The sequence below is a fragment of the Cellulosimicrobium sp. JZ28 genome (assembly GCF_015327065.1).
GTDB classification, from domain to species: Bacteria; Actinomycetota; Actinomycetes; order Actinomycetales; family Cellulomonadaceae; genus Cellulosimicrobium; species Cellulosimicrobium funkei.
Genome location: NZ_CP017660.1, coordinates 4,107,810 through 4,222,849 on the forward strand (window position 1 = coordinate 4,107,810; position 115,040 = coordinate 4,222,849).

Consider the following 115,040-nt stretch of genomic DNA (forward strand, 5'->3'; position numbering starts at 1 on the left):
CCTCGACGTCGCCGACCGCGAGCAGGACGTGCTGGGCGACCGCGACCAGGACGGCGTCGTCGGCCTCCGTGGTCCCGGCCGGCTCCAGCAGCGCGAGGGCAGCGTCGCGCTCGTGCCGCACGACCGCGCGGTAGACGGCCTCCCACGCGACGAGGAAGCTCTCGCGACCGGGCTCCTCGGGGACGAGGTCGTGCGCGCGCGAGAGCACGTGCTCCACCACGTCGGGCGCGGCGTCGTCGTTGACGAGCGCCTCGAGGTACCGGACGGTGTTCCGTGTGGTCGGGGTGCGCTCCCACGCGTCCCGGCTCGCGAGCAGCTGGGCGGCGGCATGCCGCCGCAGGGCGCGACCGAGGATGGCCGCCGACTCGCGCGACGCGGCCCAGCCGGTCGGGACGGCGGCGTCGGCGGTGCGCGCGAGGGGGTCCCACTCGTCCGCCCGGCCGCTGCCGAGCGCGTCGGCGACCTGCTCCGCCGCGCGCAGCGCTCGTGCGCCCCCCGACTGCCGGAGGAGCTCCCCGACGAGCGGCGGGTAGAGCGTCACCGTCGTGCGACCTTCGGCCTCGACGAAGCGGACCAGGCCGTGGTCGTCGAGCGCGACGAGCACGGGCCAGGGCAGGAACCGGTGCACCGTCCCGAGCTCCGCGGCGCCGGTCGCCGCGAGCGCCCAGACGCCGTCCACCTCCTCGGGCGACAGCCCGCTGACCAGGCGGCCGACGTCGCCGGCGAGCGCCGAGGTCACGAGGTCCCGGCGCGCGACCCAGGTCCCCGACTCCTCGACGAGGCGGCCGGCGCGCCGGGCCTCGGTGGCGACGGACCGGACCAGGCCGGGCAGGCCGCCGGACAGGCCGTACAGGCGACCGGCGACACCGGCGTCGAGGTCGCCGCCGAGCAGCGCGCTCGCGGTGGCGTGCATCTCCTCGAAGGCGAGGGGCGGCATCGGCAGCGCGGTCGCGGGTCGGCCGCCGAGCACGGTCTCGACCGGGGCCGCGGGGTAGGGCGGGCGCTGGCTCAGCACGACGGTGGCGTCCTGGCGGGCGGAGACCGCCCCGAGGACCGCGGCGGAGGTGTCGTCGAGCGCGTCGGCGTCGTCCGCGAGGAGGACCGCCGGCCCGGTGCCGAGCGCCCGCTCGACGGCGTCGACCGCGCGCCCGAGCGACACGGGCCGGCCGGGGGCGGCGTCGAGCACCCCGGCGAGGACGAGCGACTCGAGCGGACGCGGCGCGCCGGGGCCGATGCCCGCGAGGGACAGGACGTGCCGGTCGTCGTCGAGGACGGCGGCCCGGACGCGCGCGAGGAGCGTGGACCGGCCGGAGCCCGGGAGCCCGGAGACCACGACCGACGTGCCCTCGCGCACCGCGCCGAGCACGGTGTCGACGAGGGACGCGCGTGGCCCCGGGGCGCTCACGGGGCGGTCAGGCGCGTGTCCGCTGCCGTTGTGCGCGGGCCTGCGCGTCGCGGTAGACCCGCAGCCGCTCGACCTGGAGCTCGCCGAGCGTGGGGGCGTCCACCTCGTCGGCGAACGCCTCGGAGAGCTGGCGGAGGATGTCGGTCTCGAGGGCGTCGAGCTCCTCGAGCCGACGGCGGTCTCCCGGGCTCAGCAGGGGCCACGTCTCGGTGTAGGTCGGTGCGTGCTCGCTCACCTGCCCATGGTCGGCTCTCCGGCGCGGTCTCGCAGGTCGACGGCGGCCGTCAGACGGCGGGGCGGGTCACCGCGGCGAGCGCGTCGAGCGCACTGAACGGGTCGTCGGGCCGGGCCGGGTCGGCGCTGGTGGCGACGAGGACGACGCTCGACACCCCGCCCGCGCCGAGCTCGGCGAGCCGCGCGCGGAAGGCCTCGGGCGACCCGACGACGGCGAGCGCGTCGACCCACGCGTCGGGCATCGCGGCGGCGAAGTCGTCGGGGGTGGCGCTCGCGTCGCGCAGGGCGCGGAACGCGTCGGCGAAGGGCAGCGGGTCGATCTGGGCCGACCAGTCGGCCTCGCCGAGGACCGCGAGGTAGGGGCGGACGATCTCGCGGGCCGTCGCGACGTCGTCGTGCACGGCGCCGACGGAGAACGCGACGACGCGGTGCGCGGGCGGGGCCGCGTCCCCGGCGCTCGCGCGCCCGGCGTCGATCGCGGCGCGCGCGACGGCGAGGTACTCGGGGGTCACGGGCATGTCGAGGATGGTCCCGTCCGCGACGCGGCCCGAGACCTCGAGCGACCGCGGGCCGCGCACCCCGGCGAGCACGGGCGGCGGCGAGGCGGGCGCGGCGTGGAGGGCGACGTCGTCGACGGTGACGTAGCGGCCCGCGACGCTGACGCGCTCGCCGTGCAGCAGGGCGCGCACGGTCGCGGTGGTCTCCTCGAGCATCGCGAGCGGGCTCGCGGGCCACACGCCGATCTGCCGCATCCACGCCGGCATGCCGTGCCCGAGCCCGAGGTGCAGGCGGCCGGGGTGCAGGGCGGCCAGCGTGCCGGCCTCCATCGCGGTGGTCGACGGCGCACGCGTGGCGGCGGGCAGGATCCCGATGCCGACGGTGAGGCGCTGGGTCGCGGCGAGGACCGTCGCGGCCTGCGCGATCCCGCCGTGGAAGGTGAGGTCCTCGACGACCCACAGCTCGTCGAGGCCGACCTCCTCCGCGCGGCGCGCGAACGGCACGATGAGGTCGGCGGGGAGCTCGCGCGGGAGGATCACGCCGAGCGCTGGGGTCGTCGTCGAGGTCGCCATGCGGCGACCGTACCGTGATAGCGCTCCCACCCGTGACGACGTGCGGCTCTCCGGGACAAAAGTCCTGGCCGGGAGCGCCCCGGCCCGCCTACGGTCGGGCCATGACCGCGCTCGACGACGCCGCTCTCGCCGCCCTCGACACGCACCTGCGCTCCGCCGCGGACGCCGACGACTTCTCCGGCGTCGTGCGGGTCGAACGCCACGGCGAGGTGCTCCTCGAACGCGCCTACGGCGTCGCGTCGCGCCGCTGGGGCGTCCCGGTCCGCGCGAGCACGCGGTTCGACGTCGCGTCCGTCACCAAGCTGTTCACCGCCGTCGCGGTGCTCCAGCTCGTGGGCGACGGCCGGCTCGGGCTCGACGACCGTGTCCACGACCACGTGGACCTCGCGGGCACGACGATCCCGCGCGAGGTGACGATCCGGCACCTGCTGACCCACACGTCGGGCATCGCGGACGACGCCGACGAGGAGGCAGGGGAGTCGTACGAGGAGCTGTGGGTCGACCGACCGAGCTACTCCGTGACGCGCACGGCGGACTTCCTGCCCGGGTTCGTCCACAAGGAGCCGAACTTCGCGCCCGGCGAGGGGTGCCGGTACTGCAACGTCGGCTACGTCCTCGCGGGCCTCGCGCTGGAGTCCGTCACCGGGACGACGTACCGCGAGCACGTCCGCGAGCACGTGTTCGCGCGCGCGGGCATGGACCGCTCCGGGTTCTTCCGCATGGACGAGGCCGAGCCGGACGTCGCGGAGGGCTGGGAGCCCGTGCACGAGGGCCCGGACGACGACGGCCCCGTCACCGGGTGGCGGCAGAACGTCTACTCCTACCCGCCCGTCGGCTCGCCCGACGGCGGCGCGCACGTCACGGCGCGCGACCTCGCCCGGTTCTGGGCGGCGGTGCGCGGCGGCGAGCTCCTCCCGCCCGACCTCACGCGCGCGTTCCTCACCCCGCAGGTGCTGCACGACGACGGCGCGGACGACACGGACGGGGCCGAGCCCGCCCCGAGCGTGCACTACGGCTTCGGGCTCGAGTTCGAGCTGCTCGCCGACGGGTCGGTGCGCTCGGCGTACAAGGACGGCATCAACACCGGGGCGAGCGCGATCCTGCGCCACTACCCGGACCCGGTGGCCGCCGCGGACGGCCCGGACGCGTCACCGCAGGCCGGGGCGCCGGGCGTGACGGTCGTCGTGCTGTCGAACAGCGAGGCGGGCGCCTGGGACCCGATCCGCCGCCTCGACGAGCTCGTCCGCGGCTGAGCGGGCCGGTCCTCCGCGCGTCCCGCGCCTCCGCACGAGACCTCCACACCCTCCCGGCCGCATCGGCGCTCGCGCCACGGACCGCTCGCCTAGGCTCGTGACCCATGCCCTCCGGACTCTCCGCCGCCCTGACGGCCGCCGTGCCCGCCGCCACGACGGCGGAGCCCGCTCTCGACGGCGTCGCCGGCTGGGCGGTCAACCTCATGGAGACGCTGGGCCCGGTCGGGGCCGCGATCGCCATCGCGCTCGAGAACCTGTTCCCACCCCTGCCGAGCGAGATCATCCTGCCGCTCGCGGGCTTCACGGCGAGCCAGGGGAGCTTCGGGCTCGTCGAGGCGATCCTGTGGACGACGGCGGGGTCCGTCGTCGGCGCCCTCGCGCTCTACGCGGTCGGGGCGATCATCGGGCGCGAGCGCACGCGGTGGATCGCGGAGCGCCTGCCGCTCGTCAAGGTCGAGGACGTCGACCGCACCGAGCAGTTCTTCCTCCGACACGGCAGCGCGACGGTCTTCTTCGGCCGCTTCATCCCCATCTTCCGCAGCCTCATCTCGATCCCCGCTGGCGTCGAGCGCATGCCCCTGTGGAAGTTCACCGCGCTCACCACCGCCGGCAGCGCCGTGTGGAACACGATCTTCGTCTACGCCGGGTACGCGCTCGGCGAGCAGTGGCACGTCGTCGAGGAGTACGCGGGCGTCCTGCAGAAGGTCGTCATCGCCGTCGTCGCGGCGGCGGTCGTGTGGTTCGTCGTGACGCGCGTCTGGCGCTGGGTGCACGACGACGAGCGCCCCGCCCACGCGCGCGGCCGTCGGGACGCGGCGCCCGCGCGCGACGAGGCCTGACCACGGCGTCCGCCCGCGACGGCGCCTGACCACCTCGCCCGGACTTCCGGAGCCTTAGGCCCCGCCCGCGCGGTGCGCGCCGCGGTGGCGGATGATCGGAAGGTGCCCGCCCCGACCGACCGGCCCAGCGTGCCCGTGCGCGCGGCGCTCGTCGCGCCCGCCGCGGGCGACGGCCCCGGGGTCGCGTCGTGATCCTCTCGCTGCTCGCCGCCGTGGCCGCGAGCCTCCTGTACGCGGTGAGCACGATCATGCAGGCCGTCGCGACGCGCCGGGCCCACGGCCTCGCGGCCGTGGCCCAGCCGCTCGTCGTCGGCGGGCTCGTGGTCGACGGCGTCGGCTGGCTCCTCTCCCTCCTCGCCCTGGACCACCTGCCGCTCTTCGTGGTGCAGGCCGTCGTCGCGGCGTCGCTCGTCGCCGTCGTGCTGCTCGCCCGCCTCGTGCTCGGCGCGACGCTGCGCCGCACGGACGTCGTGTCGATCGGCGTCGTCGTCGCGGGCCTCGTGGTGCTGGCGCTCGCGGCGGGGGAGCAGCCCGCGACGCACCCGCCGGCCGGGTTCACGACCTGGGTCAACGTCGCCGGGGTGGTCGTGGCGGTCGGCACCGCCGCCGCGTACCGGCGCGGGCACCCCGTGCTGCTCGCCGTCCTGGGCGGCCTCGGCTACTCGGTCGCCGCCGTGGCGGCGCGCGGCGCGCACGCGTCCGGCGACCTGCTCGACACCGTGCTCCAGCCGCTCGCCCTCGCGATCGTGCTCGGCGGCGTCGCGGGCGCGCTCGCCTACCTGCGCGCCCTGGAGCGGGGTGCCGTGGGGACGGTCGCCGCGACGGTCTCCGTGATCGAGGTGCTCGCCCCGGGGATCGTCGGCCTCGCCGTGCTCGGCGACGTCGTGCGGTCGGGCTGGGCGGCGCCCGCCGTCGTGGCGACGCTGGCCGCCGTCGGGGGGTGCGTCGTGCTCGCGACGAGCCCGGCGAACGCCGCGGCCGAGGAGGGCGCGCCCGCGGCGACGGAGCCCGAGCCCGCCTAGGGTGGGCCGGGTCGGCCGACCGGGGCAGGCCCGCCGACCGGTGCCGGGCAGACGCTCGGCCCGCACCGAGGAGGGGCACGATGCGCACACCGTTGGACGTCCTCACGCTCGACGAGCTGCGCCGTCGGACGTCGGTCAAGTGGCGCACCTACCCGCCCGACGTGCTGCCCCTGTTCGTCGCCGAGATGGACGTCGCGCCGTGCGACGCGGTCGTCGACGCCGTGACGGCCGCCCTGCGCTCGGGCGACACCGGGTACGACGTCGGTACCGCGTACGGCGAGGCGTACGCGCGCTTCGCCCGGCGCCGCTGGGGCTGGACGCTCGACGCGGCGACGTCGCGCACGCTGCCCGACGTCATGGTCGCGATCGTCGAGGTGCTGCGCGTCCTCACGTCCCCGGGCGACGCGGTCGTCGTCAACCCGCCCGTGTACCCGCCGTTCTACGGCTTCACCGCGAACGAGGGGCGCCGCGTCGTCGACGCGCCGCTGGGCACCGACGGGCGACTCGACATCGACAGCCTGGAGCGGGCGTTCGCCGACGCGACCGGTGCCGCCGCGAACGGTGACGGCCCGGGGAGCGGGCGCCGCGCGGTCTGGCTGGTGTGCAACCCGCAGAACCCGACGGGGACCGCGCACACGCGCGCGGAGCTGGCGGACGGCTTGGCGCTCGCCGCGCGGTACGGGGTGCGCGTCGTGGCGGACGAGATCCACGCGCCCCTCACGCGGCCCGGGCTCGACGGGCGCCCCGCGACGACCCACACGCCGCTCCTCACCGTCCCCGGGGCGGACTCCGCCGTCGCGATCGTCTCCGCGTCGAAGGCGTGGAACCTGCCGGGCCTCAAGGCGGCGGCGGCCGTCGCCGGCCCGGACGCCGCCGACGACCTGCGGCGCACCCCCGAGGAGGCGAGCCACGGCGTCCAGCACGTGTCCGTGCTCGCGCACGTCGCGGCCCTCGACCACGGCGAGGCGTGGCTCGACGACGTCCTCGCGGGCGTCGAGCGCAACGCGTGGCTCCTCGCCGACCTGCTCGCGGAGCACCTGCCCGCGGTGCGCTACCGGCCCGGCGAGGCGACGTACCTCGCGTGGCTCGACGCGCGCGGGCTGCCCGGCCCGGCGGGTGCGGACCCCCGGTCGTGGTTCCTCGACCGCGCACGCGTCGCGCTGGAGGACGGGCGCCGGTTCGGCCCCGGCGGGCAGGGGCACGTCCGCCTCAACCTCGCGACGGGCGTCGACGTGCTCACCGAGGCGGTCGAGCGCATGGGCGTGTCGGTGCGGGACGCCTGAACGTCGCTCGACCACGACCGACGAGTTCTCGGCCCTCGGCCGGTCAGACCCCCCGACCACGACCGCACGACCCACCGGAGCACCCGATGCCGTTCGAGCCCGTCCTCCTCGACCACACGTTCACCGCGCCCGTCGGCGTCGACGTCAAGGGCGACACGTGGCCCTGCGTGGAGGTGCCCGGGGCGCGCGAGCTCTTCGGGTCGCTGCGCGCGGTCCGCGTGGACGCGACCGTCGACGACGTCGCGCTGCGCAACGTGGGGCTCATGCCGACGGGGTCGGGCGGGCTGATGCTGTCGCTCAACGCGGGCGTGCGCAAGCGCCTCGGCAAGGACGTCGGTGACACGGTGGTGGTACGGCTGGAGCGCCGCCTGAGCTGAGGCGCGCCGGCGCGCCCGCCGTGTCCGGGCATGGGCAGTTGTCCCCATCGCGGCGGCCGACCCGGCCGCGTACCGTCGGCGTGCGACCGTCGAGGACGAAGGCGTCGACGCGTGCGCGTGAGGGGACGCGCAGGGGCGGGAGGGGACGGCATGAGCGGGATGTGGGGCGCCGACGTCCGTGCGCTGCGCGCGCTCGCGTCCGGCCTGCGCTCCGGCGCCGACGCGCTGCGGACCCACCGCGCGCAGGTGGCGGCCGTCGTCGACGCCGCGACCCGGTGGGACGGGCCCGACGCCGCGCAGTTCCGCAGCGAGTGGGCCAGCACGCTCGGGCCCTCGCTCACTGGCACCGCGAGCCTCCTCGACGCCGCCGCCGACCGCCTCGCCACGGACGCCGACCAGCAGGAGTCCGCGAGCGCCGACGGCGGCGCCCTCGCGGGCCCGGGCGGCGCACCCACGTCCGGCCCGGGCGGGCCCCAGCAGACCGTCCCCACGCCGACGCCGGGCGAGTACGCCGCGATGGACGCGGGCGAGCGCGCCGCGTGGCTCGAGAACGCGACGGACGCGCAGGTCGCGGCGCTCTACGACCAGATGGTGCGCCTCGGCGTCGACCCCGACTCCCCGGGCTTTGCGGAGCTCGCCGTCACGCACTGGACGCGCGTCGCGGCGGGCGAGGCGGGGTTCGACTTCGCCGACTGGGACCCGTCCGCGGGGGCGTCGGCCAACCGGGAGATCATCGAGAGCGTCTACACGTACTACGGCGAGCTCTACCTGGACAACCCGTGGATGCAGTGGGCCGGCATGGCCGCGATGATCGGGCCGTCGTTCGCCGCCGGGTTCTTCGACCTCGACATGATGCGGCAGCTCGCGCAGGGCGTCGCGAGCGGCGCCCGGGCGCTGCCGCCCGGCGTCGACCGGGCGGCGCTCGAGGCGATCGCGACGATGTCGGACGCCGAGCTCGGCTTCTACGAGAACCAGTTCCTGTCGATGCAGCGCGAGATCTTCGTGGACCAGGCCGTCATGCACGAGGCGTACCTGAACGGCGGCATGCAGGAGATGGAGCGGCTGCTCGAGGCCGGCGTCATCGACGGCGCCGCGTACCAGGCGTGGGCGGACGTCGAGGCCGGCCGGGCGGGCGACGCGCAGGCGCTCGCGGACGGCAACACCGCGCTGCTGTGGCGCGAGCAGAACCAGATCATCGCCGACGACTGGCAGACCATGCGCGACCACCCGGTCACGGGCGAGGCGTTCACGTACCTCATGACGCTCGTCGGCGAGCCGTCGATCCCCGGCGCGGGCACGTACGCGCAGCACGACCCCTTCACGGTGAGCGTCGAGACGCCCGGCCCGGAGAACCTCGGGATCCCGTTCACGGGCGTCACGTTCGACAACCCCGTGCAGGGCACGGTGACGGTGGAGACGCCGCTGCCGGGCGGCAACATCGCCGACCAGGCGACCCGCTGGGAGTACATCGCGAACGACACGCTGCCCGCCTACCAGCAGCTCGTCACGCAGCACCCGGACCAGGCGGCGCAGATCATCGGCACCGACGTGTCCGACCGGATCGCCGACTACCGGCTCACGAACCCCGCCCGCATCGGACGCATCCTTGACAGACTGACCGAGTGGGACGTGGACGTGGACCAGTGAGCCGGGGGTTCCGTCGCGCGCACGGGACGGCGCCGAGGGCCGGCGTCGCCGCGGTCCTGCTCGCGGGGGCGCTCGCCGGGTCTCTCGTGCTGACGGGGTGCACGGTGACGTTCGGCGACCCGGACGACGCGGCCACCGGACCGGGCGGGACGACCGCCCCGGGAGGCCCGACGTCGTCGGGCGGCTCGGGCGGCGAGGGCGGCGGGGGCGAGGCGGGCGCGACGACGATCGACGACATCGAGAGGGGCGAGACCGTGCGCTGGGACGTGAGCAGGCCGATCACCGCGGAGTCCGTCGGGCTGGGCGAGTCGATGGCCGTCGTGCAGGTGCCCGACGGCGCGGCCGAGGTCGAGCTGACGCTCCCCGACGGCACGTGGACCACGACGGCCGAGGAGCTGACGATCCAGCCCCGGCGCGGGTACGTGAGCGCGATCAACGTGTTCCGCACGCTCTCCGGCGGGCAGGCCGTGCACGACCAGCTCGTGGCCGACGCGCAGGTCCTGGGCTTCCCCCGGTCGCAGGTCGACCGGTGGCTCGACGAGCTGCCCGCGTCGCTCGACGCGTCGCGCGCGGGCGGGACGCGGGCCCGCACAGGTATCAACGGGTCGAACGGCGACGTCGAGACGTCCGTGCAGATCAGCCACGAGCCCGGGCCGGGGGGCGACGCGTCGGTGCGCCTCTGGTACGTGATCAGCCCGGTCACGCCGGACTGACGTCCACGGCGGACGCGCGTCACGGGCAGGCCGACTCGGCCCCGCTGCCCTGCTCGGCGACCTGGAAGTAGATCGGGTTCTGCCAGTCGGCGCCCTCCCCGCGCACCCGCGGCAGCTCGGCGCAGGTCCAGCCCTGCTGCGGGGTGAACTGGCCCCCCGCGACGACGCGGGCGCCGCTCCACCGCCACGAGGTCTCCTGGCCGGTCGCGGCCCGGAGGTCGACGTCGAAGGACACCGACCGCGTGCCCGCGGGCACCGTGAAGGCCACGTAGTAGTTGCGGACCTGGCTCCCCGGCTCGCCCCACGTCTCGAACGAGATCGAGCGGACCGTGCAGCCGGAGAGGACGGTGCGTCCCTCGCCGCGCGCGACGCACGTGCCGGCCGTCGTCGTCTGCCACCGGCCGGCGGAGACGGGCGCGGCGGTCCGGGCCTGGTCCGTCCACGCGGCCGTCGTGGGCTCGACGGCCGCGTGGGCGACCCCCCACCACGACGCCGTCACGAGCGTCAGGACCGCGAGGAGCAGGCTCAGCGTGCGGCGCCCGGCCGTGGGACCGGCGGTCCCGCCGGCCCTCCGGCCGGTCCGGGTGCCGGTCACCGGCGGACCGGCACGCGGCGCGGTGCGGGCGGGACGAGAAGGGTGAGGCCGAGCAGGCCGAGCAGGCCGACGAGGAGGGGGACCGCCACGGCGGGCGTCGTCAGGCGCACGATCGCGGTGCCCCAGCCGGCGAGCTGGACCGCGGGCTTCCAGACGTCGCCCGAGGCGGTGTAGTCCAGGGCGTCCGAGTAGGCGTTGTTGTCGCCCTTCATGCTGACCGTGTAGCGGTCGTCGCCCGTCTGCTCGACGGCCTCGACGCGGTGGGTCACCAGGTCGCCGGTCAGCTCGCTGGGCAGGCTGACCACGTCGCCGACGGCCAGGTCGGCCGCCGGGACCGGCCGGGCGACCAGGAGGTCGCCCGTCATGATCCCCGGCTCCATCGAGCCGGAGATCACGACGAGGGGCTTGATGAGGCCGGCCGCGGTCGCGCCCCACACCGCCCCGCACACCAGCCCGAAGGCGGCGAGGACCCACAGGACGAGGACGGCCCCGCGCCGCAGTACCTGCATCGGTGGTTCTCCTCCTCCTGCGTCCGGCGTCGGGTCAGGCCGTCGCGGTGGCGGAGACCGTGACGACGAGCGTCCCGGTGGCCCCCTGGTTCGACGGCGCCCAGTCGCTCGGCGCCGTGACGGTGAGCCGGAACTGGTCGCTGGACGTGCCGCCGGTGGCGTCGAGCGTCGTGGCGAGGCCGGAGACGGAGGCGGAGGGGTTCGTGGTGAAGGTCGAGCCCGAGGCGAAGCGGACGCTGGACGTCAGCGCGGCCTTCACCGAGCTCTCGTTGCGCACCCACAGGTCGATCGTGCGCGTCTGGCCGGGCAGGAGGTTCGCGAGCGCGTCCGACGGCACGACGAGCTCGATCGCGTCCGGGTCGGCCGAGTCCTTCCAGGTCGTCCCGTCCAGCGAGCCCTGGAGGTCGAAGGTCGCGGCCGTCGCGGGCGCCGCGAAGAACGCGTTGTCGGTCCAGGCGGCGCTGGTGAGCGCCGCCCCGATGCCGCCGACGGCGAGTGCCGCCAGCCCGAAGGCGGCGAAGGCGCGGCGCTTGTCGCGGCGCGGGGCGGGGGTCGTCTCGGGGGTGTGGAGAGTCATGACTCGAAAAGTACGGAGTCCTCCTCAACGCTGGCGCACCTGTTCCTCAGGAAAAGCGCAGGATCGTCCAGGGATCGCGGCGCGCACCCGCGCGCACCCCAGCCCACCTGCGCGGACACCGGGCGACCGACCGGGGGAAGGGGGGCGCGCCGCGGCTCTGCGGGACGTGGGGGAGGAGCGGGAGGTGAAGAAGCGGCGGACGAACCGGTCTGGTCCGGCCGTCGGTGCCGGCGGCGTCGGTGCCGTCGGGTAGCGTCCGTCTCGTCCCGAACGGCACGGAGCAGGGGAGCACAACGAGTGAGCAGCGTCGCGCACGGCCACGGTCGGTCCGGCTCGCACGGCCGGTGGCGCGGGAGGGCCGCCCGCTGGACCACGACCGCGGCGCTCGTCCCCGTCCTCGCCCTGCCCCTCGCGGCGTGCACGCCCGACCGCCCGGAGGCGTCCGACGCCGCGAACGCGCTCGCCGACGCCCTCCAGGCCGGCGACGTGAGCGCGCTGGAGTTCCGCAACGGCGCCGCGAAGGACGTCCAGGGCCACCTGGAGGCGGTGCTCGAGCCGCTCGCGCCGTACGAGCGCACGGTCGAGGTGGAGTCGGTGGACGTCGACGAGGAGGGCGACGACGCGGGCGACCGCGCGACAGCGACGCTCGCCTACCGCTGGGAGGTCGCGGGCGACCAGGCCTGGGAGTACACCACCACGGCGGAGCTCACGTTCGCGGAGCCGGGCGAGGGCGAGGACGGCCCGGGCACCTGGGACGTCGTGTGGGAGCCCGACGTGCTCGTCCCCGAGCTCGGCCAGGGCGGCCGGCTCGCGGTGAGCCGCGTGCCGGCGGTCCGTGCAGGCATCCTCGGCGCCGACGGCGTCCCCATCGTCGAGGACCGTCCCGTCTACCGGATCGGCGTCGACAAGACGCGCGTGGGCTCCGCCCAGTGGGACGGCGCGGCGCGGGCGCTCGCGGGCGTCGTCGGGCTGGACCCGGAGGAGTACGCGCAGCGCGTCGCGGGCGCCGGGGAGAAGGCGTTCGTCGAGGCCATCACCGTCCGCACGGAGGACACCGCGGGCGTCGACGTCGACGCGGCGCGCGGCATCGAGGGCGTCGCGGTCATCGACGACGCGATCCCCCTCGCCCCGACGCGCGAGTTCGCGCGTCCCCTGCTCGGGCGCGTGGGCGAGGCGACGGCGGAGATCGTCGAGGAGTCGGAGGGCGCGGTCGCCGCGGGCGACCAGGTCGGCATCTCCGGTCTCCAGCGGCAGTACGACGAGCAGCTCCGCGGCGTGCCGGGCCTGTCGATCGAGGTCGTGCCGGGCGAGGCGGACGCGGACGCGGAGCCGACGGAGGTGTTCTCGGTCGAGCCGGTGGACGGTGTGCCGCTGAGCACGACGCTGCGCCCGGACATGCAGGTCGCCGCCGAGGCGCTGCTCGCCGGGCAGGGGCCGAGCGCGATCGTCGCGATCCAGCCCTCGACGGGCTCCGTGCTCGCGGCGGCGAGCTCGACCGCGGGCGAGGGGCTCTCGACCGCCACGACGGGCCAGTACGCGCCGGGATCGACGTTCAAGGTCGCGACGACGCTCGCGATGCTGCGCGCGGGCCTCACCCCGGACACGACCGTCTCCTGCCCGCCCACGCTGACCGTCGAGGGCCGCGAGTTCCAGAACGTGCCCGGCTACCCGACGGCGGCGCTCGGCGACGTGCCGCTGCGCACGGCGTTCGCGAACTCGTGCAACACGGCGATGATCGGGCAGCGGGAGGCCGTGTCGCAGCAGGCGCTGCACGACGCCGCCGCCTCGCTCGGGCTGGGCGTCGAGTCCGAGCTCGGCGCGCCCGCGTTCTTCGGCGACGTCCCGACGGACGCGCAGGGCACCGAGCACGCCGCGTCGATGATCGGGCAGGGCAAGGTCCAGGCGTCGCCCCTCGCGATGGCGACGGTCGCCGCGAGCGTCGCCGCCGGGCGCACGGTCGCGCCGGTCCTCGTCCACCCGGACGTCCAGACCGTCGCCGAGGAGCAGCCCGCCTCGACCCTCACCGAGCAGGAGGCGGCGACGCTGCGCGAGCTCATGCGCGGCGTCGTCACGGACGGCTCGGCGTCGATCCTCCAGGACCTCCCGGGCGAGCCCGGGGCGAAGACGGGCACGGCGCAGTACGGCGACGGCAGCCAGTCCCACGCGTGGATGATCGCGACGCAGGGCGACCTCGCGGTCGCCGTGTTCGTCGAGACGGGCGAGGGCGGCGCCGTGACGGCGGGGCCGCTCGTGCACGCGTTCCTCGACGCGCCGAACGCCTGACGCCCGCCGCTCCCCGGCGGCCGGAATAGGTCCGGCCGCCGGACGGTTGTCCACGAGCGGGTATGATCGGTTGCCGCGGGCGTCCGTATGCCCGCGTCCAGCGAGAACCCACCGTTCCGGGAGAACCTCCGTGTTCGTCAGCGTGCCTGCCTGGCAGCTCACCCAGCGCCGCGACGTCGACCTCCGTCGAGTCGCCAGCGCGCTGTGTCGCTGACCCCCCGTCGCCGCTGACGCCTCCCCGCCTCCGCACACCCGTCAGGACCCCGGGTCGCCTCGCGACCTGAGCCGCTGACGCGCGTGGCGCGCCCCCGTCAGGCCGCTGGCTACCTCCGTGCCTGCGTCCCTGCCCGGGCCGCGCTGCTGCCGGCGCCCCGCGACGACGTCCCGAGCCCCTCTCCCGAGAGCGGGCGCTCGTGCGCCCGCGTCACCCCGAAAGGTCCTCCGTGTCCTCGACCCCCTCGACGGCCTCCTCGCAGGCCGACCCGCAGGCGAAGCAGGCTCCGGCCGCTGCGCCCGCGAAGAAGAAGCGCCGGTTCCCCTCGTTCAGCGTGCAGATCCTGCTCGGCCTCGCGGTCGGCGTCGGGCTCGGTGCCCTCGCCCTCGCCATGGGCCCGCAGGACGCGGCCGGCGAGGTTCCCAACGGCCTGACCACGACGCTCGACACCGTCGGCTCCTCGTTCGTCACGCTGCTCAAGGCCGTCGTCCCGCCGCTGATCTTCACCGCGATCGTCGCGTCGATCGCGAACCTGCGCACCGTCACCAACGCCGCGCGCCTCGCCGGCCAGACGCTCCTGTGGTTCGCCATCACCGCGGCGATCTCCGTGGCCGTCGGCATCGGCCTGGGCCTGCTGTTCAACCCGGGCCAGAACGCCTCGGTGTCCGTCGACGACGCCTACGAGGCCGGCCGCACCGGCACGTGGCTCGACTTCCTCACCGGCCTCATCCCGGGCAACGTCCTGGGCCTCGGGGCGTCGACCCGCCTGACGACCGGGGACGACGGCGCGCTGACGGGTGCCGCCGAGACCTCGGTGAACTTCAACGTCCTGCAGATCCTCGTCGTCGCGCTGGTGATCGGCATCGCGGCGCTCAAGTCGGGCAAGAAGGCGGACCCGTTCCTCGCGTTCAACCGCTCCGCGCTCGCGATCGTGCAGAAGGTGCTGTGGTGGATCATCCGCCTCGCGCCGATCGGCACCGCCGGCCTCATCGGCTACGCCATCGCGGCGTACGGCTGGACGTCGCTCGCGTCGCTCGCGTGGTTCGCCGTCGCCATCTACGTCGGTCTCGCGGTCGTGCTGTTCGTCGTCTACCCGATCCTGCTGCGCACCAACGGCCTGAAGATCTCGAGCTACTTCAAGGGCGCGTGGCCCGCGATCCAGCTCGCGTTCGTCTCGCGCTCCTCGATCGGCACGCTGCCCGTGACGCAGCGCGTCACCGAGCGCAACCTCGGCGTCCCGAGCGAGTACGCGTCGTTCGCCGTGCCGCTGGCCGCGACCACCAAGATGGACGGTTGCGCCTCGATCTACCCGGCCATCTCGGCGATCTTCGTCGCGCAGATCTTCGGCATCGACCTGTCGATCACCGACTACCTGCTCATCGCGTTCGTGTCCGTCGTCGGCTCCGCCGCGACCGCGGGCCTCACCGGCGCGATCGTCATGCTGACCCTCACGCTCTCGACCGTGGGCCTGCCGCTCGCGGGCGTGGGCCTGCTGCTCGCGATCGACCCGATCCTCGACATGGGCCGCACCGCAGTGAACGTCGCGGGCCAGGCGCTCGTGCCCACGATCGTGGCGAAGCGCGAGGGCATCCTCGACCTCGAGCAGTACGAGGCCGCGACGGCCGAGGACCTCTTCGTGGACGAGGACGACGACGCGTCGTCCGAGACGACCACGGAGTCCCCGGCGCCGGCCGAGGCCGCGGAGGCCTCGCCGTCGGGCACCAAGGAGCGCGTGGGCGCCTCCGCCTGACGCCGACCAGGCGATTCCTCGCCGTCGAGCACGACGTTGCTGCCGTTGTCCGCGGGATGACGGCAGCAACGTCGTTCTCGGCGTCAGGGGTGGGGGTGGCCCTCGCGCAGGACGGCGAGGCGGGTGCGGTACTCCTGCTCGTCGATCTCGCCGCGCGCGTAGCGCTCGCCGAGGATCGCGACCGGGTCAGGGCCGGGGGCGCGCCAGCCGCCGGGACCGCCCGGGCCCCAGCCGCGCCGCGCGCGGCGGGCGACGAGGAAGACCACGGACGCGAAGAGCAGGAACCACAGCAGGGGGAAGACGAACCACCACGGTCCGGGCCCCCAGCCGGGGTGGGCCACGGACGCGACGGCCTCCGTGGGGACCACGGCCCCGGTGAGTGCGGTGAGCATGACGACCTCCGGTGTCGGTGCGCCTCGCCGGTCCCGGCGAGGGCGGCCGTCCGCCGGCCGCACCCCCAGGCTCGCGCCCGCCCGACGCCGCGTCGTCACCCGGGCGTGCCGACCTCGCTCGTCCCCCGGTGCCGCCCGCGACGGTCGGTCGGGGGCTCAGCCCGCCCAGCCCGGACGGACGACGCCCGACTCGTACGCCGCGACGACGAGCTGTGCCCGGTCCCGCGCGCCCAGCTTCGCCATGACCCGCGAGACGTGGGTCTTCACGGTCGACTCCGACAGGAAGAGCGACCCGGCGATCTCCTCGTTCGACAGCCCGCCCGCGACCTCGACGAGCACCTCGCGCTCGCGCGGCGTGAGCTCCTCGACACCGCGCACCGGCCCGACGGCGCGCGTCGCGTCCGCGACGCGCGACAGCAGCCGCCGCGTCACGGTGGGCGAGAGCAGCGCGTCGCCGCGCGCGGCGACGCGCACCGCCCGGACGAGGTCGACCGGCTCGGTGTCCTTGACGAGGAAGCCGCTCGCGCCGCCGCGGATCGCGTCGGTCACGTACTCGTCGAGCTCGAACGTCGTGACCACCACGACGTGCACGTGCGACGCCGCCCGGTCCGCGACGATCCGCCGCGTCGCCTCCAGGCCGTCGAGACCGGGCATGCGGATGTCCATGAGCACGACGTCGGGCAGGTGCTCGAGCGCGAGGCGGACGGCGTCGTCGCCGGTCGCGGCCTCCGCGACGACGCGCATGTCGTCCTCGGAGTCGATGAGCGCGCGGAAGCCACCCCGCACGAGCGCCTGGTCGTCGGCCAGCACGACGTCGATCACGGTGCCTCCTCGCGCTGCGGCGGTGCGTCGTCGGCCGCGTCGGACCGTCCGGGGGTGCCCGGTCCGGGCGGGGAGCCCGGCCAGGGAAAGACTGCCCGCACGCGGAAGCCACGTCCAGAGGGGGACGGCGCCGGGCCGGCGGCGAGCGACCCGCCGACGCTCTCGACGCGCTCGCGCATGCCCCGCAGGCCGTAGCCCGGCTCCGGCTCCGCGCCCGGGGCCGCGCCGTCGTCGGTCACGGTCACGGTCACCGCGCCGTGCGGTGCGGGACGCACCGCGACCCGCACGTCCGCCCGCGTGGCGCCGTGCGCGTGCCGCCGCACGTTGGTCAGCGACTCCTGCACCACGCGGTAGACGACGCCCGCGAGCCGGTCGGGCAGTCCCGCCGCGGCCGGGTCGACGTCGAGCGCGACCGCGAGGCCGCCGCCCTCCGCCTGCCGCACGAGCCGGGGGAGCGCCGCGAGGTCCCACGTCGGGGCGAGGGGCGCGCCGTCGTCGTGCGCGTCGCCGCGCACGACGCCCAGCACCGCGCGCACCTCGTCGAGCGCCTCCGTGCTCGCGGCGCGGATCGCGGTCAGCGCACCGCGGGCCTGCTCGGGGTCGCGGTCGAGCAGGTGCAGGCCGACGCCCGCCTGGACGGTGATGGCGGACAGCGAGTGCGCGAGCACGTCGTGGACCTCGCGCGCGATCCGCAGGCGCTCGTCGGCGACGGCGGTCCGCTCCCGCTCGGCGCGCGCCAGGCGCTCGGCCTCGCGAGCCGCGGCGAGCCGCGCGGACCGGTCGCGGACCGTCCCGGCGACGAGCAGCACGACGACGGTCCACGCCGTCCCGCCGAGCAGCGTCGCCGGGGGCGGCGCGTCCGGGCGGAGCGCCGCCGCCGCGACCACCGCGCCCGCCAGCAGCACCGCCCCGCCCCACGCGACCCGGCGCGCGCGCACCGCGGGTCCGCTGAGCAGCACCCCCACGAGCACGCCGACGGGACCGGCGAGCACCGGGCCCCACGCGTACCCGGCGACGAGGAACGCGCCCGCGGCACCCACGGACACGACGACGGCGACGACCGGCCACCGCACGAGGAGCACGAGGGCGAGCGGGGGCACGAGGAGGAGCGCGAGCGCCGCGGCGTCGAGCGGCCGGGCACCGGGCTGGCCGTGCGTCGCGCCCACGGAACCGACGACCGCGACCACCGCGAGCACCACGGCGAGGAACGCCCGGGGGCGGCGGCGGTCGAGCGGGCCCATGCGTCGCACGCTACGCCGCGCGCGGCCGGGCCGCGTCCGACCGGGGTGCCGGGCGACGTCGTCCCGGGGTGCCGGGTCGCGTGGCCCCGGGGTGCCGCGCGGCGGCGGACGGGGGCGCGGGCGTCAGGCGCCGTCGTGCACCGCGTCGAGCACGACCGGGTCGGCGCACCCGCGCGCGAAGCCGGCGATGCGCCGGTCGACGTCGCGCTGGAGCACCCACGACCCGACGCGCTCGGCGACCGGGGCGAGCCAGCGCGGCCGGCACCGGAAGCTGTACCGCCACGTCGCGCGCGTGCCGCCGGCCGGGTCGGGTGCGAAGCGCCAGCCGCCCGCGAGGTTCTCGAAGAACCAGGACCCGCGGACCATGCGCATGCCGACGTTGGTCGGCGGGTTGTACGAGACGTACTCGCTCACCATGGACAGCCCGCTGCGGTGCCGGGTGAAGGTCTGCACGCCCTTCGCGGGCGCGGTCGCGCCGTCGAGGAAGTGCTGGTGGCGGATGAAGGGGTCCCAGCGCAGGCGGACGGCGCCCGTCGTCTGCGAGACGGCGAACGCCGTCGCGGGGTCGACGGGGACCACGAGCGAGGACTCGACGACGGGCATGGTCGGATGCTCCCATGCCGGGCGGCGCCTCGCCGCCCGCCTCAGGACGCGGCGAGCCCGGCATCGGCGTGCCCCGGACGCGGGAGCAGGCCCCGGACGCGAGGACGGCCCGCCCCTCGACGAGGGACGGGCCGTCCGGACCGCGGCGCGTGGCGTCAGGACGCGAAGGCGTACCCGGCCTCGACGCACTGGGCGCGGAACGCGTCGAGCGACGCCTGGAGCTTCGACGTGCTGACCGTCTCGCCCTGGACGGCGGCCTCGAAGGGCGCCTTGATCCCGTTGAGGTTCTCCTGGAGCTCCGGGTCGGCGAAGTTCTGCACCGCGGCGATGCGCTCGCGCGTCGTGTAGATCGCGGCGGCGGCGTCCTCGTCGTCCGGCGTGGCGAGCAGCGGCGTCGTCTCGGTGACGAGGCGCTCGGCGGAGTACTCGCCGCCGTAGAAGGTGCTGCACGTCGTGGTGACGGCGACGACGGCCGGCGTGACCTCGGGGGCCGCCTCGGTCGTGGTCTCGGTCGCGGGGGTGGTCGCCGCGTCGTCGCTCGCCGGGTCGGTCGGCGAGGCGCAGGACGCCAGCAGGAGGGCACAGGAGAGCGCCGCGGTGGCGGCAAGAAGCTTACGCATGCTAACGATTCCACACTCTGGCGCACGCGGGGCGCAAGAAGATTGAGCGGGCGCCGGGGCGGGAGCCGCGGAATCTCGCGGCTCGTGCGGCGAGCTTGTGCTCAGCGTCACAAAGGAGCGCGTCGCGTCACACGACGTCGAGGACGACCTTCCCGCGCACGTGCCCCTCGGCGACGAGGCGCAGCGCCTCCGCGGCCTCGGCGAGCGGGAACCGGGCCGAGACCTCCGCCCGGAGCCGCCCGTCCTCCGCGAGCGCGAGCACCTCGTCGAGGGCGCCCTTCGCGTCGACCTTGTCGGCGATCCCGGCGGCGCGCGAGGCGTCCGTCCCGACGACGGTCACGGCGCTCGGCGGGTCGTCGGCGTCGGCGGGGGAGAGGTGCTCGCCCAGCAGCGCGACGGTCGCGGCCACGGTCTCGTCCGTGCCGACGAGGTCGACGACGACGCTCACCTCGTCGAGCCCGTCGGGCAGCGCGCGGACCGCGTCGACGAGCCCCGGGCCGTACGCGACGGGCGTCGCACCGAGGTCGCGCACGTAGTCGTGGTTCGCGGGCGAGGCCGTCCCGACGACGCGGGCACCGAGCGCGGTCGCGATCTGCACCGCCGCGGACCCGACGCCCCCGCTCGCGCCGTGCACGAGCACGACGTCGCCCTCGCCCGTGTCGGCCTGGACGAGTGCGGAGAACGCGGTCGCCGCCGCGACGGGCAGGACCGCGGCCTGGTCGAACGGGACGGACGACGGCTTGCGCCGCACGTGGTCGGCGCGGACGAGCGAGAGCTCGCGCTGCGCCCCCGTGCCGTGCCACACGACCTCGTCGCCCGGGGCGAGGTCCGGGACGTCGGGCCCGACGGCGTCGACCACCCCGGCCGCCTCGAACCCCAGCACGCCGGGGACGCGGCCACCGAACGCGCCGGCGAGCCGCTTGAGGTCCGCGGGGTTGACGCCGACGACGCGGTTCGCGACGCGCACCTGGCCGGGGCCGGGAGCGCCGACCTCCTCGTCGTCGACCCGCAGGCCCTCGGGCCCGCCGAACTCCTCGAAGACGACGACCGTGCTCATGCCGACCCCCGTGGTCTCGCCGTCGGTCGCCCACCGCGAGGGCGAGTCCGCGCGGTGGCCCCGGGGTGGCCGGGCGGTTCCACTCTTCCATCGCGGACCGCCGCTGTCATGCGGCGGACGTGGGCAGGAGTACCCGTCCGGGACGGTTTCACCCCGTCCCGAGCGTTGGGGAGGGTGATGACGACACCGTCCGAGGACCCCGGCCACCCGCTCGACCCGCGGCCCGCGCGCGAGCGGCTGCTCGCCGTGCGCGCGGAGGCGTCGGAGCGCCTGCGGGCGCTGCGCGCCGACGTCGCGGGCATCGTCGAGGCGTCGCGCGACTCCAACGCGGACGACGAGCACGACCCCGACGGCGCGACGATCGCGTTCGAGCGCGCCCAGGTGGACGCGCTCGCGCGCGACGCGGCCGCGCGGGTCGAGGAGGTCGACGCCGCCCTCGCGCGCCTGGACGCGGGGACCTACGGCGTCTGCGCGGGGTGCGGGCAGCAGATCGCCGCCGGGCGCCTGGAGGCGCGCCCGACGGCGCGGACCTGCGTCGCGTGCGCGGCCGCGGTGCACTGAGCGACCGGGCCCGCCGCGACCGGGTCAGAGCTGGCCGTGGCCCTTCTTCGACGGGACGCCGGCGATGAGGCCGCCGTCCACGACGAACTCCGAGCCCGTCGAGTACGACGCCTCGTCGCTCGCGAGGAAGACGATCATGCGCGAGACCTCCTCGGGCGCCGCGGGGCGGCCGAGCGGGATGAGGAGGTCGTCCGGGTTGAGCGACGCGGTCATGGGCGTCGAGATGAACCCGGGGTGCACCGAGTTGACGCGCACGCCGTACGGGCCGAGGTCGAGCGCGACGGACTTCGTCAGCCCGCGGACGCCGAACTTCGACGCGACGTAGCCGTGCAGGCCCGCGCTCCCGCGCATGCCCTCGACCGACGAGATGTTGATGATCGACCCCGCGCCCGCCTTCGCCATGATCGGCGACACCGCCCGGATCCCGAGGAACGTGCCGGTGAGGTTGATGTCGATGATCCGGCGCCAGGCGGCGACGTCGAACTCCGTGATGGGACCGCCGTTGGCGATGCCCGCGTTGTTGACGAGCACGTCGACGCGCCCGAACGCGTCGAGCGTGGCCGCGACGGCGGCCGCCCACTCGTCCTCGCTCGTCACGTCGAGGTGCACGTAGCGGGCGTCGGGGCCGAGCTCGCGCGCGAGCGCCTCGCCCTTCGCGTCGTCGAGGTCCGCGACCACGACCTTCGCGCCCTCGGCGACCAGTGCGCGCGCGTTCGTGACGCCCATGCCGCCGGTGCCACCGGTGACGATCGCGACCTTGTTCTGCACCCTTCCGGGAGTGCTGCCCATGGTGGGGCTCCTTTCCTTGCCGGGCACGGCGGCGTCGGCCCGCCTCGTGAGCGGGGGCGTCGTCGCGCGGGTGGTGCGCACCTGCCCGCCGGGGACCGCGGTCGACCGGCGGAGGGGACGGCTCGTCAGGGCGACGGCGTGGTCCACCAGGCGGGCAGGGCGTCTCGGGCGACCCGCGGGAACAGCCCGGGGTCACGGGGAGGGGGCGTGGCGAGCCACACCTCGAGCGCGCCGACCGTGCCGAAGCCGACGTACGTCGCGAACGCGCGCGCCGCGACGTCGGCCGTCGCGGTGGTCGTGGCTCCGGCCGACGGCTCGGCCGGGAGTCCCGCCGAGGTGCCGGCCGGGGCCGACGGCAGGAGGCCCGGGTGGGCGTGCAGGTGCTCGACGAGCGTGCCGGTGACGTGGCTGGCGAGCAGCCGGAACAGCGGCGCGCTGAGGCCGCCCTCCAGCGCGCGCTCGTAGACGGGGAGGTGGGCCTCGACGTGCACGACGAGCGCGCGGCTCCAGTGGTCGACGACCTCGCGGGAGCGGGCGGCGACGTCGTCGGCCGTCTCGGCGGCCCGGACGTCGGCGAAGAACCGGTCGCGGATCGCGTCGAGCTCGGCGCCGAGCACGCGCGCGAGGAGCTCGGACGGGCTCGACGCGTGGTCGTAGAACGTCACGCGGTTGATCCCCGCGCGGGCCGCGACGGCGGACACCGTGAGCCGGGTGACGTCCTGCTCCGCGGCGAGCGCGAGGATCGCGGTCCGCAGGGCCGCGGCGGTGCGGGCGGTGCGCTTGTCCACGGCCACCTCCTCCGCGTCGTGCTGTGCGCTGCGTCGTCGTCGACGTTACGCCGAGGCAATCACTTAAGCAACAGGTGTTGCCTATCTCACCCGCCCAGAGGCGGTCCCGGGATCACGGTCGTACCGTCGAGAGTGCGGCCGCAGGTCCGCGGCCACACCAACCCGAGGGGGCGGACATGGTCACGAACACGCGCCGGGCCGAGAGGCACACCGGAGAACCCGACGTCGTCGAGCTCAACCCGATCTTCGCCAGACCGGGGGAGGCGACGGCCCTGCCCAAGTTCCGGTTCCCGGAGGACGAGTCCCTCCAGGAGACGGCGTACCAGATCGTCCACGACGAGGCGATGCTCGACGGGAACGCGCGGCTCAACCTCGCGACGTTCGTCGGCACGTGGATGGACGAGCACGCTGCGCGGCTGTACCTCGAGGCCGCCGACAAGAACATGATCGACAAGGACGAGTACCCGCAGACGGCGGCCGTCGAGACGCGGTGCTGGACGATGCTCGCCGACCTGTGGCACGCGCCCGACCCGGAGCACACCATCGGGACGTCGACCATCGGCTCGTCCGAGGCGTGCATGCTCGGCGGTCTCGCCCTCAAGCGGCGCTGGCAGCACGCGCGCCGCGCCGCCGGCAAGCCGACCGACCGCCCGAACCTCGTGCTCTCGAGCGCGGTCCAGGTGTGCTGGGAGAAGTTCTGCAACTACTTCGAGGTCGAGGCGCGCTACGTCCCGATCTCCGAGGACCACAAGGTCCTCGACGGCCACGACCTCGAGACGTACGTGGACGAGAACACGATCGGCGTCGTCGCCATCATGGGCGTGACCTACACGGGCATGTACGAGCCGGTCACGGAGATCGCCGCGGCCCTCGACCGGATCCAGGAGTCCACCGGCCTCGACGTGCCCATCCACGTCGACGGCGCGTCGGGCGCGATGGTCGCCCCGTTCCTCCAGCCCGACCTCGAGTGGGACTTCCGCGTCCCGCGCGTCGCGTCGATCAACACCTCCGGCCACAAGTACGGCCTCGTCTACCCGGGCCTCGGGTGGGTCGTCTGGCGCGACACGGAGTCGCTGCCGGAGGACCTCGTGTTCCGCGTGAGCTACCTCGGCGGGGACATGCCGACGTTCGCCCTCAACTTCTCGCGCCCCGGCGCGCAGGTGCTCCTCCAGTACTACCTCTTCCTGCGGCTCGGGCGCACCGGTTACGAGGCCGTGCAGCGCACGTCGCGCGACGTCGCGCTCTACCTGTCGGGCGAGATCGCGAAGATGCCCGCGTTCGAGCTGTGGAACGACGGCTCGGACATCCCCGTGTTCGCGTGGCGCCTGCGCGAGGGCCACACGAAGAACTGGGACCTCTACCACCTGTCGGAGCGGCTGCGCACCAAGGGCTGGCTCGTGCCCGCGTACCCCATGCCCGACGACCTCACGGACCTGACCGTCCAGCGCGTCGTCGTGCGCAACGGCTTCAGCCACGACCTGGCGTCCGCGTTCCTCGCGGACCTGCGCGACGAGGTCGAGCTCCTCGACGCCCTCACCGGCCCGATGCCGACCGAGGGCCAGCGCTCCAACTTCCACCACTGACCCGGGCGACCGCGGGAAGGACGGACCATGGCACAGGGGGCAGCACAGGATCCGCCCGGAGGCTCGGGACCGCACGTCCGGGCCGACGGCACGCACGCGCCGACGGCGGCGCACGTCCGGGCGCACCCGTACGGGTCGCCCGGCTCCCGGCAGCCGCCGGGCCACGCGGGGCCCGCCATCGGGGCGCCCGCCGCGGGCGCGACGACGTTCATGTCGGTCGTGCAGCTCGCGATGCTCACCGTGGTGGTGGTCGCGTCGCTGCGCTCGCTGCCGGCGATGGCGTCGTACGGGCTCGGCTCGGTGACGCTCTTCATCGTCCCGGCGATCCTCTTCCTCGTCCCGACGGCGCTCGTCGCGGCCGAGCTCGCGACCGGCTGGAAGGGCGGCGTCTTCACGTGGGTGCGCGAGGCGTTCGGCGAGCGCGCCGGGTTCGTCGCGATCTGGCTCCAGTGGATCCAGAACGTCGTCTGGTACCCCACGCAGATCGCGTTCATCGCGGCGAGCCTGTCGTTCGTCGTGGGCGACCCGGGCCTCACGCAGAACGGCCTCTACACGGCCGTCGTGATCCTCGTCCTGTACTGGGGGTCGACGCTCATCACGCTCGCCGGCGGCAACCTGTTCGCCAAGGTCGGCTCGTGGAGCGGCGTCTTCGGCACGATCCTGCCCGCCGTCCTGCTCATCGTGCTCGGCGCGGTCTGGCTCGGCACCGGCGAGCGCTCGGAGACGACGCTCGAGGCGTCCGCCGTCATCCCGCCGTGGACCGGGATCGCGTCCATCGTGCTCATCGTCTCGAACGTCCTCGCGTACGCGGGCATGGAGGTCAACGCGGTGCACGCGAACGACCTGCGCAACCCCGGTCGGGGCTTCCCGCGCTCGATCGCCATCGCGACCGTGCTCATCCTCGTGGTCTTCATCCTCCCGACGCTCGCGATCTCCGTGGCCGTCCCGAAGTCGACGCTCGGCGTGACCGACGGCATCAACCTCGCGTTCAAGGCGTTCTTCGACCACTGGGGCATGAGCTGGGGCACCCCGGTCATCTCGCTCCTCATCGCCCTCGGGGCGTTCGCGTCGGTCGTCACGTGGATCGCCGGGCCGTCGCGCGGCCTCCTCGCCGCGGCCCGGACCGGCCTGCTCCCGCCCGCGCTCCAGCGTCGCAACAAGGCCGGGGTCCAGGTCGGGATCCTCGCGGTGCAGGGCGGGATCGTCACGCTGCTCGCGCTGCTGTTCGTGCTCGTACCGAACGGCAACACCGCGTTCATCGCGCTCGTGGACATGGCGGCGGCGCTGTACCTCGTCATGTACATGCTCATGTTCGCCGCGGCGATCCGGCTGCGGCGCACCAAGCCCGACGTGGTCCGCACCTACCGCACGCCCGCGATGCGGTTCGTCGCGGGGCTGGGGTTCGTCGCGTGCGCGGCCGCGTTCGTGCTCGCGTTCGTCCGGCCGTCCGGCTTCAGCGGCCTCTCCGAGACCGCCTACCCGATCGTGGTCGCCGGGGTCGTGGTCGTGCTCGGCGGCCCGCCGCTCCTCTTCTACGCGCTGCGGCGCCCCACGTGGGACCGTCGTACCGCGGCGGAGCGGCAGACCGCCGACGACGTCCTCGTCAACCCGCCGACGCAGCCCGCGCCGGCGCCCGCCCGCACACCGCGCGACCCGGAGGAGACCACGTGACGGGTACCAGCACCGTCGGGCGCGAGACGCCCACCCCGGACGGCGGACGGCGCGCTCCAGCGCCGCCCGCCGTCGCGTCGCCCTGGGCGGAGACGGTCGCGCGCTGGGGCGGCCGGATCCTCGAGGTCTACGCGGTGTGGCTCCTCGTCGCGCTGATCCTCCGTCCCGTCGCGCACCACGCCGAGCGCCCGGTCGCCGAGGTCCTGTCGGTCACGAACGTGCCGTCGTACCCGTCGCTCTTCTCCGCGGTCGTGGTCGGGCTCGTCGCGAGCGGCTTCCTGCGCCGTCGCCGTGCCGCGCTGTGGTTCGTGGTCCTCGTCTGGCAGCTCCCGTCCGCGCTCGTCATGCTGCTCGCGATCGTGCTCGACCGGATCGACCCGGCGGCCGGCGTGCTCGACGACGTGCACTGGACGGCGTACGCGGGCGGGCTCGTCGGGCTCGTGCTCGTCGTGGTGCTCGTCGCCGCGCGCCACGCGTTCCCGGCCCGCATCGCCCGGGGTGCGTGGTGGACGGCGGCGCTCGTCCTCGTGCTCGGCCTCGCCGTCGCGACCGGCGTCGTGTGGGCGCTGCTCCAGGTCGTGCCGTCGAGCCTCGACGACCAGTCGGCGCGGCTCGGGTGGGCCCTGAGCGTCTCGGTCGGGCTGTCGCCGCACGAGGAGCCGTTCGCCATCGACGGCGGCGCGCCGGGCTGGCTCGCGCTCGTCGGCGGCCTGCTCGCGGGCGCCGCGCTGCTGCTCGCGGTGCTCGTGTTCCTGCGGACCGGCCCGCGCGACGCCGCACGCACCCCGGACGAGGAGCTCGCGGTGCGCCGTCTGCTCCTGGAGCACCCGAGCGACGACTCGCTGGAGTACTTCGCGACGCGCGACGACCGCGACGCGATCTTCTCCGGCGACGGCCGCGCCGCCGTGTCGTACCGCGTGGTGAGCGGCGTGCTGCTCGCCGCGGGCGACCCGCTCGGGGACCCGGCGTCGTGGCCCGACGCGATCAAGCGCACGCTCGCGTACGCGCGGCGCCACGGGTGGGCGCCCGGCGTGCTCTCGGCGAGCGAGAAGGGCGCGCGGGCCTACCGCGACGCCGGGCTCGCCGTCCTCACGATGGGTGACGAGGCGATCGTCGAGACGCGGTCCTTCGACCTCGCGTCGCCGTCGATGCGGCCCGTGCGGCACGCCGTCGCGCGGCCCCAGCGCGAGGGGTACACCGTGCGCCTGCGGCGGCAGCGCGAGATCCCGGCGGACGAGCTCGCGGCGCTCGCGCAGGCCGCCGACGCGTGGCGGCACGGCGAGGACGAGCGCGGCTTCTCGATGGCCCTGGAGCGCCTCGGCAGCCCGCGCGACCCGCGCGTGCTCGTCGTCACCGCGCACGACCGCGACGGCGCGCCGCGCGGCCTGCTCACGTTCGTCCCGTGGGGCCGCAAGGGGGTCTCGCTCGACTACATGCGCCGGTCTCCCGACGCGGTGCCGGGCGTCACGGAGCTCATGATCTCGACGCTCGCGAGCGAGGGCGCGGGCATGGCGATCGACCGGGTCTCGCTCAACTTCGCCATGTTCCGCGGCCTGATCGAGCAGGGCGAGTCGGTCGCGGCGAGCCCCTTCCAGCGCTTCCTGCGCCGCCTCGTCCTCACGGCGTCGCGCTGGTGGCAGCTCGACCAGCTGTACCGCTCGAACCAGAAGTACGAGCCGCGCTGGCGCACGCGCTACCTCTGCTACGCCGCCCCCGCCCAGCTCACGTCCGTGTCGCTCGCGGCGGGGCAGGCCGAGGGCTTCGTGCCGCAGTGGCCCGGCGCGCGCGGCGGTACCGGGAGCCAGCAGGTCGCGACGGCCGACGCCGCGCTCGGCGCCGCCGTGCGCGAGCAGGAGGACGCGCTCCTCGCGCTCGACGTCCCGACCCGGCGGCTCACCGACCAGGAGCGCGCCCGCCGCGCCAAGCTCGACGTGCTCGCGGCGGCCGGCATGCCCGCCTACCCCGTGGCCGTGCCGCGCACGCACCGGCTCGCCGACGTCGACGACCTGCTGCTCGGGCACGAGGTGTCCGTCTCGGGGCGCGTCGTGCGGCTCCGGGACCTCGGGGGCGTCGTCTTCGCCGTCCTGCGCGAGGAGAACCACGAGCGCCAGGTGATGCTCACCGCCGACGGCGCCGCCGACCTCGCGCTCTGGCGCCGCGTCGTCGACCTCGCGGACCAGGTGAGCGTCACGGGGACCGTCGCGCGCAGCCGGACGGGGGAGCTGTCCGTGCACGCGGGGTCGTGGGTCATGGCGTCGAAGTCGCTCAAGGCGCCGCCGGACAAGTTCCGCGGGCTCGCCGACCCGGAGACGCGCATGCGCCTGCGCCACGTCGACCTCGCGCTCGACACGCGGTCGTCCGTGACGCTCCGCGGTCGCTCCGCCGCCGTGCACTCGCTGCGCTCGTCGCTCGTCGAGCGCGGCTTCATCGAGGTCGAGACGCCGATCCTGCAGCGCGTGCACGGGGGCGCGAACGCGCGTCCGTTCCGCACGCACATCAACGCGTACGACATGGACCTGTACCTGCGCATCGCCCCGGAGCTGTTCCTCAAGCAGCTCGCGATCGGCGGCATCGAGCGCGTCTTCGAGCTGGGCCGCAACTTCCGCAACGAGGGCGCCGACGCGACGCACAACCCCGAGTTCACGTCGCTCGAGGCGTACCAGGCGTTCGGCGACTACACGACGATGCGGCACCTCACGCGCGAGCTCGTCGTCGCGGCCGCGGTCGCGGTGCACGGCGACGCCGTGTCGCGCCGGCCCGACGGCAGCGAGGTCCGGCTCGACGGGGAGTGGCCCGTCGTCACCGTGCACGACGCCGTCTCGCGCGCCGTCGGCGCCGAGGTCACCCCGGACACCCCCGACGCGGAGCTGCACGCCCTGTGCGCCCGGCTCGGCATCGAGGTCGGCGAGGACGAGACGCACGGCGCGGTGGTCAACGAGATGTACGACCGCCTCGTCGAGGGCCAGACGGTCGAGCCGACGTTCTACACCGACTTCCCGGTCGAGACGTCGCCGCTCACCCGCGTGCACCGCCGCGACCCGCGCCTCGCGGAGCGCTGGGACCTCGTCGCGTTCGGCGCCGAGCTCGGCACCGCGTACTCGGAGCTCATCGACCCGATCGACCAGCGGGAGCGGTTCACGCAGCAGTCGCTCCTCGCGGCGGCGGGCGACCCGGAGGCCATGGAGATCGACGAGGACTTCCTCTCGGCGCTCGAGTTCGCGATGCCGCCCACCGGCGGGCTCGGCCTCGGCGTCGACCGCATCTACATGACGATCATCGGCGCGTCGATCCGCGAGACGCTCGCCTTCCCGTTCGTGAAGCCGCAGCGCCGGTCCTGACCGTGGCGACCGGCCTCCCCGTCCCCGACACCGACCCGGCCCTGCCCGCGGCCGTGCTGCGCGAGCTCCAGCCTGCCGAGACGTACCTGACGAGCTACCCGGTCGCCGTCGTGCTGGCGGTGCTCGGGGCGGGAGCGGTGGCGTGGGCCGTGGTCCGCGCGCGGCGCGGCGCCCGGGCGCGGCGCGAGCGGCGGGCCCGGGGCGAGGACGCGCGCCGGCCGTGGCGCACACGCGTCGCGACGGCGTCCCTCGCGGCGCTCGGCGCGCTGTCCCTCGTGCTGGGCCTGGCGGTCGGCGCCAACGCCTACTCCGGCTACGTCCCGACGTGGGGGGCCGCCCGGGTGCAGCTCGTCGCGCTGGGTCTGGCCGACCTGTCGGCCGACGCGCCGGGCGGCGCGGACCGGGGTCAGGTGCGGACGCTCGCGATCCCGGGGACGGCCGCCGAGCAGATCGTGGACGAGGACGCCTGGGTGTACCTCCCGCCGGGGTTCGACCCCCAGGGTTCGACCCGCTACCCGGTCGTGTACCTGATCCACGGGTCGCCCGACGACCCGAGCAGCTGGTTCGCCGCCGGGCGGGTGCCGCGGACGATGGACGTGCTGGTCCGGCGCGGGCTCGTCGACCCGATGATCGTCGTCGCCCCCACGGTGAACGGCACGGGGCCGGGCGGGCTCGACACCGAGTGCCTCGACTCGACGACGGGCGGCGAGCAGGTCGAGACGTACCTGACGACGACCGTCGTCGACACCGTCGACGCGACGTACCCGACGCTCGCGGACCGCGAGCACCGCGTCCTAGGCGGCATGTCGTCGGGCGGGTTCTGCACGCTCAACGTGGGTCTGCGGAACCTCGACCTGTTCGGGGCGATCCTCGCGATCGAGCCCTACGGGAACCCCGGCCCCGGGCCGGAACGGACGATGCTCTCGACGCAGGCGGAGATCGACGCGAACACCCCGACGACGTACCTGCCCACGATGACGTTCACGCACCCGATGCCCGTCTTCCTCGACTCCGGGCAGGACGCGCCGCGGGAGGCGCTCACGACGGTGCGGCGGATGGCGCAGGACCTCGAGGACCAGGGGCAGACCGTCGAGCTCCGCGAGGAGCCCGGTCAGGCGCACACGTGGGCCATGGCCGCGACCGCGCTCCCGTACGGGCTCGTGTTCGCGCAGCGGCAGATGGCGGGCGGCTGACGCCGCGTCACGCGTCGGTGAGGAACTGCCCGCCGATGCCCGCCTGGGTCTCGAGCAGGTCGCCGGTGTCGCCGAGCACGACCCAGTTCGGCCCGGCCAGCGCGGCCTCGCCCTCCTCGGTGGGCTGACGCGGCAGGAGCGCGAGGAACTCGTCCTCGGCGATCCCGTCGGCGAACACGGCGAGGAGCGTCGTGTCGTCGCACGCGCCCAGCTCGACGTCCTCGCTGTCCGTGCTCTCGGTCGTGAACGACAGGCACGTGAGGCCGGCGGACGTGGCGGCGCGGTGGAGCGCGTCGAGCGAGTCGTACTCGACGTCCTTGTCGCCCGGGCCGGGGCCGGAGCAGGCGGCGAGCGCCCCGACGAGGACGACGAGACCGACGACCGGGCCGGTCGCGGCGCTGCGAGGGCGGGGAGCGGGTCGGGTAGGCATGTTCCGATGGTCCGCCGCCGCGCGGGTTCGCGCCACGGGAACCTCGCCCGTCATCCCGGCGGGCCGGGATCGCCTCGGTGGGGTTCGGCGTCCGCGGACTGCCAGGTGAAGGGCGCGAACGTCGACGAGTCGTCCCGCCAGGCCGGTGTGCGGGCGCGGTACAGGAGCAGCGGGAGGGCCACGAAGACGAGGGCGAGCGCGACGAGCAGCACGACGTACGTCGTCGGGCTGCCGACCGCGACCTGGCCGGGCGGGGCGAAGCTCGTGACGAGCGCGAGCAGCGACGCGACGAACCCGAGCCCGCCGACCGCCCAGACCCCGACGCGGCCCCCCGGCACCCGGTAGGGGCGCGGCCGGTCGGGCTGCGTGCGGCGCAGCACGACGACCGCGGCGAACATCAGGAGGTAGGCGACGAGGTAGAGGATCACGGTGAGCTGGCTGAGGAGCTGGTACGCGGACTGCACGGAGGGCATGACGACGAACAGCACCGAAAGCACGGTCACGACCAGCGCCTGGACGAGGAGGATGTTCGTCGCCATGCCGCGGTCGTTCGTCCGGTGGAACCACCGCGGGAGGAACCCTGCTCGCGCGACGGCGTGCAGGCCCGTGGCGGGCCCGGCGACCCACGTCGTGACGCCGGCGAGGACGCCGACGGCGAGCATCGCCGCGACGACCGGCCCGGCCCAGCTGATCCCCGCCCAGGCGAGCAGGTGGTCGAACGCCTGGAGCAGGCTCGTCGTGAGGCTGATGTCCTGCTGCGGCACGACGACCGCGATCGTCAGCGTGCCGAGGGTCAGCACGACGACGGCCACGAGCGCGGCGACGAGGATCGCGAGCGGGTAGGTGCGCTCCGGCCGCCGGATCGCGCGCACGTGGACCGCGTTGACCTCGATGCCCGCGTAGAAGAGGAAGATCCCGGCGGCGAGCACGATGTTGTCGAGGCGCGTGAGGTCCGGGACGAACGCGCCCCAGGAGAGCGTGGTCCGGGACGGCTCGCCGCCGAGGAGGTAGGCGGCACCGAGCCCGACGAGCAGCGCGGCGGGGACGAGCGTCCCGACGATCCCGCCCCAGCGCGCGGTGCGGGCGAACGCGGACGCGCCGCGCAGGGCGATGAGCGTCGCGGCCCAGAACACGACGAGCACGATCGCGAGGACGAAGAGCCGGTCGTCGGCGACCCGTTCGTCGAACCGCGCGTCGGGCCCGGTGTAGGCGAGCGTGACGGCGGCGAACGTGAGGACGGTCGGGAACCAGATGCAGCCCTCGACGAACACCATCGCGATCGCGAGGAAGCCCCACCTGCTCCCGAACGCCTCGCCGACCCAGCGGAACATGCCGCCCTCCTCGGGCCACGTGGACGCGAGCTCGGCCGCGACGACGGCGACGGGTGCGAGGAAGCAGACGGCGGCGAGCAGGTAGTAGAACGCGGAGGAGAGCCCGTACTCCGCCTCGGCGGGCAGGCCGCGCAGGCTGACCACCGCGGCGACGTTGAGCATGACCAGCGACGTGGCCGTGATGGTCGCCGCGGCGGGCCGGGCGGGGTGCTGCGAGGTGGCGGTCCGGGCCATGGCGTCCCCCTCGGCGGGCGCGACGGCCCTCGGGGGAACGCTAGCGACGCCGCGCGCGACCGGCGAGCGGGGCCGGCGTCAGGCCCGGAAGCGCTCGCCGCGCTCGACGACTCGGCCCGCGCCGCGCCCGTCGGCCGCCGTCGCGTCCCACGTGTAGACCTCGGTGCCGGTGATGAGCACGTGCTCCGCGCGCGACGTCACGTCGAGCGGGTCGCCCGACCACACGACGACGTCCCCGTCGAGGCCCGGCGCGAGCGCGCCGACGCGGTCGTCGAGACCGAGGAAGGCCGCGGGGTTCACGGTGAGTGCGCGCAGCGCGGTGTCGCGGTCGAGGCCCTCCTTGACCGCGAGCGACGCCTGGTGAACGAGGAAGTTGATCGGCACGACGGGGTGGTCGGTCGTGATGGCGACGCGCACGCCCGCGCGGGCGAGCGCCCCGAGGTTCGCGATGTCGCGGTTGCGCAGCTCGATCTTCGAGCGCGACGTGAACAGCGGGCCGAAGATCACCGGCACGTCGCGCTCGGCGAGGACGTCCGCGACGGCCGCGCCGTCGGTGCCGTGGTTGACGACGAGCCGGTAGCCGAACTCGTCCGCGAGGCGCAGCGCGGTCGCGATGTCGTCGGCGCGGTGCGTGTGCTGGTCCCAGTACAGCTCGCCCGCGAGGACGCGCGCGAGGGTCTCCTTCGCGAGGTCGCGGTCGAACGGCTCGCCCTTCGCCTCGGCCGCGTCGCGCCGCGCGGCGTAGTTCTGCGCGTCGACGAACGCGGCACGGATGACCTTCGCGACGCCGAGGCGCGTCGAGGGCGTCTTCTTCTGGTCCCCGTACACGCGCTTGGGGTTCTCGCCGAGCGCCGACTTCACGGAGACCGCCTCGCGGATCACCTGCTCGTCGACGGTGCGGCCGCCCCACGTCTTGATCGCGACGGTCTGCCCGCCGATGGGGTTGCCCGAGCCCGGCTTCACGACGGCGCTCGTCACGCCGCCGACCAGCGCGTCGCGGAAGCCCTCGTCCTCGACGTTGATCGCGTCGATCGCGCGCAGCGCCGCGCCGTTCGGGTCGGTCATCTCGTTCGTGTCGTTGCCGGCCCAGCCCTCGGCCTCCTCCATGACGCCCATGTGGGCGTGCGCCTCGACGAAGCCGGGCAGCACCCAGCGGCCGCGCGCGTCGAGGGTCGGGACGCCGTCGGGCACGACGACGTCCGCGCCGACCGCGGTGATGACCCCGTCCTCGACGAGGACGGTCCCGTTCTCGATCGGGTCGGACGCGACGGGCACGAGGTAGCCGTTCACGACGGCGACGCTGCGGCGCGCGGTGCGAGGGGCGGTGCGGGCGGGGGTGGAGGAGGTCGTCATGCCCCCATCATCGCCCGGGGCGACCGTCCGCCACACGCCATGGTGTAGCGTGAGGGCTGCGCCCAGGTCGCGAGCAGGGTCTCGCGACGATCTTCGGTCCTCGGCATCGAAGCACGACCGCGGGCGCCGGGCAGCAGACGCTGCCGACGACGATCTCCGCCCCAGAAGCGCGCGGAGCGAGAGCAGAGAAACACATCACTTCTTCCACCATCCTCGACCGCCCGGCGACCGCTCCTGCGGCCGCGGGCACGCCCGGACCAGACCTCGTGCTGCGCCGCGCCGACGACGACCTGTGGGTCGCGACGGCCGACGGCGAGTACGCCGGGATGGTCACCCGACGCCCGGACGGCTTCCACGTCCACGACCGCTTCACGCGGCCCGTGACCGTCGTCGCCGCCCTGGAGCACGCGCGGCGCCATCTGAGCGCCCCGCCCGGTCGCCCGGCGGGCTCCCGCCGCGACCACACCCCGAACTGCCGGCGCCCTGCAGGGCGCGGTACCCGGACCCGCGCACGTGGGCCGGTCGTCTCGACGAAGGAAAACACCATGGCTACAGGCACCGTGAAGTGGTTCAACTCGGAGAAGGGCTTCGGCTTCATCGCCCCCTCCGACGGCACCGCGGACGTGTTCGCCCACTACAGCGAGATCCAGTCGAGCGGCTACCGCTCGCTCGAGGAGAACCAGAGCGTCTCCTTCGACGTCACGCAGGGCCCCAAGGGCCCGCAGGCGACGAACATCCAGGCACTCTGATCCCGCTCCCGCCCGGCGCCTCGCGCCGGCGGGGGTGACGATCTCCACCGAAGGGCCGCGCCTCGTGCGCGGCCCTTCGGCGTGCCCGGACCTCGACGCGCGCGGCGGTGCCCGACGGCGGTCGTGCCCCGGCCGCGGGGACTAGGCTCTCGACCGGAGCCACACCGCGCGCGAAGGAGCCCGCATGCACGTCGTCGTCGGACTGTTCCGGCTGTTCCTCGTCGTCCTCGCCCTCGTCGGGACGCGCGCGATCTGGCGCGACGGGGACATCGAGGGCCTCGTCTACTTCACGAACCAGACGGGCTTCCTCATCGCGGTCGTCTTCGCCTGGGCGGGCCTCGCGTCCCTCCTGCGCCGCCGGCAGCCGCCGGGGTGGCTGAAGGGCGGCGTGACGCTGTTCGCCGCGATCACGGGCCTCGTGTCGTGGCTCGTGCTCGCGCCCGAGGACCCGGGCGCGCCCGCCGTCTTCCTCGGGCTCACCGACGGCCAGATCGAGCACGAGGTGCTCCCGCTCGCCGTGGTCGCCGACTTCCTCCTGCTCGACGCGCACCGGCGCCTGCGCGGCCTCGACGCCGCGCGCTGGCTCCTGTACCCGCTCGCGTACTTCGCGTTCACGACGATCCGCGGGTTCGTCAGCCCGGGCAGCGAGTACCCGTACGGGTTCGTCGACCTCGACGCGCTCGGGTGGACCGGGCTGCTCGTCAACGTCGTGCTCTACGGGGCGGGCTTCCTCGTGCTCGGGCTCGTGATCGTCGGGCTCGACCGGCTCCTGCCGACCGGCCCCGCGATCGGCCGGTACGCGGAGCGTCGGCCCGCCCCGGCCCCCGCGTCGCAGCGGTCCCGGGCCGAGGGCGTGGACACCTCGCGCTAGGGTGGCCGTCGTGCCCTCCCCGGTCGTCGGTCCGCTGCGCGTCGCCCGCGCCGCGCTCGTGGCGACCCTCGTGCTCGCGCTGACGGCGCTCGCGCACCGCGTCGCCGGAGGCGCTCTCCCGGACCCGCTGGTCCTCGCGGCGCTCGCCGCGTTCACGCTCGCCGGCACGACGGCGGCCGCCCGCCTGCGCTTCACGCCCGCCCGGCTCGTCGTGCTCCTCGGGGGTGCGCAGCTCGCGCTCCACCAGGCGCTCACCGTCCTGACCCCCGGGGCGTGCCACGCCGTCGGCGGGGGAGCCGGGCACGCTGCGCACCTCGCGGCGTCGTCGGGCGCGGTCGTGTGCGCGGTGCCGTCGGCCGACGGCGCGGCGTCCCCGCTGCACCCGGAGCACCTCGCGGCGTCGGGCGCGTGGATGGTCGCCGCCCACGCCGCCGCGACGGTCGTGCTCGCCCTCGTGCTGGCGCACGGCGAGCGCGCGCTCGAGCGGTTCCTCACCTGGGTGACCCCGCGCGCCGCGCTCCCGCTCCCGGCCCGTGCGGCGGTCCTCGGCCGCCGCGGCGTCGTCCCCGCGCGCCCGGTGCGCGTCGTCGACGTGTGGCGGTCGCTCCGGGCGCCGACGCGCGGACCGCCGCGGGCGCACGGTCCGTCGGGAGCACTGCTGCGCCCCCTCGCCGCGTCCTGACGCGGCACCCGACGAGGCCGACCCGGCGACGGCCGGGCCCCCGGGCACCACCGTGCGGCCACCGGCCGCGCCTCGGACGGAAGAACCTCATGACCCTCTCCCTGCGCCGACCGCTGTCGGCCCTGCTCGCCCTCCTCGCCGCCGCGGCCCTGACGCTCGGCCTCACCGCGACCGTCACGACGCTCACGGCCGGCCCGGCGTCCGCGCACGACCGGCTCCTCACCTCCGACCCGGCCGACGGCGCACAGCTCGCGGCCCCGCCCGCGGCGATCACGCTGACGTTCAACACCGAGCCGCTCCCCGTCGAGCCGCAGGTCGTCGTCTCCGACTCGGCCGGCACGGTCGTCACGCAGGGTGCGCCGACGATCGACGGCAGCACCGCGACCTTCGCGCTCGACCCGGCCGTCGCGCTCGGCGGCGACACGTACACCGTCGCGTGGCGCGTCGTCTCGTCCGACGGGCACCCGATCGAGGGCACGTTCGCGTTCGCCGTCGCGGCCCAGCCGGAGGCGCCCGCGACGGACGACCCCGCGACGGACACGGCGACGCCGGAGGAGACCGCGACCGAGGATCCGACGACCGGCACCACGTCCGAGCCCTCCGCGACCACGACCACCGACGCCGCCGAGACCGCGGACGACGGCACCTCGTCGCTGCTGCCGGTGCTCGTGGGGCTCGGCGCGCTCGTCGTCGCCGCGGCGGTCGTCGTCGTGGTCGTGCTGCGCCGTCGGGGCCCCGGCCCGGACGCCGGCACCGACGACGGCGCCCCGCACGACCCGCAGGGCTGACCGTGCCGGCGCACACCGCCCTCTCCCGCGCGGAGAGGGCGGCGCCGGCCCCTGCCGCAGGAGCCCCTTCTCCCGCTAGGGTGCGTCCGTGACGTCGCCCGGAGCAGGGGTGCTCCGCGGCGTGCGGGTGCTGCTGCTCGCCGCCGCGGTCGTCGGGCTGTCCGTCGTCGCGCACGGCCTCGCCGGAGGTACCGACCCCGGGGCGGTCCCGCTCGGGGTCCTCGCGGTCCTCACCGCCGTCGCCGTGCGACCCCTCACCCGGCGCGAGGTCGGGCTGCCGCGGCTGCTCGGCCTGCTCGGCGCGGGCCAGCTCGTGCTGCACGTCGTCTTCGACCGCTGCGCCGCGCTGTCCCCGGCCGACGCCGCCGCGCACGCGCACTCCTCCTCGCCGCTCGCGATGCTCGGCGCGCACGCCGTCGCGACGCTCGCCGTCGCGCTCGTGCTGCGGTACGGCGACGCCGTGCTGTGGCGCCTGTGGACGTGGCTCGCAGGACGCCGGGTGCCCGGCCGCCCGCGGCCCGTCGTCGTCCTCGCGGCCCCTCCCGCCGTCGGCGCGCTGCCGACGGTGCGCGACCTGCTCGTGCGCGGCGCCGCGCCCGGGCGCGGGCCGCCCCTTCCTGCCTGACCTCTCCCGGACGCCTCCGCGGACGCCGTCGCCCGACGACGTCCGCGGCGTCCCGCTCCCGCGCGCCCGCGCGACCGCTCACCCGCCGCCGGCCGGCTCCGCCGACCCGTGGCGCGGCGCGCCGTCGTGCCCGCCGGAGCAGCGTCCCCTCTCCCCGCACCTCTCCCCGAAAGGCACCACCATGCGAAAGACCCTGCGCGCCGTCGGCGCCGCCGCACTGACCACCGGGCTCGTCGTGACCGGCGCGGCCGCCGCGTCCGCCCACGTCACCGTCACGCCCGACACGACCGAGGCGGGCTCCTACGCCCTCCTGACGTTCGGCGTCCCGCACGGCTGCGGCGACTCTCCGACGACGAAGGTTTCCGTCCAGGTCCCTGAGCAGGTCGTCACCGTGACCCCCACGGTCAACCCCGGCTGGGACGTCGAGAAGGTCATGGAGGACCTCGCCGAGCCCGTCGACGACGGGCACGGCGGCCAGTACACCGAGCGCGTCGCGGAGGTCGTGTACACCGCCAAGGCGCCGCTGCCCGACGGCTACCGCGACGCGTTCGTGCTGTCGCTCAAGCTGCCCGACGCGGCGGGCGAGACGCTCGTCTTCCCGACCGTCCAGGAGTGCGCCGAGGGCGAGAGCGCCTGGGTGCAGGTCCCGGCCGACGGCGAGGACGGCGAGGAGCTCGACCTGCCCGCCCCGCTGTTCGAGCTGACGGCCGCGTCCGGCGGCGACGCGCACGGCACCCAGGACGCCGCGGCGGACGCGACCGCCGAGCCGGCCGCCGCGGTCGGCGAGACGACGGAGGCCGCCGCGAGCACGTCGAGCGGACCGGCCCCCGCGGTCACGTGGACGGCGCTCGTCCTCGCGGCGGCCGGCCTCGTGCTCGGGCTGCTCGGGTTCGTGCGCTCGCGCCCGCGGGCCTGACCGGTGGGCCGCCCCCTGGCGCTGCGCCGGGCGGTGGCCGTCGTCGTCGGTGCCGCGGCCGCGGTCCTGCTCGCGATCCTCGCGAGCGGCCCGGCCGCGGCCCACGCCGTCCTCGTGGGCACCGACCCGCAGGACGGCACCGTCCTCGACGCGCCGCCCGACGCGCTGACCCTCACCTTCAACGAGCCCGTCCAGGTCGTGCCCGGCGGCACGACCGTCCTCGCGGCCGACGGCACGCCCGTCGACGTGGACGTCGCCGCGGTCGACGACGCGCTCGTCGTCACGCCCGGCACGACCCTCGGCGACGGCACCTACGTCGTCAGCTGGCGCGTCGTGTCGCTCGACACCCACCCCGTGGCGGGGGCGTTCACGTTCTCGGTCGGCGCGCCGAGCACGACCGCGGTCGAGGCGCGCGTGGCCGAGCCGACGGCGGCGCTCGTCGCGGTCCGGGCGCTCGACCAGGCCGCCGTCTACGCCGGGACGTTCCTCGTGGCGGGGCTCGTCGTGTTCGAGCTCCTCGTGCTGCACGTCTCGCCCGGCGCGGCCCCCGTGCTGCGGCGGCGGCTCCAGCGCGTCCGGCGCGGGGCGCTCGGCGTCGCGGCCGTCGGGGCCGTGCTCGCGGTCCCGCTCACGCCCGCCTGGCAGGCGGGCGGCGGGCTGGGCGCGCTCGCCGACCCGGCGACGTGGGCCGCGGGCCTCGCCTCCGACACCACCGTCGCGGGCGCGCTCGGGCTCGCGGGGCTCGTCGCCGCGACGCTGCTCGCGCCCCGGGCCGCGCGCGAGACCCGGGCCGCGTGGCCCGCGGGCACGGTGCTCGGTGCCGCCGCGCTCGCGCTGGGGTCGCTCGTGCTCGTGGGCCACACGCGGACCTTCGGGCCGCCGTGGCTCGTCGTCACGGCGGACGCGCTGCACGTCGCGGCCGGGGCGGTGTGGCTCGGCGGCGTCGTCGGGCTCGCGCTCGTGCTCGCGCCGTCCGCCCACGTGGACGCCCGCCGCGCGGGCGTGACCGTGGCGCGGTTCTCCGCGCTCGGCGCGTGGGTCGTCCTCGCGCTCGCGGTCACCGGGACCGTCCTCGGGTGGCGCATCCTCGGCACCCTCGACGCGCTCGTCTCGACGACGTACGGCCGGACGCTGCTCGTCAAGGTCGGCGTCGCGCTCGTGCTCGTCGGCATCGCGGCGTGGAACCGGTACCGGCTCGTCCCCGAGGTCGCCAGGCCGGGAGGCGCCAGCGCGGCGGGCGGCACGACCGCGACGACGGCGCGCCGTCGGCTCGGCCGGACCGTCGCGGTCGAGGCCGCGCTGCTCGTGCTCGTGCTCGCCGCGACGGGCGTGCTCGTCTCGCGCAGCCCGGTCGTCCCGGCGGCGCCGTCCGCGCAGGACGCCGCGACCTCCGGCGTCGAGGTGGTCGAGGAGCTCGGGGACGGCACGCTCCGCGCGCGCGTCACACCGGGGCGCGTGGGCGTCAACGCGCTCGAGATCGAGCTGCTCGACGCCGACGGGGCGCCGTTCGAGCCCGTCGCGGTGCCGGAGCTGGCGACGACGCTCGCCGACCCGGCGCTGGGCCCGTTCTCGCGCCCGCTCACGCGAACCGGGCCGGGCGCGTACGAGGCGACGCTCGACCTGCCGATGCCCGGCTCCTGGACGCTCGAGGTGAGCGTGCGGACGTCCAAGTACGAGAACCCGATCGTCCGCATCCCCGTGGAGGTGACCTCATGACCCCCGACCGACGGCCGCTCGGGCCGCACCGCGGCGCGCGCGCCCTCCTCGCCCTGGCCGCCGCCGGGGCGCTCGCCCTGCTCACGGCCGCCCCCGCGGCCGCGCACGTGCTCATCGAGACGGTCGAGCCGCGCGGCGACGGCACGTCGCGGCTCACGTTCACGTTCGACCACGGGTGCGACGGCGAGCCCACCGACGCCCTGCGCGTCACCCTGCCCGCGGGCGTCGAGGCGCTGGACGCGGGCCAGCCGGCCGGCTGGACCGTCGAGGTGACGGACGACGCCGTCGCGTGGGCCGGCGAGCCCGTGCCCGACGGCGAGCGCGCGGCCTTCACGCTCGACGTCCGCGTGACGGGCGAGCCCGGGCAGGCGTTCGTCTTCCCGACGGTGCAGGAGTGCCCGTCGGGGGCGTCGTACGCGTGGACGGACACCGACCCGGCGGGCGCCCGTCCGGCACCCACGTTCGTCGCGACGGCGGCGTCGCTCGCCCCCGCGCCCGTCGTGGCGGGCGCGTCCCCGACGCCGACCGGCCCGCTCGTCGGGGCGGTCGTGCTCGGGGCGGGCGTCGTCGGCGTCGCGGGCGGGGCGTGGTCCCGCCGGCGCGTGCGGGGGTGACGCCCGCAGCCGTCGCGGGTCCCGCGCTCAGGGGCCCGCGACGGTGAAGTCGACGCTCACGGTCGGCCCGAACCCGGCGGCGTCCGACCACGGCTCGACGAACCGGATCCCGAACGTGTGCGGTCCGGGGGCGAGGCCGCGCACCTGGCGCACCGCGGGCTCGTCGCCGAGCTCGTGGAGGTTGCCGGTCGAAGCCCCGTCGACGAAGGCCTCGACGACCAGGCCCGCGGTGCCGGCGAAGGTCACGAGGACGGAGAAGCGCGGGTCCTCCCACGGCGCGGTCTCGCGCGCGCCGAGGACCGTCTCGCCGGGGCCCGGCGACAGCACGCGCGGGAGGTCGAACACGTAGGGGCCGAGCGGCGCGGCGGACGCGGAGACGACGTCGTCGACGTCCTGGACGACGTCGAGCACGTGCTCCCCGGTGGCACCGAGCCCGGTCGCGACGAGCGCCCAGCGGCCGTCGGCGGCGGCGGTCGTCGTGCCGACGACCGCTCCCGTCGCGTCGAGCGCCCGCACGCGCGCCCCGGGCTCCCCGCTGCCGCGCAGGGCGGGGTAGACGGTGAGCGTCCCGGCCGGGGGTGCCTCGTCGACGACGGGTGCCGGAGGCGCCGGTTCCTCGGGCCCGGGCTCTTCGGGCGCGGGTTCCTCCGGACCGGGCTGCTCGGGCTCCGGCGGGGTCGGCGCGGCCGGCTCGACCGACGGCGGGCCCGGCTCGGGCACGGTCTCGCCGGCTCCGGGCGCGTCCTGCCCGTCCGGACGGGAGACGGGCGGGGCGTCGACGCCCGCGGCGGGCGGCTCGGGGCGGTCGCCCGCCCCGGCGGGGGCGTCCGGCTCGGTCGTGACCGGCACGTCGTCCGCGCCGTTCTCCGCCGGGTCGCCGTCCGGCAGGACGGGGAGCGGCGCGGCGAGACCGGGAGCGGACGACTGCTGCCCGGCCGCTGCGGAGGGCGGGTCGGCGGCGGACCACGGCCGCGCCACGGCCAGCACGCCGACGACGGCGGCCACGACCACCGCGGCGAGCGCGCCGACCAGGACACCGGGGACCGCGGCTCCCGCGGCGGCGGCTCCGGCCCCGGCGCCGGACGTCGCCCCGGCGCCCCCGGCCCCGGTCGTGCCGGTCGCCGGGCCCGTCGTGGTGCCGGTCGCCGGGACCGTCGCCGTGGCAGGCGCGGAGGTCGTCGTCGCGAGGGCGCCGGTCGCGGCGTCGACCGCGGCCGGGACGCCGAGGACGAGCGGCAGGAGGACGATGCGCAGGCGCGAGGCGACGTCGTCGACCTCCTCCGCGAGGATCGAGCACGACAGGCACCCGGTGAGGTGCTCCTCGGCGCGGTCCTGCGCAGCGCGCGACAGCGACCCGCGCGCGCGGTCGCCCAGGCGTTCGACCGTCCAGCGGCACTCGGGGGCCACCGCGTCGCTGCTCACGTGGGCCTGGAGCCACTCGCGGCGCAGGCCCTCGCGGGCGCGGTAGGAGAGCGCGGCGGTCGCGCTCGCCGAGAGTCCGAGCAGCGGCGCCGCCTCGCGCGGCTCCATCCCCTCGACCTCGGTGTACCAGAGCACGGCCTGCCACCGCTCCGGCAGGCGGCGGAACGCGCGGACCGTCACCGAGCGCTCGAGGACCTCGGTCGACAGGTCGCGCGGGTCGACGACCTCGGGCACGTCCTCGACGGGCGTCGGGTCCGGCGTGCGGGCCCAGCTCGCCGCGACGCTGCGCAGCGTCGTGTAGAGGTAGGGCCGGAACGGGCCGGTCGGCCCGTGGCCGGACTGCAGCGCGCCGAGCACGCGCAGGTACGCCTCCTGGACGAGGTCGTCCGGGTCGTACGTCGCCGTGAGGCGGCGGGCCGCCGAGCGCCCGGCAGCCGCGTGCCGTTCCCAGAGCACGGCGAACGCCTCCGCGCGGCCCGCGCGCACCGCGTCGGCGAGCTGCTCGTCGCCGAGCTCCGTCAGGTCCTGCGTGTGCACGCCGCTCCCGTCCCGGCCGCCTCCGTCCGGCGGCCCTCAGGGAGAAAGACGCTCCAGGGCCGCGATCATGACGCGGTTCCGGGCGTGAGGTACGCCTCGCCCACGGCGCTGCTCTCGAAGCCCGCTCGGTCAGGTCACGTCGTCACGGCATGCCGCGACCCCACAGCATGTCCACGGTCCGCAGGATCGCGGACACGTCGTGGACGTCGGGCTCGACATTGGTGATGCGCTGGTAGGCGAACGAGCGCACCTGCTCGCACATCGCGAACGAGCCGGGGGACCACTGCACGTGCATCGGCCACCCACGGTCGGTGGACGTCAGCGGCACGCCGGTCAGGATGTGGGTCGCGCGGTGAGTCGGGGGCAGGGACAGCACCAGGTGCGGGCGGTGCTTGGCCTGCTCGCGGCCCTGGGTCGGGTCCATGCTCAGCCAGACGATCTGGCCCTGGGTGATCTGGTGGGGACGGGGGAGAGAAGAGGTCATCACTGGTCCACGGACGGAGGTGTCGGCGCGGGCCGCGCCGACGGCTGCGACTGAGCCATGGTGTCCTCCAACCCGTAGTCGTCGTCCGATGGCCACTGGCCCTCGGCCTGCATCTGGGCCTGGTACTCGTCGGGGGAGAGCTTGGCCATCGCCGCCCAGAACTCGCGCTCGGCGTGCTCCGCCAGCAAGCGGTCGATCGCGACGTCGAGCGTGACCGCCTGGCTGGCGGCGTACTCCCGCAGCTTGTCTCGGGTGCTCACCCGGACCTTCAACGTGGTGGTCGTAGCAGTCATACTTTGCAGACTACCAGCGATAACCCGCGTCGATACCTACCGCACGGCAGTTCCTTGGTCGGCACCCGCAGGGTGCGGTCGGCCGACCACGCGGCGAACGGCGCCGGCCCAGGACATCTGTTCGGTACCCGTCCGCCCGTGGTAGCGCCCCACGTCGTCGCCGATGTTCCGGTCGAGCGCAGGGCGGCGACGGAGCGAGAGAAGGCTCGGCCCCGGACCGCGTGGCGGTCCGGGGCCGAGCGGCCGCGTCAGGCGACAGGGCCCCTGCGTCGTCGCACGAGCACGAGAGCCGCGCCGCCGAGGGCGAGGAGCAGCGCGAGCGCGGCCACCGCCCCGAGACGTGCGCCCGTCGTCGCGAGCCCGTTCCCGGCGCCGTCCGTCGTGCCGCCGGGCGTCCCGGCGGGTGCGTCGAACGTGTTCGTCACGACGACCGCCGCACCCGGCCGGACCGTGAGGTCCGCCGACGCGCCGTCGACCGTCGTCCCGGGCTCGCCCGGCGTGGTGACCGCGACCTGCGTGGCCGCGGCCCCGCCGGTCGCCGACTCCTCGACGGCGCAGGACGCGTCGAGCGGGAGGTCGGCGTACGTGACCGTCTCGTCCGCGCCGAGGTGGCGCACGCCGCCCCCGGGCACGTCGAGGGCGACCGTCTCGCCGTCGACCTCGCGCGTGCAGACCAGGCGGACCGTGAACGGCCCCTCGGCGCCCGGGGCGTCCGTCGCGCCCTCGACCCGCTTGGTGACGTCCAGCGACGCCACGTCGAACGTGTTCGTCAGCGTCACGACGGCGAGCTCGTCGCCGCCCACCACGACGGCGCCGTCCGCGCTGGTGGCGGTGGCGGTCGCCCCGCCCGTGCGCGTCTCGGTCACGACGCACCCCGCCCCGACGGGCAGGTCGCGCAACGCGGCGCGGTAGCCGCCGGCGGCCGTCAGGGCCAGGCGGCCCTCGGCCGGGAGCGCGAGGGTGCGCGTCTCGCCGTCGACGTCCCAGGTGCACACGGCCTGGGCCTCGAACGGGCCGGCGCCCCAGAGCTCGGCGCCCGCGCCCTCGACGGTCTTGGCGACCTCGAGGTCCGCGACGTCGAACGTGTTGGTCGCCGTGACGACCGCCTCGGGAACCGTCCCCGCCTCGGCGGGACCGTCCACGACGACCCGCCCGTCGGCCGGGGCGAGCGTCGAGCGCGTCGCCCCGCCCGCCGTCGTCTCCTCCACGACGCACTCGGTCCCGGCGACGAACGTCCCGAAGGTCCGGCTGCCGCCCGCGTCGAGGTCGAACGACTCCTCCAGCACCGTGCGTCCGTCCCGCGTGCAGACGATGTCGAACCCGAACGGCCCGACGCCGTACGCGGCGGCGCCTGCCCCGTCGACCTCCTTGGCCACGCGGACGACGCCCGCGTCGTACCCGTTGTGGACGACGACCTCGGCCGGGGTCGTGCCGACGAGCACGTCCGCGCTCCCGTCCCCGTGGTCGGTCACGCCGTCGCCCGTGACGACGACGCGCTGCGGCGCGTCCGTGGTCGTCTCGGTGACGACGCACGTGGCGCGTGCCGGGATCGTGCCCTCCGGCGCGGTGAACGTCTCCCCGGCCCCGATCGTGAACCGCAGCTCGGTCGAGCCGGCGGCGTCGAACGTGACGGGCGCGCCGGTGGCCGCCGTGCAGACGAGCGTGAAGTCGAACGGACCCAGCTGCTCCTGCGTGGCCTCGGTGTCGACCTGCTTGGTGACGGACAGGCCCGAGAACGCGTAGTCGTTGCCGACCGTGACGACCTGGGTGGCCGGCACGTCGGACTCCGGGGACGTCGCGACGTCGACCGCGACGGTCGCCGGCGAACCGGTGCGCGTCGTCTCGCCGTGCTCGCCGAGCGCGCCGCCCTCGGACACGGTGCACTCCGCCCCCACCGGGAGGCCGTCGACGCGGGCCGTGAGCCCGCCCTCGACGGTCAGGGAGAGCCGCGCCGCGTCACCGAGGTCGAGCGTCACGCCGTCGACGGTGCACACGACGTCGACCGGGTAGGCGCCGGGCGCGTAGCCCGCGGCGTCGCCGGTGACCTGCTTGTCGACGCGGAGGGCGCCCGTCGGGAGCGCGACGCCGACCTGGCTCGGCGCGAACCGCTCGAACGTCGTCTCGCCCGTGTAGCGCCACTTGACGCCGAACTGGTTCCACGCGACGTCCGGGCCCGACGGGGCGACGGGCGCGACCCCGCCCGGCGTCGCGTCGGAGGCCATGCGGTTGACCGTCGAGTAGGTGACGTCGACGATCTCACCGCTGTCGAGGCGCCCGCTCGCGGTCGTGCGGAAGTCGAGCGAGACGCGCAGACCCGTCACGGCGGACCAGTCGGTCGCGTCGTCGGCCGGGGCCCACGTCTCGCCGTTCTGCTCGCACACCGCCTGCGTCGTGAGGTCGCGCCACGTCCCCGCGCACACGTCCGGGCTCGTCGTCACCTCGACGACGGCGGTCGTGCCGTCGGGTGCCGTGAGGCCCGGCATGCCGGTGAGGACCGGGCGGTAGGTCGACCCGCGCGACGCGCCGGTCAGGAGCATGCGGTCGCCAGCGGTGGGGAGCTGCTCGAACAGGACCATCTCCTCGACCGGGGTCGTGCCCGCGTTGACGACGTGCAGGAGCCAGTCGTCCGTCCCGCCGACGACGCTGTTCGCGACGCACGGCGTGCGGTACCAGGCGCCGCCGGCCGCCTCGAGCGTCGGACGGCACGTGGTGCCCGGGGCGGACGGGTTCGTCGCACCGTCCACCGCGCCTCGCACGCCCTTGACGCTGTAGAGGTTCGGCCCGTCGACGGGGGCGACGAAGTCCGTCGTCCCGCACGTGCGCGGGTCGCTGCCCCAGGCCGGCGTCGTCGCGGCACCGTCGAGACCCGAGCAGGTGTCGAGCGCCTCGTCGGTCCGCACCGTCATCTGGTTCGTCGCGCGCTGGCCCGAGGCGAGCCCCGGCTGGAGCTCGAGGAACAGCCGGACGCGGAACGTCTCGCCCGGGGCCATGACGCGGCCGTCCTCGGGCCACGTGAGGACCAGGTCCCGGCCGTCGACGGCGAGCGTGACGTCCGTGGACAGCAGCCCGCCCTCGGACGTCGCGTACGACGGCGCCGGGTCGCCCGGGTGCACGAGCGTGGTCGGCAGGGTGTCGCGCAGCTCGGTGAGCGTGAGGTAGCCCGTGCCCGTGTTGGTGAACGACAGGTCCCACGGGACGGCTGCGCCGACCGAGACCGTCCGGCTCCCCTCGTTGGCGACCTTGCGGACCGCGAGCTCGCGCGTCCCGGGAGACAGGGAGACGGTCGCGCTCGTGCTGCGCTCGGCCGACGCCTCGCCGTCCAGGCGCTCGCTGCGCACCGTCACGGTGTTGTCGACGGACCCGTCCAGGACGACCGGGTCGCCCGAGGACCGGGAGGTGTCGCGCAGCACGACCGTGAACGCGGCCCGGGCGTCCCAGGCCGGCGCGGGGACGTCCGGGCTGAAGAAGCCGCCGTCGGCGCACGAGAAGGTGATGCGCACGCCCTGGACGTCGGGGTACGCCTCGGCTCCCACGGGGACCACCGGGGCGTCCAGGGCAGCCGGTGCACCCTGCGCCCAGGCGAGCGCGCCGTCCGTGCCGAACGGCCCGTAGACGTCGACCGCGACGCGGTCGGCGCCGTGCGGTGCGGTGAGCGCACCGAGCCCGGTGAAGCTGAACGTGTCCCAGAACTCCGGGGACGACGCGACGTCGTCGCGCAGCCAGACCGTGGCCGGCGCGAGCGTGCTCACGGGCCGGGTGCCGGAGGACGCGCCGAGCGTGACGGTCACCGGCGTGCGGCGCGACGGCTCGGTGAGCGCCGCGGGAGACACGGACTTGGTCGGCGCCACGTCGATGTCGCCGCCCGTGAGCACGACGCGCACGTCGTCGAGGTCGCCCGTCGCCGTGCCGGGCGCGAGCACCGGGTCGGACGACTGCGCGAACGCGCGGTTCGGGACCTCGGTGGTCTGGCCCGCCCGCAGCGCGATCGGCTCGCCCGTGCTGCGCACGTGCGTGCGCAGGACCGTGTCGAGGGTGAGCGTGAGGCGGTTCGCCGCGGAGATCGTCCCCCCGGTGGCCGCGGGGTCGCTGCCCTGGAACGTCACGCTCACGCCGACGACGTCGGCGAGGCGCTCGGGCCCCCACGTCACGAGGTCGGCGACCGTCGTGCGCTCGCTCGCGTGCTCGCCGTCCGCCGTGCGGTGCAGGACCCACGCGGTGCTCTCCGCGAGGTCGACTTCGTGCGGGAGGCTCGCGTCGACCCGCACGCCGGTGACGTCGTAGCGGTCGAACGCGCTGGCCGCGCCGTCGGGCGCCAGCCAGTCCACGTCGGCCGTGAACGGGTCGCCGACGGCGGCCTCGGCCGTGCCGGGCACCTCGCAGCCCGCCACGCCGCTCGCCGTCTCGGAGCACGCGGCGGGGTCGGTGATGCGGACGAAGGACGCGCGCGAGACGGACGTGCTCCGCGCCTGGATCGTGAACGTCGCCGTGGGCTGCGCCGCGTCCGAGCCCTCGCGGGGGACGTGGACGGCCTGCGTCGGGGTCACGGACTTCGTCACCGCGACGCCGGGGGCGTGGTCGACGAGCGAGACGGTCGCGGAGTCGGTGTCGCGGACGGGGTCGCCGCCCGCGGCAGGGACCGCCTCGACGCTCGCCGTGTTGACGACGCTGCCCGGGACGTCGGCGTTGAGGGCGCTCTCCTGCGTCACCCACGCACCGGTCGAGCGGGTCGTGGAGCGCACCTGCCAGTCGAGCACGAAGCGGCGGTCGCTGCTGCTCGCGACGACGCCCGTGCCGGGCCGCGGCGCGTACGGGTCGAGCGCGGCGCCCGGCTGCCGGGCGGCCTCGCGGGCGGCGACGTCCTCCGCGAGGACGAGCCGCACGCCGGTGGCCGTGGCGCGCTGCTCGCCGGTCAGGGTGTGCCCGACGAACCGGCCGTCCTGCACCCAGCCCCCGGCCGGGGGCGCGACGGCGGTCCACGTGCCGTCGACGAAGAGCTCGACCGCGGTCACGGTGTCGTAGCGCAGGTACCAGCCGGTGCTGAAGGGCACGTCGCTCGCGTCGACCGGCGCGACGCGCACCAGGTCGAACGCGTCGAAGACGGTGCCGGCGACGTCGGCGGGGTCTCCCGCCGGGTCGCTGATCGTCACCGACGAGAAGCCCTCGCGGACGCGCCAGTCCAGCGCGGTGCTGCGCTGCTCGCCCGACTGGGACGGGACCGTGCTCTGCAGCCAGGACTTGTCGATCCCGACCGGGCCGGTGCCCTCGCGGGTGACGACGCGCGCCGTCGCCGTGTCCTCGGCGTCGTCGGTGAGCGTGGTGCCGCCGCGGGTCACGCCCTCGGCCCGCACCGTCGCCGTGTTCTCGAACGCGGTCGGCTCGTCGGGCCGCGCGGTCACGTCACCGCCGGAGCGCAGCGTGCCGCGCGCCTGCGTGACGACGTACGGCGTGAAGCTCGTGTCGACGGGCAGGCCCGTGGCCGACTCGAGCACGAACCGGACGCCCGTGAGGTCCGACGGCGAGACGCCCGCGGGGAGCGCCGCAGCCAGGTCGTTCGCCGTGAGCTCCGCGAGGAACGGGCCCTCCTGAGCGGGGAACGCCGCCACGCGCAGGGCCGAGCCGTCGGGGCCGATCGCCTCCACGGTCAGCGACGCACCGGACGGCACCTGGGTCGGCGCGACGCCCGCCAGGTCGAACGCGTCCCAGAACTCGCCCGCGCCGCCCGCCCAGACGTCCTCGACGACGAACGTCCGAGGGCTGACGTACTCGGACGTCCCGACCACCCGCGCGGCGAGGCCGGCGACCACCCGCGCACCCGGCTCGACGGCGGTGCCCGGCCGGACCGTCTTGTCGAGCGTCGCGTCGAGCGCGGGCCGGACGAGCTCGAGCGTGTCGCTCGCCTCGTCGGTCGCGGTCTGCCCGTTCGGGGCGACGACCTCGGCGCTCGCGGTGTTGCGGGTGGCGCGCGAGGCGGCGTCGCCCGCGGCGCCCTCCGTCGTGACGACGTCGAGGACGAGCGTCGCGGCGGCGCGCGGCGCGATCGCCCCGGTGAACGTCACCTCGAAGCCCGTCACGCCGGTGTCGGGGACGTCGGGCGTCTCGCCGGGGGCCAGGATGACCGTCGTGGTGGAGCCGTCCGCGCGGTGGAGCACGAGGTCGGCGGACTCGGCGCCCTCGGGCCACGAGAACGTGCTGAAGCCGCCTAGCACGACGCCGTCGGTGAAGTAGTCGCGGTCGGTGACGGTGAGAGTGCGGACGGGGACGTCGGACGTGCTCGTCGCCGTGATGGTGGCCGTGGCCGTCTCGCCCGCGGAGATGCGGTCGGGGGTGATGTCCTTGACGACGTCGACGCCGACGGTCGCGGGCGTGACGCGGTGCTGGGCCGTCGCGGTGTCCGTCACGGGGTCACGACCCTCGGCGGTGGCGGTGGCCGTCGCGACGTTGTCGACGACGTGAGTCGCGGCCGACAGGTCGGCACCGTCCCGGTCCGTCGCGCGCTGCGTGAGGTCGAGGCGCGCCGTGGCGGTCGCCCCGGGGACGATCTCGCCGGCGTAGGTCAGCCGGAGGCCGCCGACGGCGGTCGGGTCCACACCGGCGGGGAGGGCTGCGCCGGGGGCGGGGGTGCCCGTGACCCAGGACCACGAGCCCGCGTCGGAGCGCACGTAGGCGTCGACCTGGACGCTCGTCGCGCCCTCGGGCAGCGGGTCGGCGGCGAGCGCCGTGAGGTCGGTGAGCGTGAACGGGTTGGTCGGGTCGAGCGCGCCCGCGCCGTCGGCCGACGCCTGCGGCTCGGTGACGACGAGCGTGCCCACCGGCACGTTCGACGTGTTGGTCGCCGTGAGCGTGACCGTCGACGGCGCGCCCGCCTCGAAGGTCCGTGCCGCCGGGTCCCAGGACTTCGCGAGGTCGACGCCCGTCTCGACGGGGACGCTGAGGTGCACGGTCGCGCTCGCGCTGTCCGGTGCGGAGTTCGCCGCGGTGGTCGTGGCGGTGTTGACGATGTCCGTCTCGCCGGGCCGGGCGTCGTCGGGCACCTGGAGCGTCAGGGTCAGGGTGAACGTCGCCCCCGGCGTCAGGCCGACGCCCGCGGGCGTCTCGTCGCGGAACGCGACGTGGACGGCGGTCGCGGCGCCGACGACGGCGGGCTGGCCCACGGGCTGGCCGGCCTCGGTCCACGACACCTCGTGCACGGGACCGGTCGTGGTGCGCACGGCCTGGAGCTCGTAGCCCGCGAGCTCGGCGGGAAGCGCGTCGGTGAGGAGGGCGTCGACGCACGTCGTCTCGGAGCACGTGACCCCGACGCTGTACGTGAAGACGTCGCCGGGGGAGAGGGTCTTGTGGTCGACCCGCTTGCTGACCTCGAGGTACTGCGGGTCGCCGTCCGCCGCCGTGGCGGACGCGGCCCCGGCGAGGGCGAGGGGCGCGGCGAGCGTGACCGCGAGGGCCGCCGCCCACAGCCGTCGCCAGGTGTGTCGTCGCCTGTCGTGCCGTCGTGTGCCGAGCCGTCGCGTGCCGTGGTGCACCAGTGCGTCCTTCGTTCGGTGGTCGAGCGCGCGCCCGGCGATCTGGGCGCGCGTCCAGGAGGTCCACACGAGAGGACTCGTCCGGGCACGGGCCATGACGCGAACCCGCAGGTGAGGCGGGTCACGTCGGCGCGCGCCGGTGCGCTTCCGGTCGTACTGTGATCCACATCACTGGCAACGCGCGTCACGAACGGGCGCCCCGGTGCTCTTGCACTGGTGGGGGACGTCGCCACGACGGGTCACGTGGCGACACACCTGGACCGGTGGCGGTCCGCGACGAGAGCTTCGCTGGGGGGAGCTCTCGCGGCGGATCGCCACCGGTTCTCCCGTCTCCGGGAGGTTCCGGCCCGCCCTCGCGTCCCGGCGGCAGCGGCCCCGACCTCAGACGGCGTCCGTGCGCGCGCCGAGCCAGGGCGCGAGGACGTCGGTGCGCCCCAGCCAGCGCAGCCCGCCGTCGGCCAGCTCGTCCGGCGTCGCGAGCACGTCGCGGAACGCGTCGAGGACCCGCTCGCGCACGTCGTCGCCCGGCTCGCCGTCCGGCGGCGTCGCGCCGACGACCACCACGCGCGTGTGCGGCTCGACGGGCCGCCCCTCCGCGGTGGTCGCGTCGTCCCACGTGCCGAGCGTGCCGATGCAGAGCTGGCCGCCCGCGCCGTCCCACGCGCACAGCGAGTCCGGGCGGTTCGCGACGTGGAACACCCCGCGCGACCGGACCCGCCCGGTGCCCAGGTCCTCGATGCGACGCAGCAGCCGCTCGGGGTCGAAGGGGCGGGCCGAGCGCAGCTCGACCGTCCAGCTCCGGTCGCCCGCGCGGCGCGCGTGCCGGGGGAGCGGACCCCGCACGCCGAGCGGGTGCGCCCGGCGCTCGCCGGCCACCGGGTCGTGCGTGCGTCCTGCGAGGTCGGCGGCGGCGAGCGCGTGGAGCCCGTCGACCCGGTGCGTCCCGACGCCGCGCAGCCGGTCGACGAGCCCCGCCCCGGTCACGGCGGCGACGGGGTCCCCGGTCGTCACGACGAGGTCGGCGTGCTCGAGCTGCGCAGCGAGCACCTCCCCGACGGCCCGCTGGTCGTCCTCCGTGAGCCCGACGCCGCGCTCGGCGACGAGGTCGTCGTCGAGCAGGTCGTGCTCGAGCGTGTCGACGTCGGCGACGGCGAGCACGGTCGCGAGGCGCAGCCGCTCGAGCTCGCCGCCGGGGGTGGTCTGCGCGGCGAGCGCGCGCACGACGGGCAGCGACTCGGCCGCCACGGGGAGCGCGAGCACGACGTGGTCCCAGCGCCCGTCCTCCGCGAGCCGCCGCAGCGTCGGGACCGCGTCCTCCCGGACCGCGCACGACAGGCACGCGTGCTCGAGCGGCACGACCTCGTCCTCGACGACGCCGCTCGCGTCGACGACGACCCGGCGCAGCGCGCCCTCGGCGGCGCGGATGTCGTGGCGGAGCGCGACGACGCGCGGTGCCCCGACGACGAGCCCGAACACCGCGCTGTCGCGCAGCACGGGGTCGATCGTCGCGAGGATGCTGAGGGCGACGCGGGTGTCGTCGGGCGCCGGGCGCGGCGAGGGGTGCGACGAGAAGGGCATGAAGCGCTCCGATCCGTGGTCTGGGGCGTCCCGGGAGGCTCGGCGGCCGGCTCGGGAACAACCTGCTCCTGAGAACTGTTCTCGACAGCGGGTCAGCATAGCGTCTTGACGGGAATGATTCTCACTATCTAGTGTCGTCCCCGTCGCCCCGACCGACCCCGAGAGGAACCGCCATGTCCGCCGTCTGCCAGGTGCTCGGCACCGCTCCCGGGTTCGGCCACGCGATCTCGCACTCCCACGTGCGGACCAAGCGTCGCTTCGACCCGAACATCCAGAAGAAGCGCTACTGGGTGCCGTCGCTGGGTCGCCACGTGACCCTGCGCGTCAGCGCCCGGGGCATCAAGACCATCGACCGCCAGGGGATCGACGCCGTCGTGGCGCGGATCCTCGCCCGAGGGGAGAAGCTCTGATGGCTACCCGCACCGACCTCCGTCCCGTGATCAAGCTCCGGTCCACCGCGGGCACCGGGTTCACCTACGTGACCCGCAAGAACCGCCGCAACGACCCCGACCGGATGGTCCTGCGCAAGTTCGACCCCGTCGTCCGCCGCCACGTCGACTTCCGCGAGGAGCGCTGATGGCGAAGCGGTCGAAGATCGCGCGCAACGAGCAGCGGGCGGCCGTCGTCGCCCGCTACGCCGAGCGTCGCGCCGAGCTGAAGCGCGTCGTCGCGTCGCCGTCCTCGTCCTTCGAGGAGAAGGCGGACGCGGTGCGCGAGCTCCAGCGCCAGCCCCGCGACGCGAGCGCCACGCGCACGCGCAACCGCGACGTCGTCGACGGCCGCCCGCGCGGCTACCTGAGGAAGTTCGGACTCTCGCGCGTCCGCCTGCGCCAGCAGGCGCACCGCGGCGAGCTGCCCGGAGTCACGAAGTCGAGCTGGTGACCGCCGCCCCGAGCGGCGGACGGCCCCGGCTCAGCAAGGAGACCACCATGAAGAAGGACATCCACCCCGTCTACGGGCCCGTCGTCTACCGCGACAAGTCCGCCGACTTCTCGTTCCTGACCCGCTCGACCCTCGCGGGCGACCACCCGCAGGGCCCGGGCGTCCCGCGCGAGACCGTGACCTGGACGGACGGGAACACCTACCCCGTCGTCGACGTCGAGATCTCGAGCGCGAGCCACCCGTTCTACACGGGGACGCAGCGCGTCGTGGACACGGCCGGCCGCGTCGAGAAGTTCCGCCAGCGCTACGGCGCCCGCGGCGGCGCGCAGGGCGGGGGCGCGCGATGAAGGTCCGCGCCTCCCTCCGCTCGCTCAAGGACAAGCCCGGGGCGAAGGTCGTGCGCCGGCACGGCAAGACCTTCGTCCTCAACAAGGCCAACCCGCGCTGGAAGGCCCGTCAGGGCTGACCCGCGCACCACCACCACCGGAGAGGAGCGGCCGCCCGGGTGTCCGGGCGGCCGACCACGCATGCACCACACCGCACCCGACCCGACCGACGCCGCTGCCGATCCCGCCCGGGTGACGGCCCCTCCCGGCGCCCGTGCCCGACGCCGCCCGCTCGCCCTCGCGCTCGGCCTCGCCCTCCCGCTCACGCTCGTCGCGGCGTGCGCGCAGGGCGCGGGCTCCGAGGGCGAGCAGGGCGACGCGGCGGAGCCCGCGCCGTCGGCCACGTCCGACGTGAGCGAGGCCGCGGCGCTCACCCCGCGCCTCGCGATCACCTACGACGGCGGCGTCCAGGTCCTCGACGCGACGACGCTCGAGGTCGTCGACGACCTCGAGCTCGACGGCTTCAACCGCCTCAACCCCGCGGGCGACGGGCGGCACCTGCTCGTCTCGACGTCCGGCGGGTTCCAGGTGCTCGACGCCGGCACCTGGGCCGAGCCGCACGGCGACCACGCCCACTACTACACGGCCGACCCGGTCCTCACGGACGTGACGTACGCGGCCGAGAAGCCGGGCCACGTCGTCGTGCACGACGGCCGCACCGCGCTGTTCGACGACGGCACGGGCGACATCACCGTGCTCGACTCGGCCACCGTGGCCGACCCGCACGGCATCGACGACGCGCGCACCCTGACCACCCCCGCGGCGCACCACGGCGTCGCGGTCGAGCTGTCCGACGGCTCGCTCGTCGTCTCCGAGGGCACCGAGGACGCGCGCACCGGCGTCCGGCTCCTCGACGCCGCGGGCGACGAGGTCGCGGCGAACGACCAGTGCCCCGGCGTGCACGGGGAGGCCGTCGCCGCGGGCGAGGCCGTCGTCATCGGCTGCGAGGACGGCGTGCTCGTCGTCGCGGGCGGCGCGATCACCAAGGTCGCCGCCCCGGACGCCTACGGGCGCATCGGCAACCAGGCGGGCAGCGAGGCGTCGCCCGTCGTGCTCGGCGACTACAAGTCCGACCCCGACGCGGAGCTCGAGCGGCCCACGCGCGTCTCCCTCGTGGACACGCGCGACGCGAGCCTGCGCCTCGTCGACCTCCCCGCGAGCTACACCTTCCGCTCGCTCGGGCGGGGCGACGCGGGCGAGGCGCTCGTGCTCGGCACCGACGGGTCGCTGCACGTCATCGACCCGGAGTCGGGCACGGTCGTGCGGTCCGTCCCCGTCGTCGACGCGTGGGAGGAGCCCGAGGAGTGGCAGGAGCCGCGGCCGGCGCTGTTCGTCCAGGACGGCATCGCCTACGTCACGGACCCGGCCGGTCGCGCGATCCACGCGGTCGACTACGTGGGGGGCGAGGTGTGGAAGAGCGCGGAGCTCGACGTCGTCCCGAACGAGCTCAACGGGGTCACCGGCAAGCCGGCCACCACGGGGGGCCACGAGGCCGACGAGCACGCCCACGAGGACGGCGAGCACGGTCACGACGAGCCCGCGCACGACGAGCACGAGGGCCACGACCACGAGCACGAGGACGGCTGAGCGAGGACACGCGACGACGAGAGCCGCGAGAAGTCGCGCGAAACTCCGCGTGTTCCCTAGTGTTGTCCCCGGTGCACGGCCCCGCGGCTGGCACACTGAGACCGTGACGACGGGTGGTGACCACCGCGCGTCGTGAACCGAAGAAGGGATTCGCATGTCGCTCAACAAGTCCGAGCTCGTCTCGGCCATCGCCAGCAAGGCCGACCTGTCGAAGGCGGACGCCGAGAAGGCTCTCAACGCCTTCCAGGAGGTGCTCATCGAGTCGCTGGGCAAGGGCGAGGCCGTCAAGGTCACGGGCCTCCTGTCCGTCGAGCGCGTCGAGCGTGCCGCCCGCACGGGCCGCAACCCCCGTACGGGCGAGGAGATCTCGATCCCGGCCGGTTACGGCGTGAAGATCAGCGCCGGCAGCCTGCTCAAGAAGGCCGTCGCCAAGTGACGTCCCGCTGACCGGCCGTCGCCGGCCCGGTCAGCAGCACGAAGGCCCGGACCCCCGTGAGGGGATCCGGGCCTTCGTGCGTCGCACCCCCTGCGCCGAGCACGGGGTTGACGTCGTCATCGGCGTGATGGCGCCACCGACGACGTGCTCGACCGCGAGGAGGCTCGTGATCGGCGACCTGCGCGTTCTCAGGCGTGCACGACGTTCGCGAGGATGCCGTGCTGCGTGAGGCGCGTGCCGATCGCCTGGTCGACCTCGCCGAACGCCTTGTTCGAGCGCGCGACGCCGACGGCGCCGGCCATCGCGCCGTGCCCGGTCGGGCGGTCGATGCGCGCGACGAGCTGGTCGCCGTGGACCATGAAGTCGACCGTGAAGACGAGGTGCTGGGCCTTGCCGGCGAACGCGCCGAGCCAGAACGTCTTCTGCTTGCTGCCGCGCTCGGCGGCCCACTGGCCCGTGGGGCGCGTGGTCACCGTGAAGCCCTGCTCCTGGAGCGCGGCGTGCAGGTGCTGCTTGGCGACCTCCGGGTCACCGGAGAGGAAGTAGTCGACCGTGGCCATGAGGGCTCCTCGTGCGTCGTGGTGGTGGGTGCGGCGGTCGCGCCGGGTCGTGGCAGGGCGCGCGGCCCCGGGGATGCTACCGCCGGGCCGGACCGACGGCCCGACCTGTCTTGAGAATCGTTCTCACGAACCGGTAGGCTGGGCGCTCGCCCACCGGAAGGACCCCTCATGGCCGTGCCCAAGCGCAAGCTCTCCCGCTCGAACACCCGCGCCCGTCGCTCGCAGTGGAAGGCGCAGGTGCCCGAGCTCGTGACCGTCGTCGTCGACGGCCGCGAGGTCACCCTCCCGCGCCGCCTCGTCGCGGGCGTGCGCCGCGGCCACGTGACGCTCCCCGAGTGAGCCGGAGGGGGCCCCGGGCGGCCCGGGCCGCGCGATCGGTGCCCGACGGCGCGTGCCGCCGGGCGTCGTCGGGCCGCCGTGGCAGCATCCTCGCGTGAGCGCACCGACTCCTCCCGAGACGCCCGGGCGCGGCGAGCGCCGCACGCGGTCCCGGCGGGTGCCCGACGTCCTGGCGCGCGGCACCGCACGCACCCCGGCGCACGCGCACGCCCACGCGCACGGCCCGGCCGCGCCCGCGACCCGGCGCGTGCGGGTCACGCTCGCCGCGCTCCTGGTGCCCGCGCTGCTCGTCACGCTCGCCGGGCTCGTCGCGCTGTGGCCCGCCGCGGCGGACGTGCCCGCCCGCATCCCCGTCGCCGCGGAGGGCAGCACGGTCCTGCGCGCGACCGTCACCGGGCCGGTCGACGAGGCGACGAGCGAGGTGCCCGCCCGGCTCGACGCGGGCTCCCGCGCGGGCGGCGAGGACGTGGGCGGCGACGCGATCACCGTCAACGCGCCGCCCGAGTACGTCGCCTACGGGTTCGACGAGGGCGACCGCCTGCGCGTCCTGTACATCGCCGAGGCCGCGGGCGCGGGCGGCACGCCGTACGTCTTCATGGACTTCGAGCGCGGGCTGCCCATCGGCGTCCTCGCGGTCGCGTACGCCGTCGTGGTGCTCGCCGTCGCGCGGTGGCGCGGCCTCGCGGCGCTCGCGGGGCTGGCGGGCGCCTTCGTCGTCATCACGTCGTTCACGCTGCCCGCTCTCCTCACCGGGCAGAACGCGCTGGGTGTCGCGCTCGTGACGTCGTCGCTCGTCATGTTCGTCGTGCTGTACGTCGCGCACGGGTTCACCGCGCGGACGTCGACGGCGCTGCTCGGCACCCTCGTCGGCCTGGTGCTCACGGCCGTGCTGGGCTGGTGGGGATCCGGGGCGGCCAACATCACGGGCCTCACGTCGGAGGAGTCCCTGTGGATCCCGCAGTACGCGCCCGAGCTCTCCATCCGCGGGGTCGTGCTGTGCGGGATCGTGCTCGCAGGCATGGGCGTGCTCAACGACGTGACGATCACGCAGGCGTCCGCGGTGTGGGAGCTGCGCGCCGTCGCGCCGCTCGCGACCCGGCGCGAGCTGTACGCGCGCGCGATGCGCATCGGGCGCGACCACATCGCCTCGACCGTCTACACGATCGCGTTCGCGTACGTCGGCGCCGCGCTGCCGCTCCTCATGGCGGTCTACCTCTCCGACCAGAACCTCGCGACCAGCCTCACCTCGGGCGAGATCGCGGAGGAGGTCGTGCGGACCCTCGTCGGCTCGATCGGGCTCGTCCTCGCGATCCCCATCACCACGGGCATCGCGGCGCTCACCGTGCCCGGCGCCGGCTCGGCGCGGTCGGTCCCCGTGGGTAGGGTCGAGGTCCCCGCGACCTGACGGCGGGGCGCCCGCCCGCGCGGGCACGACGACCGCGACCCGGCGGCACGACGAGAGGACGACGGTGACGGAGACGACGGACGGCCTGAGCGGCCGGGACGGCCGGGACGTGGCGGTGCTCGGGCCGGGCGGGGTCGGCGGGCTGGTCGGCGCGCTGCTCGTCCGGTCCGGCGCCCGGGTGACGTTCCTCGCGGGCGAGGCCACGGCGGCCACCCTCACGGAGCGCGGCCTTCACGTGCGCAGCCGCCAGGTGGGCGACCTCCACGTCCCGGCGCACGCGGCCACGCGCCTCGACGCCCCGGTCGACGTCGTCGTGGTGGCGGTCAAGCAGACCGCGCTCGACGACGCGCTCGACCGCGTGCCGCCGGAGGTGCTCGGCGACGGGGTGGTCGTCCCGATGCTCAACGGCCTCGACCACCTCGACGCGCTGCGCGCGCGGTACGGCACCGCGCGCGTGCTCCCCGCGACGGTCCGCGTCGAGTCCACGCGCGTCGCGCCGGGCGAGATCGAGCACACGAGCGCGTTCGTCGAGGTCGACGTCGCGCCGGGTGGGGTGGACCCGGAGCGGGTCGAGGCGGTGCGCGCGCTCCTGGAGGGTGCGGGCATCCCCACCACCGTGCACGACGACGAGACGGCGCTGATGTGGGCGAAGCTCGGCTTCCTCGCGCCGTTCGCGCTGCTCACGACGGCGCACCGCGCCCCGATCGGAGAAGTGCGGACCACGCACCGGGCCGAGCTCGAGGCGCTCGTCCGCGAGGTCGCCGCCGTCGCGGCGGCGAGCGGCGCGCCGTCGGACCCGGACCGGACCCTGACGTTCTACGACCGCTTCGGGGCCGACGCGAAGTCCTCGATGCTGCGCGACGCCGAGGCGGGCCGCCCGCTCGAGACCGACGCGATCGGGGGCGCGATCGTGCGCGCCGCCGACCGCGCGGGGGTCGACGCGCCTCTGACGCGCGCGCTCGTCGAGCGACTCCGGGGCTGAGCGGGGCCGTCGTGAGGTCTCCCGGCGCGCGGGCTCATCCCGCGGCCGGGCCGGGCGCCGCGACGGCGTGCTCGGCGGCGCGGCTCACGTCCTCCCAGGCCGCCCACGTGTCCTGACGCTGTCGCGAGATCCCCTGGGCGAGGTCGTAGACCATGCTGCCGAGCAGGAGGCGCAGCGGCGGGTCCTCGCTGTCGACGAGCGTGAGCACCGCGTCGGCGGCGAGCCGCGGGTCGCTGTCGACCGAGCCGTCCGCCCACTGCTTCTCGAGCTCCGCGCGCAGGGGCGCGTAGGCGTCGAGCGCGGTCGTCGTCGTCATGCTCGTGTACAGGTCCGTCCAGTACCCGCCCGGCTGCACGACGGTGACCGAGACCCCGAAGGGCGCCGCCTCCAGGGCGAGCGCCTCGCTCATCCCCTCGAGCGCGAACTTGCTCGCGCTGTACAGGCCCGTGCTCGGGAAGCCGGCGAGCGCGGCGATGCTCGACATCTGGAGCACGTGGCCCGAGCCCTGGCGCCGCAGCTGCGGCAGCGCCGCCTGGCTGACCCAGAGCGCCCCGAAGAAGTTCACCTCGAGCTGCGCGCGCGCCTGCGCCTCGGTGAACTCCTCGACCATGCCCATCGACATCGTCCCGGCGTTGTTCACGACGACGTCGAGTCGGCCGAGGTGCTCGACGGCGGTGTCGACCGCGGCCACCACCGCGTCGCGGTCGGTGACGTCGAGGGGGAGCGCGAGCACACGGTCGTGGTGCTCCGGGGCGAAGGCGTCCCGGGACGCGGTGCGCGCCGCGGCCACGACGCGGTCGCCGCGCTCCAGCGCCGCGACGGCGATCGCGTGCCCGATGCCGCGGCTCGCGCCGGTGACGAACCAGCTCCGGGCCGGCGGGGAGGTGTGTCGCATGACGGTTCCCTTCGAGAATGAGACGAGACGGCCCGTCTCGTTGGCTCGACCGTAGAGGGCTGCATGACCGTCGTCAAGACGAAACGGTCCGTCTCGCCGGGGTAGTCTGCCGCCATGGCCGCACCCGATCCCTCGCGCCGCAGCGAGTCCTCCCGCCGCGCCGTCCTCGCCGCCGCGCTCGACCTCCTCCAGGAGATCCCGTACCCGCAGCTGAGCATCGAGGGCATCGCGGCCCGCGCCCGCGTGGGGAAGCAGACGATCTACCGGTGGTGGCCGTCGAAGGCCGCGATCGTCCTCGACGCGTTCCTCACGCTCAGCGAGGGCGAGGACGGGGGAGCGCCGGTCCTGCCCGACACCGGAGACCTCGTCGCCGACCTGCGGCACGTGCTGCACGCGACCGTCGCCGAGCTGGAGGACCCGCGTCTCGCCGCGCCCATGCGCGCGCTCGCCACGGAGGCGGCGCACGACCCGGCGCTCGCGGACCTCTACCGCGAGCGCCTCGACGAGCCGCTCCGCGAGGCCAAGCGGCAGCGGCTCCGCAGCGCGCAGGAGTCCGGGGAGCTGGCCCCCGACGTCGACCTCGACGTCGCCGTCGACCTCGTCTGGGGCCCGGTGCTCAACCGCTGGCTCCAGCGGACGGGCCCGCTCACCGTCGAGTACGTCGACCGCGTCCTCGACACGGCGATGGGCGGGCTGCGCCCGCGCTGACCGGCGCCTCTTCCTCGACCACGGTCGAGCTCTTCACCGGACCGCCACGCGACCCCCTGTGGACGTGTCCCCAGGCGCCTCACAGGTTCGCCAGGATGTCCGTCATGAGAGAGCCGTGGGTCGACGTCGCGCTGGCGCGGCTCCCCGAGACGCGTTCCTGCCCCGCGTGCGCCGCGCCGTTGCGGTCGTCGCGGTGCGACCGGTGCCTGCTCGACCTCGTCGGGCCGCTCGCGTTCGAGGTGGCGGCGGCGTCGACCGACGCGGCCGACGCGCTGCGGCGGCGCCAGACCGCCCTCGACACGCTCCGGGCCGCCCAGCCCGAGGCGGCCGCGTGGGCCGCCCGTGCCGCCGTCGCGGCCCCGCCCGGCACGCTCCCCGGCGCCCTGCGCGGTGGCCGGCCCGGCGCGGCAGCGGGCGGCGGCTGGGGGGCCCCGGCGGGCCCGCCGCCGATGCGCCCGCTCGACACGGCCGGGCGCGGCGCGGCGGGGCCTCGCTCGTCGACCCTGTCGCCCGTGGCCGTACCGGGTGGACCGGTGCGTCCCGGAGCGGCCGGCCCGGTCGCGCCGGTGCCTGTGCCCGGGCCTGCCGGACCGCGCGCCGGTGGCGTCGGTCCGGGTGCGGCCCCCGCGCGGTCCGTCGGCCTCCAGCCCGTCCTCGCCGGGGCGGGGGCCGGGCTGCTCGCCGTGGCCGCCGTCGTCTTCGTGTTCTTCACGTTCGCCGACGACCTGGCCCTGCGCGCCCTCGTCACCGGGGTGGTCACCGCGCTCACGGTCGGCGCCGCGGTGCTCCTGCGGTCGCGCGGCCTGCGGTCGTCCGCGGAGGCCGTCGCGGCGCTGACCGTGGTGCTCGCCCTGGTCGACGTCGAGCTCGCGCTCAGCGCGTGGGCGCTCGACCCGGTGGGTGCCTCAGCGGCGCGCGCGACGCTGCTCGCCGTCGTGCTCGTCGGCCTCGGTGTCGTGGGCGAGCGGGCGCGCGTCCGGGCCTGGGTGACGGGCGCCGTCGTGCTCGGTCCTCTCGTGCCGCTGGTCGCGGCGCCCGCGGCCCAGGCGTCGTGGGGCTGGGCCGTCGCGCTCCTCGTGACGGCGTGCCTGACGGCGGTCGCCGGCCCCGTCGCCGCGGCGGCCGGCGCGCGCGTGGGCGGCACCCTCGGCGCGGAGCGCGGGTTCCTGGGCGTCGTGCGCACGGTCGCGGTGCTCCTCGCGGTCCTCGTCGGGTTCACCGTCGCCGCGCCGCCGGGGCTGCCCGGGGGAGCGGGTGCGGCGCTCGTCGCGCTCGGGGTGGCGCTCGTCGCGACGCTGCTCCGGGTCACGACGGGCGAGCGGCGCTGGTACGCGGTCGGCGGCGCCGCGGCGGTGCTCGCCGGCGCGCTGCTCGGCACGGGCGACGGCGTCGGCTTCGTGGGTCTCGCGCCCGCGCTCGGCGCGCTCGCGTGGGTCGTCGTGCTGGTGCTCACCGGCCGCCGCGTGTCGGCGGGGGTGCTCCGGGTGCCGGTCCCGCCGATCGGGCGCTCCGACGCGCTGCTCGGGGGCGCCGTCGTCGTGCTCGTCATGGCGGGCCCCGCCCTCGCGCTCGCGGGCCTGCGGGCCGCCGAGGTGCTCGTGACCCCGACCGCGGGCACGAGCGCCGTGCTCGACGCCGCGCCGCTCGGCGTGGGCGTCCTGTCCGCCGGGCTGGCGGGCGAGGGCACGGCGCCCGGGACCGTCGGCGCGGCGCTGCTCGACGGCACGCTCGTCGGTCTCCTCTCCGTGCTCGTCGTCCTGCTCGTCGCGGCCCGGCTCCCGCTGCGCACGCCGCGGACCGCGCCGCCCCTCCTCGGTGGGGCGTCGCGGCTCGGGGCGGCACCCATCGTCGTGACCGGGCGCACGCTCGCCCCGTGGGCGGCGCTCGCGCTCGTCCTCACCCTCGTGCTCGACCCGCGGCTCGCGGGCGTCTCGTCGCTCGTCCTGCTCGCGCTGCTCGTCGCGGCGCTGCTCGTCGTGACGGCGCGGCCGGCCCCGGCCGCCGCGCCCGCCGGGACCGACCGCTCGGCGGCTGCCGCCGCCGGCGCCCCGTCGCCCGGGGTCGTCGTGCGCGCCGTCCGGCGCGGGCTCGGACCCGCCCTGCGCCCCGTCGCGCGCCTCGTGCCCGGCCCGCGCACCGCCGTCCGCCACGGTCTGCTGCCCGTCGGCCGGTCCGAGCGGCGGGCCGCGCACGCCGCCGCCGTCGCGGGCACCGTCCTCGCGCTCGTCCTCCTCGTCGCCGGGTCCTGGGTCGCGCGCCCGACGGCGACCGCCGGGGCCGTCGTCGTCGGCCTGCTCCTCCTCGCGGCGCGCGCCGCCGCGCCGCGGTCCCTGCACGCGCCCCTCGTCGGGGTCGCGTACGGGTACGCGCTGCTCGTGCTCGGGGTGACGCTCGCGTGGAGCGGCGCCGGGACGGTCGTCGTGCTGTGCGGGGTCTCCGGCGTCGCCTCGCTCGCGGCGCTCGCGGTGACGCTCGCCCCGCGCGTCGACCGGCACTCGTGGTGGGCGGTCCTCGGCGTGACGGCCGTGCCGTTCGGGCTCGGCGTGCTCACCGTCGTCGACGAGCGCAGCACCTGGTCCGTCGCGGCGTGCCTCGCGATGCTCGCGCTCGAGGTCGTCCTGGTCGGCTCCCGGCGCCCCGGCTCGGTGACGGCGCTGCGCGTCCTCGCCGCGGCCCTCGTGCTCCCGACGGCGACCGTCGCCGTGGTGAGCGCGGGCGCGCTCGTGCTCCCGGGCAGCGGCTCGCCCGTCGTCCTGCCCGTCGTCGCCGTCCTCGTCGCGGCGGCCCTCGCGGGGGCCCGGCCGCTCGCGGCACGGCTCGACCTCGGGGCGGGCCGCGTCGCCGTCGAGGGGAGCGCGGCCGTGACGGGGGCCATCGCGGTCGGGCTCGCGTACGGGCGCCCCGCCGCGGGCCCGACGATCGCCGTCGCCGTGCTGCTCCTGCTCGCCGTCGGCGCAGGGCTCGCCGCGCGCGACCGCGACCGGCGGGGGAGTGGTGGCTCGCCGCCGTCCTCGGCACCGCGGCGCTGTGGACGGCGCTCGCGGCCGCCGAGGTCGGGCTCGTCGAGGCGTACACCGCGCCGCCCGCGGTCGCCGCCGTCGTCGTCGGCGCGCTCCTCGCCCGTCGTGCGCGGCGCGGGTGGGAGCTCGCGGGCGCGGGTCTCGTGCTGCTCGTCGTGCCGTCGGTGCTCGTCCTGGGCGCGGCCCCGGGCGCGGGCGACGTCCGCGCGTCGCTGCTCGTCGTCGCCGGTGCGGCGGCGGTGGCCGGTGCGGTGCTGCTCCGGCAGGGGACGACGGCGGGCGGCGTCGCCCCGGCCGCGACGACCCGCAGCGCGTGGCGGCGTGCCGGTGCGCTCCGGCTCGCCGGAGCCGCGGTGCTCGCCGCGGTCGCCGGGACGGTGGAGTCGCTGCACGTCGCGCACGTGCCCGGCGGTGGCGCGCTGTTCGTCCTCGGGTTCGCGTGGGCGGTCGCGGCGGGCGGCGTGGCGCTCGGCGCGGGGCTCGTCGCGGCGCGCTCGGCCTCGGGGCGGGGTGCCGCGGCGGCGCGGCGCTGGGCCGTCGCGCCCGCCTTCGGGCTCGTGGTGGTCGGCGCCGTCGCGAACGTGCGGCCCGTGTGGGGCGTCATCGCGGCGGTCTGGCTCGTCGAGGTCGCGCTGCTCGTGGTGCTCGTGGTGGGGGTGCGCCGCGCCGTGCGCGGGCGGCTCGACCTCCCGCCCGCGTGGTTCCTGTGGCTGCTCGCCCTCGTCGCCGCGATCGGTGCGTGGTCGCCGCGCGAGCTGCGCGTCGAGGTCTTCTCCCTCCCGCTCGGCGCCGGGCTCCTCGTCGCGGGCTACCTCGCGCTCGCGGCGGGCACCGCGGGCACGACGAGCACGGCGGGAACCGCGGGCACGGCGGGCACGGCCCCGGGCGGACCGAGCGGTCTCCCGGCCGCGCCCGCGCGCACGCCCCGGCCCCTCGGCGGCTGGCCCGTCGGCGTCGTCGGGTCGTGGCGTGCCCTCGCGCCCGGGCTCCTCGCGCTCGTCGGGCCGTCGGTGCTCGCGACGTACACCGACGCGCGCACGTGGCGCGCGATGCTCGTCGTCGCGCTCGCGCTCGCGGCGGTCCTCGTCGGGACGCGCAAGCACCTCGCGGCGCCGTTCCTGCTGGGCGTCGCCGTGCTGCCGGTCGAGATCCTCGTCGTGTTCGTCTCGCAGCTCGGCACGCGCATCTCCGCCGGGCCGTGGATGCTCACGCTCGCCGCGGCGGGTGGCCTGCTGCTCATCATCGCGACGTACTACGAGCGGCGGATCGCCGCGTACGACGGCGCCGCCGCGTACGTCCGGGACCTGCGCTGACCGAAATCCCTACCGGGTGGCCCGTTTCTCCCCCGGGTGGCCCATAATGTTCGGGATCCGCCGCACGACGGCGGGCTCATCGGCAACGTAGGCGGGGGCGAGGCCGCGACGGCACACGGAGGTGTCCGGTCGTCGGGCCACGCCCCGGGGGCGCAGTCCCTGGAGAACGGCATCGTGATCAGGATCGGCATCGTGGAGGACGACCCCGCGAGCAGCGCGCTGCTCGTGGAGTACCTGCGACGCTACGAGCAGGAGCACGGCGAGCAGTTCGCCGTCGCGCTCTTCGCCGACGGCGAGCAGGTGGTCACCGGGTACCGGCCGGACTTCGACATCCTGCTGCTCGACGTCGAGATGCCGAACCTCGACGGCTTCAGCGCCGCCCGCCGCATCCGCCAGGTCGACGCGGACGTCGTCCTGATCTTCATCACCAACATGACCCAGCACGCGATCAAGGGGTACGAGGTCGACGCGCTGAGCTACATGCTCAAGCCGCTGCGGTACTTCGCGTTCTCCCAGGAGCTCAAGCGGTCCGTGGCCCGGCTCCGACGGCGGTCGGCCGACTACCTGCTGCTCGCGGTCGACGGCGGCCTGGCCCGCGTCGCGACGGACGACATCGTCTTCCTCGAGAGCGCGAAGCACCGCACCACCGTGCACACGGTGGACGGGAGGCACTCCGTCGTCGGGCCGCTCAAGGCGCTCGAGGCCCAGCTGGAGGGCCGGGACTTCTTCCGGAGCAACAGCGGCTACCTCGTGAACCTGCGGCACGTGCTCGCGGTCCAGGGCAGCAGCGTGCTCCTGGTCGGCGGGCACGACCTGCTCATCAGCCGGGCGCGGAAGAAGGCGTTCCTCGCGGCCCTCACCGACTACCTGGGGGCGCGACGGGCATGAGCGCCGCGACCGACCTCATGGCGACCCTGCCCGACATCCCGCGCGCGTTGACCGGCTTCGCGGAGTGGCTCGCGTGCCTGGTCTACGTGCTCCTGCGCCGACCCCGCCTGCCGCGGGCCCGGCTCGTGGCGCTCGCCGTCGCCGCCCTCGCCGCGCAGGTCGGGGTGCAGGCGCTCGCCGACCTGCTCCCGCGTCAGCTGTGGACCGTCGGGATGGCCGCCGCGGTCGCGTGCATGTACGGGTTCATCGTCGCGGCGGCGCGCGTCTCGGCGCGCGACGCGGGGTACTTCGCGGCGCGCGCGCTCGTGCTCGCCGAGCTCGTGGCGGCGCTGCACTGGCAGGTCCACTGCTTCTTCTTCCTGCCCGACGGCCGACCCGGCACGGCCTGGCAGGTCGCGTTCTTCGTCCTCGTGTACGCGGTGGGGTACGGGGTCGCGTACGTCGTCGAGTCCCGCCACTTCCGCCCCGACCAGGAGCTCGACGTCACGGTCGGCGAGCTCGCGTCGGCGGTCGCGATCGCGCTCGTCACGTTCTTCATGAGCAACATCAGCTTCCTCAACGCGAACACGCCGTTCAGCGGACGCCTCGGGCTCGAGATCTTCTACATCCGCACGCTCGTCGACCTGTGCGGGTTCGTCGCCCTCTACGCCCAGCAGGGCCAACGGCTCCAGCACCAGGCGCGGTCCGAGGTGCGCGCCATCGACGAGATGCTGCGGCGGCAGCACGAGCAGTACCTGCAGTCGAAGCGGAACATGCAGATCGTCCACCGCAAGTACCACGATCTCAAGCACCAGATCGGGGTGATCCGCGCCGAGGCGGACCCGGGCCGGCGCGCGTCCTACCTCGACCACCTGGAGGCCAGCATCTCCGGCCACGCCCGGCAGGCCGACACCGGCAACGGCGTGCTCGACGTGATCCTCACGACCAAGAGCCAGGAGTGCGCGGAGCGGGACATCGACCTCACGTGGGTGGTCGACGGCGCCCTGCTCGACTTCATGTCCGCGATGGACGTCGCCGCGGTGTTCGGCAACGCCCTGGACAACGCGATCGACGGCGTCATGGCCGTCCCCGACCCGGAGCGGCGGATCATCAAGGTCGCGGTCTACGCGCGCGACCGCTTCGTGCTGCTCACGGTCGAGAACTACTTCTCCGGCGAGCTCCGCACCGAGGGCGGGGACATCGTCACCCGGCGCGCCGACCGCACCCGGCACGGGTACGGGCTCAAGTCCATCCGGTACACCGCGGAGAAGTACGGCGGGTCGATGACGGTGAACACCGAGGACCGCTGGTTCCTCCTGCGCGTCCTGCTGCCCATGCCGGAGGACCGCCCGCCCACGGGCTCGCCCCGGCAGGCGGCGTCGGCCACGCACCCGGCGTAGACCCGCGCCCCGCGGCCACGGACCCCGGCCGGGGTCACGGGCCGTCGCACGGCCACGGCCGCCGCCCCGGAGGCCGCCGGACGGCCCGTCCGGGCGGGACCTGGGACCCGCCCACCGTGACCCCGCCGTGACCTCGACGACCGTTCGTGGACGCAAAGCGACGGTTCGTGCACCCGGCCGCCCTCGCCGCCGCCCGCGTCCATAGCGTGACGGCGCGGCTCAGGGACCACGACGTCCCGGGCCTCGACGGGTTCGCAGAGCTCGCTGCGCCACGCACGCGCCTCCGGGTGGGTCGCCGGGGTCGGTGCGGAGCGGGTGGGCGCGGAGACGACAAGGGAAGGTCGATGAAGACAACGACAACGGCGGGACACCGCGACAACCGGGCGGGCCGCGTCAAGGGAGCGGCGGCGCTCGCGAGCCTCGCGCTCGTGGCTGCGGCGGGATGCACGGCGGGCACCACGGACGACGAGAGCGCGGCGGACGCGTTCACGACCCGGGAGGTCACGGACGGGACCACGTCCTTCGTGGTCGTCGACAACCCGGGCGACGGGCCCACGCTCTCCTACGGCAAGGACAGCGCGGTCGAGCTCCTCACCGAGGAGGTCGACGGCCAGGAGCTCGCGTTCAAGGACATGAACGCGAACGGGACGCTCGACACGTGGGAGGACTGGCGCGAGCCGGCCGAGGAGCGCGCGGCGGCCCTCGCCGAGGAGCTCACGATCGAGCAGATCGCGGGGCTCATGCTCTTCAGCTCGCACGAGCGGTCGCAGGCCGACGGCCTCACGGACGCCCAGAAGGAGTACCTGACGGACTCCCACCTGCGCAACGTCCTGCACGCGGGCCCGAGCGACGTCGAGGCGACCGTCACGTGGGCCAACGAGATGCAGGCCTACGCCGAGTCGCTCGCGACCGCGGACGAGCCCTACGTCCCGGTGAACTTCGCCTCCGACCCGCGCTCGACCGCGGGCTCCGGCGGCTACAACGCCGAGGGCGCCGACATCTCGCGGTGGCCGTCGAACCTCGGCCTCGCGGCGACGTTCGACGTCGAGCACATGGACAACTTCGCCGAGATGTCCTCCGCGGAGTACCGCGCGCTGGGCATCACGACGGCCCTCAGCCCGCAGATCGACCTCGCGACCGAGCCGCGGTGGCTGCGCGTCGGCGGCACGTTCGGCGAGGACGTCGAGCAGAGCACGGAGCTGGCCGCCGCCTACGTGGACGGCTACCAGAGCACGAGCGGCCAGGACGGCTGGGGCCCCGAGTCCGTCAACGCGATGATCAAGCACTGGGCGGGCGACGGCCCCGGCGAGGGCGGCCGCGAGGCCCACACCGACGCCGGCAAGTACGGCGTCTACCCGGGCGGCAACTTCGACGCGCACACCGAGGCGTTCCTCGGGTCGCTCGACTCCGCGGCCGTCATGTCGGCGTACTCGATCGCGCTCGACGGCGCGGGCGAGCCGCTGTTCGGCGAGCGCGTCGGCACGGCGTACGACGACACGCGCATGAACCTGCTCCGCGAGGAGAACGGCTACCAGGGCGTCGTCGTCACCGACTGGGGCGTCACGACCGGGATGAACGACGAGGGCGCGGTCATCGCGACCGGCTGGGGCGCCGAGGACCTCACCAAGGAGCAGCGCCACTACGAGATCCTCAAGACCGGCCACGACATGTTCGGCGGGAACAACGACGTCGAGCCGGTCCTCGCGGCCCACGAGATGTGGCAGGCCGACTTCGAGGCCGGCACGAACGACGTCGACGCCGACACGCGGTTCCGCGAGTCGGGCGCGCGCATCCTCACGATGTTCTTCAACCCGGGCCTGTACGAGAACGCGTACCTGGACCTCGACGAGTCCACGTCGATCCTCGCGAGCGACGACAAGGTCGACGCGGGCTACGCGGCACAGCTCGACTCCGTGGTCCTGCTGAAGAACGACGGCGAGACCGTCACCGCCGCGGACGCCGAGGCGTGGAAGGACAAGACCGTCTACATCCCGCGCAGCTACAACACCGGCTTCGCGAGCTCGTTCGGTCCGGGCGAGTACACCGAGGGCGCCGGGATCGACCTCGAGGTCGCCGAGCAGTACTTCGGCACCGTGCTCACCGACGAGGCCGTCACGGACGCCGACGACAAGGTCACGAGCTACACCGCTCCCGACCTGTCGGACGTCGACCTCGTGCTCGTCGGCATGGACAGCCCGGACAACGGCGGCACGTTCTCGAACATCGGGCACGACCTCGAGAACGACACCTGGTACCCGCTGTCGCTGCAGTACCGCCCGTACACCGCGGACGGCCCGAACGTGCGCCAGACCTCGATCTCCGGCGACCTGCTCCCGGACGGCACGCGCCAGAACCGCTCGTACTTCGGGAGCACGTCGAAGATCGCGAACGAGTCGGACCTCGACGCGTTCGAGCGCGCCGTGGCGGCCGTCGAGGCGACCGGCAAGGACATCCCGGTCGTCACCGTCCTCAAGGCGACCAACCCGGTCGTCCCGGCCGAGTTCGAGCCCGCGTCCGACGCGATCGTCGTCGGCTTCGGCACGAGCGACCAGGCGCTCCTCGAGGTCGTGCTCGGCCTCCACGAGCCCCAGGGCCGCCTGCCCGTCCAGCTCCCGAAGGACATGGACACGGTCGAGGCGCAGCAGGAGGACGTCGCGAAGGACATGACGCCCTACACCGACGCCGCGGGCAACGCCTACGACTACGGCTTCGGGCTGAGCTACGGCGGGCCGATCACGGACTGACGGACCGCACGGGCGGGCGGTCGCACGAGCGGCCGCCCGCCCGGGGCGGACGGCGCCCGTCCGGCGCCGTCCGACCCCGACCAGGCCGCGGGGTGGGCCCGCGGCACGAACGAACCAAGGAGCAGGAAGTGAAGCGGAACAAGGCGCTGACCACGGGGATCGGGCTGCTCGTCGCCGTCACGGGGGCCTTCGGGCTGACGGCGTGCGGGAGCGGCGACGACTCCGCCGCCGGGCCGTCGTCGTCAGAGAGCCAGGCGACCGACGTCGACGTGGCGACCGACCTCGAGAACGCGCGCACGGCGGTCGCCGACGCGCTCGCGGAGGACGACAGCTGGGCGCAGATCATGCTCGCCAGCGACGTCAAGGAGCCGACGGTCAAGTACGGCCTCCTCGTGGTGCCGTTCGTCCCCTCCGACGCCGCCTCGCGCGTCCAGGGCACGGTCGACATCAAGGACGGGAAGTACACGATCGAGGCCGACTCCGCCGAGACCGGCGAGACGTGGCAGATCGACCAGGACGGCACCATCACCCCGGCCGGGGAGTAGCCGCACCGCTCCCCGCCGTCCGCCTCCCCGCCCGCCTCGCCGGGCGGACGGCGAGGCGGACGGCGGGGGCACCGGACGGCACGGGTCGAGCACGGACGACCGTCCGTGCCGCAGAAACGACCGATCGTGCAGCCGCGGCGGGCGGCGCCGTACCCCGCTCCTAGCCTGAGGAACGGGCCGCACTCGAGGAGGAATGCAGTGAACGCCAGGGCGAAGAACGCCGACGGTGCCAGGACACCGATGTCGAACAAGAAGTTCCTGTGGATCTGGGTCCCCGTGCTCGCGACGGTGACCGTGCTCGTCGTCGTCGCGAACGTCGCGCTCAACGTCGCGGGCGGCTGGGTCGCGTCCCAGCTCGGGTCCGGCACCTACACGTTCACCAACTCCGAGGAGTCCTCGGGCTGGGACACCGCGTACTACACGGCCGAGCACGACAGCCAGGAGTCCGTCGACGAGGCCGCGAAGGCCCTCGTCGAGGAGATCGCGGCCGGCGGCATCGTCCTCGCGAAGAACGAGGCCGGCGCGCTGCCCCTCACGCCCGACGCCCGCGTGACCATGCTGGGCCGCGCGTCCGCGGACCCGGTGTTCGGCGGCTCGGGCTCCGGCTCGGTCGACACGAACTCTGCCGTGACCGTCCGCGGGGGCCTCGAGAACGCGGGCCTCACGGTCAACGACGAGGTCTACGCCTCGATCGAGGCGTTCGCGGCGGAGAACCCGCGCGGCCACATCGAGATGGACAACCCCGACGCGTCGAGCTACACCGTCGGCGAGCTGCCCGTCAGCGACTACGAGGCCCGGTCCGGGACGTTCGCCGAGTTCGGCGACGCCGCGATCGTCACGATCGGCCGCCCCGGCGGCGAGGGCGGCGACCTCACGCGCGACATGACCGGCTGGGACGACCACGCCGAGCCCGGTCAGCACCAGCTCGAGCTGAACAAGGACGAGAAGGACCTGATCGCGCTCGCGAAGTCGAGCTTCGAGACGGTCGTCGTGGTCGTCAACGCGTCCACGACCCTGGAGCTCGGCGAGCTGCAGGCCGACCCGGAGGTCGACGCGATCCTCCTCGCGGGCTCGCCCGGCGCCACCGGCTTCAACGCCCTGGGGTCGGTCCTCACGGGCGAGGTCAACCCGTCCGGCCGCACGGTCGACGTGTGGGCCGCCGACTTCACGGCCGACCCGACGTTCGCCAACTTCGGGAGCTTCTTCTACTCGAACGTCGAGGCGTCCTACCCCGTCTCGGCGGTCGAGAAGGCGACGTCCAACGCGACCGTCACGAGCAACGCGCCGTTCGTGAACTACAGCGAGGGCATCTACGTCGGGTACCGCTACTACGAGACCGCTGCGGCCGAGGGCTTCATCGACTACGACGACGCGGTGGTCTACCCGTTCGGCTACGGCCTGAGCTACACCGACTTCGCGTGGGCGGTCACGGGCACCGAGGCGGGCGACGTCGACGGGACCGTCGCGGTCACGGTCGAGGTGACGAACACGGGCACCGTCGCCGGCCGTGACGTCGTCGAGCTCTACTACTCCGCGCCGTACACGCCCGGCGGGATCGAGAAGTCCGAGGTCGTCCTCGGCGACTTCGCCAAGACCGGGACGATCGCGCCGGGCGCGAGCGAGACGGTGACCCTCGAGCTCGCCGTCGAGGACATGGCGTCCTACGACCACCTGGGCGCGAAGGCGTACGTCCTGGAGGCGGGCGACTACACGCTCAGCCTGCGCACCGACTCCCACACCGTCGCGGCGGGCACCGAGCCGATCACCTACCCGGTCGCGTCCGACGTCGTGTACACGGGCGAGGAGCACCGCGCGTCGGACCTCGCCGAGGTGACCAACCGGTTCGACGACGTCTCCGCGCGCTTCAGCGCCGACGGCGCGGACGGCACGGTCGTCCCGATGTCCCGCGCCGACTTCGCGGGCACGTTCCCGCAGGCCCCGACGGCCGAGCAGTCGGTCGCGGACGAGGCCACCCAGGAGGGCTTCGCCGCCTGGGACCACGAGGCCGAGGCCGCCGCGTTCGACGGCGAGATGCCGGCGACGGGCGAGCGCTCCGACCTGACGCTCGTCGACCTGCGCGGCCTGCCGAAGGACGACCCGCGGTGGGAGGAGCTGCTCGACTCCCTGACGGTCGGCGACATGACGGACATGCTCCTCAACGGCGCGTACCAGACGGCCGCGATCGCCTCGATCGCCAAGCCGCAGACGGTCGAGCCGGACGGCCCGGCGGGCTTCTCGTCCTTCATCAACTCGTCGATCAACGGCGTCGCCTACCCGTCCGAGGTGCTCATCGCGCAGACGTGGGACGTCGACCTCGGCACCGCGATGGGCACGATGATCGGCGAGGAGGCCCTGCAGAAGGGGCTCAACGGCTGGTACGCGCCCGCGGTGAACCTGCACCGCTCGCCGTTCGGCGGCCGCAACTTCGAGTACTACTCGGAGGACCCGCTCCTCTCGGGCCGCATGGCCGCCGCCGTGTCGAACGGCGCGGCGAGCAAGGGCGTCTACACGATGCTCAAGCACTTCGCGCTCAACGAGCAGGAGACGAACCGCGTCGACAACGGCCCGGCGACCTGGGCGACCGAGCAGACGATCCGCGAGATCTACCTCAAGCCGTTCGAGCTCGCGATCAAGGACGTCTCCCTGGACGTCCGCTACATCGCGGACGACGAGGGCACGATCGAGGAGACGACGGTCGGGGCGCTCGGCATCATGAGCTCCTTCAACCGCATCGGCGCGACGTGGACGGGCGGCTCGAAGCCGCTCATGACGGACGTGCTGCGCGGGGAGTGGGGCTTCGAGGGCTTCGCGATCACGGACTTCAACCTGTACCCGTACATGAACCCCAACGAGGGTCTCGACGGGGGCACGGACCTGACGCTCACCTTCCAGCCGTCGAAGTCGTTCGGCGACACGACGTCCGCGAAGGCCGTCACCGACATCCGGAACGCGACCCACAACATCCTGTTCACGGTGGCCAACTCGAACGCCATGAACGGGCTCGCCCCCGGCGCGACGGTCACGTACACGCCGCCCACCTGGGTCTACGTCCAGATCGGCGTGTCGGTCCTCCTCGGGCTGCTCGTCCTGGTCGGCGCCTTCCTCGTGGTCCGGCGCGTCCGCCGGCACCGGTCGGCGGCCGAGGAGGTCGCCGCACCCGCCTCCGAGCCGGCGGTCCCCGCCGCCCGGTAGCCGGTGACCACAGGGTCTCCCGGGCGGGCGACCGCCCGGGAGACCTGGCACCCGGCGCCGTCGGGCCGGCGGCGCCCACCACCGCCGGCCCGACGCCGGGGCCCGGACCGCCGTCCGGCACCGGGCCCCCGCCCCGCGCGTCCGACCAGTCGCCGTCCGCGGCGCACCGCCGACGGCCGGCCCCGGCCTGCCCGGGACCGCCCCGACGCACCCCGCACGACCCCACGACCACGCAAGGAGAGCACCGTGCAGCTCCACGGCGAGACCACCGCCGCGGCCGGCGAGACGGCCGCGGCCCCGGGGACGACGACCGCCGTCGTCCCGACCGCGAGCCTGACGCTCCTGGAGAAGGCGGCCCTGCTGACGGGGAAGACCGTGTGGGAGACGCACGACCTCCCGCGGCTCGGCGTCCGCTCCCTCTGGCTGGCCGACGGCCCGCACGGCGTCCGCAAGCAGCTCGGCGCCGCCGACCACCTCGGCATCGCGGCCTCGCAGGAGGCCACGTGCTTCCCGACGGCGGCCGCCGTGGCGAACACGTGGGACGTCGAGCTGGCCGAGCGCGTGGGCTCCGCGCTCGGCGCCGAGGCCGCGGCGCAGGACGTGGACGTGCTGCTCGGCCCGGGCCTCAACATCAAGCGGTCGCCGCTCGGCGGGCGCAACTTCGAGTACTTCTCCGAGGACCCGTTGCTCGCGGGCCGGATGGCCGCCGGCTACGTGCGCGGGATCCAGTCCCACGGCGTCGCCGCGTGCCCCAAGCACTTCGCGGTGAACTCCCAGGAGCTGCGCCGCATGGTCTCGGACTCCGTGGTCGACGAGCGCACGCTCCGGGAGGTCTACCTCTCCGCGTTCGGGATCGTCGTCGCGGAGGCCCGGCCCCGGACGGTCATGTCGTCGTACAACCTCGTCAACGGCGTCTACGCCCATGAGGACCCGTTCCTCCTCACCCAGGTCCTGCGCCGGGAGTGGGGGTTCGACGGCGCCGTCGTCTCCGACTGGGGCGGCTCGAACGACGTCGTCGCCGCCGCGGCGGCCGGTGGCACCCTCGAGATGCCGGCGGCCGGCCTGGGCTCGGCGCGCCGGCTCGTCGACGCCGTGCGGTCGGGCCGCCTCGACGCGGCCGACCTCGACGCGCGCGCCGAGGAGGTGCTGCGGCTCGTCGCCGCGGCCCGCGAGCCGGGCACCGCCCCGGCCGTCGACGCCGACGCCCACCACGCGCTCGCCCGCGAGGTCGCGGCGCGCTCGGCGGTGCTGCTCAAGAACGAGGACGCGATCCTGCCGCTCGCGGCGGGGACCAGGGTCGCGGTCGTCGGCGACTTCGCGCGCACCCCGCGCTACCAGGGCTCCGGGTCGTCCGCGGTCAACCCGACGCGCCTCGACAGCGTGCTCGACGTGATCGACGGCTCGGGGCTCGAGCTGACGACGTTCGCCCCCGGCTTCCGTCGGGACGGCACGCCCGACGCCGCGCTGCGCGAGGAGGCGGTCGCGGCCGCGCAGGGCGCGGACGCGGTGCTGCTGTTCCTCGGCCTCGACGAGATCGCCGAGTCGGAGGGTCTGGACCGCACGACGCTCGCGCTGCACCCGGCGCAGGTCGAGGTGCTCGAGGCCGTGGCCGCGGTCAACCCCGCGACCGTCGTGGTCCTCGCGGGCGGGGGCGCGATCTCCACCCCGTGGCTCGGCGCGGCTCGTGCGCTCGTGCACGGCTACCTCGGGGGGCAGGCCGGGGCCGGGGGCGTCCTCGACGTGCTCACCGGCGCCGTCAACCCGTCGGGGCGGCTCGCCGAGACGCTGCCCGTGCGGCTCGCGGACACCCCGACCGCCGCGTCGTTCCCCGCGACCGGGCGCACCGCCGTCTACCGCGAGGGCCTGTACGTCGGCTACCGGTACTACACGAGCGCCGACGTCCCGGTCGCGTTCCCCTTCGGCTTCGGGCTGTCGTACACGACGTTCTCGCACTCCGACCTCGTGGTCGACGCGGACGCGGGAGCCGTCGGCGTGACGGTCACGGTCACCAACACCGGGCCCGTCGCGGGGGCGGACGTCGTGCAGGTCTACGTGCGTCGGGAGACGCCGGGCGTCCACCGCCCGGACCGCGCGCTCGCGGGGTTCGCGCGCGTCGAGCTCGACCCGGGCGAGTCGCGCACGGTCACCGTGCCCCTCGGGGACGCGGCGTTCCGGCACTGGGACGTGGCGACCGGGGCGTGGCAGGTCGAGCAGGGTGCCTGGTCGGTGCTCGTCGGCTCCCACGTCGACGACCTCCCGCTGCGCGCGACGGTCGAGCTCGACGGCACGGTGCCTCCGCGCACCGAGGACGACCTGCCCGAGCCGTACCGCACCGGACGCGTCCACGACGTGTCGGACGCGCAGTTCGCGGCGCTCCTCGGCCGGCCGGTCCCGACCGCGGCGTGGTCCGGGGTGCTCGGCGTGAACGACCCGCTCTCGCGCCTCGCCGACGCGCGCTCGCCCCTGGCCCGGCTCGCGTTCCGCGTCCTGTCCTGGCGGCGCGACGCGGCCGACCGCAAGGGTGCGCCGGACCTCAACGTCCTCTTCCTGCTCAACATGCCGTTCCGGGCCATCGGGAAGATGACCGGCGGCATGGTCGACGACGCCATGGTCGACGGCATCGTCCGCATCGTCAACGGCCACTTCTTCCGCGGCACCGGCGCCGTCGTGCGCGGGTTCGTCCGCAACCGCCGTGCCGACCGTCGTACCGCCCGCACGCTGCGCGGCGACGCCTGACCCGCTCGAAAGGGAACACCCATGCTCACCCGCCTCCGCGACGCCTGGCGCCGGTTCTCCGAGAAGCGACCCGGGACCGCGCAGTTCGTCGTGTTCCTCGTGCTGAGCAACGGCATCACCGTGCTGCAGCTCGCGCTCATGCCCCTCATCAAGTGGGTCTTCGGCATGACCGCCCTGGTGGACGTCGCGTTCCAGGTCTGGCCGGTCGGGACGAACCCGGACGGGTCGGCCTACTACGTCTTCGACTACGCCGCCGGTCCGCTCCCGGGCGGCGGCGGGGGCTGGCATACTTCCTCGCCGTGCAGATCACCTTGCTGGTGGCGCAGGTGATCAACTTCTTCGCTCAGCGCACCATCACGTTCAAGTCGAACTCGTCGGTCGCGAAGGCCGCGCTCTGGTACACCATCGCGTACGTCGTCATCTCGATCGCGGCGGCCGCCGCGCAGGGCCTGTACAAGACGCCGATCTACGAGCTGTTCATCGACACGTGGGGCCTGGGCGGCGCCGGCGAGACCCTCGCGGACTTCACGACGATGATCATCAACGCCGCGATCTCGTTCTGGGTGTTCTTCCCGATCTTCAAGGTCATCTTCAAGCAGGTGCCCGAGACGCCGGCCGCGCCGGAGGCGGAGCACGCCGGAGAGGTGCGTGCGTCGTGACCCCGCTCCTGACCGTCGTGGTCCCGGCGTACAACGCCGAGCCGTACCTGGCGCGCGCCCTCGACTCGCTCGTCGGGTTCGGTCCCGAGGTGGAGGTGCTCGTCGTCGACGACGGCTCCACCGACGGGACGGCGGCGCTCGCCCAGGGCTACGCGGACCGGTACCCGGGCGAGGTGCACGTGCTGCGCAAGGCCAACGGCGGGCACGGGTCGGCGATCAACACCGGCCTCGACCACGCGCGCGGGGAGTACCTCAAGGTCGTGGACGCCGACGACTGGGTGGACCGCGCCGCGCTCGCCCAGGTGCTCACGACGCTGCGCGGGTTCGTGCGCCGGTTCGTGGACGCCGGCACCCCCGGCGGGGAGCCCGTCGACCTGCTGGTGAGCAACTTCGTGTACGAGAAGGTCGGCAAGCGCGTGAAGACGGCCGTCCGGTACCGCGGCGCGCTGCCGCGCGGACGCGTGCTCACGTGGTCGCAGACCCGCCGCTTCGCCAAGCGCCAGTACATGATGATGCACGCCCTCATGTACCGGACCCAGGTGCTGCGCGACGCGGGCCTGCGGCTCCCCGAGCACACGTTCTACGTGGACAACCTGTACGCGCTGGTGCCGCTCGCGCACGTGCGCACGCTGTACTACCTCGACGTCGACCTCTACCGGTACTTCATCGGCCGCGAGGACCAGTCCGTGCACGAGGCCGTCATGCTCAAGCGGCTCGACCAGCAGCTCCGCGTCAACTGGCTCATGCTCGAGCACGTCTCCCGGACCCCGGTGACCGACCGGCGCCTGCGTCGCTACCTGCTGCACTACGTGGAGATCATCTGCGCGGTGTCGTCGATCCTGCTCGTGCGTGCGGGGACGCCCGCGTGCCTCGTGGAGAAGGAGCGGCTCTGGTCGCGCCTGCGCGCCCAGGACCCCCAGCTCTACCACCAGGTGCGCTGGTCGGGCCTCGGGCAGATCGCCAACCTCCCCGGTCCGGCGGGACGGCGCGTGACCGTCCTGGCCTACCGGGTCGCGCAGCGCGCGATCGGCTTCAGCTGACCGTCCCCGTCAGCGCGGGCCGCGGCGCTGCTTCTCGATGAGCGGCCGCAGCCGGTAGGGGATGAGCTCGCCCATCGACAGCGAGGTCTCCGTGCGCTCGACGCCGTCGATCGCGAGGATCGCGGCGTCGATGCGGAAGAGGTGGTCCGTGTCGCGGCACGCGACGGTGACGCGCAGGTCCGCGGTGCCGCTGCGCCCGAACGCCTGCACGACCTCGGGGATGCGCGCGAGGTCGTCGACGATGCGCGCGAGCTCCTTCTGCCGGAGCTGCACCTCGACGAACGCCGTGAGGGGGTGTCCCAGCACGTGCGGGTCGATGCGCCGGTCGAGGTCGAGGAACGCGCCCTCGGCCTCGAGGCGGGCGAGCCGCGCGGCGACCGTGTTGCGGGAGAGCCGCAGCCGGTCGGCGAGCGCGACGATCGTGGCCCGCGGGTCGTCGGCGAGCGCGAGCAGGAGGTCGAGGTCGACAGCGTCGGCGCTGTGCATGGTGCTCACCCTAACCGAGTGACAGCGGTCACAGTGCACGGTGCGTCAGGCGTCGGTGGAGCCATGTGCGTGACGCGGGTTACGTTCCCCCTACCTCGGTCCTCGACGGAGAGGACCGGCTCCCCGAGGTGAGGTGGCGACGATGCCCAGCGAACCTGCGGTGCGGACCGGACCGACGGCGGCGACCCCGCCGAAGGCGTACGACGGTCACCGGGCGGCAACCCCGCGCGACGCACGAGCAGACCGGAAGAACGTGGTGCGCGACGTGCGCAAGGACGCGCCGCGGCAGGACCCGCCCGACCCGGGCCCCGGGTCGACGCCGACCCTGCGCGTGCTCGACGAGGACGGCACCCGCCACCGCGACCCGGACCTCGACCGGTGGCTCGCGGACCTCGACCCGACGGCGTCCGACGACGCCGCGCGCGCGGCGGCCCGGTCGGCGCTGCTGCGGCTCCACGAGGACATGGTCGTGGCGCGTCGCATCGACGCGGAGGCCACGGCGCTCCAGCGGCAGGGCGAGCTCGCGCTCTGGCCGCCGCTCCTCGGCCAGGAGGCGGCGCAGGTCGGCTCGGCGCGCGCGCTGCGCGACGACGACTTCGTCTTCTCCTCCTACCGCGAGCACGCCGTCGCGCGGGTGCGCGGCGCGGCGCTCGTCGACCTCGTCCGCGTCTGGCGCGGCGTCGCGGTCTCCGGCTGGGACCCGTACGCGATCGGCATGGCGTCGCCGCAGGTCATCATCGGCGCCCAGGCGCTGCACGCGACGGGCTGGGCGATGGGCGTGCAGAACGACGTCGACGCCGGCCGCGTCGACGCCGCCGCCGGGCTGCCGGTCGGGGTGTCGTACTTCGGCGACGGTGCGATGAGCCAGGGCGACGTGAACGAGGCGTTCGTCTTCGCGTCCACGTACCGCTCGCCGGTGGTGTTCTTCTGCCAGAACAATCAGTGGGCCATCTCCGAGCCGGTCGCGCTCCAGTCGCGCGTCCCGCTCGCGGAGCGCGCCCGCGGGTTCGGCCTGCCGGGCGTGCGCGTCGACGGCAACGACGTCCTCGCCGTGCTCGCCGTGACCCGCGCCGCCCTCGACCGCGCCCGGCACGACGGCGGCCCCACGTTGATCGAGGCCGTCACCTACCGCATGGGCCCGCACACCACGGCCGACGACCCGAAGCGCTACCGCGACGCGACCGAGGTGGAGGAGTGGACGCGCCGCGACCCGATCGCGCGCTTCGAGGCGTACCTGCGCGCCGTCGGGGTGCTCGACGACGCGGGCGCGGCGCACGTGCAGGAGGTCGCCGACGCGGCGGCCGCCGAGCTGCGCGCCGGGTGCGTCGCGCTCACCGACCCGCCGCCGCTCTCGCTCTTCGACCACGTCTACGCGGAGCCGCACCACGCGCTGGACCGCGAGCGCGCGGAGTACGCGCACTACCTCGCCGGCTTCGACGGGGAGGAGGCGCGATGACGACCCTCACGCTCGCGAAGGCGCTCGGCGCCGGGCTGCACCGCGCGATGACCGACGACGACCGCGTGGTCGTCATGGGCGAGGACGTCGGCCGCCTGGGCGGCGTCTACCGCGTGACGGACGGGCTCCAGGCGGAGTTCGGACCGCGGCGCGTGCTCGACACCCCGCTCGCGGAGTCCGGGATCATCGGGACGGCCGTCGGGCTCGCGTACCGCGGGTACCGGCCGGTGTGCGAGATCCAGTTCGACGGCTTCGTGTTCGTCGCGTTCGACCAGATCCTGTCCCAGCTCGCGAAGATGCACGCCCGCACCGGCGGCAAGGTGCGCCTGCCGATCACGATCCGCATCCCCGTGGGCGGCGGCATCGGCGCGGCCGAGCACCACTCGGAGTCGCCCGAGGCGCTGTTCGCGCACACGGCCGGGCTGCGCGTCGTGTCGGTCGCGAACCCCCAGGACGCGTACACCGTGCTCCGCCAGGCCGTCGCGTGCGACGACCCGGTGATCTTCTTCGAGCCCAAGCGGCGCTACCACCTCAAGGGCGAGGTCGACCTCGACCCCGTCGACCCGCCGCCCATGGACCGGGCCCGCGTCGTGCGCGAGGGCCACGACGTCACGCTCGTCACGTGGGGCGGCCTCGTCGGGACCGCGCTCGACGCCGCCGTCGCCGCGTCGGACGACGGCGTCTCCGTCGAGGTGGTCGACCTGCGCTCGCTGTCGCCGATCGACCACGACACCGTCGCGGCGTCGGTCCGCAAGACCGGGCGGGTCGTCGTCACGCACGAGGCCCCGCGCCAGGCCGGGCTCGGCGCGGAGATCGCCGCGACCGTGACGGACCGCTGCTTCGAGTACCTCGAGGCCCCGCCCGTGCGGGTCACGGGCCACGGCATGCCGTACCCGCCCGCGAAGCTCGAGGGTCACTACCTGCCCGACCTCGACCGCATCCTCGACGGCGTCGACCGCGTGCTGGGGCGCGTCGAGCCGTTCGTGCCGTCGTCCGGGCGTCCCGTCGCGGAGGTGGCCCGATGACGGCGCTGCGCGAGTTCCGCCTCCCCGACCTGGGCGAAGGGCTCACCGAGTCCGACATCGTCAGCTGGCACGTCCACGCGGGCGACCGCGTCGAGCTCAATCAGGTCATCGCGGAGGTCGAGACCGCGAAGGCCCTCGTCGACCTCCCGTCCCCGTACGCGGGCGTCGTCGCGTCCCTCCACGCCGAGGAGGGCCAGACCGTGAGCGTCGGCGAGCCGCTGGTCACCTTCGAGGTCGACGACGGCGCGGCCCCCGTGTCCGGCGGCGGTGCCGCCCCGGTGACGGACGGCGCCGCGGCGCCCGGGTCCGCCGAGGGCGCGGTGGGTGCGTCCGTCCGCGGGCCGGAGCGCGCGTCCGCCGGGGTCCCGGCCCGGGTGCCCGACGCCGTCCCCGCCCTGGTCGGGGCGGTCGCCGGGGCGGTCGGCGGGGCGGGAACCGCCCCGACGGGAGGCCTGTCCGACGGCCCGGCCCGCTCCTCGGGCGGTGACCCGGCCGTCGACCCGGCCACCACCCTGGCCGACCCCGCCGACGCGCCCGAGCCGAACCTCGTCGGCTACGGGGCCCGACCCGACCGGGTCGGGCGGCCCGCGCGTCGACCCCGGCGGGCGGTGACTGAAACCCAGGTTTCACCGCCCGACGTCGCCGAGGCGCCCCGCCGCACGACCGTGACCGGCGAGTGGCCGCGGTCGACGCCGCCGGTGCGCGCGCTCGCGAAGAAGCTCGGCGTGCGGATCGACCGCGTCGAGGGCTCCGGCCGCGACGGGCTCATCACGCGCGAGGACGTCCTCGCGGCGGTGAGCTGCCATCGCGACGTCGCACGCCGACCGCGCGACGAGCACCACGCGCACCCCGCGACGTCCGCCGGCCCGGGGGCACCGAGCGGCGAGAAGCGAGAACTGGCCCCTCCGGACCGCGGCCGAGGGGCCACTTCTCCCCTCTCGGCGCCGGGCGCGGTGACGGGCGTGGCCGCCGACCGCGCGGCCGGCCTCGAGGCGGAGGTCGTGCCCGTGCGGGGCGTGCGCAAGCACACCGCGGCGGCGATGGTGGCGAGCGCGTTCACGGCGCCCCACGCGACGGTGCTCCTCACGGTGGACGTGACGCGGAGCGTCGAGCTCCTGGAACGGCTGCGCACCCACCGCCTCGCGCGCGGCGCGCGGATCACCGTGCTGGCGCTCGCGGCCCGAGCGCTGTGCCTCGTGCTGCCGCGCCACCCCGCGCTCAACAGCGCGTGGCGCGACCTCCCCGACGGCTCGGCGGAGATCGTGCGGCACCGACGGGTGCACCTGGGGATCGCGGTCGCGACCGACCGGGGTCTCGTCGTGCCGCACGTGCCCGACGCGCAGGCGCTCGACCTGCCCGACCTCGCGGTCGCGCTGACCGACCTCACGACCACCGCGCGCGACGGCCGCACGACGCCCGAGCGCCTGACCGGCGGGACGATCTCGATCACCAACGTCGGGGTGTTCGGCGTCGACGCGGGCACCCCGATCCTCGTCCCCGGCGAGGCGGCGATCCTCGGCCTGGGGGCGGTGCGGCGTCGGCCCTGGGAGCACGACGGCGAGGTCGCGCTGCGCGACGTCGTCACGCTCAGCCTGTCGTTCGACCACCGCGTGGTCGACGGCGAGCAGGGCGCGCGCTTCCTCGCCGACCTGGGCGCGCTGCTGGAGGACCCGGCGCTCGCGCTCCTCGCCGGGAGCCGGCAGGAGGTGGTCGCGTGACCGTCCTGACGAGCGCCGTCGAGCCCGGGTCGGACGCGGCCCGCGCGAACGACGCCGCGCAGCGCGGGCTCGCGCAGGAGCTGCGCGAGCGCACGGCGGACGTCGCGCGTGGCGGCCCGGCGTCGGCGCGCGACCGGCACGTGGCGCGCGGCAAGCTGCTCCCGCGCGACCGCGTCGACCGGCTGCTCGACGCGGGCAGCCCGTTCCTGGAGATCGCACCGCTCGCCGGGTACGGCGTGGACGACGGCGCGTGGCCGGCGGCGGGCGTCGTCGCCGGGATCGGGGTGGTCAGCGGGCGGCAGGTCATGGTCGTGTGCAACGACGCGACCGTGAAGGGCGGCACGTACCACCCGCTCACGGTGAAGAAGCACCTGCGGGCGCAGGAGATCGCGCTGGAGAACCGGCTGCCGTGCGTCTACCTCGTCGACTCGGGCGGTGCCTTCCTGCCCCGGCAGGCCGAGGTGTTCCCGGACCGCGACCACTTCGGCCGCATCTTCTACCACCAGGCGCGTCTCTCGGCGGCGGGGATCCCGCAGATCTCCGCGGTGCTCGGGTCGTGCACGGCGGGCGGCGCCTACGTGCCCGCGATGAGCGACGAGACGGTCATCGTGCGCGGGCAGGGCACGATCTTCCTCGGCGGGCCGCCGCTCGTGAAGGCGGCGATCGGCGAGGTCGTCACGGCCGAGGAGCTCGGCGGCGGCGAGCTGCACGCGCGTCGCAGCGGCGTCGTCGACCACCTCGCCGACGACGACGAGGACGCGCTCGACACCGTGCGGCGCATCGTCGCGACGCTCCCGCCCGACCCGGAGCCCGCGTGGGACGTGGCGCCCAGCGAGCCTCCCCGCGTGGCGGGTGCCGCCGTACAGGACCCGGGGGAGGATCTGTACGCCGCCGTCCCGGCCGACGTCCAGGCTCCCTACGACCCCCGCGAGGTCATCGCCCGGCTCGTCGACGGGAGCCGGTTCGACGAGTTCAAGCGCGAGTACGGCGACACGCTCGTCACGGGCTTCGCGCGGATCCACGGGCACCCGGTGGGGATCCTCGCGAACCAGGGCGTGCTGTTCTCGGCGTCCGCGCTCAAGGGGGCGCACTTCGTCGAGCTGTGCGACCAGCGCGGCATCCCGCTGCTGTTCCTGCAGAATATCTCCGGCTTCATGGTCGGCACGGACGCCGAGGCGGGCGGGATCGCGAAGGACGGCGCGAAGATGGTCACGGCCGTCGCGACGACGCGCGTCCCGAAGCTCACGGTGATCGTCGGCGGCTCGTTCGGGGCGGGGAACTACTCGATGTGCGGCCGCGCGTACTCGCCGCGCTTCCTGTGGTCGTGGCCCGCGAGCCGCATCTCCGTGATGGGCGGCCCGCAGGCCGCGTCCGTGCTGTCGACCGTCAAGCGCGACCAGCTCGCGGCGCGCGGCGAGACGTGGGACCCCGACGAGGAGGCCGCGTTCTCCGCCGGCATCCGCGCCGACTACGACGAGCACGGCAGCCCCTACTACGCGACCGCGCGGCTGTGGGACGACGGCGTGATCGACCCCGCCGACACGCGCCGCGTGCTCGGCCTCGCCCTCGGCGTGTGCGCGCGCACGCCCCTCGCCGAGACCTGGACCGGTGACCGGTTCGGCCTCTTCCGGATGTGAGCCGATGACCTCCCGCACCTTCCTCGACGCGACCGCCCGCCCGCCCGGCGGTACCGGGTTCCGCACGGTCCTCGTCGCGAACCGCGGCGAGATCGCGTGCCGCGTGATCGGCACGCTGCGCCGCCTCGGCGTGCGGTCCGTCGCCGTCTTCTCCGACGCCGACGCCGACGCGCGCCACGTGCGCGAGGCGGACGTCGCGGTCCGGATCGGGCCCGCGCCCGCCGCGCAGAGCTACCTCGACGTCGACGCCGTCGTCGCCGCGGCCGTCGCGACCGGGTCCGAGGCGGTCCACCCCGGCTACGGCTTCCTCTCGGAGAACCCGGTGCTCGCCCGGGCGTGCGAGCGCGCGGGGATCGCGTTCGTCGGGCCGGGCGTCGACGCGCTCGAGGCGATGGCCGACAAGCTCGCCGCGAAGAGCATCGTCGGCGCGCGGGGCGTGCCCGTCGTGCCGGGGGCGGGCGAGCCCGGGATGTCCGACGACGACCTCCTCACCGCCGCGGGCGCCGTCGGGTTCCCGCTGCTCGTCAAGCCGTCCGCCGGGGGCGGGGGCAAGGGCATGGTCGTCGTGCGCGCCGAGGCCGACCTGCCGGGCGCGCTCGCGTCGGCGCGTCGGGTCGCGGCGTCGTCGTTCGGCGACGACACGCTCCTGCTCGAACGGCTCGTCGAGGCGCCGCGCCACATCGAGGTGCAGGTGCTCGCCGACACGCACGGGACCGTGGTCCACCTCGGCGAGCGCGAGTGCTCGCTCCAGCGCCGCCACCAGAAGGTGGTCGAGGAGGCGCCGTCGCCGCTCCTCACCGCGGAGCAGCGCGCCCGCATGGGCGAGGCCGCGTGCGAGGTCGCGCGGTCGGTCGGGTACGTCGGCGCCGGGACGGTCGAGTTCCTCGTCCCTGCCGCGAGCCCCGACGAGTTCTTCTTCATCGAGATGAACACGCGCCTCCAGGTCGAGCACCCCGTGACCGAGATGGTCACCGGCCTCGACCTCGTCGCGCTCCAGCTCCGCGTCGCGGCGGGCGAGCCGCTGGGCCTGGCGCAGGACGACGTCGTGCTCCGCGGCCACGCCGTCGAGGCGCGCCTCTACGCCGAGTCGCCCGAGCGCGGGTTCCTCCCGGCCACCGGGTCGGTCCGGGTCTACGACGACGGCGGCGTCCCTGCCGGGCCCGGCGCCTCGCCGCTGCGCCTCGACTCCGGGATCTCCGCCGGTGCCGTGGTGGGTGGGCACTACGACCCGATGCTCGCGAAGGCCGTCGCCTGGGGCGAGACGCGCGACGAGGCCGTGGAGCGCCTCGACGGCCTGCTCGCGCGGACGGTCGTGCTGGGTGTCGAGACGAACACGGCGTTCCTGCGGTCTCTCCTCGCGGACGACGACGTCCGTGCCGGTCGGCTCGACACCGGCCTGATCGACCGGCTGGTGGCGTCGGGGTCGGGGTCTGTGGTCGGGTCCGGCGAGGGGCCGGGGGGTGCGCGCGCCGTCTACCCTCCGCGCCCTCGTTCCTCGGGCGCTCCCGCCAGGCCCGACCACGACGGCGCGCACACCCCCCGCCCCCTCGCCTCGGAGGTCGGCTCGCCATCCGACGGCCCGGACTGGGTCGACCTCGTCGCCGCAGCCCTGTTCCTCGTCGAGCAGGTGGTTGCGGCTCGTCCGGAGGGCGGGACGGGCCACAACCGCCTGCTCGGCGGGGGGATCGGGGGGCGGGACGACGATCCCTGGCGGGCGGGGGACGGGTGGCGGCTCAACGGGGACGCGGCGGCGCGGCGGGTCCTGCTCGTCGATGCCGGCGGGGGCGCGCACGAGGTGCGCGTGTCCGGGGTGGTGGGGGACGCCGTCGTGCACGTGCCGGCGCCCGACGACGGCGCGTGGCCCGGCTCGACGACGCACGCGGCGCGGGCGTCGCTCGTCCGCGACCCCGGGGCCGACGGCGCGTGGTGGCTCAGCCTGGACGGTGTCCGGGAGCGCGTGCGGCTCGCCCTCGACGCGCCCCCCGCCGACGGCGAGCCCGCGACGGTGTGGGTGTGGCGCGCCGGGCGGACCGTCGCCCTGGCCGCCCCGGACCGGGAGCAGCGCGCCGCACGGGCGCGGGCCGACCGCCGTCGGGCACGGGGTGACGCGCCCGGCGCGACCGACCCCGAGGTGCGCGCCGCGATGCCCGGCACGGTCGTGACGGCCGTCGCGGACGGCGAGCCCGTCACCGCCGGGGACGTTCTCGTCACCGTCGAGGCCATGAAGATGGAGCACCCGCTCCTCGCCCCGCACGACGGCGTCGCGGACGTGCGCGTGCGACCCGGCGACCTCGTGCGCCGGGACCAGGTGGTCGCCGTCGTCCACCCTCACGACTCCGGTGCGGCACAACCCGCCGCCCCGGTCCCGCAACCCGACACCCAGGGAGCATCATGATCGAGGCCGACGTCCTGCTCGACGACGAGCAGCGGAAGCTCAGCCAGGTGGTGCGCGACTTCGCGGACAGCGTCGTCGCCCCCGCCGCCTACCGCTACGACACGGAACGCCGCCTGCCGATGGAGATCATCGCGCAGATGGGGGAGCTCGGGCTGTTCGGGCTGCCGTTCCCGCGCGACGTCGGCGGCCAGGGCCAGGACTACGTGTCGCTGTGCCTCGCCGTCGAGGCGCTCGCGCGCGTCGACCAGTCGATCGCGGTGACGCTCGAGGCCGGGGTCGGGCTCGGGATCGTCCCGCTCTACCGGCACGGCTCGCGCGAGCAGCAGGAGCGGTGGCTGCCCGACCTGCTCGCCGGGCGGGCGCTCGCGGCGTTCGGGCTCACCGAGGCCGGTGCCGGGTCCGACGCGGGCGGCACCCGCACGACCGCGCGGCTCGACGGCGACGAGTGGGTGATCGACGGGTCCAAGCAGTTCATCACCAACTCGGGGACGCCCATCACGAGCCTCGTGACCATCACCGCCGTCACGGGCGAGACGGTCGGCCCGGAGGGCGAGCTGCGCAAGGAGCTGTCAAGCATCATCGTCCCGGCGGGGACGCCCGGGCTCGAGGTCGGGCCGTCGTACGACAAGGTCGGCTGGCACACCTCGGACACGCACCCCCTCACGCTGACCGACGTCCGCGTGCCCGCCGGGAACCTCCTCGGCGAGCGCGGCCGTGGGTACGCGAACTTCCTCCGCGCGCTCGACGAGGGCCGCATCGCGTTCGCCGCCCTCGCGACCGGCGCCGCGCAGGGCTGCCTCGAGGAGGCGCTGCGGTACGCGCGCGAGCGCGTCGTGTTCGGTCGGTCGATCGGGGAGAACCAGCACGTCGCGTTCACGCTCGCCCGCATGCAGGCGCGCGTCCACACCGCGCGCCTCGCGTGGCTCGACGCCGCGCAGAAGCTCGTGCGCGGCAAGCCGTTCAAGGCGGAGGCGTCGGTCGCGAAGCTCGTGGGCGGCGAGGCCGCGATGGCGAACGCGCGCGACGCCTCGCAGATCTTCGGCGGCTACGGGTTCCTCAACGAGAACCCCGTCGCGCGGCACTACCGCGACGCGAAGGTGCTCGAGGTCGGCGAGGGCACGACCGAGGTGCAGCTCATGGTCATCGCGAGGAGCCTGGGACTGGACGGCTAGCGCGGGACCGACGCCGACCACGACGTTGCTGTCGTCCTCACGGTCATCGCGACAGCAACCTCGTGGTCGGCGGCTCGCGACGTCAGGGACGAGGGGAGGAGCAGCATGCGCGAGGTGGTCCAGCGGGGCCTGTACTACGACGAGCTCGAGACCGGGGTGGTGTACCGCCACCGGCCCGGCCGCACGCTCACGGAGGCGGACGACGTCGTCTTCTCCACGCTCACGATGAACCACCAGGCGCTGCACCTCGACGCCGCGTGGGCCGCGACCCAGCCGTTCGGGCAGCGGCTCGTCAACTCGATGATGACGCTGTCGACGCTCGTCGGGCTCTCCGTCGGGCAGGTCACGCAGGGCACGATCGTCGCGAACCTCGGGTTCCGCGAGGTCGAGTTCCCCCAGCCGCTGTTCCACGGCGACACCCTCTACGCCGAGACGGAGGTCGTCGAGAAGCGGCTCTCCGCGTCGCGGCCGGGGCAGGGCGTCGTGACCCTCGAGCACCGCGGCCTCAACCAGGACGGCGTGCTCGTCGCACGCGCCGTCCGCACCGCGCTCTTCTGGACGCGCGCCGCCCACGAGGCGGCGTCCGCGGCGGTGCCCGACGACGCCCGGTCCCCCGGGGCGTCCACCGGACCCGGGGCTGCGGGCACGGTGGGTACCGATCCCGGCGACACCCCCGGGCCCAGCGCCGGGCACGACGACGGCCCCGGGCTCGGCGAGCACGCGGCGGGGGTGCACGAGCCCGTGCTCGAGCGCGGCGACGAGGAGAGCGCGTGGTGACCGACGGCGTCGGGCACCGCGCCGCCTCCCCGCCAGGGTTCGGGCTCGGGCCCGCGCTGCTGTTCTGCCCCGGCGACCGACCCGACCGGTTCGCCAAGGCCGCGGACCGCGCGGACGCGGTGATCCTCGACCTCGAGGACGCCGTCGCGCCGCACGCCAAGGACGCCGCGCGGCGTGCCGTCGTCGAGGCGTCCGCGACGCTCGACCCGGCGCGCACCGTCGTGCGCGTGAACCCCGTCGGGACGCCCGAGCACGCGCTCGACGTGGCGGCGCTCGCGGACACGCGCCTGCGCACGGTCATGGTCGCCAAGGCCGGGCCGGAGCTGCTCGCGTCGCTCGGCGGGCTCGCGACGACGCTCCCCGGGGTGCGAGTGCTCGCGCTGTGCGAGACGGCCGCCGGTGTCGTGGCGGCGCCGGAGCTCGCCCGCAGGCCCGAGGTCGTCGCGCTGATGTGGGGCGCGGAGGACCTCGTCGCGTCCCTCGGGGGACGTCGAGCCGCCGCCCCGACGGCACGTACCGCGACGTCGCGCGGCACGCCCGCGCCGCGGTGCTGCTCGCGGCCGGTGCGGCGGGGAAGGCCGCGGTCGACGCGGTGCACCTCGACGTGGGCGACCTTGACGGGCTGCGCGCCGAGGCCGAGGACGCCGCCGCGTCGGGGTTCGCCGCGACGGCGTGCATCCACCCGAGCCACGTCCCCGTGATCCGCGCCGCCTACGCACCGACCGCCGAGCAGGTGGCCGACGCCCGCGCGCTGCTCGACGCCGCGGCCGCGAACCCGGGCGGCGCGGGCGCCGTCTTCACGTTCGAGGGCCGCATGGTCGACGAGCCGGTCCTCCGGCACGCACGGGCGGTCCTCGACCGTGTGGTTCTCGACCGGGCGCTGTCGGACGGATGAGCGTGGGGATCTCGCGCTCGCGGGCCCGGCCGACGGCGCCTCGTCGCGGCTGACCGGACAAATACCCCGCTCCGCCCGTTCCGCTTGCGGGCTCGGGCATCGTATGGTCACTCGCGTGAACGTCTACGTCGTCCTGTCCCGCAGTCGTACGGTCCTGTCCCGGACGATCGCGCTGGCGACGCGCGACGAGTTCACGCACTCCTCGCTCGCGCTCGACCAGGGGCTCGACCTCATGTTCAGCTTCGGCCGACGCCGCGCGGGCAACCCGTTCGTCGGCTGCTTCCGGCGCGAGCGGTTCGACGACGGCCTGTACCGCGGCATGGACGTCGTGCCGGGGGTCGTGCTCGCGGTGCCCGTGACCCCGAGCAGCACGAGGCGATCCGCGTCCGGATCACCGAGTTCCTGCTCGACTCGCACGCGTTCTCGTACAACGTGCGCGGCCTCGTCGGCGCGCGGTTCGGCCGCGGGCACGAGGCCGAGGACCGGTTCTTCTGCTCGGAGTTCGTCTACCACGTGCTGCACGGCGCGGGCGTGTGCGACCTCGGGGTCGAGCGCTGGCAGGTGCGGCCCCAGACGCTGCTCGACCTGCCAGGCCGCGTCGTCTTCCGCGGGGACCTCAAGGACTACGTCGCCGCGCACCGGACGCTCGAGACGCTGCCGTCGCTGACGTTCGCCCCCGCCCGGGAACGCGTGCCCGGCTGATCGCCGACGCGCGCTCCACGGGCCCCGCGCCGTCCCCGTCGCCCGCGGCCCCTCAGCCCGCGCGGAGCGCCGCCACGATGTCCTCGACCCGTTGCTTGGCGTCCCCGAAGAGCATCCCGGTGTTCTCGCGGAAGAACAGCGGGTTCTGCACCCCGGCGTAGCCCGCCGCCATGGACCGCTTGAAGACGACGACCTGCTCCGCCTCCCACACGTGCAGCACGGGCATCCCCGCGATGGGCGAGCCCGGGTCGTCGAGCGCGGCCGGGTTCACGGTGTCGTTCGCCCCGATGACGAGCACGACGTCCGTCCCCGCCAGGTCGTCGTTGATCTCGTCCATCTCGAGCACGATGTCGTACGGGACGCGCGCCTCCGCGAGCAGCACGTTCATGTGCCCGGGGAGCCGGCCCGCGACGGGGTGGACGCCGAAGCGGACCTGCGCGCCGCCGTCGCGCAGGAGCTGCACGAGGTCGGCGACGGGGTACTGCGCCTTGGCGACCGCCATGCCGTAGCCCGGGGTGATGACGACGCTCCGCGCGTCGCGCAGGAGGGCCGCGACGTCGTCGGCGCTCACCTCGCGGTGCTCGCCCTGCGGGCCCTCGCCGCCCGCGGGGGCCGCACCCTCCTCGGCCCCGAAGCCGCCGAGGATGACGGACACGAACGACCGGTTCATGGCCCGGCACATGATGTAGCTGAGGATCGCACCGGAGGACCCGACGAGCGCGCCTGTGACGATGAGCAGGTCGTTGCCCAGCATGAAGCCGGCCGCGGCGGCGGCCCAGCCGGAGTACGAGTTGAGCATCGAGACGACGACGGGCATGTCGCCGCCCCCGATCGACGCGACGAGGTGCCAGCCCAGCGCGAGCGACACGACGGTGAGCAGCAGCAGCGGCCACACGGACGGCGCGACGACGAACCACGCGACGAGCCCGAGGCTCGCCACGAGCGCCCCGAGGTTGAGCAGGTTCCGGCCGGGGAGCTGGAGCGGCGCCGACCGCGTGCGGCCGGACAGCTTGAGGAACGCGACGACGGAGCCGGTGAACGTCACGGCGCCCACGAGCACGCCGAGCGAGACCTCGACGAGGTGCGCGACGTCGTCGTGCCCCGCGGCCTGCGCGGTGAGGTAGGAGTTGAAGCCGACGAGCACGGCCGCGGCCCCGACGAAGCTGTGCAGGATCGCGATGAGCTCGGGCATCTGCGTCATCTCGACGCGGCGGGCCCGCCACGTCCCGACGGCGGCGCCCACGAGGAGCACGACCGCGACGAGCAGCGCGGTGACGAGGACCGGGCGGGCGCTCGTGCCGAGCGCGAGGACGATCGTCGCGGCCAGGGCGAGGACCATGCCGACCATGCCGAGGACGTTGCCGCGGCGCGCGGACTCCTGCTTCGACAGGCCCGCGAGGCTCAGCACGAACAGGACGGCCGCGAGGACGTAGACGGCCTGGGCGACGGACGTGGCGGTCATCGGGCCACCCCCTGCGCGCGGGCGGGGACGTCCTTGCGGAACATGCCGATCATGCGGTTCGCGACGAGGAAGCCACCGAACACGTTGATGCTCGCGAGCGTCGCCGCGACGAGCGCGAGCGTCGTGACGACCCAGTCGTCGGAGCCGAGCTGCAGGAGCGCGCCGACGAGGATGATGCCGGAGATCGCGTTCGTCTGGGCCATGAGCGGCGTGTGCAGGGAGTGCGTGACGTTCGAGATGACGTAGTACCCGACGATCACCGCGAGCGTGAACACCGTGACGTGCCCGACGAGCGACGGCGGCGCGAACGACAGCGCGAGCGTGACGAGCACCGCGGCGAGCGCGGCGCCGACGGTCCGACGGCGGCGGCGCAGGCTCGCGGCGGCGGCGGCCTCCGCGGCGGCCCGCTCGCGGTCCGCGGCCTCCTGGGCGGGGTCCGGCGGTGGTGGCGCGGCGGGGGACGGCGCCGCGCTCACCGCGACGGGCGGCGGCGGCCAGAGGACCTCGCCGGCGCGCGCGACGGTCATGCCGCGCTGGACCGGGTCGTCGAGGTCGAGCACGGGCACGCCGTCCGTGCCGGGCGTGAGCAGCTCGAGCAGGTGCACGACGTTCGTCCCCAGGAGCTGCGACGTGTGCTGCGGGAGCCGGCCCGCGAGGTCGGTCCAGCCGACAACCACGACGCCGTTCTCGGTGACGACACGCTCGCCCGGCACGGTGAGCGCGCAGTTGCCGCCGCCCGAGGCCGCGAGGTCCACGACGACGCTCCCGGGACGCATCCCGGCGACCGCCTCGGCCGTGAGGGTGCGCGGCGCCCGGCCGCGCACGAGCGCCGTCGTGACGACGACGTCCGCGTCGGCCGCCTCGCGCGCGTAGACGGCGAGGGCCGCCGCCTCCTGCTCGGGCGTGAGCGGCTTCGCGTAGCCGTCGGCCGACATGCCCTGCTGCGCCGCGGGCTCGCGCACGGCGGTGCCGCCCATGGACTCGATCTGCTCGGCCGCCTCCGACCGGACGTCGAACGCGCGGACCTGCGCGCCGAGGCTCGCGGCCGCGCCGACCGCGGCGAGCCCCGCGACCCCACCGCCGATGACGAAGACCTTCGCGGGCGGCGTCTTGCCCGCGGCGGTGACCTGCCCCGCGAACATGCCGCCGTACTCGGCCGCGGCCTCGACGACGGCGCGGTAGCCCGCGACGTTCGACAGCGTGCTCAGGACGTCGAGGGCCTGGGCACGCGAGATGCGGGGCACGGCGTCGAGCGCGAGCGCGGTCACGCCGTGGTCGGCGAGGCGCCGCACGAGGTCGGGGTCGTTCGCAGGACCGAGCATCGCGACGAGGGTCGCGCCCGGGCGCAGGAGCGCCACCTGCGCGTCGGTGGGCGCGTTCACGGCGGTGACGACGTCGGCCCCCCACGCCGTCGCGGCGTCGACCACCGCGGCGCCCGCGGCCTCGTACGCGGCGTCGGAGAACGTGGCCCCCGCGCCCGCGTCGTGCTCGACGACCACCTCGTACCCGAGCGCCCGCAGGCGCTCGACCGTGCGCGGGGTGGCGGCGACCAGCCGCTCCCCGTCCCTCACCTCGCGGGGGACACCGATCCTCACGTGCGGGCTCCTCACCTCGTCGGGCGTCGTCGGCACGCGCGCGACCGGTGGGGACGGCGGGTGCGCGGCGAGCCTATCGGGGGCCGCCCGCGCCGTCCCGGGTCGAACGTCCCCGGGGCCGCGGTGTCGGCCCGCGCGGTGCGCGGACCGCGCCGGAGCCGGGAGCGGCGGCTAGAGGTCGCCCTTCTTCTGCAGGAAGCGCATGGCGAACCAGCCGATGGGGATGCGCGCCCAGTACGTCGCGACGCGGAAGAGGAGGGTGGCCGACGTGGCGAGCGCGACCGGGACGCCGGCCGCGGTGAGCCCCGCGGTCAGCGCGAGCTCGATGGTGCCCAGGCCGCCCGGCGTCGGGACGGCGGCACCGGCCGCGTTGCCGACCAGGTAGATCACGGCGACGTCGACGAGGTCCAGCTCCTGCCCGAACGCCGCGAGCGCGGCGTCGAAGGCCAGCACGTAGCCGAGCGTCATGACGATGTTCCCCGCAAGGCCGACGGCGAGGCGCCCCGGCTGGCCGAGCATCTCCGAGAGTCGCGGCCACACCTGCTGGACGGTCGGCCGGAGCTTGGCGAGCGCCCACGTCCGCACCGCGGGCACGAGGAGCGTCGCGAGCACGGCGAGCGCGACGCCGCCGATGGCGAGCAGCACCGTCGTCGAGGGGAGCTGGACGAGGCCACCCTCGCCGGTGAAGACCGACAGCACCACGAGGATGAGGATCGTCACGACGAACTGCGACACCTGCACGAGCGCGACGGTGGCGACGGCCATCGGCGTCGAGATGCCGCGCTTCGTGAGCAGCCGGAGGTTGAGCGCCGCCGGGCCGATCCCCGCGGGCGCGGCGAGCGCGACGTAGGAGCCGGCCGCCTGGGTCAGGTTGACGCGCCAGAACGGCAGGCGCTTGGGCGAGAACGCCGTGAGCGTCATCGCGGCGCCGACCCACGTGAGGATGCCGAGCACGAACGACAGGACGGCCCACCACGGGTTCGCCTCGGTGACGGCCTCGGCGATCTGCTCGAAGTTGAACGACGTGACGAGCGCGGTCACCGCGGCGATCACGAGCGCGATCGTCAGCACCGTGCGGGCGCCGAACCGCGTGATCCGCTGCGGCTCGACGTCCGCCTCGGGCAGCCGCTCCACGAGGGCGGCGCGCAGCTCCTTGAGGAGCTCCTTGTCCTGCCGGATCTCCTCGCGCGTGCTCGGCGGCAGGGCGACCGACTGGAGCAGCGGGCCGATGGCTGCGATGTCGTCGTCGGGCAGCACGCTCACCGCCGACTCGACCGCGCGCTGCGCCCCGACGCGCAGCGCGAGCAGCGCGACCATCTGGGCGAGGTCCATGCGGCGCGCGAGCTCGGACGACGCGATGTCGCCCTGCTCCCACCCGGTGAGCCACACCTCCGGGGCGCCCGTCGCCGGCTCGTGCGAGACGAGCACGACGTCGGAGGTCAGGGCACGGTGCGCGATCCCCGCGGAGTGGGCGAGGCGGAGCTGGCGCCACGCCTCGTTGAGCACCGAGCCGGTGACGTCCTCGACGGGGAGGTCGCGCAGCGACACGGCGCCCGTCGCGTGCTCCTGGACCAGCACCATGGAGTCGGCGGACTCGGCGACGCCCAGGAGCCGCGGCGTGCGGACGCCGGCCGCCCGGGCCGCGTAGGACAGGAGGGCCGTGCGCTCCGCGGCGGCGCGCAGCGAGATCGCGGCGCGACCCTCGCTGCCGCGCAGGCGCAGCGACCGCCAGAAGCGGGTGAGGAAGCCGACGACCTGGCGGTCGCCGTCGAGCACGACGACGTCGCGGCGCACGTCGTCCTCCGCGAGCATCGCGTAGACGCGGTTGTCGCCCGCGCGCGTCAGCGCGATCGCGGCCGGGTCGGACGGGGCGTCCTGCGGCTCGGGGGCGGCGTCCGTGCCCTGCGGGACCTCGCTCTCGTCGGCGTGCGCGGCCCCGAGGTGGTGCGCCGCGAGGGCGGCGTCGGCGGTGAGGACGGTCCCGCCGTCGTCGCCCGCGCCGGGCGCGCGCAGCACGCCGACGTGCACCTCGGCCGTGATCCGGCCCTCGGCGTCGACCTCCGTGATCGGGTCGTCCGCCGCCTCGGCGAGCTCGTCGTCGTCGGTGACGTCGCGCACGCGGACGAGCGCCACGGGTGAGAAGCCCGCGCGCCGGACCCCGGCCACGAGGTCGGGCCCGTAGGCGCGCTCGCTGCGGACTCCGGAGACGTACCGCACGGCCAGCCCGGCGATGCGCCCGAGCAGCAGCGTGATGATGATGCCCGGCAGCGAGACCTGGCCGGTGATGAGCACGACGCCGATCGCGACGAACAGCAGGTTCCACGACCACTTGACGGTGCGTCGCCGGGTGCGGGTGCCCGCGGCCGTGAGGAGGCCGGCGATCGCGGCGACGTACAGGTAGTCGGGGATGGTGAGCTGCCACGACCCGTCGATGAACGCGGAGAGCCCGCGGATCAGGTCGTCGGAGCCCCACGTGCGCAGCGCGAGCACGACCAGCACCCCGAGGAGCAGGCCGAGCGCCGCGGCGACGATGGACTCGACGACCTGCCGCCCCAGCCGGCGCAGACCGAGCTCGACCAGCACCGCGAGCGGCACGAAGAGCGTGATGAGCCCTTCGAGCACGGTGACCGGGAGGAAGAGCACGCGGGCGAGCACGTCCGAGAAGTTCTGCACGTCCTCCGCGACGCCCTCGGTCGTGCCGTGCGCATACACCGACATGAGCATGACGACCGCGACGCCCACCGCGCACAGCACGAGGTTGACGAAGTCGATCGGGTGCCGGACCCGCTGCTCGGCGGTGTCGACGACCCGGACGGTGCCCTCGTCGTCGGCGTCGCGCGGGGCGAGCAGCGCCTCGAGCGCGCCGGTCTGGGGACGGGCGTCACGCCGGCCCGACGCGGCGAGCGACCCGACCTCGACGACCGCGCCCACGTGGGGCGTGTCGCCCGTCGTCGGCTCGGGCGCGGGGGAGGACATGCCTGCGAGTCTAGGTCCGGGGGTCCCGGCAGGCGCGGTATTTGGCCGATTCCTCCGGGTGATTCGCCCGGTTCGACCGGTTGTCCGATGCACCTGGGGGGTTGTTCGACGGGCGGGTGTGAGGAAGGCCTCCCTAGCATGGGGGTGCGAGCACCCCTGGGGAGGTCGGCATGGCACGTGGCACGACGACGCAGCGCGACGAGGCCGGAGACGCCGCACCCGCGACGCCGGACGAGAGCGGGCAGGAGCGCAACCCCTTCCGCCGGGTGTGGTGGCTCCCCGTCGTCCGGGGCACGCTCCTCGTCGTCCTGGGCCTGCTCCTCATGATCGAGCCGCTCGAGCAGCTGGGGACCCTCCGGGTCGTGCTGGGGGCGTTCCTCGTGGCCGACGGCGTGCTGGTCGCCGTCCAGGGGTTCGTGCACCGCAAGCAGGTCGGGTCGGCGTGGTGGCTCGCGCAGGCCGGGGTCAACGTCGTGTTCGGCGTCGTGGTGGCGCTGTGGCCGGACCTCGGCGCGACGGCGCTGTACTACGTCCTCGCCGTCTGGGTGCTCGTCCTCGGCATCACGACGATCGCCGGGGCGGCGGCGCTCGTGCGCAACCGCGACCTCGGCTGGGCGTGGATGCTCGCCGTCGGGATCGTGTCGGTGCTCTTCGGGATCCTCCTCGTCACGCGCCCGCTCGACGCGTTCGACGTGCTGCGCCTCGTCACGGTGGTGTTCGCCCTGTACGCGTTCGTGTCGGGGGCGATCCACGTGGTGTCCGGCTTCGCGGTCCGGGCGGTCGCACGCGAGCTCGCCGACCTGCGCGCGCAGGCGGTCGCGGCCGGTGTCGTCGTGACGGGCGGGTCGGTGCTGGGCGCCGCCGCGGTGCACCCGGGCGTGGCTCCGCCGTCGGCCGTGGGCGGGGCGCCCGCCGGGACCCCGGCGGCCGACCCGGCGGCTCCCGCGCCCGCCGCGTCCCCGACGAGCGACCTCGCCCCGGCCGACCTCGGCCCGGCCGACCCCGCTCCGGTGGAGCCCGCCCCGGTCGAGCCTGGCCCGGGCGACCCGGCGGCGGGTGGTCCCGGGGCGGCAGGGCCGGAGGACCGCGCGGGCTCCTGAGGCCCGGTCGGCCGTCGTCCGCCAGGGCCGGGCGCCCCGGAAGGGGCGGGACCTTACACCCACGGCGCGACCGCCGTGAGTGTGTCTCACGTCACGACCGTTGCCCGGGGCGCAGGGTTACGACCGGGTAACAACGCTGGCGTTCTGTCCGGGTTTCTGTCGATCCTGACACCTGTGCGACACGGCACTGTGCTAGAAATCACGGCACTCCGCCGACAGGTCGGGGTCCTGGTGCGTGCAAGGTCGCGCCACCGGTGTCTCGCACCCCGAGAAACCCGAGAAAGAGGTAGACACATGACAGCGGTGTCCAGGAAGCGGCTCCTCGCCGCGGCCGCCGGTATCACGGCGGTGACGCTGACCCTGACCGCGTGCGGCGGGGGCTCGAGCGACGGCGAGGGCGACGGGGACGGCGGCGGTTCGGCGAGCGGCTCGCTCGTCATCGGCACCACCGACAAGGTCACGGTGCTCGACCCGGCCGGCTCGTACGACAACGGCTCGTTCGCCGTGATGAACCAGGTCTTCCCGTTCCTCATGAACACCCCGTACGGCAGCCCCGACGTCGAGCCCGACATCGCGGAGTCGGCCGAGTTCACCTCGCCGACCGAGTACACGGTCAAGCTCAAGCCGGGCCTCAAGTGGGCCAACGGCAACGACCTCACGTCGTCCGACGTGAAGTTCTCGTTCGACCGCCAGGTCGCGATCAACGACGAGAACGGGCCGGCGTCGCTGCTCTACAACCTCGACAGCGTCGAGGCGCCCGACGACACGACCGTCGTCTTCCACCTGAAGAGCGAGAACGACCAGCTCTTCCCGCAGATCCTGTCCAGCCCGGCGGGCCCGATCGTCGACGAGGACGTCTTCGCGGCCGACGCGCTCACCTCGGACCAGGACATCGTCGACGGCAAGGCGTTCGCCGGCCAGTACACGATCACGGGCTACAAGTTCAACGAGCTCGTCTCCTACGAGGCGTACGACGGCTACGAGGGCCTCCTCGGCCCGGCGAAGACCGACAAGGTCGCGGTGAAGTACTTCGCCGAGGCGTCGAACATGAAGCTCGAGATCCAGCAGGGCAAGATCGACGTCGCGTGGCGCAGCCTGTCCGCGACGGACATCGAGGACCTGCGCGGCAACGACGACGTCAAGGTCGTGGACGGCCCCGGCGGCGAGATCCGCTACATCACGTTCAACTTCGACACCCAGCCGTTCGGTGCGAAGACGCCGGAGGCCGACCCGGCCAAGGCGCTGGCCGTGCGCCAGGCGGCCGCATCGCTCATCGACCGCGACGAGCTCTCGGACCAGGTCTACAAGGGCACCTACACCCCGCTGTACTCCTACGTGCCCGCGGGGCTGACCGGCGCCGCCGAGCCGCTCAAGGAGATGTACGGCGACGGCGCGGGCAAGCCCGACGCGGCGAAGGCGCAGCAGCTCCTGGCCGACGCCGGCGTCGAGACGCCCGTGACGCTCAACCTGCAGTACTCGAACGACCACTACGGCCCGTCGTCGGCCGACGAGTACGCGCTCATCAAGGACCAGCTCGAGAAGGACGGCCTCTTCACGGTCAACCTGCAGACCACCGAGTGGGTCACGTACGCCAAGGAGCGCACGTCCGACGTCTACCCGGCGTACCAGCTCGGCTGGTTCCCGGACTACTCCGACGCGGACAACTACCTCACGCCGTTCTTCCTCACGGAGAACTTCCTGGTGAACCACTACGCCAACCAGGAGGTCAACGACCTCATCCTCCAGCAGGCGGCGACGCCCGACGCCGACGAGCGCACCGCGCTCATCGAGGAGATCCAGAGCAAGGTCGCGGCGGACCTGTCCACGCTCCCGTACCTCCAGGGCGCGCAGGTCGCGGTCGTCGGGACGGACGTGGAGGGGGCCGAGGACACGCTGGACCCGTCCTTCAAGTTCCGCTACGCGGCGCTGTCCAAGGGCTGACCGGCAGCTGCCCCAGCCGCCCGGCCCTCCCCGCGCGACCCGCGGGGAGGGCCGGGCACCGCTCGTCCGGACCGGCGACCACGCCGACGCCCGGGCACCTGAGGAAGAGACGACATGACGACCACCACCACCGACGTGCCCGTCGGCGAGGACGCGCCCCGCGACCCCGGCGGCACGGGGCGGGTGCGCACCCCACGCACGACCCGCCGTCGCGGCGGCGGGCTCGGGAGCTACATCCTGGTCCGCGCGCTGCTCATCATCCCGACGGTCTTCATCCTCGTGACCACGGTCTTCGTGGTCATGCGGGCCACGGGCGACCCGATCACCGCCGCGCTCGGCGGACGGCTCACGCCGGACCAGCTCGCCGAGCGCATCCACGAGGCCGGGTACGACCGCCCGGTGGTCGTGCAGTACCTCGAGTACCTCGGCGGCATCGTGCGCGGCGACTTCGGCACGACGATCAGCGACAACCGCCCGGTCACCGAGGTGCTCGCGACGTACGGGACCGCGACGCTCGAGCTCGCGGTCTACGCCCTGCTCGTCGCGTTCGTCGTCGGCATCCCGCTGGGCATGCTCGCGGGCTACCTGCGCGACCGCGTGCCCGACGCGATCCTGCGCGTCTCCGCGATCCTCGCCTACGCGACGCCCGTGTTCTTCGCCGGCCTCATGCTCAAGCTCGTCTTCTCGGTGTGGCTCGGCTGGCTGCCCGTGTCCGGGCGCGCGTCCACCGACGCGGAGATCGAGCTGCAGTTCCTCGACGACCCGACCGGCTTCTACCTGATCGACGCGATCCGGACGGGCGACCCGGCGATCGTCGGCGACGTGCTCCAGCACGCCGTGCTCCCGGCGCTCGCGCTCGGGCTGCTCACGGCGGGCGTGTTCCTCCGGCTCGTGCGCACCAACGTCATCGGGACGCTCTCGACCGACTACGTGGTCGCGGCGCGGTCGCGCGGCGTGCGCGAGTCCCGGCTCGTGCGCGCGCACGCGTGGCGCCCCGCGCTCATCCCCATCATCACCGTCATCGGGCTCCAGGTCGCGATGCTCCTCGCGGGCGCCGTGCTCACCGAGACGACGTTCGAGTGGAAGGGGCTCGGGTTCCAGCTCGCCGAGTACCTCCAGGCGCGCGACTTCGTCGCCGTGCAGGGGATCGTCGTGCTCATGGCCGTGATCGTCGCGGTCACGAACTTCCTCGTCGACATCATCGCGGCGCTCATCGACCCGAGGGTGAGGTACTGACATGGTCGCGGAGACCGTCGTCCCGGCCGGTCCGGGCACCGGGGGCCCCGTCCCCGTCGTCGTCCCCGAGCGCGGGCGCGTCGCGTGGTGGAAGCGTCTGCCCGTCGTCCACCAGCTCCGGCAGAGCGTCGGGCTGCAGCGCGGCATGCTCGTCACGGGCCTCGTCATCACGGGCCTCTTCCTGCTCACCGCCGCGCTCGCGCCCGTGCTCGCCCCCTACGGGTACAGCCAGCTCCGCACCGCGGACGGGCCGTTCGGCGCGCAGCAGCCGCCGTCCGCCGAGCACCTGCTCGGCACGACCGTCGGCGGCTACGACGTCCTGTCGCGCGTCATCTGGGGCGCGCAGACGGCGCTCCTCGTCATCGTCGTGGCGATCCTCGCCTCGATCGTCGTCGGGGTGCTGCTCGGGCTCGTCTCCGGGTACTTCGGCGGCTGGGCCGACCGCCTGCTCGTCGTGGTGTGCGACGCGATCTACGCGTTCCCGTCCCTGCTCCTCGCGATCCTCATGGCGATCGTCATCTCCGGCGGCCAGTCGAGCATGTGGGGCGGCATCCTCGCCGCGGCCTTCTCGATCACCGTGGTGTTCGTGCCGCAGTACTTCCGCGTCACGCGCGCGGAGGTCGTGCGGATCAAGGGCGAGGCGTTCGTCGACTCGGCGCGCGTGCTCGGCACGCCGCACCGGCGCATCATGGTGCGCCACGTCCTGCGGAACTCGACCCGCACGCTGCCGCTCATCGTCACGCTCAACGCGTCCGAGGCGATCCTCACGCTCGCCGGGCTCGGGTTCCTCGGGTTCGGCATCGAGCCGACGGCGGCCGCCGAGTGGGGCTACGACCTCAACAAGGCCGTGTCCGACGTGACGAGCGGCATCTGGTGGACCGCGCTCTTCCCGGGCCTCGCGATCGTGCTCGTGGTGCTCGGCATCACGCTCGTCGGCGAGAGCCTCAACGACCTCGCCGACCCGCGGCTGCGCTCCCGCCGCGCGTCCGCCGAGGTGTCGGGCGACGTCGCGGAGACGTCGGTCGTCCCGGGCGGCACGCTCATCGCCGGCCCCGGCGGCCTCGACGCGATCGAGGGCGCGGGCTCGCGCTCCGACGAGCTCGCGGCCGTCCCCGGGCAGCGCGAACCCGACGCCGTCGGGCTCGACGGGCGGGTCGGCAGCACCCCGGACGACGGCGGCCCTGCGACAGGTCCGGCGGCGGGCCCCGCGGCCGGTCCTGCGCCTGCTCCGGCGGACGCACCCCACGACGAGACGGAGGACCGGCGATGAGCGCCGTGACCGAGACGACCCGCCGCGAGAGCGGTGACGCCGCACGCCCCGTCGTGACGATCCGCGACCTCGCGGTGTCGTTCGCGACCGACGCCGGGGCGGTGCGCGCCGTCGACGGCGTCGACCTGGAGGTCGCACCCGGGGAGGTGCTGGCCGTCGTCGGCGAGTCGGGGTCCGGCAAGACGGTGACCGCGAAGACGATCCTCGGCCTGCTGCCGTCGACCGCGACGGCGCGCGGCGCCGTCGTGCTGACGAACAAGGCCGGGACGGCCGACCACGACGTCGTGACGCTGGGCGGCGAGCGGCTGCGCCAGGTCCGCGGGACCGACGTCGCGATGGTCTTCCAGGAGCCTTCCGCCGCGCTCAACCCGGTGTACACGGTGGGCTGGCAGATCGTCGAGGGCATCCGCGCGCACACGAAGGTGTCGCGGCGCGAGGCGCGCCGGCGCGCGGTCGACGTGCTGCGGCGCGTCGGCATCCCGGACCCGGAGACGCGCGTCGACCACTACCCGCACCAGTTCTCCGGCGGGCAGAAGCAGCGCATCGTCATCGCCATGGCCCTCGTGCTCGACCCGGGGCTCATCGTCGCCGACGAGCCCACGACCGCGCTCGACGTGACCGTCCAGGCCGAGATCCTCGACCTCCTGCGCCGGTGCCGCGACGAGTTCGGCACGGCCATCGTGCTCATCACGCACAACATGGGCGTCGTCGCGGACCTCGCCGACCGGGTCGCGGTCATGTACCAGGGGAAGGTCGTCGAGCAGGCGCCCGCGCGCGAGCTCTTCGCCGCCCCGCAGGCCGCGTACACGCGCGCGCTGCTCGACTCCGTGCCGCGCGTCGGCGAGGGGACCGCGCGGGCCGAGGCCCGCGCGTCGGCCCGCGACGCCGGGTGGGCGGACGCGGAGCCCGTGGTGGCCGCGCAGGGACTGACCGTCACCTACCCGGGCCGCCTGCGCCGTCCCGGCTTCACCGCGGTCGACGACGTCTCGCTCACCATCCGGCCCGGTGAGGTGCTCGGCCTCGTGGGCGAGTCCGGCTCCGGCAAGACGACGTTCGCGCGCGCCGTCGCCGGCCTCACCCGGGTGACGGGCGGGTCGCTGCGCGTGCTCGGCGTCGAGATGAACGGCGTGAAGGAGCGCGAGCTGCGCCCCGTGCGGCCGCGCATCGGGTTCGTGTTCCAGGACCCCGCGACGAGCTTCAACCCGCTGCTCACGATCGCGGACTGCGTCGCGGAGCCGCTCGTCGTGCACGGGCGCGCGGAGTCGCCCCAGGCGGCGCGCGGGCGCGTCGACGAGCTCCTGGAGGCCGTGCAGCTCCCGCGGTCGTACGGCGACCGGTTCCCGCACGAGCTCTCCGGCGGGCAGCGTCAGCGCGCGTCGCTCGCCCGGGCCCTCGCGCTCGACCCGGAGCTGCTCGTGGCCGACGAGCCGACGTCGGCGCTCGACGTCTCCGTGCAGGCGCGCGTGCTGGAGCTGTTCGCCGAGCTCCAGCGCGAGCTGGGTTTCGCGAGCCTGTTCGTGTCCCACGACCTCGCCGTCGTGGACCTGCTCTCCGACCGCATCGCGGTGCTCTACCGCGGGCGGCTGGTCGAGGAGGGCACGGGCGCCGAGGTGCTGGGCAGCCCGCGCGAGGAGTACACGCAGCGTCTCCTCGCGTCCCTGCCCGTGCCCGACCCGGTGCTCCAGGCGGAGCGCCGCGAGCAGCTCCGCGCCCTCCGCGGCGCCTGACGCCCCGGCCCGTCGGGGGAGAACCCTGGTCTGCCGAGGGAGAACCCTGGTCTGCCGAGGGAGAGCCGTGGTCCGCCGAGGTAGAGCCGTGGTCTGGCTCTCCCTCGGCGGGCGGGCGTCAGGCGAGGCCCAGGGACTGCTTCCACTCCAGGGGAAGGAGCGCGTACCCGACGAACGCGACGACGTCGAGCAGGGTGTGCGCGATCACGAGCGGCATGACGCGGTGCCGGCCCCAGCGGGACGTGTAGAACCACGAGAACACGACGCCCATGACGACGTTCCCGAGAAACGGTCCGAACCCCTGGTACAGGTGGTACGACCCGCGCAGGAGCGAGCTCCACACGACGAACTTCACGCGGCCCCACCCGAGGTCGCGCGTGCGCTCGAACAGGTAGCCGACCGCGATGACCTCCTCGAGCAGGCCGTTCTGCAGCGCGGCGAGGATGAGCACGGGCACCGTCCACCACGCGGCGTTGAGCGCCGACGCCTGGACCTCGACCGTGATGCCGAGGACACGCCCGAGCGCGTAGAACCCCAGGCCGGGGATCCCGATGGCCGCGGCGAGGGCGAACCCCCAGCCGACGTCGCGCAGCGGCCGGGCGCCGTCGAGCCCGATGGCACGGACGGCGGAGCGGCCGCGCGCGCTGAGCAGGTAGAGCGCGAGCGCGACGGGCAGCACGGCGAAGAAGATCCCGACGAGCTGGTAGGTGAGGTCGAGGTACGGGCGGGCCGACCGGCTCACGTTGAGGCTCGCGGACTGCTCGCCGAGCGGGGTCCCGGCGGTGAGCCGCGCGACGATGTTGATGATCGCGTAGACCGCGGACTTGCCGAGGCTGAGCCCGAGCACGATCCAGATCTCCGCGCCGATACGACGGCGCGTGGCGCGGTCCGGGCGCGCGGGAGCGCCGTCGGCGGTGCCGGGGACGACGGCGGCCGTCGGGCCGGGCACGGGCGCGGCGGGTGAGCCGGGAGCGGTCAGGTCGGGCACCGTCCGGTTATAGCACCGCTCACCGGAACCCACCTCGGTGCCTCCTGGACGGAACCTGTCCGCCGACCACGGGCGGAGCGCCCCGCGACCACGCGATCCGCGACCGGATCGGGGCGAAAGCGGTCGCGGACCCCGTGCTCGGCGGGTGGGGTTAGGGGCGGGGTGGGCGGCCCGGGCGGCGGGGCGGGCGGACGTCGCGGGGGAGGCGGCCCGCGTCGTCGAGCGCTCGGCGCAGGAGCATCTCGATCTGGGCGTTGACGCTGCGCAGGTCGTCGCCGGCCCAGCGGGCGAGGGCGTCGTGCACGGCGGGGTCGAGGCGCAGGAGGACCGACTTGCGCTGCGGCCGCTGCGCTCGGCCCGTGCCCGGGGTCGTCTCCGTGCCCGTGTCTGCGCCCGCGCCCGGGGCTGTGCCCGTGCCCGACGACGCCTGCTCGCCCGGAGAGGGTGCGTCGCCCTCCGGCGTGGCCTGCTGCCCGCCCGCGGGCACGCCGCGGCCCGACGACGGCTGGTCGCCGTCGTCGGGCGCGTCGCGCTTCTCGGGCGGCGTGGGCCCGACGGGCGTCACTGGTACAGGGACCCCGTGTTGACGACGGGCGTCACGCGGCTGTCGCCGCAGAGCACCACGAGGAGGTTGGAGACCATCGTCGCGCGGCGCTCGTCGTCGAGCGTGACGATGTCCTCGGCCTCGAGGCGGGACAGGGCGTCCTCGACCATCGACACCGCGCCCTCGACGATGCGCGAGCGTGCCGCGATGATCGCCCCGGCCTGCTGGCGCTGGAGCATCGCCTGTGCGATCTCGGGCGCGTACGCGAGGTTGGAGATGCGGGCCTCGATGACCTCGACGCCCGCCACGACGACGCGCTCCGCGACCTCCGCCGCGATCTCGGCCGAGACGACCTCCGTCGCGCCGCGCAGCGACTCCTCGCCGGCCTCGGCGTCGTCGTAGGGGTGGGACATCGCGACGTGGCGCAGCGCGGACTCGGCCTGGACCACGACGAAGTCGTCGTAGTCCTCGACCGCGAACGACGCCTTGGCGGTATCGGCGACCTGCCAGACGACGATCGCGGCGATGTTGATGGGGTTGCCGTCGGCGTCGTTGACCTTGAGCTCGCTCGTCTCGAAGTTCCGGACGCGCACGGACACGCGGCGGCGGGTGCTGAGCGGCACCGTCGCGACGAGGCCCGTGGTGCGGACGGTGCCGAGGTAGCGGCCGAAGAACTGGACGACGACCGTCTCGCCGGGGTTGATGACGGCGACGCCGGTCGGGACGAGCACGCCCGCGAGGAACGCCAGGACGCCGAGCGTGATGAGCACGGCGGGGTTGCCGGCCTCCGCCGCGGCGGCCACGACGAGCCCCGTGCCGCCGAGGAGCAGGACGATGCTCAGCGCGATGACGGCGGCCGCGCCACCCGCGCCGAGGGACCAGGCGGGCCGCTCGGTGACGTCGACGCGCGTGCCGTCGTGGCCGACGGGGCGGCCGGTCGGTTCGCCGCCGACGGACTCCTGCGGGGGTGCTGCGCTCTCGGTCACGATGGTCGTCCTCTCCTGCGGCGGGGCCGCGTCGTGTATAGCAAAGTGATATCACATTTCGGAGGAGCGCCGCCATCCGTCTCCCGGGTCTTGCGCGACGGCGCCCGCGTGTGGGAATCTACAAACAGGTTTGCAGTGCAAAGTAGTTTCCGGAACGTCCCGCACCACCGAGAGGCCACCATGACGACCGACCACGGCGACGCCGTCCACGACGGAGCCGTCGGCGAGCCCGACGAGCCGTCCCTCGGCGCCGCCGAGACGCTCCGCCTCATCCGGGAGCAGCAGGAGCGCGCGCGCCAGGCGACCGAGCCCGACTCCCGGCTGCTGTTCCTCGCGTGGGGCGTCGCGTGGCTCGTCGGCTACCTGTGCCTGTGGACGAGCGCGGTCCGGGTCGCGGACGGGACCGCGACGGTCCGCGTCACGAGCGGCGCCGGTCAGGTCATGGGCGCCCAGCCCGAGCCGTGGGCCTTCTGGGTCTTCTTCAGCCTCATCGCGGCCGCCGTCGCGTTCACGATCGTCCACAGCGTCACGCGCACCGCCGGGACGCGCGGCGTGAGCGCCCGCACCGGGGCGATGTACGGGTGGTCGTGGATGCTCGGGTTCCTCTGCTTCGGCCTCGTGCTCGGCGGGCTGGCCCGCGCCGGGGCGTCCGAGGAGGTCATGGCGCTCGCGAGCAACGCGTTCGCGTGCGTCGTCGTCGGCCTCCTCTACCTCGGCGGCGCGGCCGCGTTCGGCGACCGCGGGCTGTTCGTCCTCGGGGTGTGGATCCTCCTCACCGCGGCCGTCGCGACGTTCGCCGGGCTGCCGCTCACCTACCTCGTCATGGCGCTCGCGGGCGGCGGCGGCTTCCTCGTCATGGCCGCGATCGAGCAGGTCGTGCGCGTCCGACGACGGCGCCGCGCGTCCCGCCCCGTGCCCGCCCGGTCGGCGGAGGGTGCGGCCGATGCCTGAGACCGAGCTCGACCCCGTCATCCACGCACCCGCGCGGCTGCGCGTGGTCGCGACGCTCGCCACCCTCCCGACGGGCGACGAGCTGTCGTTCCCCAAGCTCCAGAAGCTCCTCGACATGACCGCCGGCAACCTCTCGACGCACCTGCGCAAGCTCGAGGACGCCGGCTACGTGACCGTCACCAAGACGCACGAGGGCCGCACGCCCGCCACCTACCTGTCCCTCACCGCCCGCGGTCGCGTCGCCTTCGAGGACTACACGACCGCCCTCGACGCCCTCCTGAAGGGAGCCCGACCATGAGCGACGAGCGCACCGAGCGCACCGAGCGCACCGAGCGCGCCCCGCGCACCGGCCCGGTCCGGACCGCCCGAGCCGAGCCCGCGCCGTCGGGCACGGACCACACCCCGCCCGTGGTCGCCGTCGACCGCGTGACGCGTCGCTTCGGCGCGGTCGTCGCGCTCGACGACGTCTCCCTCACCGTCGGGGGCGGCGAGCTCGTCGGGCTGCTCGGCCCGAACGGCGCCGGGAAGTCGACGCTGCTGTCCCTGGTCAGCGGGCAGCGACGGCCCGACTCCGGGACGGTGCGGCTCCTCGGGGGCGACCCGCGCGACGCGCGCAGCCGCGCCGGCCTCGGCCTCACGCCGCAGGAGACGGGCCTGCCCGCGACGCTCAAGGTGCGGGAGGTCGTGGACTTCGTCGGCGGCCACTACCCCGACCCGGTCCCGACGGCGGAGCTGCTCGAGCAGTTCGGCCTCACCGAGCTCGCGGGCCGCCAGACGGGCGCGATGTCCGGCGGGCAGAAGCGCCGCCTCGCCGTCGCGCTCTCGCTCGTGGGCCGCCCGCGCGTCGTGCTGCTCGACGAGCCGACGACGGGGCTCGACGTCGGCGCGCGGCAGGCGCTGTGGGACGCGATCCGCGCGTACCACGCGGGCGGCGGGACGGTGCTGCTCACGAGCCACTACCTCGAGGAGGTGCAGGCGCTCGCGCAGCGCGTCGTCGTCATCGACCAGGGCGTCGTGAAGGCCGACGACTCGCTCGACGCGATCCTGCGGCGCGTGTCCCTGCGGCGCGTCGTCGTCGGGTCGGCCGTCGACCTGCGCGACCGTCCGGGCGTCGTGCGGGCCGACCGCCTCGGCGACGGCCGCCAGGAGCTGTACACGCCCGACGCCGACGCGCTCGTGCGCGAGCTCGTCACCTCGGGCGTCGACTTCCACGACCTCGAGATCCGAGGCGCGAGCCTCGAGGAGGCGTTCGAGCAGATGGTCGCGCGCGACGCGGCCCCGACGACGGAGGCACGGGCCCGATGACCACCACGACCACCACCCCGCGGACGGCGGCTCTGCCCGGGCCGCTGCGCCTCACGTGGCTGCACCTCAAGTACCAGTTCCTCGAGACCGTGCGCGTACCCGTCGCGGTGCTCGGCAACCTGCTGTTCCCCGCGCTCGCGATGTTCTTCTTCGTCGTGCCGCAGAAGGCCGTGGCGCAGGACCCGGTGGCGGCGACCATGGCCGTCGCGTCGCTCGGTCTGTTCGCGATCTGCTCGGCGAGCCTGTTCACGTACGGGCTCGGCGTCGCGGAGGACCGGCAGCTGCCGTTCGACCCGTTCGTCCGCACGCTGCCCGCGGGGCCCGCGCCGCGCATGGCGGCGCGCGTGCTCAACGGCGGGATCTTCTCGCTGTTCGGCCTCGTGCCGCTCATCCTCATCGGCTGGCTGTTCACCGACGCGAGCGTCACCGCGACCCAGCTCCTCGCGGGCGTCGGGACGGTGCTGCTCGTGTCCGTGCCGTTCGTGCTGCTCGGCATGGCGATCGGCTACTCGCTGTCGGCGAAGGCGGCGCTCCCGGTGGTGCAGGTGATCCTCTTCCCGCTCGCGTTCGCGGGCGGCCTGTTCCTGCCGCCGTTCCTCTTCCCCGACTGGCTCGACGCGATCTCGAAGGCCACCCCGACCCGCGCGGGCCGCGACCTGCTCGTCCAGGCCCTCACGGGCGAGCCGGCGTACGGCGCGGCGTGGTTCGTGCTCCTGGGCTGGACGGTGCTGTTCGCCGTCCTCGCGGTCGGCGCCTACCGCCGCGACGAGGGCCGCCGCTTCCGCTGACCCTCACGCCCCTGCTGACCCCACCCCTCCCGCCGAGCACGGGGACGGCGACCGGATCCGAGCGATTCTGGTCGCCGTCCCCGTGTTCGGCGGTTTTCGGTTCCGGGTGTCAGGCAGCGCGGCGCAGGCGCAGGGAGTTCCCGACGACGAGCACCGAGCTCGCGGCCATCGCCGCGCCCGCGATCATCGGGTTGAGCAGGCCGGCCGCCGCGAGCGGGATGGCCGCGACGTTGTACGCGAAGGCCCAGAAGAGGTTCTGCTGGATGACGCGCAGCGTGCGGCGCGACAGCCGGATCGCGGTCGCCGCGCTGCGCAGGTCGCCGCGGACGAGCGTGAGGTCGCTCGCCTCGATCGCGACGTCCGTGCCGGTCCCCATCGCGAGCCCGAGGTCGGCCGTCGCGAGCGCGGCGGCGTCGTTGACGCCGTCCCCGACCATCGCGACGACGCGGCCCTCGCGCTGGAGCCGGGCCACGACGTCGACCTTCTCGTCGGGGAGGACGCGCGCGACGACGTCCGTCTCCGCGATGCCGACGGCGCGCGCCGCCTCGAGGGCCGCGCCCTCGCCGTCGCCCGTGAGCAGGTAGGGCCGCAGGCCGAGCTCCCGGAGCTCGCGCACGGCCTCCGCCGACGTGGGCTTCACCGGGTCGCGCAGCACGAGCACCGCGCGCGCCCGGCCGTCCCACGCGACGACGACGGCGCTCGCCCCCGACGCCTCGGCCGCCGCGAACGCGTCGTCGAGGGCCGGCTTCGGGGTCACGCCCTCGCGCGCGAGCCACGCGGGCTGCCCGACGAGCACCCGGCGCGCGGTGAGCCCCGCGGCCCCGGCGCCTAGCGAGAGGCCCGAGTGCGCGGTCCGGACGACGGCCTCGACCCCGCCGCCCGGGGCGCTGCGGAAGTCGAACGCCTGCAGCGATCCCACCGCGACGCCGTCGGCCCCGACCCGGGGGCCGTCGTCCGACGCCGGGACGCCCGCGGGCAGGTCGCGCGCGGCCGCGGTGATCGCGCGGGCGATCGGGTGCTCGCTCAGGGCCTCGACCGCGCCCGCCTGGCGCAGGGCGTCGCGCGCGTCCGCGGCCGTCGGGTCGGCGGCCACGAGCCGGTCGAGCGGCGCGCGGCCCGACGGCGTGACGACCGCCTCGAGCGCCATCGCGCCCTGGGTGACCGTGCCCGTCTTGTCGAGCACCACCGTGTCGACGCGGCGCGTCGACTCGAGGATCTCCGGGCCCTTGATGAGAACGCCGAGCTGCGCGCCCCGGCCCGTGCCGACGAGCAGGGCCGTCGGCGTCGCGAGCCCCAGCGCGCACGGGCACGCGATGATGAGGACCGCGACCGCGGCGGTGAACGCGAGCTGCGTCCCGGCACCCGCGAGGAGCCACGCCGCCAGGGTCCCCACCGCGAGCACGAGCACGACCGGCACGAACACCGCGGAGATACGGTCCGCGAGCCGCTGCACCGGCGCCTTGCCCGTCTGGGCCTGCGTGACGAGGCGGCCGATCTGCGCGAGCGTCGTCTCCTCGCCCACGCGCGTCGCCCGCACCAGCAGCGCGCCCGCCGCGTTCACCGTCGCCCCGGTCACGGCGTCGCCGGGGCCGACGTCGACCGGCACCGGCTCGCCCGTGAGCAGCGACGTGTCGACGGCGCTCGACCCCTCGAGCACGACGCCGTCCGTCGCGACCTTGTCGCCCGGCCGCACGAGGAACACGTCGCCCACCGCGAGGTCGGCGACGGGCACGCGCTCGGTGTCGCGCGCGCCGTCGGGCCCGGTGCGCGGGGTGCCGTCGGGGGCGAGCAGCACGCGCTCCGCGTCCTTCGCGCCCAGCGCGAGCAGCGACCGCAGCGCGTCGCCCGCGCGCCGCTTCGAGCGGTGCTCGGCGTACCGGCCGGCGAGCAGGAACGTCGTGACGACGGCCGCGACCTCGAAGTAGAGCTCGGGCGCGGCGCCCGCGTGACCGCGCGACGGGACGAGCGTCGGCTCCATGCGCATCCCGAGCTCGCCCGCGCCGCCCAGCAGCAGCGCCCACAGCGACCAGAGCGTCGCGGCGACCACGCCGAGCGACACGAGCGTGTCCATCGTCGACGCGCCGTGCCGGGCCGCGCGGAACGCCGCCGCGTGGAACGGCCACGCGGCCCACGTGACGACGGGCAGCGAGAGCGCCGCGACGACCCACTGCCAGCCGGTGAACTGCAGCGCCGGGACCATCGACAGCGCGACGACCGGCACGGTGAGGACCGCCGCGACGCGCAGGCGCCGCGCGAGCACGACGCCCCGGTCGGGGGTGTCGAGCCGTCGTGGGGCCCGGCGGTGGCGCGGTCGGGCTCGACAGCGCGGTCAGGCCCGACGGCGCGGTCGGGCTCGATGGCGGGGGCCGGCTCGGTGGCGGGGTCGGCGGAGGTGCGCGGGCCCGCCTCCGGGTCCTCCGGCCGCACCGCCGCCTCGGCGGTCGCTACGGCGGTCGTCTCGCCCTGATCCGCCGGGGGAGTGCCCTGGTCGGTCGCGGCGGCTGCGCGGCGGGTCGTGACGCGGGCCGTGTAGCCGGCCTTCTCGACGGCCTCGACGAGGTCGGCGTCGGTGACGTCGGTCGCGAGGACGACGTGCGCGGTCTCCAGCGGAAGGTTGACCGTCGCGGTGACGCCCTCGACGCGGTTGAGGCGCTTCTCGACGCGCGCGACGCACGACGCGCACGTCATGCCGCCGATCGCGAGGTCGACCTCGGCGACGGGCCGGGCCTCCGCGGCTCCGCCGGGTGCGGCGGTCGGCGTGGGCGCGGGCTGTGCGGTCATCGGTGGGGCTCCTCGACGGGGTGCGGGGCGAGGTCGCCGCGGTGGTCCGGCGTGGTGGCCGTCGCGGCGTGCGCGGCGCTGCTGGTGCGCGCGGGGGTCGGGGGTCGCGGTGGCGACCGGGACCCGGGGTGCCCGACGACGGTCGCGGCCTCGTGCGGTCGAGGCGCGTCCCGCCGTCGGGCACCGGGGAGGTGCGGACCGGGGACGGTCAGGCGCGGGGCGGGACCTGAAGGTCGTACGTCTTCGTCGCGGGGGCGGCGTCGGCGGCGGGCTCGGTGCCGCAGCCGCACGCGCAGTCGTGCGCCTCCTGCTTGTCGGCCGCCTGCTCGGCGTACTGCGCGGCGAGCGCGTCCTGCTGGACCTCGACCGACGCGACCTCGTACCCGGCCTCGTCGACGGCCTCGCGCAGCGCGGCCTCGTCGAGCGGGTCGTCGGAGAAGACCGTGACCTCGGACGTGCTGCCGACGCGGAGCTCGACGCTCACGTTCTCGACGCCGGCGACGGCCTCGAGGTCCTTCGTGACGTGGGCGACGCAGTTGCCGCAGGTCATGCCGGTGACGCCCAGGGTCGTGACGGTGCTCATGGTGCTCCTCGGGTGGTGGGGTGGTCAGCTGCGGACGAGGCGGGCGATGGCGTCGGCGGCCTCCTTGACCTTCGCCGCGCCCTCCGCCTCGGACTGGCGGGCCGCGTCCACGACGCAGTGGCCCAGGTGGTCCTCGACGAGGCCGATGCTCACGGCCTGGAGCGCCTTGGTGACGGCGGAGACCTGCGTGAGGATGTCGATGCAGTAGACGTCCTCGTCGATCATGCGGGCGATGCCGCGCACCTGGCCCTCGATGCGGCGCATGCGCTTGAGGTACGCCTCCTTGTCGGACGCGTAGCCGTGCGGACCGGTGTGGACCGCCTGCTCCTGCTCGACGGCCGTCGCCTCGGTCGTGTCGCTCATGCTCTCCTCCTCGTCCAGGACGCGGTAGCGCGCCCGCCGCGCGGGTGGTGCGGCGGTGATACCCCGTCAGGGTACGCTCCATCATACCCCCGTGAGGTATCCGTCGGGAGGTTCGACGATCCCCTCCGAGCGCATGACACGTGTCATGCCCGTCGGGTGAGGACTCCACCCCGTCCGGTGACGGGCCGCACTGCCGCAGACGCCGTGCCGCCGCGAGGCTGGAGGCACCACCAACGAGAGGCGCACCATGACCGACATCGTCACCGGGCTCCAGGACCTCACGCAGGGCCTGCCGCCCTTCCTGCGCTGGGTCGGGGTCCTGCTCGCCGGCGCGATCCCCTACGTCGAGGCCGAGGGCGCGGCGGTCCTCGGGGTCGTGGCGGGCGTCAACCCGTTCGTCGCCATCCCGGTCGCGATCGTCGGCAACGCGATCGCGCTCGCCCTGGTCGTCTGGGTCATCGGCGCCGCACGCAGCGGGATCACGCGCGGACGGACCGTCGAGACCACGCCCAAGCGCCAGCGGATGCGGCAGGTGTTCGACCGCTACGGCGTGCCCGGCGTCAGCCTCCTCGGGCCGCTGCTCCTGCCGAGCCACGTCACCGCCGCGGCGATGGTCGGGTTCGGGGCCCCGCGCGCCCGCGTCTTCACGTGGGGCGTCGTGGCCGTCGCGGCCTGGGCCCTCGTGCTGGGCGTCGTCGTGCACCTCGGGGTGAGCGCCGCCGTCGGCTGACGGCCGGTCACGACGCCGTCACGACGGCATCACGATTCGGCACCCGCCGCGCGGTGCCCCGGGCACGCACCTACCCTCCCAAGCATGGGCAGGGGAGCCGGAGCACGACGCGCGCTGCGCGTGGCGGTGGTGTCGGTCGCGCTCGCGGGACGGGCGTCGTCGCGGCGCCACCCGCGGGCGCGTGCGCGTGCGGCGGCCTCGTCGACGGGCCCGCGTACGACACGGCGGTCTCCCACGAGACCGCGGTCCTCCAGTGGGACGGGACCACCGAGACGATGCTCGTCGAGCTCTCCACGCTGTCGAACGCGCCCGAGGTCGGCCTGCTGCTGCCCACGCCCGCACCGGCGCAGGTCGCGCTCGCCGACCCGCAGGTGTTCCGCGAGCTCGACGAGCTCACCCGGCCGCGCGCCGTCGTCTCCGACACCCGGTGGTGGCCCGAGCTCGGCTTCGGGAGCGGCGCGGACGCCGTGGCGGGCGCGGGCGTCACGGTGCTCGACGAGGTCCGCCTCGGGCCGCTCGACGTCACGACGCTCGGCGCGAGCGACGCCGGCGCGCTCGACGCCTGGCTCACCGAGCGCGGGTTCCAGCTCCCCGAGACGATCCGGACGGCCCTCACCCCCTACGTCGGCGAGGGCTGGTCGTTCGTCGCGGCCCGGCTCGCGCCCGAGGAGGCCGCCGCGTTCGACGGCACGCTCCAGCCGCTCCGGGTCACGTTCCCGAGCGGCTCGCTCGTCTACCCCATGCGCATGTCGGCCGTCGCGGAGGACCCCCAGAGCACGCGCACGTACGTCCTGGCCGACCACCGCGTCGACCGCGTCGACCCGACCGCCGAGGCGCAGGAGCCGACCGTGCGCTTCGCCGGGCGTCTCGACCCGGCGGACGTCGCGTCGGAGGAGCTCGCGGCGCTGCTCGCCGCCGGCGGCTTCGTCACGGCCCACGAGCAGGTGTTCACCGAGCCGGCGACGCAGATCGTCTCCGACTTCTCCTTCGCCCCCGCCGCCGCGGACGTCGCCTTCACCCCGACGTACGCCGTGGTCGCGGAGAAGCGGATCGGGCCGTTCTTCGCCGGGCCCGTCCTCGCGTTCGCCGGCGTGCTCGCGCTCGCGGCGCTCGTCGTCTGGCGAGGCCGACGACGGCGCGCGCCCTCGCCGGCCCTCGCGCCGCACCCCGCGCGCGCCTGAGC

The 115,040-nt window shown here is 75.2% G+C and carries 95 protein-coding genes and 3 pseudogenes (1 of these 98 only partly in view); 63 read left to right on the forward strand and 35 right to left on the reverse strand.

The genetic code is table 11. The annotated features are described in order from the left end of the window. The 3 genes in view from BJP59_RS18440 to BJP59_RS18450 are tightly spaced (at most 49 nt apart) and all read right to left on the reverse strand, a layout consistent with a single transcriptional unit that may run on beyond the window. Positions 1–1,405: the 5' portion of a LuxR C-terminal-related transcriptional regulator gene (locus BJP59_RS18440; protein ID WP_194521697.1), read on the reverse strand. Its footprint begins 1,208 nt before the window's first position; only the first 1,405 of its 2,613 coding nucleotides appear in the window; the start codon lies at positions 1,403–1,405; its stop codon lies beyond the left edge, outside the window. A gap of 7 nt (positions 1,406–1,412) precedes the next feature. After that, positions 1,413–1,640 carry a hypothetical protein gene (locus BJP59_RS18445; RefSeq protein WP_034656217.1) on the reverse strand — a complete coding sequence of 76 codons (228 nt, stop codon included), beginning with the start codon at positions 1,638–1,640 and terminating at the stop codon, positions 1,413–1,415. 49 nt (positions 1,641–1,689) lie between these two features. After that, on the reverse strand, positions 1,690–2,709 hold the full coding sequence (locus BJP59_RS18450) for an LLM class flavin-dependent oxidoreductase (RefSeq protein ID WP_194521698.1): 1,020 nt from the start codon (positions 2,707–2,709) through the stop codon (positions 1,690–1,692). Between the two features lie 101 nt (positions 2,710–2,810). On the opposite strand from BJP59_RS18450, the gene BJP59_RS18455 reads away from it, so the two are divergent. The 7 genes from BJP59_RS18455 to BJP59_RS18485 all read left to right on the forward strand — a co-directional run bounded on the left by BJP59_RS18455 (position 2,811) and on the right by BJP59_RS18485 (position 9,843). Further along, positions 2,811–3,962 carry a serine hydrolase domain-containing protein gene (locus BJP59_RS18455; protein WP_194521699.1) on the forward strand — a complete coding sequence of 384 codons (1,152 nt, stop codon included), beginning with the start codon at positions 2,811–2,813 and terminating at the stop codon, positions 3,960–3,962. A 104-nt stretch (positions 3,963–4,066) separates the two neighbouring features. Next, a complete protein-coding gene (locus tag BJP59_RS18460) occupies positions 4,067–4,801 on the forward strand; it encodes a DedA family protein (protein WP_074804653.1) in 735 nt (244 codons plus the stop codon). Positions 4,802–4,989: 188 nt separating this feature from the next. Then, entirely contained in the window at positions 4,990–5,823 is an 834-nt protein-coding gene (locus tag BJP59_RS18465; protein WP_194521700.1) for a hypothetical protein, read from the forward strand. A gap of 80 nt (positions 5,824–5,903) precedes the next feature. Next, positions 5,904–7,106 carry a MalY/PatB family protein gene (locus BJP59_RS18470; protein ID WP_194521701.1) on the forward strand — a complete coding sequence of 401 codons (1,203 nt, stop codon included), beginning with the start codon at positions 5,904–5,906 and terminating at the stop codon, positions 7,104–7,106. A gap of 86 nt (positions 7,107–7,192) precedes the next feature. Continuing rightward, a complete protein-coding gene (locus tag BJP59_RS18475; protein ID WP_043652182.1) occupies positions 7,193–7,483 on the forward strand; it encodes a DUF1905 domain-containing protein in 291 nt (96 codons plus the stop codon). A gap of 150 nt (positions 7,484–7,633) precedes the next feature. Next, the gene (locus tag BJP59_RS18480; RefSeq protein ID WP_194521702.1) at positions 7,634–9,130 is read left to right on the forward strand and encodes a WXG100 family type VII secretion target; all 1,497 of its coding nucleotides are present in this window, start codon (positions 7,634–7,636) and stop codon (positions 9,128–9,130) included. Next, complete coding sequence (locus BJP59_RS18485) at positions 9,127–9,843, forward strand: hypothetical protein (RefSeq protein WP_194521703.1); 717 nt, start codon at positions 9,127–9,129, stop codon at positions 9,841–9,843. Before BJP59_RS18480 ends, BJP59_RS18485 begins: the two co-directional genes overlap by 4 nt. Before the next feature lie 19 nt (positions 9,844–9,862). Here BJP59_RS18485 and BJP59_RS18490 read toward each other — a convergent pair whose 3' ends face one another. The 3 genes from BJP59_RS18490 to BJP59_RS20045 are packed head-to-tail and all read right to left on the reverse strand — an operon-like array spanning position 9,863 to position 11,524. After that, complete coding sequence (locus BJP59_RS18490) at positions 9,863–10,438, reverse strand: hypothetical protein (protein WP_194521704.1); 576 nt, start codon at positions 10,436–10,438, stop codon at positions 9,863–9,865. After that, positions 10,435–10,947: a signal peptidase I gene (locus tag BJP59_RS18495; RefSeq protein WP_211932375.1), complete on the reverse strand. Its 513-nt coding sequence runs from the start codon at positions 10,945–10,947 to the stop codon at positions 10,435–10,437. The genes BJP59_RS18490 and BJP59_RS18495 overlap by 4 nt, the downstream gene beginning before the upstream one ends. A gap of 34 nt (positions 10,948–10,981) precedes the next feature. Then, positions 10,982–11,524, reverse strand: coding sequence for a hypothetical protein (locus BJP59_RS20045; RefSeq protein ID WP_009865266.1), 543 nt, complete (start codon positions 11,522–11,524; stop codon positions 10,982–10,984). 297 nt (positions 11,525–11,821) lie between these two features. Here BJP59_RS20045 and BJP59_RS18500 point away from each other — a divergent pair, with 297 nt between their 5' ends. Then, on the forward strand, positions 11,822–13,807 hold the full coding sequence (locus tag BJP59_RS18500) for a penicillin-binding transpeptidase domain-containing protein (protein ID WP_228485179.1): 1,986 nt from the start codon (positions 11,822–11,824) through the stop codon (positions 13,805–13,807). Positions 13,808–14,250: 443 nt separating this feature from the next. Continuing rightward, positions 14,251–15,771 (forward strand): dicarboxylate/amino acid:cation symporter, encoded by a 1,521-nt coding sequence (locus BJP59_RS18505; protein ID WP_194521707.1) that lies wholly within the window; start codon positions 14,251–14,253, stop codon positions 15,769–15,771. Positions 15,772–15,854: 83 nt separating this feature from the next. On the opposite strand, the gene BJP59_RS18510 is transcribed toward BJP59_RS18505, so the two are convergent. The 6 genes from BJP59_RS18510 to BJP59_RS18535 all read right to left on the reverse strand — a co-directional run bounded on the left by BJP59_RS18510 (position 15,855) and on the right by BJP59_RS18535 (position 20,506). Further along, positions 15,855–16,163, reverse strand: a complete 309-nt coding sequence (locus BJP59_RS18510; RefSeq protein ID WP_194521708.1) for an SHOCT domain-containing protein — start codon at positions 16,161–16,163, stop codon at positions 15,855–15,857. A gap of 156 nt (positions 16,164–16,319) precedes the next feature. Further along, entirely contained in the window at positions 16,320–16,985 is a 666-nt protein-coding gene (locus tag BJP59_RS18515; protein WP_061268362.1) for a response regulator, read from the reverse strand. Continuing rightward, entirely contained in the window at positions 16,982–18,226 is a 1,245-nt protein-coding gene (locus BJP59_RS18520; protein ID WP_194521709.1) for a sensor histidine kinase, read from the reverse strand. Before BJP59_RS18520 ends, BJP59_RS18515 begins: the two co-directional genes overlap by 4 nt. A gap of 123 nt (positions 18,227–18,349) precedes the next feature. Further along, entirely contained in the window at positions 18,350–18,829 is a 480-nt protein-coding gene (locus BJP59_RS18525) for an SRPBCC family protein (RefSeq protein WP_034655327.1), read from the reverse strand. A gap of 155 nt (positions 18,830–18,984) precedes the next feature. Beyond that, positions 18,985–19,449, reverse strand: coding sequence for a hypothetical protein (locus BJP59_RS18530; protein ID WP_086149467.1), 465 nt, complete (start codon positions 19,447–19,449; stop codon positions 18,985–18,987). Positions 19,450–19,576: 127 nt separating this feature from the next. Continuing rightward, on the reverse strand, positions 19,577–20,506 hold the full coding sequence (locus BJP59_RS18535; protein ID WP_194521710.1) for a quinone oxidoreductase family protein: 930 nt from the start codon (positions 20,504–20,506) through the stop codon (positions 19,577–19,579). A 177-nt stretch (positions 20,507–20,683) separates the two neighbouring features. On the opposite strand from BJP59_RS18535, the gene BJP59_RS18540 reads away from it, so the two are divergent. Beyond that, positions 20,684–21,067, forward strand: a complete 384-nt coding sequence (locus tag BJP59_RS18540) for a TraR/DksA family transcriptional regulator (protein WP_137279942.1) — start codon at positions 20,684–20,686, stop codon at positions 21,065–21,067. 24 nt (positions 21,068–21,091) lie between these two features. Here the strand turns inward: BJP59_RS18540 and BJP59_RS18545 are convergent, their stop codons facing one another. Both BJP59_RS18545 and BJP59_RS18550 read right to left on the reverse strand, forming a co-directional pair. After that, the gene (locus BJP59_RS18545) at positions 21,092–21,856 is read right to left on the reverse strand and encodes a glucose 1-dehydrogenase (protein WP_061269402.1); all 765 of its coding nucleotides are present in this window, start codon (positions 21,854–21,856) and stop codon (positions 21,092–21,094) included. Positions 21,857–21,981: 125 nt separating this feature from the next. Then, the gene (locus BJP59_RS18550; RefSeq protein WP_163186606.1) at positions 21,982–22,644 is read right to left on the reverse strand and encodes a TetR/AcrR family transcriptional regulator; all 663 of its coding nucleotides are present in this window, start codon (positions 22,642–22,644) and stop codon (positions 21,982–21,984) included. 176 nt (positions 22,645–22,820) lie between these two features. Between BJP59_RS18550 and BJP59_RS18555 the strand changes: the two genes are divergently transcribed. Genes BJP59_RS18555 through BJP59_RS18570 form a run of 4 tightly spaced genes read left to right on the forward strand, consistent with a single transcriptional unit; the run spans position 22,821 to position 30,429 of the window. Then, positions 22,821–24,227 (forward strand): glutamate decarboxylase, encoded by a 1,407-nt coding sequence (locus BJP59_RS18555; RefSeq protein ID WP_194521711.1) that lies wholly within the window; start codon positions 22,821–22,823, stop codon positions 24,225–24,227. A 27-nt stretch (positions 24,228–24,254) separates the two neighbouring features. After that, a complete protein-coding gene (locus BJP59_RS18560; RefSeq protein WP_228485180.1) occupies positions 24,255–25,898 on the forward strand; it encodes an APC family permease in 1,644 nt (547 codons plus the stop codon). After that, positions 25,895–29,236, forward strand: coding sequence for a bifunctional lysylphosphatidylglycerol synthetase/lysine--tRNA ligase LysX (gene lysX / locus BJP59_RS18565; protein WP_194521712.1), 3,342 nt, complete (start codon positions 25,895–25,897; stop codon positions 29,234–29,236). The genes BJP59_RS18560 and lysX overlap by 4 nt, the downstream gene beginning before the upstream one ends. A gap of 2 nt (positions 29,237–29,238) precedes the next feature. Further along, on the forward strand, positions 29,239–30,429 hold the full coding sequence (locus tag BJP59_RS18570; RefSeq protein WP_194521713.1) for an alpha/beta hydrolase: 1,191 nt from the start codon (positions 29,239–29,241) through the stop codon (positions 30,427–30,429). A gap of 7 nt (positions 30,430–30,436) precedes the next feature. Here BJP59_RS18570 and BJP59_RS18575 read toward each other — a convergent pair whose 3' ends face one another. The 3 genes from BJP59_RS18575 to BJP59_RS18585 form a co-directional block, all read right to left on the reverse strand. After that, positions 30,437–30,859: a hypothetical protein gene (locus tag BJP59_RS18575; RefSeq protein ID WP_194521714.1), complete on the reverse strand. Its 423-nt coding sequence runs from the start codon at positions 30,857–30,859 to the stop codon at positions 30,437–30,439. 50 nt (positions 30,860–30,909) lie between these two features. Further along, positions 30,910–32,424 carry a putative glutamine/gamma-aminobutyrate antiporter GadC gene (gadC, locus tag BJP59_RS18580; protein ID WP_194521715.1) on the reverse strand — a complete coding sequence of 505 codons (1,515 nt, stop codon included), beginning with the start codon at positions 32,422–32,424 and terminating at the stop codon, positions 30,910–30,912. Between the two features lie 78 nt (positions 32,425–32,502). Further along, entirely contained in the window at positions 32,503–33,777 is a 1,275-nt protein-coding gene (locus BJP59_RS18585; RefSeq protein WP_076403935.1) for an amidohydrolase, read from the reverse strand. A 545-nt stretch (positions 33,778–34,322) separates the two neighbouring features. On the opposite strand from BJP59_RS18585, the gene BJP59_RS18590 reads away from it, so the two are divergent. From BJP59_RS18590 to BJP59_RS18625, 8 genes are all read left to right on the forward strand, one after another. Next, positions 34,323–34,526 carry a cold-shock protein gene (locus tag BJP59_RS18590; RefSeq protein WP_076404113.1) on the forward strand — a complete coding sequence of 68 codons (204 nt, stop codon included), beginning with the start codon at positions 34,323–34,325 and terminating at the stop codon, positions 34,524–34,526. A gap of 184 nt (positions 34,527–34,710) precedes the next feature. Beyond that, on the forward strand, positions 34,711–35,397 hold the full coding sequence (locus tag BJP59_RS18595; protein WP_076403934.1) for a Pr6Pr family membrane protein: 687 nt from the start codon (positions 34,711–34,713) through the stop codon (positions 35,395–35,397). A gap of 10 nt (positions 35,398–35,407) precedes the next feature. After that, positions 35,408–36,079, forward strand: a complete 672-nt coding sequence (locus BJP59_RS18600; protein WP_085386811.1) for a hypothetical protein — start codon at positions 35,408–35,410, stop codon at positions 36,077–36,079. An 89-nt stretch (positions 36,080–36,168) separates the two neighbouring features. Next, the gene (locus tag BJP59_RS18605) at positions 36,169–36,867 is read left to right on the forward strand and encodes a copper resistance CopC family protein (RefSeq protein WP_085386810.1); all 699 of its coding nucleotides are present in this window, start codon (positions 36,169–36,171) and stop codon (positions 36,865–36,867) included. Positions 36,868–36,955: 88 nt separating this feature from the next. Next, positions 36,956–37,492 carry a hypothetical protein gene (locus BJP59_RS18610; protein ID WP_137279932.1) on the forward strand — a complete coding sequence of 179 codons (537 nt, stop codon included), beginning with the start codon at positions 36,956–36,958 and terminating at the stop codon, positions 37,490–37,492. A 181-nt stretch (positions 37,493–37,673) separates the two neighbouring features. Next, on the forward strand, positions 37,674–38,408 hold the full coding sequence (locus BJP59_RS18615) for a YcnI family copper-binding membrane protein (protein ID WP_194521716.1): 735 nt from the start codon (positions 37,674–37,676) through the stop codon (positions 38,406–38,408). A 3-nt stretch (positions 38,409–38,411) separates the two neighbouring features. Then, a complete protein-coding gene (locus tag BJP59_RS18620) occupies positions 38,412–40,124 on the forward strand; it encodes a copper resistance CopC/CopD family protein (protein ID WP_194521717.1) in 1,713 nt (570 codons plus the stop codon). Further along, positions 40,121–40,738, forward strand: a complete 618-nt coding sequence (locus tag BJP59_RS18625) for a DUF1775 domain-containing protein (protein WP_194521718.1) — start codon at positions 40,121–40,123, stop codon at positions 40,736–40,738. The genes BJP59_RS18620 and BJP59_RS18625 overlap by 4 nt, the downstream gene beginning before the upstream one ends. A gap of 27 nt (positions 40,739–40,765) precedes the next feature. Here the strand turns inward: BJP59_RS18625 and BJP59_RS18630 are convergent, their stop codons facing one another. From BJP59_RS18630 to BJP59_RS18650, 5 genes are all read right to left on the reverse strand, one after another. Continuing rightward, entirely contained in the window at positions 40,766–42,697 is a 1,932-nt protein-coding gene (locus BJP59_RS18630; protein ID WP_194521719.1) for a sigma-70 family RNA polymerase sigma factor, read from the reverse strand. A gap of 142 nt (positions 42,698–42,839) precedes the next feature. Further along, positions 42,840–43,181 carry a type II toxin-antitoxin system PemK/MazF family toxin gene (locus BJP59_RS18635; RefSeq protein ID WP_194521720.1) on the reverse strand — a complete coding sequence of 114 codons (342 nt, stop codon included), beginning with the start codon at positions 43,179–43,181 and terminating at the stop codon, positions 42,840–42,842. Beyond that, positions 43,181–43,441 (reverse strand): hypothetical protein, encoded by a 261-nt coding sequence (locus BJP59_RS18640; protein ID WP_194521721.1) that lies wholly within the window; start codon positions 43,439–43,441, stop codon positions 43,181–43,183. Before BJP59_RS18640 ends, BJP59_RS18635 begins: the two co-directional genes overlap by 1 nt. Before the next feature lie 281 nt (positions 43,442–43,722). After that, positions 43,723–51,063 (reverse strand): DUF5979 domain-containing protein, encoded by a 7,341-nt coding sequence (locus tag BJP59_RS18645; protein WP_194521722.1) that lies wholly within the window; start codon positions 51,061–51,063, stop codon positions 43,723–43,725. Positions 51,064–51,375: 312 nt separating this feature from the next. After that, positions 51,376–52,572 carry a CobW family GTP-binding protein gene (locus BJP59_RS18650; RefSeq protein ID WP_194521723.1) on the reverse strand — a complete coding sequence of 399 codons (1,197 nt, stop codon included), beginning with the start codon at positions 52,570–52,572 and terminating at the stop codon, positions 51,376–51,378. Positions 52,573–52,745: 173 nt separating this feature from the next. Between BJP59_RS18650 and rpmB the strand changes: the two genes are divergently transcribed. The 7 genes from rpmB to BJP59_RS18685 all read left to right on the forward strand — a co-directional run bounded on the left by rpmB (position 52,746) and on the right by BJP59_RS18685 (position 55,863). Beyond that, positions 52,746–52,982: a 50S ribosomal protein L28 gene (gene rpmB / locus BJP59_RS18655; protein ID WP_021483267.1), complete on the forward strand. Its 237-nt coding sequence runs from the start codon at positions 52,746–52,748 to the stop codon at positions 52,980–52,982. Next, on the forward strand, positions 52,982–53,149 hold the full coding sequence (rpmG, locus tag BJP59_RS18660; protein ID WP_021483268.1) for a 50S ribosomal protein L33: 168 nt from the start codon (positions 52,982–52,984) through the stop codon (positions 53,147–53,149). The genes rpmB and rpmG overlap by 1 nt, the downstream gene beginning before the upstream one ends. Further along, positions 53,149–53,454, forward strand: a complete 306-nt coding sequence (gene rpsN / locus BJP59_RS18665) for a 30S ribosomal protein S14 (protein WP_021483269.1) — start codon at positions 53,149–53,151, stop codon at positions 53,452–53,454. Before rpmG ends, rpsN begins: the two co-directional genes overlap by 1 nt. A 47-nt stretch (positions 53,455–53,501) precedes the next feature. Then, on the forward strand, positions 53,502–53,801 hold the full coding sequence (locus BJP59_RS18670; RefSeq protein WP_021483270.1) for a type B 50S ribosomal protein L31: 300 nt from the start codon (positions 53,502–53,504) through the stop codon (positions 53,799–53,801). Continuing rightward, positions 53,798–53,920 (forward strand): type B 50S ribosomal protein L36, encoded by a 123-nt coding sequence (ykgO, locus tag BJP59_RS18675; RefSeq protein ID WP_021483271.1) that lies wholly within the window; start codon positions 53,798–53,800, stop codon positions 53,918–53,920. Before BJP59_RS18670 ends, ykgO begins: the two co-directional genes overlap by 4 nt. A gap of 112 nt (positions 53,921–54,032) precedes the next feature. Next, positions 54,033–55,427 (forward strand): zinc metallochaperone AztD, encoded by a 1,395-nt coding sequence (aztD, locus tag BJP59_RS18680; RefSeq protein WP_194521724.1) that lies wholly within the window; start codon positions 54,033–54,035, stop codon positions 55,425–55,427. 154 nt (positions 55,428–55,581) lie between these two features. Next, positions 55,582–55,863, forward strand: a complete 282-nt coding sequence (locus tag BJP59_RS18685) for an HU family DNA-binding protein (RefSeq protein ID WP_021482680.1) — start codon at positions 55,582–55,584, stop codon at positions 55,861–55,863. A 188-nt stretch (positions 55,864–56,051) separates the two neighbouring features. Here the strand turns inward: BJP59_RS18685 and BJP59_RS18690 are convergent, their stop codons facing one another. After that, positions 56,052–56,423 carry a hypothetical protein gene (locus tag BJP59_RS18690; RefSeq protein ID WP_021482679.1) on the reverse strand — a complete coding sequence of 124 codons (372 nt, stop codon included), beginning with the start codon at positions 56,421–56,423 and terminating at the stop codon, positions 56,052–56,054. A gap of 168 nt (positions 56,424–56,591) precedes the next feature. On the opposite strand from BJP59_RS18690, the gene rpmF reads away from it, so the two are divergent. From rpmF to BJP59_RS18705, 3 genes are all read left to right on the forward strand, one after another. Further along, positions 56,592–56,762: a 50S ribosomal protein L32 gene (gene rpmF, locus BJP59_RS18695; RefSeq protein WP_009864893.1), complete on the forward strand. Its 171-nt coding sequence runs from the start codon at positions 56,592–56,594 to the stop codon at positions 56,760–56,762. A 94-nt stretch (positions 56,763–56,856) separates the two neighbouring features. Beyond that, positions 56,857–58,167 (forward strand): YibE/F family protein, encoded by a 1,311-nt coding sequence (locus tag BJP59_RS18700; protein WP_228485181.1) that lies wholly within the window; start codon positions 56,857–56,859, stop codon positions 58,165–58,167. Positions 58,168–58,231: 64 nt separating this feature from the next. After that, a complete protein-coding gene (locus tag BJP59_RS18705) occupies positions 58,232–59,149 on the forward strand; it encodes a ketopantoate reductase family protein (RefSeq protein WP_211435813.1) in 918 nt (305 codons plus the stop codon). Positions 59,150–59,183: 34 nt separating this feature from the next. Here BJP59_RS18705 and BJP59_RS18710 read toward each other — a convergent pair whose 3' ends face one another. Then, a complete protein-coding gene (locus BJP59_RS18710; protein WP_194521725.1) occupies positions 59,184–60,044 on the reverse strand; it encodes an SDR family NAD(P)-dependent oxidoreductase in 861 nt (286 codons plus the stop codon). Positions 60,045–60,158: 114 nt separating this feature from the next. On the opposite strand from BJP59_RS18710, the gene BJP59_RS18715 reads away from it, so the two are divergent. Continuing rightward, complete coding sequence (locus BJP59_RS18715; RefSeq protein WP_194521726.1) at positions 60,159–60,752, forward strand: TetR/AcrR family transcriptional regulator; 594 nt, start codon at positions 60,159–60,161, stop codon at positions 60,750–60,752. Positions 60,753–61,657: 905 nt separating this feature from the next. On the opposite strand, the gene BJP59_RS18720 is transcribed toward BJP59_RS18715, so the two are convergent. After that, entirely contained in the window at positions 61,658–63,088 is a 1,431-nt protein-coding gene (locus tag BJP59_RS18720) for a hypothetical protein (protein WP_194521727.1), read from the reverse strand. 251 nt (positions 63,089–63,339) lie between these two features. On the opposite strand from BJP59_RS18720, the gene BJP59_RS18725 reads away from it, so the two are divergent. The 10 genes from BJP59_RS18725 (at position 63,340) to BJP59_RS18765 (ending at position 78,268) form a co-directional block, all read left to right on the forward strand. Then, positions 63,340–65,085: an SCO7613 C-terminal domain-containing membrane protein gene (locus BJP59_RS18725; protein ID WP_442861519.1), complete on the forward strand. Its 1,746-nt coding sequence runs from the start codon at positions 63,340–63,342 to the stop codon at positions 65,083–65,085. 174 nt (positions 65,086–65,259) lie between these two features. Then, positions 65,260–65,973 (forward strand): LytR/AlgR family response regulator transcription factor, encoded by a 714-nt coding sequence (locus tag BJP59_RS18730; protein ID WP_031317155.1) that lies wholly within the window; start codon positions 65,260–65,262, stop codon positions 65,971–65,973. After that, positions 65,970–67,352, forward strand: coding sequence for an ATP-binding protein (locus tag BJP59_RS18735; RefSeq protein WP_194521729.1), 1,383 nt, complete (start codon positions 65,970–65,972; stop codon positions 67,350–67,352). The genes BJP59_RS18730 and BJP59_RS18735 overlap by 4 nt, the downstream gene beginning before the upstream one ends. Positions 67,353–67,696: 344 nt before the next feature. Then, entirely contained in the window at positions 67,697–70,096 is a 2,400-nt protein-coding gene (locus tag BJP59_RS18740; protein ID WP_194521730.1) for a glycoside hydrolase family 3 N-terminal domain-containing protein, read from the forward strand. 128 nt (positions 70,097–70,224) lie between these two features. Then, positions 70,225–70,641 (forward strand): hypothetical protein, encoded by a 417-nt coding sequence (locus tag BJP59_RS18745; RefSeq protein ID WP_021482261.1) that lies wholly within the window; start codon positions 70,225–70,227, stop codon positions 70,639–70,641. 198 nt (positions 70,642–70,839) lie between these two features. After that, a complete protein-coding gene (locus BJP59_RS18750) occupies positions 70,840–73,833 on the forward strand; it encodes a glycoside hydrolase family 3 C-terminal domain-containing protein (protein ID WP_228485182.1) in 2,994 nt (997 codons plus the stop codon). Between the two features lie 246 nt (positions 73,834–74,079). Then, positions 74,080–76,569: a glycoside hydrolase family 3 C-terminal domain-containing protein gene (locus tag BJP59_RS18755; RefSeq protein WP_194521731.1), complete on the forward strand. Its 2,490-nt coding sequence runs from the start codon at positions 74,080–74,082 to the stop codon at positions 76,567–76,569. A gap of 21 nt (positions 76,570–76,590) precedes the next feature. Further along, positions 76,591–76,899, forward strand: coding sequence for a hypothetical protein (locus tag BJP59_RS20050; protein ID WP_228485183.1), 309 nt, complete (start codon positions 76,591–76,593; stop codon positions 76,897–76,899). Further along, positions 76,869–77,228, forward strand: a complete 360-nt coding sequence (locus tag BJP59_RS20055; RefSeq protein WP_228485184.1) for a hypothetical protein — start codon at positions 76,869–76,871, stop codon at positions 77,226–77,228. Before BJP59_RS20050 ends, BJP59_RS20055 begins: the two co-directional genes overlap by 31 nt. Then, positions 77,225–78,268 carry a glycosyltransferase family 2 protein gene (locus BJP59_RS18765; RefSeq protein ID WP_021482550.1) on the forward strand — a complete coding sequence of 348 codons (1,044 nt, stop codon included), beginning with the start codon at positions 77,225–77,227 and terminating at the stop codon, positions 78,266–78,268. Before BJP59_RS20055 ends, BJP59_RS18765 begins: the two co-directional genes overlap by 4 nt. 9 nt (positions 78,269–78,277) lie before the next feature. Here BJP59_RS18765 and BJP59_RS18770 read toward each other — a convergent pair whose 3' ends face one another. Further along, positions 78,278–78,754, reverse strand: coding sequence for an Lrp/AsnC family transcriptional regulator (locus tag BJP59_RS18770; RefSeq protein WP_021482549.1), 477 nt, complete (start codon positions 78,752–78,754; stop codon positions 78,278–78,280). Positions 78,755–78,896: 142 nt separating this feature from the next. Here BJP59_RS18770 and BJP59_RS18775 point away from each other — a divergent pair, with 142 nt between their 5' ends. The 9 genes and pseudogenes from BJP59_RS18775 to BJP59_RS18815 all read left to right on the forward strand — a co-directional run bounded on the left by BJP59_RS18775 (position 78,897) and on the right by BJP59_RS18815 (position 90,531). Next, positions 78,897–80,210: a thiamine pyrophosphate-dependent dehydrogenase E1 component subunit alpha gene (locus BJP59_RS18775; RefSeq protein WP_194521732.1), complete on the forward strand. Its 1,314-nt coding sequence runs from the start codon at positions 78,897–78,899 to the stop codon at positions 80,208–80,210. Further along, positions 80,207–81,235 carry an alpha-ketoacid dehydrogenase subunit beta gene (locus tag BJP59_RS18780; RefSeq protein WP_021483500.1) on the forward strand — a complete coding sequence of 343 codons (1,029 nt, stop codon included), beginning with the start codon at positions 80,207–80,209 and terminating at the stop codon, positions 81,233–81,235. Before BJP59_RS18775 ends, BJP59_RS18780 begins: the two co-directional genes overlap by 4 nt. Then, entirely contained in the window at positions 81,232–82,953 is a 1,722-nt protein-coding gene (locus BJP59_RS18785; protein WP_194521733.1) for a 2-oxo acid dehydrogenase subunit E2, read from the forward strand. The genes BJP59_RS18780 and BJP59_RS18785 overlap by 4 nt, the downstream gene beginning before the upstream one ends. Then, on the forward strand, positions 82,950–84,590 hold the full coding sequence (locus BJP59_RS18790) for a carboxyl transferase domain-containing protein (protein WP_194521734.1): 1,641 nt from the start codon (positions 82,950–82,952) through the stop codon (positions 84,588–84,590). Before BJP59_RS18785 ends, BJP59_RS18790 begins: the two co-directional genes overlap by 4 nt. Positions 84,591–84,594: 4 nt before the next feature. After that, entirely contained in the window at positions 84,595–86,985 is a 2,391-nt protein-coding gene (locus BJP59_RS18795) for an acetyl/propionyl/methylcrotonyl-CoA carboxylase subunit alpha (RefSeq protein WP_194521735.1), read from the forward strand. After that, complete coding sequence (locus tag BJP59_RS18800; RefSeq protein ID WP_171467266.1) at positions 86,982–88,157, forward strand: acyl-CoA dehydrogenase family protein; 1,176 nt, start codon at positions 86,982–86,984, stop codon at positions 88,155–88,157. Before BJP59_RS18795 ends, BJP59_RS18800 begins: the two co-directional genes overlap by 4 nt. 105 nt (positions 88,158–88,262) lie before the next feature. Then, positions 88,263–88,736: pseudogene (locus BJP59_RS18805) on the forward strand (MaoC family dehydratase); the annotation flags it as partial. Positions 88,737–88,930: 194 nt separating this feature from the next. After that, positions 88,931–89,829: pseudogene (locus BJP59_RS18810) on the forward strand (HpcH/HpaI aldolase/citrate lyase family protein). Between the two features lie 432 nt (positions 89,830–90,261). Next, complete coding sequence (locus tag BJP59_RS18815; protein ID WP_194521736.1) at positions 90,262–90,531, forward strand: hypothetical protein; 270 nt, start codon at positions 90,262–90,264, stop codon at positions 90,529–90,531. A 52-nt stretch (positions 90,532–90,583) separates the two neighbouring features. On the opposite strand, the gene pntB is transcribed toward BJP59_RS18815, so the two are convergent. The 3 genes from pntB to BJP59_RS18830 all read right to left on the reverse strand — a co-directional run bounded on the left by pntB (position 90,584) and on the right by BJP59_RS18830 (position 96,564). Next, positions 90,584–91,993 (reverse strand): Re/Si-specific NAD(P)(+) transhydrogenase subunit beta, encoded by a 1,410-nt coding sequence (gene pntB / locus BJP59_RS18820; protein WP_085386790.1) that lies wholly within the window; start codon positions 91,991–91,993, stop codon positions 90,584–90,586. Beyond that, complete coding sequence (locus BJP59_RS18825; protein ID WP_194521737.1) at positions 91,990–93,588, reverse strand: Re/Si-specific NAD(P)(+) transhydrogenase subunit alpha; 1,599 nt, start codon at positions 93,586–93,588, stop codon at positions 91,990–91,992. The genes pntB and BJP59_RS18825 overlap by 4 nt, the downstream gene beginning before the upstream one ends. 171 nt (positions 93,589–93,759) lie before the next feature. Then, on the reverse strand, positions 93,760–96,564 hold the full coding sequence (locus tag BJP59_RS18830; RefSeq protein ID WP_228485185.1) for a lysylphosphatidylglycerol synthase domain-containing protein: 2,805 nt from the start codon (positions 96,562–96,564) through the stop codon (positions 93,760–93,762). A gap of 170 nt (positions 96,565–96,734) precedes the next feature. On the opposite strand from BJP59_RS18830, the gene BJP59_RS18835 reads away from it, so the two are divergent. The 5 genes from BJP59_RS18835 to BJP59_RS18855 all read left to right on the forward strand — a co-directional run bounded on the left by BJP59_RS18835 (position 96,735) and on the right by BJP59_RS18855 (position 103,838). Continuing rightward, positions 96,735–97,664, forward strand: coding sequence for an HdeD family acid-resistance protein (locus BJP59_RS18835; RefSeq protein WP_194521738.1), 930 nt, complete (start codon positions 96,735–96,737; stop codon positions 97,662–97,664). A 294-nt stretch (positions 97,665–97,958) separates the two neighbouring features. Continuing rightward, complete coding sequence (locus BJP59_RS18840; protein ID WP_085386786.1) at positions 97,959–99,605, forward strand: ABC transporter substrate-binding protein; 1,647 nt, start codon at positions 97,959–97,961, stop codon at positions 99,603–99,605. A gap of 114 nt (positions 99,606–99,719) precedes the next feature. Continuing rightward, positions 99,720–100,841 carry an ABC transporter permease gene (locus BJP59_RS18845; RefSeq protein WP_081600020.1) on the forward strand — a complete coding sequence of 374 codons (1,122 nt, stop codon included), beginning with the start codon at positions 99,720–99,722 and terminating at the stop codon, positions 100,839–100,841. Positions 100,842–100,986: 145 nt separating this feature from the next. Then, a complete protein-coding gene (locus BJP59_RS18850; RefSeq protein WP_442861554.1) occupies positions 100,987–102,111 on the forward strand; it encodes an ABC transporter permease in 1,125 nt (374 codons plus the stop codon). Further along, positions 102,108–103,838 carry a dipeptide ABC transporter ATP-binding protein gene (locus BJP59_RS18855; RefSeq protein WP_168945851.1) on the forward strand — a complete coding sequence of 577 codons (1,731 nt, stop codon included), beginning with the start codon at positions 102,108–102,110 and terminating at the stop codon, positions 103,836–103,838. Before BJP59_RS18850 ends, BJP59_RS18855 begins: the two co-directional genes overlap by 4 nt. Before the next feature lie 118 nt (positions 103,839–103,956). Here the strand turns inward: BJP59_RS18855 and BJP59_RS18860 are convergent, their stop codons facing one another. The 3 genes from BJP59_RS18860 to BJP59_RS18870 form a co-directional block, all read right to left on the reverse strand. Beyond that, positions 103,957–104,817, reverse strand: a complete 861-nt coding sequence (locus BJP59_RS18860; protein WP_369824808.1) for a CPBP family intramembrane glutamic endopeptidase — start codon at positions 104,815–104,817, stop codon at positions 103,957–103,959. Between the two features lie 160 nt (positions 104,818–104,977). Beyond that, positions 104,978–105,391 (reverse strand): AT hook motif protein, encoded by a 414-nt coding sequence (locus tag BJP59_RS18865; RefSeq protein ID WP_194523156.1) that lies wholly within the window; start codon positions 105,389–105,391, stop codon positions 104,978–104,980. Beyond that, a complete protein-coding gene (locus BJP59_RS18870; RefSeq protein WP_021482834.1) occupies positions 105,388–106,356 on the reverse strand; it encodes an SPFH domain-containing protein in 969 nt (322 codons plus the stop codon). The genes BJP59_RS18865 and BJP59_RS18870 overlap by 4 nt, the downstream gene beginning before the upstream one ends. Positions 106,357–106,536: 180 nt before the next feature. Between BJP59_RS18870 and BJP59_RS18875 the strand changes: the two genes are divergently transcribed. Genes BJP59_RS18875 through BJP59_RS18890 form a run of 4 tightly spaced genes read left to right on the forward strand, consistent with a single transcriptional unit; the run spans position 106,537 to position 109,400 of the window. Then, positions 106,537–107,307: a hypothetical protein gene (locus tag BJP59_RS18875; protein ID WP_194521740.1), complete on the forward strand. Its 771-nt coding sequence runs from the start codon at positions 106,537–106,539 to the stop codon at positions 107,305–107,307. Beyond that, positions 107,300–107,605 (forward strand): transcriptional regulator, encoded by a 306-nt coding sequence (locus BJP59_RS18880; RefSeq protein WP_021482836.1) that lies wholly within the window; start codon positions 107,300–107,302, stop codon positions 107,603–107,605. The genes BJP59_RS18875 and BJP59_RS18880 overlap by 8 nt, the downstream gene beginning before the upstream one ends. Further along, on the forward strand, positions 107,602–108,612 hold the full coding sequence (locus BJP59_RS18885) for an ABC transporter ATP-binding protein (RefSeq protein ID WP_194521741.1): 1,011 nt from the start codon (positions 107,602–107,604) through the stop codon (positions 108,610–108,612). The genes BJP59_RS18880 and BJP59_RS18885 overlap by 4 nt, the downstream gene beginning before the upstream one ends. Beyond that, positions 108,609–109,400: an ABC transporter permease gene (locus BJP59_RS18890; protein ID WP_137279903.1), complete on the forward strand. Its 792-nt coding sequence runs from the start codon at positions 108,609–108,611 to the stop codon at positions 109,398–109,400. Before BJP59_RS18885 ends, BJP59_RS18890 begins: the two co-directional genes overlap by 4 nt. A 109-nt stretch (positions 109,401–109,509) precedes the next feature. On the opposite strand, the pseudogene BJP59_RS18895 reads toward BJP59_RS18890, so the two are convergent. From BJP59_RS18895 to BJP59_RS18905, 3 genes and pseudogenes are all read right to left on the reverse strand, one after another. Next, positions 109,510–112,181: pseudogene (locus BJP59_RS18895) on the reverse strand (heavy metal translocating P-type ATPase). Positions 112,182–112,389: 208 nt separating this feature from the next. Beyond that, positions 112,390–112,764 carry a heavy-metal-associated domain-containing protein gene (locus BJP59_RS18900; protein ID WP_021483343.1) on the reverse strand — a complete coding sequence of 125 codons (375 nt, stop codon included), beginning with the start codon at positions 112,762–112,764 and terminating at the stop codon, positions 112,390–112,392. A gap of 24 nt (positions 112,765–112,788) precedes the next feature. After that, a complete protein-coding gene (locus BJP59_RS18905) occupies positions 112,789–113,127 on the reverse strand; it encodes a metal-sensitive transcriptional regulator (RefSeq protein ID WP_061267062.1) in 339 nt (112 codons plus the stop codon). A gap of 247 nt (positions 113,128–113,374) precedes the next feature. On the opposite strand from BJP59_RS18905, the gene BJP59_RS18910 reads away from it, so the two are divergent. Together BJP59_RS18910 and BJP59_RS18915 are read left to right on the forward strand one after the other, a co-directional pair. Then, positions 113,375–113,857 (forward strand): hypothetical protein, encoded by a 483-nt coding sequence (locus BJP59_RS18910; RefSeq protein WP_021483345.1) that lies wholly within the window; start codon positions 113,375–113,377, stop codon positions 113,855–113,857. 53 nt (positions 113,858–113,910) lie between these two features. Next, on the forward strand, positions 113,911–115,038 hold the full coding sequence (locus BJP59_RS18915) for a DUF2330 domain-containing protein (protein ID WP_194521742.1): 1,128 nt from the start codon (positions 113,911–113,913) through the stop codon (positions 115,036–115,038). The last annotated feature ends 2 nt before the right edge of the window (positions 115,039–115,040 follow it).

Excerpts from the sequence above, each read along its gene's own strand:
- BJP59_RS18595 (WP_076403934.1), top strand. The coding sequence starts at position 34,711 with ATGCACGTCGTCGTCGGACTGTTCCGGCTGTTCCTCGTCGTCCTCGCC.
- BJP59_RS18535 (WP_194521710.1), bottom strand. The coding sequence starts at position 20,506 with ATGAGCACGGTCGTCGTCTTCGAGGAGTTCGGCGGGCCCGAGGGCCTG.
- BJP59_RS18525 (WP_034655327.1), bottom strand. The coding sequence starts at position 18,829 with ATGCCCGTCGTCGAGTCCTCGCTCGTGGTCCCCGTCGACCCCGCGACG.
- BJP59_RS18880 (WP_021482836.1), top strand. The coding sequence starts at position 107,300 with ATGCCTGAGACCGAGCTCGACCCCGTCATCCACGCACCCGCGCGGCTG.
- BJP59_RS18875 (WP_194521740.1), top strand. The coding sequence starts at position 106,537 with ATGACGACCGACCACGGCGACGCCGTCCACGACGGAGCCGTCGGCGAG.
- BJP59_RS18495 (WP_211932375.1), bottom strand. The coding sequence starts at position 10,947 with ATGCAGGTACTGCGGCGCGGGGCCGTCCTCGTCCTGTGGGTCCTCGCC.
- BJP59_RS20045 (WP_009865266.1), bottom strand. The coding sequence starts at position 11,524 with ATGACTCTCCACACCCCCGAGACGACCCCCGCCCCGCGCCGCGACAAG.
- BJP59_RS18710 (WP_194521725.1), bottom strand. The coding sequence starts at position 60,044 with ATGCGACACACCTCCCCGCCGGCCCGGAGCTGGTTCGTCACCGGCGCG.
- rpmF (WP_009864893.1), top strand. The coding sequence starts at position 56,592 with ATGGCCGTGCCCAAGCGCAAGCTCTCCCGCTCGAACACCCGCGCCCGT.
- BJP59_RS18455 (WP_194521699.1), top strand. The coding sequence starts at position 2,811 with ATGACCGCGCTCGACGACGCCGCTCTCGCCGCCCTCGACACGCACCTG.
- BJP59_RS18520 (WP_194521709.1), bottom strand. The coding sequence starts at position 18,226 with ATGGGCCCGCTCGACCGCCGCCGCCCCCGGGCGTTCCTCGCCGTGGTG.
- BJP59_RS18605 (WP_085386810.1), top strand. The coding sequence starts at position 36,169 with ATGACCCTCTCCCTGCGCCGACCGCTGTCGGCCCTGCTCGCCCTCCTC.
- BJP59_RS18575 (WP_194521714.1), bottom strand. The coding sequence starts at position 30,859 with ATGCCTACCCGACCCGCTCCCCGCCCTCGCAGCGCCGCGACCGGCCCG.
- BJP59_RS18780 (WP_021483500.1), top strand. The coding sequence starts at position 80,207 with ATGACGACCCTCACGCTCGCGAAGGCGCTCGGCGCCGGGCTGCACCGC.
- rpsN (WP_021483269.1), top strand. The coding sequence starts at position 53,149 with ATGGCGAAGCGGTCGAAGATCGCGCGCAACGAGCAGCGGGCGGCCGTC.
- BJP59_RS18850 (WP_442861554.1), top strand. The coding sequence starts at position 100,987 with ATGCTCGTCACGGGCCTCGTCATCACGGGCCTCTTCCTGCTCACCGCC.
- BJP59_RS18590 (WP_076404113.1), top strand. The coding sequence starts at position 34,323 with ATGGCTACAGGCACCGTGAAGTGGTTCAACTCGGAGAAGGGCTTCGGC.
- gadC (WP_194521715.1), bottom strand. The coding sequence starts at position 32,424 with ATGGCCCGGACCGCCACCTCGCAGCACCCCGCCCGGCCCGCCGCGGCG.
- BJP59_RS18470 (WP_194521701.1), top strand. The coding sequence starts at position 5,904 with ATGCGCACACCGTTGGACGTCCTCACGCTCGACGAGCTGCGCCGTCGG.
- BJP59_RS18460 (WP_074804653.1), top strand. The coding sequence starts at position 4,067 with ATGCCCTCCGGACTCTCCGCCGCCCTGACGGCCGCCGTGCCCGCCGCC.
- rpmB (WP_021483267.1), top strand. The coding sequence starts at position 52,746 with ATGTCCGCCGTCTGCCAGGTGCTCGGCACCGCTCCCGGGTTCGGCCAC.
- BJP59_RS18635 (WP_194521720.1), bottom strand. The coding sequence starts at position 43,181 with ATGACCTCTTCTCTCCCCCGTCCCCACCAGATCACCCAGGGCCAGATC.
- BJP59_RS18715 (WP_194521726.1), top strand. The coding sequence starts at position 60,159 with ATGGCCGCACCCGATCCCTCGCGCCGCAGCGAGTCCTCCCGCCGCGCC.
- rpmG (WP_021483268.1), top strand. The coding sequence starts at position 52,982 with ATGGCTACCCGCACCGACCTCCGTCCCGTGATCAAGCTCCGGTCCACC.
- BJP59_RS18830 (WP_228485185.1), bottom strand. The coding sequence starts at position 96,564 with ATGTCCTCCCCCGCGCCCGAGCCGACGACGGGCGACACGCCCCACGTG.
- BJP59_RS18910 (WP_021483345.1), top strand. The coding sequence starts at position 113,375 with ATGACCGACATCGTCACCGGGCTCCAGGACCTCACGCAGGGCCTGCCG.
- BJP59_RS18835 (WP_194521738.1), top strand. The coding sequence starts at position 96,735 with ATGGCACGTGGCACGACGACGCAGCGCGACGAGGCCGGAGACGCCGCA.
- BJP59_RS18840 (WP_085386786.1), top strand. The coding sequence starts at position 97,959 with ATGACAGCGGTGTCCAGGAAGCGGCTCCTCGCCGCGGCCGCCGGTATC.
- BJP59_RS18775 (WP_194521732.1), top strand. The coding sequence starts at position 78,897 with ATGCCCAGCGAACCTGCGGTGCGGACCGGACCGACGGCGGCGACCCCG.
- pntB (WP_085386790.1), bottom strand. The coding sequence starts at position 91,993 with ATGACCGCCACGTCCGTCGCCCAGGCCGTCTACGTCCTCGCGGCCGTC.
- BJP59_RS18690 (WP_021482679.1), bottom strand. The coding sequence starts at position 56,423 with ATGGCCACGGTCGACTACTTCCTCTCCGGTGACCCGGAGGTCGCCAAG.
- BJP59_RS18625 (WP_194521718.1), top strand. The coding sequence starts at position 40,121 with ATGACCCCCGACCGACGGCCGCTCGGGCCGCACCGCGGCGCGCGCGCC.
- ykgO (WP_021483271.1), top strand. The coding sequence starts at position 53,798 with ATGAAGGTCCGCGCCTCCCTCCGCTCGCTCAAGGACAAGCCCGGGGCG.
- BJP59_RS18670 (WP_021483270.1), top strand. The coding sequence starts at position 53,502 with ATGAAGAAGGACATCCACCCCGTCTACGGGCCCGTCGTCTACCGCGAC.
- BJP59_RS18530 (WP_086149467.1), bottom strand. The coding sequence starts at position 19,449 with ATGCGTAAGCTTCTTGCCGCCACCGCGGCGCTCTCCTGTGCCCTCCTG.
- BJP59_RS18845 (WP_081600020.1), top strand. The coding sequence starts at position 99,720 with ATGACGACCACCACCACCGACGTGCCCGTCGGCGAGGACGCGCCCCGC.
- BJP59_RS18650 (WP_194521723.1), bottom strand. The coding sequence starts at position 52,572 with ATGCCCTTCTCGTCGCACCCCTCGCCGCGCCCGGCGCCCGACGACACC.
- BJP59_RS18800 (WP_171467266.1), top strand. The coding sequence starts at position 86,982 with ATGATCGAGGCCGACGTCCTGCTCGACGACGAGCAGCGGAAGCTCAGC.
- BJP59_RS18855 (WP_168945851.1), top strand. The coding sequence starts at position 102,108 with ATGAGCGCCGTGACCGAGACGACCCGCCGCGAGAGCGGTGACGCCGCA.
- BJP59_RS18480 (WP_194521702.1), top strand. The coding sequence starts at position 7,634 with ATGAGCGGGATGTGGGGCGCCGACGTCCGTGCGCTGCGCGCGCTCGCG.
- BJP59_RS18555 (WP_194521711.1), top strand. The coding sequence starts at position 22,821 with ATGGTCACGAACACGCGCCGGGCCGAGAGGCACACCGGAGAACCCGAC.
- BJP59_RS18795 (WP_194521735.1), top strand. The coding sequence starts at position 84,595 with ATGACCTCCCGCACCTTCCTCGACGCGACCGCCCGCCCGCCCGGCGGT.
- BJP59_RS18735 (WP_194521729.1), top strand. The coding sequence starts at position 65,970 with ATGAGCGCCGCGACCGACCTCATGGCGACCCTGCCCGACATCCCGCGC.
- BJP59_RS18615 (WP_194521716.1), top strand. The coding sequence starts at position 37,674 with ATGCGAAAGACCCTGCGCGCCGTCGGCGCCGCCGCACTGACCACCGGG.
- BJP59_RS20050 (WP_228485183.1), top strand. The coding sequence starts at position 76,591 with ATGCTCACCCGCCTCCGCGACGCCTGGCGCCGGTTCTCCGAGAAGCGA.
- BJP59_RS18585 (WP_076403935.1), bottom strand. The coding sequence starts at position 33,777 with ATGACGACCTCCTCCACCCCCGCCCGCACCGCCCCTCGCACCGCGCGC.
- BJP59_RS18560 (WP_228485180.1), top strand. The coding sequence starts at position 24,255 with ATGGCACAGGGGGCAGCACAGGATCCGCCCGGAGGCTCGGGACCGCAC.
- BJP59_RS18885 (WP_194521741.1), top strand. The coding sequence starts at position 107,602 with ATGAGCGACGAGCGCACCGAGCGCACCGAGCGCACCGAGCGCGCCCCG.
- BJP59_RS18510 (WP_194521708.1), bottom strand. The coding sequence starts at position 16,163 with ATGCTCACCGCACTCACCGGGGCCGTGGTCCCCACGGAGGCCGTCGCG.
- BJP59_RS18900 (WP_021483343.1), bottom strand. The coding sequence starts at position 112,764 with ATGAGCACCGTCACGACCCTGGGCGTCACCGGCATGACCTGCGGCAAC.
- BJP59_RS18685 (WP_021482680.1), top strand. The coding sequence starts at position 55,582 with ATGTCGCTCAACAAGTCCGAGCTCGTCTCGGCCATCGCCAGCAAGGCC.
- BJP59_RS18770 (WP_021482549.1), bottom strand. The coding sequence starts at position 78,754 with ATGCACAGCGCCGACGCTGTCGACCTCGACCTCCTGCTCGCGCTCGCC.
- BJP59_RS18540 (WP_137279942.1), top strand. The coding sequence starts at position 20,684 with ATGACGACACCGTCCGAGGACCCCGGCCACCCGCTCGACCCGCGGCCC.
- BJP59_RS18905 (WP_061267062.1), bottom strand. The coding sequence starts at position 113,127 with ATGAGCGACACGACCGAGGCGACGGCCGTCGAGCAGGAGCAGGCGGTC.
- BJP59_RS18545 (WP_061269402.1), bottom strand. The coding sequence starts at position 21,856 with ATGGGCAGCACTCCCGGAAGGGTGCAGAACAAGGTCGCGATCGTCACC.
- BJP59_RS18890 (WP_137279903.1), top strand. The coding sequence starts at position 108,609 with ATGACCACCACGACCACCACCCCGCGGACGGCGGCTCTGCCCGGGCCG.
- BJP59_RS18740 (WP_194521730.1), top strand. The coding sequence starts at position 67,697 with ATGAAGACAACGACAACGGCGGGACACCGCGACAACCGGGCGGGCCGC.
- BJP59_RS18785 (WP_194521733.1), top strand. The coding sequence starts at position 81,232 with ATGACGGCGCTGCGCGAGTTCCGCCTCCCCGACCTGGGCGAAGGGCTC.
- BJP59_RS18450 (WP_194521698.1), bottom strand. The coding sequence starts at position 2,709 with ATGGCGACCTCGACGACGACCCCAGCGCTCGGCGTGATCCTCCCGCGC.
- BJP59_RS18475 (WP_043652182.1), top strand. The coding sequence starts at position 7,193 with ATGCCGTTCGAGCCCGTCCTCCTCGACCACACGTTCACCGCGCCCGTC.